The sequence below is a fragment of the Neorhizobium sp. T25_27 genome, assembly GCF_002968565.1.
Lineage (GTDB): Bacteria > Pseudomonadota > Alphaproteobacteria > Rhizobiales > Rhizobiaceae > Neorhizobium > Neorhizobium tomejilense.
Genome location: NZ_PVBJ01000003.1, coordinates 283,671 through 399,013 on the forward strand (window position 1 = coordinate 283,671; position 115,343 = coordinate 399,013).

Consider the following 115,343-nt stretch of genomic DNA (forward strand, 5'->3'; position numbering starts at 1 on the left):
GATACGTCAGGAAGAGCTTTGAGCACGCCCGCCGTATCCGTGCTGCCCGCCTTCTCTACGGCTGCCTTGTAAAGGTAGATCGCTTCATACTGCGGCACGGAAAGATCGTTCGGCGTGCGCAAATCCTTGCCGAACTTCTTTCCCATCGCCGAGAGGAAGGCCTTGTTTTCCGGGCTGTCGATTCCGGTGACGTAGGATGCGGAGAGGAAGATGTCCTTGGCGTCGGCACCCATGCTCTTGGCAGTACCTTCGTCGACCGCGAGATTGCCGTAAGGCAGGGTAACGCCAGAGGAGCGCAACTGCTTGGTCAGGGTCACGTTCGGTGCGCCGCCGGCCGTCGAGGTGATGATGGCGTCGGCGCCGGAGGAACGGACCTTGGAGATGATGGCCGTCCAGTCGCTGCCGTCCATGGGCAGATATTCCTCGCCAACAATCTGGGCGCCGGCTTTTTTGATATAGCCCTTGGCGAAGGACAGCATGCCGCGTCCGAAGGCATAATCCGAACCGATCAGGAAGAACTTCTTTGCGCCCTGTTTGATGATGAAATTGTCGACGACAGGCGGCACCTGCTGTTCTGGAACCCAGGCATCGACGAAAAGATTGGCATTGCAGGATTTGCCTTCATAGAAGGACGTGTAGATGTACGCCACGTCGCCCTTGGAAATGATTGGCAGGCCAGCATTGCGCGCGGCACTCGTCTCCATGGAGATGACGACGTTCACCTCTTTATGGAAAACCAGCGAATCGAAGGCCTTTTGCGCTCCGGCCGCCCCTGATGCGTCGTCCGCGATCTCCAGCTGTAGAGGCCGCCCGAGCACGCCGCCTTTGGCATTGATCTCTTCGACGGCGAGCTCTGCGGCTTGGACGACAGACGGCGCGACCACGCTGTTTGCGCCAGACAATCCCACCGGCACGCCGATCTTGATCGGAGCCTCGGCGAAAGCTGCGGTGGCGAATGCGGAGGTTGCGAGTGTAAGGATCATGGTTTTCATTTGCATTTTGTTCCCCTTTCTTAAGTGGGTTGTTGTTACCCGTAGACATCGGCCCGGCGGTCGCCGAGCAGATTATTGAAGCTGTTGAGTGTGCGGGTTTCCGTCACGCTCGACAGATCGACTGGCGCAAGGAGGATTTCCTCGCGGTCTGCACTTGCAGGACCGGATACGGGCCAGCCCTGCGGGCCGACGATAAGGCTGCGGCCGATGAAGGACTGACCGCGCTCGATGCCGATCCGGTCGGCGCAAGCAATGTAAAGACCGTTGGTGTGGGCAGCCGCCTTGTGGAGGATATTTGCCATCGGCTCGGCAGCGCTTTCCGCACCGGCCATCGGTACCCAGTTGGTGGGTACGCAGACCAGTTCGGCGCCGGCCAGCGCCAACCGACGAAATGTTTCCGGAAACCAGCCGTCGTAGCAGATAGCGATGCCGATACGGCCGAAGGGCAGATCGAATACCGGCAGCCCGAGATCGCCTTTTCTGAACAGACGGTTTTCGTTATTCCAAAGATGAAGCTTGCGGTACTTGCCGATATACCCCTGGGGTCCGCAGAGAAGCGCACTGTTGTAGAACCGATCGCCATCCTGCTCGGCTATGCCGCTGACGATGTAAAGGGCAAGTTCTCGGCCAAGGCGGCAGAACGTCTCGGCACTCGGGCCATCGGGCACCGCGCCGGCCAATGCCGCAACCTCATCGCCATCAAGGAAGTTATATCCGCTGTCGGCCAGTTCCGGCAGCACGACGATCTCCGCGCCCCTGGTCTTTGCCGCCCTTACCAGCCGATCAATGGTCGCAAGATTACCGGCGCGATCACCGATGATCGGCTCGAATTGGACGGTTGCGACGATTACCGTCCGTGTGGTTGAGGCCTTGGCGCTCAATCTTGTCTCCAAACGCAAAAAACCTCTGGCACGGAATTCAATCCGTGAACCAGAGGCTACATAGCCATGATGTGAATGCGGCAGCCCTGCCGCTGAGCAAACCTGCTCGTTACCCTTAGGCTTGCACGAAAGGACGGGACCGTCAAGCCGGTTCAGCAGGCATTGTCAGGGCATTTGGCTACACCTACTTAAGGTTGAACTTTTGCACCGACGGAAAGTCCGAGGCTTTTCATAGTCTCTTGTGCGGCAATGATCGATTCGGCGACCGTTGCCATCGGAACGCGCTTCGACGTTGCCTGATCGCGCAAGAGCTTATAGGCCGCCTCCTCATCGAGACCATTCATGACCCGTAGCGCCGAAACGGCTTTGTCGACCAACCGGCGACCCTTCAATGTTTCCTCGAGTTTCTGAACCTTGCCGGCGAGCCGTTTCTCGTAGCTCTGCCTATAACGTGCAAGCGTAAATTGCGTCAGGATGCCGAGCGGCCGCAACGGCTTGCTGATCACGCCGTGGGCGTTAAGATCGATGATCGCCTGGAGTGCTGTCGGGCTCTCATACGTGACGATGGCGATGATCGCCGTCTGCTGAAGATCGATGATCTCAAGCGCGTGCTCGACATGCATATCCTCGACATGCAGGAAGACGGTGTCGACGTCCGGAGGCAACGAAGGTGGAAGGGGCCAGGTCGCCCGAACCTCGCAGCCAAGGCGCTTGAGGTGGGCGATCAGAACGTTTCCGTCTTCGTCGCGCGGATGGACAACTAGAACGCGCGCGCGCCGCAGATCCTGAACGATCCTGCTCGGTCCCGCCATCTCAGGCCTCCAGCCAAACGTCTTCGAACCGCGAGGCCGTCAGGTAGGGATCCGGTCGGATGGGTCCGGGCGCCTGCCAGGCAATGTCGAACAAGCCGTCGGCGCGTGCCACACCGATGCGGGGATGCAGCCAGAGATGACGGGTATCGGCGTCGAAATTGATCCGACCTTCCGGAGCAAGAAAATCTTCCAGGAGAATTTCTTCGGAAATGCGATGGGTCTCGAGCGAGCCGGCACGGGCAAGCGCGCGGGCGAAGAGGTGAACCTGTGCATAGGCCGGTTGCGACCATACGCTCGTGGTGTACTCCTCGCCGAAACGGGCTTTGAAAGCCCCCACGAAGCGCTCGTTCGCCTCGTTCTCGACCGTCTGGAAATAAGTCGCCGAAAGGATATGGCCGGTGCAGGCGTCCGCTCCGATTGCGCGAATCTCGCTCTCGGCCATGGTCAGGCTCGCAATCGGAACCCGCGTTCGATCGATCCCGGCCTCGGCATACATGCGATAGAAACGCTGCGCCGGCCGGCCGATGATGGTCGAGAAGATGGCATCGGGCTGAAGACGGACGATATCAGAGATAACCGAACGCAAGACCTGTTCGTCGGCATGAAGAGGTAGATATCGCTCGCTGACGACTTCACCGCCCTTGGCCTCTACCACATCCCGCATGACCCGATTGGATTCGCGCGGATAAATATAATCCGCGCCAACGAAGAAGATCCGGCGCCCGTGGTGGCGAAGAAGGTATTCCGCGAGGGCGAAAGTGTTCTGATTGAGGGTGGCGCCGGTATAGACTACGTTTTCCGAATATTCGAAGCCCTCGTACATCGACGGATAAAACAGCAGTCCGTTGTGCCGCTCGACTATGGGAAGCACTGCCTTTCGGCTGGCCGACATCGACGCGCCGAAAATGATGTTGACGTCGTCGTCCGCCAAAAGGCGCCGTGCCAGATTGCGATAGGCGGTTTGATCTCCGCCCGGATCATAGGCAATCGGAACGATGGGCTTGCCAAGCACGCCGCCCGCTGCGTTGACTTCCTCGATTGCAAGTGCGGTGCCAAGAAAGTGCTCGGTTTCCGTAATTTCGCTAATTCCGCTTCTGGAAAACAGCACTCCCACCCGCCATTCGGAGCTTGTCATCTTTGCCTTTTCCGACGTGCTGGAGGTTCGGAAGCGGTGAAGACCTCAGGTCTGCGCTTTCGATTTCCATACCCTTAGTGCTTTTTCATGGGATCCCGCAAGCGGCACGGGCAACCACACCTTGGCAATCAGACACACATGTGTCAGCCGACAGTGTCTTTTCATCACTCGTATGCGATTTTAAACAGTGAAGGCAGCTAGTCTCAATATGAGACTAGCTGCGTTTTATGTCATTGCAGATCGACGATCTCGATCCAATTTGCGCCCTTGCCAACTGGGTAACGACCAACCCTTTTCAGCGATCCATCTTTCTGGTCAATGCCGTAAACGGAAAGCTGCTCCGACTTCTCCCCAGACGCGATCAGGAACCGGCCTGTCGGATCGATGCGAAAGCCACGCGGCTGCTTTTCGGTCTCAACGAAGCCAACACGGGCCAGCGCACCGGTATCGGAAGCCACGGCAAAGATTGCAATCGTGCTGGTTGAACGCTCCGACGCGTAGAGGAACTTTCCATCGGGCGTGATGCCGATATCAGCAGCCCAAATCTTTGCTGGCGGCGCTACGGCAGGGGCAGCTGCAGGTGCCGCCGCTGGTTTCTGTGGCACATTGAACGCAGCCGGTGCGGCTGGCGCGACGCCCTTTTCAAGGCCGGCATCTGGTGCCAAAACGGCCACGACGTCTTTTTCCGTCAAAGTTCCCTTGGCGGCATCCAGCGCATAGTGAATGACTTCACCGCTGAGTTCAGTGACGATATAGACCGACTTGTTGTCTGGCGAGATCACGATGTGACGTGGACCCTGTCCTGCCATTGTTGAGACGCTCGCCGGAGCGTTGGGTTCCAGCAGGCCGGTTTCGGAATTCAGAGTATATTGCAGAACCACATCGGAACCGAGGTTCGACACGAAAACGTATTTTCCGGTTTTGTCGCTGGCGATTGAGTGGGCATTTCGCCCTGTCAAGACAACCTGCTTGGCACCGTCTTTAACCAGACCATCAGCTCCCACCGGCAATGATGCGATCTTGTTGCCGCCATAGGACGCGAAGAACAAAAGTCGGCCGGATTTTTCGGCCGAAACATAAGGCATGCTATCCGGTAATGCCGCCACTGCCTTTTCCGTCAGTCCGCCCGTGTTGGGATCAATTTCATAGGACAATACGCGATAAGGCTGCGATCGGATGACCGCATAAAGATGCGTTCCATCAGGGCTGACTGTCATCGGCATCACGGAGTTGCCAGCCTTGACGTTGCCCGCTGGCGTCAAAGCTCCTGTTTTATCGTCCATACTATAGGTGTTGATCTCACCGTCCGTTGCAGCGGATACGTAAACCATTGTTTTGGCCAGCGATGGCGTTGTCGTCGTAAACATGGCACCCGCGACTGTCAGGCAGGTTGCAGCCACTAATATAACCTTCTGCATTTGCATAAGTCTCCGTGTTCCAAGTGCTCCACCTACGGCGGGGTTCAGGTATTTTCGATAATTAGCCTGCTGCTTCCCTACATACATGCTTTTCCTCCCAATTCTGGTAAAGAGATAATACCTCCTTTGTGGATTGTCGAGTTGCGATAATTTTTGAGGTTTGAATTCCACCCGTACTCTTTTCTCGACGTGCTACTGTAACCCAGCGCTTTCTTCCCCTACGAAACCCACGATAATCCGGAGACGCCATATCGAGCCCGAAGCACCCCAAACTAAGCAAATAGTTTACTTACCCCCGGGTTTATAAAGAAATTTCAAATTTGCGCTCTTTCGGCGGAACGTCATCAAACGACCCCGAGGAAAGAGCCGGTTTCTGTCGAAGGCATGCAAACCCGGCTTGCGCTTCGAGCAATATTGAGGTTCACGTCCCGTCAGAAGACGCGGTTCACAGCGTCAGACATCATACTTTATACACTGTAGATCGCGCAAAAATAACGTAATCATCGTATGACCTGTTCTACGTCGAAACGGTATCTTTAGGAGAAGATTGTTTTGCATTTAACGTAAGATTCTGCCACAAAGTCTTTTGGAGAGACCGGATCGCACCATGCAGTCCGCGATCTGCTGCTTGGGCTGGACCCGCATGAAATGTGGAACCAATCGATAATATGAGTTATCGGTTTTGGCAGGGCACGAGGCAGGCGCGTGAACACCGGCGACGGTACGTCTCATGCGCGCATCAACCAAGTGCGCGAGGACCTGACACCACGCTTTGGCGGTCTCACCTTATACCGTAACGCCCCTGCAGAAGCCCTGTGGGACGGCGGTGACATGGTGGAAGAAGACGCCATCATTGTCGCTGAAGTTAAGGGCTTCGCAGTCGTTGCTCAGGAGGTGCGAGAACTTGCACAGCGTTCGGCCAGCGCGGCCAAGGAGATCAAGGGCCTCATCCAGAACTCCTCCAAGGAGGTGGAGAGTGGAGTTAAGCTTGTGCGGGATACAGGCCAGGCTCTCAAGGCCATCGTCAGCTTAATCACCCAGATCAACCAGCATATGGATGCAATCGCAACCTCTTCCGAAGAAGCAGTCGGTCGGCCTGAGCGAAGTCAACGTTGCAATCAATCAAATGGACCAGACCACGCAGCGGAATGCGGCCATGGTGGAGCAATCACGGCCGCCTCCGCCTCACGGGCTCAGGAAGCCCAGAAACTCCGCGAGCTCGTCAGGCAGTTCAAGCTCGCCGATGCCGTTCCCGACCAGTCCAGAGTTCGCCCGACGGCGATCGCGATAGCTCAACCTGCCGCTGGCCCAACCGTTCAGCGTGCGTCGGCGCGACGGTAATGTCCCAGCTTTGCCTGGCGTATAATTTAACGGTGGTGCTCTTGAAGAGATCCGAACTTGCGACCCGTGACTTCGTCACATTGCCGGCAGGGGATCATTGCCGTCGCTTAGGATTGCGAGAGATTGCGAATGACGAGATATTCCGCGCTCACGCCTTCGAAGATACCTGCGCAAAAAACGGTATTGAACACGGGACGACCAAGCCCAGACACTCCCGGACCAACGATCAGCTCAAGCGAATGAACCGAACGATCAAAGATGCAACCATCAAAGGCTATTATTAAGGACGCGATGATCAGCTTCGCCAGCATCTGAGCGACTTCGTCGTCGCCTATAAAGCCTTGTCCAGGTCTAGTGGATGACTGCCGCCCAGAAAAGTCACAGAAAAGCTACTGCTTGCGCGCCGAATTAGCGTAAAATTAAGGTCTCGCGCCGCTCTTGAAAGCCTTCTGAAGGGGGCTTTTCATGCAGATATTTTCACGGCGCAATTTTCTGCAACGTTCCGTCGCGGCAACCTTGATTGGCGGCGCCGCTAGCGCGCTTCTGGGCGGCAGGCTGGCCGGTGCCGTCGAGACCTATCCGGAAGCCTCGCCGCTGGGCATTGCCGACGATCTGATCAATCCTTCGGAGATCCGCAGCCAGAGCGGGCGCCTCAAGGCGAAACTCCACATGGACATCACCGAGGTCAATCTGCCCTCGGGCCCGGCGAAGCTTAGAATCTTCAACGGCCGCCTGCCGGCGCCGACCCTGCGGCTGATGCCGGGCGACACCCTGGAGGTCGCCTTCGAAAACCGCATGCCGGCCAATTCCGATACAGACCAGATGGTCACCAACACGCCGAACCGCTTCAACACCACCAATGTCCACTACCACGGCTTCCATGTCAGCCCGCGCGGCAACAGCGACAACGTCTATCTGAACATCGATCCGGGCCAGCGCTTCAACTATGTCGTCAAGATCCCACACGATCATCCGGCCGGCAATTACTGGTACCACCCTCATCGCCATGGTTCGGTCGCAGCCCAGGTGGCGTCGGGTGCCGCTGGTATGGCCATCATTGGCGGGACGCTCGACACGGTCCCTGAAATTGCCGCAATGGTCGAACGGGTGATGGTCATCCAGGCGCCGGTGCCGGGGCTGGAAGACCTTTTGACCAGCGAAGAGCCGATCTGGGCACTGGATGCCGAGCGCAATTTCCTGATCAACGGCAGCTACCGCCCGCGCATCTACATGCGCGAGGGTGAAGTCCAGCATTGGCGTGTCCTGCATGCCGGCGACGCCCAGTTCCTGCCGCTGACCGCCGATGGGCTGGAGCTTTATGAAGTCGGGCGCGACGGCAATCCGTTGCCCAAGCCCGATCTGGTGACCAATGTCGACCTGGCGCCGGGCAACCGGGCCAATATCCTGGTCAAGGCGCCGAAGGTCGGCACCTACGAGCTGCGCCGCCCCGCCTTCAGCCAGGGAAAGCAACCGCTGCCCGATATGATGCTGGCCGAAATCGTCGTAATTGCCGCCGACGACGCGCGTGTCGCCAAACATATCCCCTTCGGCCGGGATCTTCCGACCGGGCGGCTGCCGAAGAACCGCATCCTCACCGATATCGCCGATAGCGAGATCACCGGCCACCGGCAGTTCGTGCTCGGCATCTCCGATGTCAAGGGCTTCTTCCACGACACCGAGTTCACCATCAATGGTCAACCGTTCGATCCTCGCCGCGACGACGTCGTCACCAAAGTCGGCGCGGTCGAGGAATGGACGCTGGTCAACACTACGCCCTACCCGCACCCGCTGCATATCCACGTCAATCCGTTCCAGGTGATCGACGTCAACGGCGTGCCTGATCCGCGCAAGCCCTGGCTCGACACCGTCGCGGTGCCGGCGGCCGGCACGCTGCGCTTCCGCACCCGCTTTACCGATTTTTCCGGGCGCTACGTCATGCATTGCCACATCCTGCCGCACGAGGACACCGGCATGATGATCAACATCAATATCGAGGACTGAGCATGCAGCGGCTTGGGGCGAAGGCGAACTATCGGTTGGGGCTGGCGATGATACTGGCGGGCATGGCAACGGCCACCCATGCCGAAGGACTGGCGGCACCGGCTTCGCCGCCGGACAAGGCATCGCAGTGTTTCGCCTGCCACGGCGCTGAGGGCCATCCGAGCCTTGCCGATGTGCCGATCATCGCCGGCCAGCAGCCGGTCTACCTGCAAAACACCCTGAACGCCTATCGCAGCGGCCTTCGCGGCGGCGGCCGGGCCATCGTCATGCGTGAAATTACCAAACGCCTCAGCGACGACGATATCGCCGCCCTGGCCGCCTGGTTTGGAGATCAGAAATGAACCGCCTTCTCAAAGCTTCCGTCTGCCTCGTCCTGCTGGCGCCGCTCACAGCTAATGCCGACGAGTTGATCTACCTGCCGGATGCCAAGGGCATCGAACTGTTCAAGGGCGCCGAACTGGGAGCCCAGTATTTCGCGCTGGCAAGCGCCCTCGACAGCGAGCACATCCTCACCTTCTGCGGCCCGGCGACCATCGCCGCGGTGATGAACAGCCTCGGCGGGCCGCGCCTGGTGTCCCAGCGGCTGTATCCCTGGCCGTTCTTCACCCAGGAAAACATTTTTACCGCCGAGAACGAGAAGGTGAAACCCTATCCGATGGTGGAGCACGAGGGTCTGGTGCTGAGCCAGCTGGCGCAGTTCTTCACCAATCTCGGCGCCACCGCCGAATTCAAGCATGCCGACACTTTCGACGCCAACACCCTGCGCGACACCGTCAAGGCAGTGCTGGCCGACCCGTCGAAGCGTCTCGTCATCAACTATTCGCGCAGGCCGATCGGCCAGAACGGTGACGGCCACATCTCGCCTGTCGCCGCCTATGACGCCGACAGCGACCGTGTGCTGATGCTCGACGTGGCGAAGTACAAGTATCCGCCGGTGTGGCTGACGATTGCCGACCTCTACAAGGGAATGGCCACCACCGATACCGGCTCGAACGCTATGCGTGGTTTCGTGGTGGTCAGCAAATGAAGCTCAGCCGCCGCATGTTCCTCGGCATCCTGCCGCTGGTCCCCGGTGCTGCAAAGGCACGGGCGCTCGGCAATCGGGATTGGGCCTTTGCCGACATCGCCCGCCAGATCGGCGGCGTTACCGATGTCTCGCCTTACCTGATCGAGGCGGCGGAGTATGAATTCGTGCTGGCTTATGGTCCCGATGCCAAGCGCATCTTCGTGACGGCGCTCGACACCGGCCCCTTGCTGGACCGCATCGCCGATGCCGAACCGGCATTGCAGGCACAGGCGGCCTTCGTCGCCACCTTTCTCTATACCGGCGAAGTCGTCCGCGACGGCGTCACCAGCGCCAAATATTACCCCTGGTGCCTGTCCTGGAAAGCGGTGACCTTTGCTTCCGCCCCCGGCACCTGCGGCGGCCCGGGCTTCGGCCACTGGGAAAACGCACCTATTCCGGGAGCCATGTGATGCGCGCCACGGTCGTCGTCATCGGCTCCGGCATGGCCGGCTCGCATCTGGCCTATACACTTGCGCTCAAAGGCGTCGACGTGTTGGTGCTGGAGGCCGGACCGCGCCGCGACCGTTCCAGCAATCTCAAGACGTTTTACGAAAATCCCGTTAAGGGTCCGCAGTCGCCCTATCCGAGCGCGCCTTCCGCCCCCCATCCGGAAGACGGCCGATACGACGATTTCTACGTCCAGGCCGGCGCCGACAAGTTCATCGGCGCCTATCTCAGGCTTTATGGCGGCACCACTTGGCACTGGACCGGCTTTGCCGACCGTCTTCGCCCGGCCGACTTCCGGATGAAGACCGACTATGCGCTGGCCGAAGATTGGCCGATCACCTACGAGTCGCTCGTCGGTTTCTACGAGGAAGCGGAAAAGCGCTGGGGCGTGGCCGGCGATCCGGCGTTCAATTGGGGCGCGCCGCGCGGCGACACCCCGTACCAGATGCCGCCGATCCCGCACAGCTACATGGACCACCAGGTGATCAAGGCGCTGGATACGCTCGGCCTGCATGCCGGCCGCTTTTCCCATGCCCGCAATTCCGAGATTTTCGACGACCGCCCGGCCTGCTGCGGCAACAATACCTGCGTGCCGATCTGTCCGATCGGCGCCAAATACGATGCCTCGGTGCATGCCGAAAAGGCCGAGGCCGCGGGCGCAAAATTTCTCACCGACGCCCTGGCCACCTACATAGAACTCGGCCCTGACGGCAATGTCACACGGGTAAAGGTCCGCCGGCCGGATGGCGAAACATTCTGGGTCGAAGGCGACGTCTTTGCGCTCTGCTGCCACGCGATCGAAAATCCGCGGCTGTTGCTGAATTCCAAGCAGGCGGGTGCGCAAAATGGCGTCGCCAATTCGTCCGGCGCCGTCGGCCGCTATCTGCTGACCCAAGCCAATCAGGACGCCTGGGCGATGATGCCCGAGCCGGTCTATCCCTATCGCGGTCCGCAGCAGACCGGCGGGCTGCTGGAGCTGCGCGACGGCGCGTTCCGCAGCCAGTATGCCGCCGCCGGTACCTCCTTCATGAACAGCGGTTGGGCGGGCAATTCGGATGCCACGGGGCTCGCCAGGAAACTGATCGCCCAAGGCATGACCGGGGCAGAACTGGCCCGCAGCATCAACCGCCAGGTCGCCCGCCATTTGCGCCTGAATTCGTCCGCCGAAGTCCTGCCGGATTGGAATAACCGGGTCGAGCTGGCCGATGTGATGGACAGTTCCGGCGTGCCGAAGCCCAAGGTCACCTTCACGATGGACGACTACACCAAGGCGGGGCTCGCCAAGGCACTGAAGATCAACCGGCAGATTTTTTCGGCAATGGGTGCGACCGACGTTGAGAGCAACGATCCCTACCTTTCCAACGCCATCATCGGCGGCACCGCCCGTATGGGCTACGACCCTAAGACATCCGTAGTCGACACCGACCTCGTCGCCCATGATCACCGCAATCTCTACATCCTCGGCTCCAGCGCCCATGTCACCGCCCCCGTCAACGCACCGTCGCTGACGATCGCCGCGTTGGCGATCCGCGCCGCCGGCCGGATGATCCAGAACCTCAAGAACTGAGAGAACAGAATGCACAGGCTCCTAGCGCTTGAAGGTCTCATCTTGGCGATGTTCGTGCTGCTCGGTAACGGACTGCGCTCAATCAGCACCACCACGGTATCGGTGTCGCAGAGCGAGTTCGCCAGCTTCCTGAACATCTCGGTGGAAAAGACCGACGTACTGATCGAGCTGCTGCTGGGCGGCGCGGTGCTGGCTTTGGCGTTGGCTCCGTTCGTCATCTCGGTGCGTAGCGCCAAGAAGATCGCCGTTATCTTCGCCGTCATCACCACGGCATGCTATGCCTTGGTCGGCGTGACCATGCTGGTCGATCCGGCGCTGGAGATCCGCGAAGCCGTGGTGATTGCGAGCTTTGCCTTCAGCGGCTTTTCCGTCGCCTTCTTCGCGCCGCTGGCGCAATTGGCGATCAACGACGAGAAGGACCCGGCGATGCGCTCCCGGCTCACCACGGTGTGGATCTCGGCCCAGCCGATCGCATTCCTGGTGACGCCACAGTTGGTCAAATACGTCGCCTTCGACATCGGCACCGGCAACTACTTCCTGATCATGGCCATCCTGCCGCTGGTCTTCCTGATCTTCATTCCCTTCGTCTTCGGCGAGAAGGGCAAAGCGGACGACACGCTTGCACCGGTACCCGCCGATGCCCCGAAGGCCTGGAAGCGGGCGCTGCCGTTGATCATTGCCGTTATCGCCTTCGAGGCCTGGACCGCCGCCAATTCCTTCGTCGGCATCGACAGCATCATCAGTCTGACGCTGATGGCGGTGTTCGTTGCGATCGTCGTAGCACTGTTCTTGAAGCGCAGGCACCTGACCCGCGGCGCCGGCGAGGTCCCGCATCTGGCGATCTTCCTGCTCTGCGTCCTGTTCGTGCTGGAGATCCCGACCACCGGCCTTTACGACACCGCCTATCTGGTCCGGCACCTGTGCTCGGCGGATCTGATCGACAACCGCGCGACGCTTTCTGCCGCCAGCCAGATCATCTCGGTGTTTGCCACCGGAGCGATTCTGGTGCGTTACCCACACTGGGGCACGCGCATGGTGGGCCTGTCGCTGCCGTTTCTGCTGGCCGGCATGGTGGCGATCTATTTCTACCCCTATCAGGAGATCAACGTTCCGCTGTTCTACATCTCCAAGATGCTGTCGAGCATCGGCATGGGCACGGCGACGGCGGCCGTCATCGGCGTCGTCGCCGGGCTGGGCGCGCAAAGCAAGATCGTCGCGCTGGCGCCGGCCTTCATCATCATGTTCGGCACCGAAGTCGGGATCGAGATCCTCGAGATCGTCTTCCAGTCGAGCAAGCTCGCCGGCCTCGATATCAACAGCGCCTATGAGGTGGTGTTTGCCGTCCAGATCGTCGCTGTGCTCGTGGCCATTGCACTGATGCTGCACTGGCTGACAGGCAAACGCGTCGCACCCGGCCTGCCGCCATCGGCACTTTCGGGCGGCCCGGCCGCCTGAGACCGCGACCAGAGCGGTGCCGTCATAGATGTTTGATCGCGGCAATTGCTGGTCTCAAGAAACGCCTCGCGAACCCATACGGTTAGCGTCCCATATGCGGTTATGGCTGGTTCGTCCGGTATGGCGCAATACCGCTCTTCAGCTTCGGCCGACGGGTCTATTCCCGATTGGCTCCAGAAATCGCCGGTGATTGAACCAGTCGACCCATTCCGGAGTGGCGAATTCCGTTCAGTCGATCAAATTTTCGTAAATTTTCAGTTCATGCAGTTACTGGCTGCGGACGCTATATTGGCAATCTAGGAGATATTGCCACGGCAAGCCAAACCATTCACTTCGCCGGACTGCCGGATCGCGAGCGAAAGGCAGCTTTGCCTCTGCCGAACCTGAGCGCGGGCTGCGGGCTCGAACTTCACTTTCGTAAAGAGTAAGATTCGGGCAAGAAGCACCGCTTTGAACGTCCCGAAGCACGCCTGACACGCCGACCGGGTCGCAAGAGGTCCTATGACCGGACGCTGATCGTGTGCGAAGGCGAAAAGACCGAGGTCAATTATTTCGAGGCGATCCGCCGCGAAAACGGCTCTCCAACGCCGATATCCGTATTGTGCCGTCCGACTACGGAACCTCCCCGTTAAACATCCTCAAGTATGCGATCGACCTGTTCAACGAAACCAGGGCCTTCGACCACGTCTACGTCGTCTTCGACCGGGACGACCATCTGAGCTACCACAATGCCCTCGCCAAAGCCGAGGCCACTGACAAAAAGCTGAAAAGCGTCGAGGGGAAAGCGGTTCCGTTTACCGCCATCCCGTCGGTTCCGAATCTCGAGCTGTAGGTGCTGTTGCACTTCCGCGACGTTCTCGCTCCCATCCACCGGGCCGAGGTCTATGCCGAGTTGCGAAAGCCGGCGCACTACGCGCGCCAAGAACAGCAAGACAGTATACGAAGACACCAAGGACCGGATTCCTGCCGCCACGGCCCGCGCGGTCAATCTTCGCGCGCAGTTTAACCGCACATAGCGGCACGGATCCATACACGGACGCCGACGTGCTAACCGGCGAGCTTATGAAGATTGCCGGACGGTTCTCCTAGATGGACGAGCTTGCAAAAGCGGCCGCGGCGTTTCGGGCCGCGATTGAACGGACGCCGTCGGACAAGTTGCCGATCGGCCTTCAGTGGTTCCCCGGGGAGCGCCCGTGGCGATGCGGCTGACCTTCTAGGCTATTATCTGAAAAACTCATGGCAGGCTTGCCTATCATCTCCGCCGTTGTGAAGCCAAACAGGCGCTTCGCGCCCCCGTTCCAACTGGTAATCAAGCCGTCCAGCGTCTTGCTCTCACGTGTCCTCTTTGGGACCCAAAAGAGGAGCTGGTCCCACCGCAGAACGGTCGCCTTCATGCGATCTGAACCAGCGGCTATGCTATCTAGATCGAGGCAGATTCCAACGATTTCTGAGTTTGTTACATTGCTTACAGGGTGGGATATACATCATGTTGGCCAAATGGTCGTACGCGCTGGACGGCTTCGCAGACGCACTTGAGGCGCTCTCGAACCGGGCAGAACCAACGACCTGTTGTTCATTTCCCGATTTTAAGCGGCTTCTATAGGCGCCGCTTGAACTTGGCTTGTACGAATGACCGCTGTGAGCGCCGAAATGGGGCCGAAAGGGGGCCGGCAGCTTATGGTATCAGGAAAAACGATAGCGCGTCCTTTCGAACGCGTTGTTGTCGGCACCCTCTGAATATTTGAGCTAATCGTCACGGCGCCGACTTCTCTCAGCTGAACTCAAGCTACCACTGCCAAGCCCGGCGAAGCGCGCAAGCGGGCTATGTCGCGCGCCGGCGGTTCTCCAAAGTGGCGGCGATATTCGCGACTGAACTGCGACGCGCTTTCGTAACCCACTTGGAAGGCGGCGGTCGTGACGTCGATGTTCTGGACCAGCATCAGGCTGCGCGCGTCCTGCAGCCTGAGCTGCTTCTGAAACTGCAGCGGCGTCATCGCCGTCACGGCGCGAAAATGCTCGTGCAGGCTCGACGGGCTCATGCCGACTTCCGCGGCAAGCCGCTCGATGCTGAACCTTTCCCGGAAGTTCTTGCCTATCCAGGCTATGGCGCGGCCGACCTGGGCCACAGGACCTTGGCCGGAAGTGATGTGGCGCATCCTGGCGCCGTCCGGGCCGGCGAGCAGGTGATAGAGAATTTCCTGCTCGACAAGCGGCCCGAGCACGGGCAGCGCTACCGGATCGTCGAGCAAGCGCAGCAGGCGTAGCGCTGCGTCGAGCAGAGCGGCACCGGCGTCGGACACCGTCTTGCCTATGGGCCGAGATGGCGCTCCCGGCGGAGGCGGCACGCGCAACGCCAAGTCCCCCAGCATGACCGGATCGAAATCGAGGTACAGGCACAGATAGGGCTTGTCAGGCGTCGCTTCGACCACATGGCCTATCACGGGCAGATCGTAGGTCACGACGCCATAGCGCCCTGGCGTATATCTGAATACATGGTCGCCCAGCGTGACCTCCTTGCGCCCCTGCGCGACGAGGCATAGTTGCGGCCGATAAACATTCGGCATCGGCATCGTCACTGTGGAGGATTGAACAAGCGTCACCCGTTCGATGGGGGTGGCGTGGAAGCCATCCTTCGAGACGTGGCGGGCAATCACGGCGGCAATTTCGGTCAGTGTTTCCATGTACCGGACCATCGCACCCGCGCCGGAAGTCGGCAAGGCAGATCCACGCGACCTCTGGAGGATCGGGCAGTAATTTCGGCGCATCAGGCTAACGGTTGGGCGTCGCCGCGCGTCACAGTGTCAGCGGCGCCTGGGTCACAGCAACCCTGGCCGCAGAACAAGATGGAGTAAACATGACAAGCGAAAAAATGAAGAGCCCCACCATTGCACTGGGCACCTGGGCCTGGGGCGACAGCGGCGAGACTGGCGACGGTTACTTCGGCAGCAGCCTCACCCAGGCTGGCCTGGAAGAGGTCGCGGACAAGGCACATGCGGCCGGGTTTACCCTGTGGGATACAGCCATTGTGTACGGCATGGGCCGTTCAGAGACCATGCTCGGCGAGGTACTGAAGCGATACGCTCGCAGCGATTACCAGCTCTCCACGAAGTTCAACCCGCGGATCGCGGGAACCAGCGACACGCCGATGGCGAACATGCTGGAGCAGAGTCTCGCCAACCTCGGCACCGACTACATCGACCTCTACTGGATTCACAATCCAGCCGATGTGCCGCGGTGGACTCCGCACCTGATCCCGTTGCTGAAAAGCGGGAAGGTCAGACATGTCGGCGTCTCGAACCACAACCTCAGCGAAATCAAGCTTGCCGACCAGATTCTGGGCGAAGCCGGGTTCCGGGTGGAAGCCGTCCAGAACCACTATAGCCTCCTCTACCGCAGCTCTGAGCACGCTGGCATCCTGGACTACTGCCGCAGCCAAGGGATCCGCTTCTTCGCCTATGGCCGAGGCGTTTGTAGCGCGCGCAGCTAAAGTGATCGTCGTGGCTCGCGACACGACGACTTTGCAAACGCTGGGAGAGCAACTAGCCGTGACAACTGTGTCTGCTGACGCGACCAATGCCGACGCCGCGAAGAGGATCATGTCAGAGACACGACCTGATGTTGTCATCATGAACGCCGGCGCGGAACCGCCCATGGAACGTATCGACCGTGTTGGCTGGGAGGCGTTCACGACCAACTGGAACGTCGATGTGAAGGCCGCCCTGCATTGGGTCCAGGCCGCTCTGACGTTGCCGATGGCATCAGGCGGGCTGGTCGTTCTCATTTCCAGCGGAGCCGCGGTGCAGGGTTCGCCGCTATCGGGAGGCTATGCGGGAGCAAAACGGGCGCAGTGGTTCATCGCAAAATATGCTGAGGGCCTGTCGACCCAGCTCGGCCTGGGTCTGCGTTTCCGGGTCATTGTCCCCCGGCAGATGTTCGCAGGAACCGGCGTGGGCAACGCCGGAATCTCCGGCTACGCGGCGGCGGCGGGCCGGACATTCGCCGAACAGGCCGCTACCTGGCCGGACATGACACCGCGTGGCTTTGGCGATACGGTAGCCGAACTGATTGGCAACACGCCGCTGGAAGAGGCTATGATCTACGCCGTGCGTGGAGATACGGGCGTGACGGTCATCGAATGATGGATGAAGCTGCCTTTGAAGCGGAAGCGAAGAACACACTCTACGCGGCGCTGGCCAAGGAGGCGGATGCAGTTCGCCCGGAACTGCATCGCTATGCTGCCCGATTGGTCGGCTCGGTGATCGACGGCGAGGACGTGATACAGGACGCGTTGGTCAGTGCGTTCGCGATGGTCGGTTCGATCTCGTCCGGCACGCCGCTGCGACCCTGGCTGTTTCGCATTGTTCACAATCGCGCCATTGATGCTCTGCGCCAGCGAAATACCCGCCGTTCGGAGCCGCTGGAGACGGCCTTTGATCTAGCTGATGTCAGAGCTGCTGATCCAGAGGATGCCCTGATCCGGCAGGACACGGTGCGGATCGCCATGGCTCACTTTGCCAAATTGCCGGTGCCGCAGCGTAGCGCCGTGATCCTCAAGGATGTGCTGGGAGAGTCTATCGCAGACATCGCCGCGCTATTGGGCCTGAGTATCGATGCTGTCAAAGCCCATCTCTCACGTGGTCGGGCAGGATTGCGATCCATCGCCGTGGCAGAGTCCGAAGTTCCGCTGCCCCCAAGTGCCGAGGTTCTGAATTTCGCAGCGCTCTTCAACGCGAGGGATTGGACGGCCCTGCGCAGCCTGCTTGCCGAGGATGTTCGGCTTCGTCAGGCACGGCGGCCGCAGGTCTCCGGTGCGGCGAACGTTGGCCGATTCTTTTCCTATTATGCGGATTATCCGCGGGTTTGGATCGAACCGGCTTGTCTGGAGGGCAGAGAAATATTGCTGGTCTCGGCCGCGCCGTCCGCTGCTCCTGCTTACTTCATGCTGCTTGAATGGAAGGACCAAAAGATAACATTGATCCGCGACCATCGATATGCGACCTACGTCATGGAGGACGCGGCTGTGACGCGGGCCACATCGCAACGCGAATATTAGTGCCTGATGGTCTCGTTGTGTCAAACCAATGCGATGACCGCTTTCGACCGAGGCAACAACTGCCTCTATGACCAACAAGAAGGTGCGAGGTTGTCATTGCTGAGCTGTCGTAAAGCTCTTGATGAGATTCGAATAACCGCCAATACTCGAAATTACCTGTTTCGTGACCTAGCTCTGTTTCCCGGTGGTGGTCGCTTCCGGCAACCGTCAGTTTAGCCGTGAGTTCGCGAACTTTGCATCCAGCTCGACAAGGCCCAAGCCTCGAGCTCGAAACATGTCTTCAGGCCCAACCCTGTAGGCGCCAGACAAAAGCTTCTGTGGTGGACGTGTTCGAGTAATAAGCTTGAGGCGCGTGCCGCCGACATGCGTGCGCTAAATCTTCGTGGGACGCGGCGCTGACCTACCTCAGGTCCAATCGCCGGCGCACCAACGGATGCGGGCTCTAAGTTAACACTAACGGGCATAACCGCTTGAAGCATTGAGCAGCTTTGATATTCCTCACCCGCCGCAATTCGGTGGCCTAGGGGAACTTCCAAAAATGAAATTCGCTATCCGCGCCGCGTTCGCCGCCGCAGTTCTTTCCTGCGCTTGCGCGACATCAGCTCTCGCTACCGGCGCTATTGCTGTGAATGACGCATCGGGCACAGCAGCGGAAGATGCTGGCTATGCCGTTGGGTATGGTGGTTCGAAGAAGGAAGCATCTTCGAATGCCATGAAGGAATGCAAGGCCGCCGGTAATGCGACGTGCGAGGTCATGCTGACCTTCGAACAGTGCGGCGCCTATGTAGGCAACAAGGCGAGCTACGCGACGGGCGTGGGTAGCACAGAAGCAGCAGCGCAGAAGGCTGCGAAGGCCGAATGCCCCGAGTGCAAGCTCATCGTCTCTGACTGCCATTGATGGAGCAAGCCCCCTGGCTTCAAACCGGCGGGCTGCCAGACAACCTATTGCGTTTTGCGGCCTCTTTCCTCCGCTGTTTATCAAACCGACAAGGCCACACTGATGCGCCAGGTGCGCAGGTTCAAAAGAAGATGGCTCACTCGTTTTTTCGGTTCGACGCCTCGACAGTCTTTTGGCCGGACGAAATCTTGCTTGAGTGACAGCTGCCGGATAGATGGCCGCCGTCAGACTGCTTGTCCATCTTTGTGGCGGCCGCGGCGTTACACTTGCGCTGAGAGGTTGCCTTATCACCGCGTCATCTTTGTCGGATGTGTCTTTCAACGAGCGCCTTCAGCCTCTTCCCGTCGCGCGCCTGCAGAAGATCAACCATCTCATGATGCTCCCGAGCCGATTGCTCGATTCGCGCCCGCGTCTTCCACTGGGAAACGGGAGCGGAAGACGTGCGCTGTCGGAGTTCGGCGATAATCCCATCCAGTTCGTCGTTACCAGACAGCTGCACGAAGGCCCGATGGAAGTTCAGATTGGCTTCATACAGTTCCAGCACGGTCCCGTGCAGGATCAGGCTTTCGAACCGCTCGGCCAGGACGCGCAGGCTGCTGAGATCGTCGTCAGTCGCCATCGCCACAACTTTCGGCACCACCCCGGTTTCCAGTATGATGCGGATCTCGGCAATGTCATCCGCTAGCTTTCCGTCGGCCTTGTAAACGTGATAGCCGCGGTTCGGCACGTGCTCGACAACACGCTTTTGCGCCAGGCGGTCGAGTGCGCGGCGGATCTCATTGCGCCCGCGCCCGTAACGTGTTTCCAGATCGACCTGTTTCAACCAGACGCCCGGCGGAAATAGGCCGGATTGGATATCCGTCAGAATAAGTTGCGTGGCGTCGGGTTCGTCATGCGCGATTGTTTCTTCGAGCAGGTTGTCCATCTGAAAAAGCCTTGATCATCTGCGGGCAATTTGCCCAATAACTAGCCATAAATTCCGGTTGCTGAAAGAAGAATCTTCCCATAAATTGGTACCAATATTGGATAAAATAAGCAGGCAGCGATGAAAAATTCTGACGACATTTCAGATCTGGTTGACGACAAGGCGCCTCGCTTTGCAGAACTGAGCGACTATGTCTGGGACGTCCCGGAGACCAATTACGAGGAATATCGCTCCTCGGCGGCCCATGCGGAACTTCTGGAAGCGGAAGGGTTCAGGGTCACCCGCAATGTCGCAAACATCCCGACGGCGGTGATGGGCGAGGCTGGCGAAGGCGGTCCGGTCATCGCCATTCTCGGCGAATATGACGCTTTGCCGGGCCTCAGCCAGGTCGCGGGCCTTGCCGAACAGAAAGCGGTCACCGAAGGCGGTAATGGGCACGGCTGCGGCCATAACCTGCTTGGCTCCGGCTCCCTGCTGGCCGCCGCCGCCGTCAAGGATTACCTCAAGGCGAACAATCTCCAGGGCCGCGTCCGCTATTATGGCTGTCCTGCCGAAGAGGGCGGCTCCTCGAAGGGCTTCATGGTCCGGGCCGGCGTTTTTGACGATGTTGATATCGCGATTTCCTGGCATCCGGCCGCATTCGTCGGCGTCAACAATCCGATCTCGCTTGCCTGCAACGAGCTCAATTTCCACTTCACCGGCCGTGCGTCGCACGCCGCCGCCTCGCCGCATCTCGGACGCAGCGCACTCGACGCAGTCGAGCTGATGAATGTCGGCGTCAATTACCTGCGCGAGCATATGCCGTCGACGGCGCGGATCCACTATGCCATTACCGATACGGGCGGCCATGCCCCGAACGTCGTGCAGGCGAAAGCCTCAGTGCGTTATCTGATCCGGTCGCGCACGCTTCCCGAACTTCTGGAACTGGTGGCCCGAGTGAAGGATGTGGCGGCCGGCGCGGCCCTGATGACCGGCACCTCCGTGCGCAGCCGGATCGTCAGCGGCGATGCGAACTTGGTCGGCAACACGCCGCTCGAAACGCTGATGCACAGCCACATCGAGCGCGTCGGCCTGCCGGCTTTCGACGAGGCGGACAAGGCGACCGCCGCAAAATTCCAGGAAACCTTCAGCCAGGCGGATATCGCCACGTCCTTCGGACGGTTCGGACTGAAGGTCCGCAAGGGCGTGTCGCTCTGCGATGTCATCTTCCCGCCGGACAGCGGCGACGGAACGCTGGTCGGCTCCACCGATGTCGGAACGGTCAGCTGGGTCGTGCCAACCGTCCAGATGCGCGGCGCCACCTATGCGATCGGCACGCCCGGGCATTCCTGGCAGCTCGTCGCCCAGGGCAAGCTGCCCGCCGCGCACAAGGGCATGACACATGCGGCCAAGGTAATGGCATCGACCGCCGTCGATCTCATCCTGAAGCCGGAACTGATCGCAGAAGCGAAAGCCGACTTTACGGCGCGGCTCGAAGGTACTCCCTTCATCAATCCGATTCCCGATGACGTTCAGCCCGACATTCGGGAGAAGCGAGATGTCTGACGCGCCACTCCAGCCCGACCGCCAGATCCTGATGGGCCACATCCGCGAGTTTGGCAAACGGGTGAAACTCTCGGGCACGGCGGAAGAGCTGGAAAGCTTTAAATATCTGGAAAGGCAGATAGCCTCTTATGGCTATCGAACCGAGCTTCTCCTGCACGACGCCTATATTAGCCTGCCGGGCAGCGCAGCGGTCGAAATCGGTGGAAACGCTGTCCGCTGCATCACCCATTCCATGTCGGTTTCGACGCCTGGAGAAGGCATCTCGGCGGAAGTCATCTATGTCGCAGAAGGCGCTGAAGCCGATTTGGAGGGGATCGATGTCGAGGGGCACATCATCCTTGTCGACGGCATCGCGACCGAAGACGTCGCGGCCCTTGCAAGTGCCCGCGGCGCGATTGGACAGATTCATGTCAGCCCCAACGAACATCTTTACGAAATGTGCGTCTCGCCTGTCTGGGGCAGTCCGTCGCAACATACCCGCAAGCAGCTGCCAAGGACCGCGATCTGCACGATCGCCCACGACGACGGCGCACGGCTCCGTCAGGCCTGCCGCGCAGGCAAGGCGCCTGTCGCCCGCCTGACGACCGAGGTGGGTACGGGCTGGCGCAAGACGCCTATCCTGGTCGCGGAGCTTTTCCCGGGAAACCGGCCGGATGCACCTTTCATCCTGTTTTCCGGCCATCACGATACCTGGCATTACGGCGTGATGGACAATGGTGGAGCCAACGCCACGATGCTGGAGGCCGCGCGCCTCCTGGCCGAGCGGCGCGAAAACTGGCAGCGGGGCCTGCGCATCTGCTTCTGGTCCGGCCATTCCCACGGCCGTTATTCCGGCTCCGCCTGGTACGCGGACGAATATTGGGATGAGCTGGAACAGCGCTGCGTGGCGCATGTGAATGTCGATTCCACCGGCGGTGCAGGCGCGGACATCCTGACGAATTCGACCGTCATCGACGAATTGAAGGCGGTCGCGGCAAGGGCCGTCGAAACGGTGACCGGCCAGGTGCATCGCGGCCGTCGTCACGGGCGCGCTGCCGACCAGTCCTTCTGGGGCGTCGGTATTCCCTCGATGTTCGGCAGCCTCAGCCATCAGCCCCCAGGGCCTGTGAAGATGCTGACGGCGCTCGGGTGGTGGTGGCACACGCCGCACGATACGGAAGAGCATATCGATCCGGCCAATCTTCAGCGCGACACCGAGATCGTGTTACGCGTGCTCGGTGAATTGCTCGATGCCCGCGTTCTGCCGCTCGACTACACCGCCTACGCAGCATCTCTCAAACATGAACTCGACGGCCTGGCCGCGGATCTGGCGGGGCGGATGGATATGAACGGCCTGACATTGGTGGTGGATGAACTGCGCCGGCGTGCCGAGGCGATCAACCGGGCCGCGCAGCAGGAAACCGATCCGGGTCGCGCCGAGATCATCAACGACCGCCTTCGGCAGGCCTCCCGCCTTCTCGTTCCGTTGAACTACACGTACGGTGACCGTTTCCATCACGACAATGCGCTTCCGCATCCGGCCTGGCCGTCGCTATCAGGGCTTCGCGAACTGGCCGCCCTGCCGGAAGGGCATGCCGATATCGCGTTCTTCACGGTTCATGGGCGCCAGACGCGCAACCGGCTTCTCTCCGTGCTCCGACAAGCCTGCTCGGTGCTTGCACTCGAAGGAGTATGACCTTCCTCTCCAGCACAACGAACAAATAAGGGAACAACGACATGAAAACCGGGAAACTCTGGGCGGCCGCGCTGGCTGCCACTCTCACCATCATGCTGCCGGGCGCAGAAGCCAAGGACTGGACCCGTGTAAAGGTCGGTATCGAAGGCGCCTTTCCGCCATGGAACGCACTGGATTCCAAGGGCAACCTGACCGGACTCGATATCGACCTCATCAACGACCTGTGCCAGCGCGCCAAGGTCGAATGCGAGCTGATCGCCGGTGAATGGAGCGCCATGATCCCCAGCGTCAATGCCGGCAAGTTCGATCTTATCATGACGCTCGGCATCAACGAAAAGCGAAAGGAAGTCGTCGATTTCACGGTGCCTTATGCAAGCGGCGTGGCGACCTTCATCACGCTGAAGGACAGCCCGATCAGCAAGCTGCCGATGACCGGCGAACGACTGAGCCTCAACGACAAGGACAAGGCCGATCCAGTGATGAAGACGATCGGCGGTGTTCTCTCCGGAAAGACGATCGGCGTCGTGCAATCGACCAGCCAAGAGCAGTTGATCAATGCCTATTTCGGCAAAAACGTCACCGTTCGCACCTACAAGAATTCCGGCGAACGCGATCTCGACCTCAAGGCCGGCCGCATCGACGCCGGTTTCGATAGCGGCGTCTACGGCACCACCGCACTTGCCAAACCTGGGAACGAGGATCTGGCGATGGCCGGACCGCTGATGAAGGGCGCCATGCTGGCGACGGAGGTCGCCATGGGCATGCGCAAGGGCGAGACCGATCTGAAGGAGAAGTTCGACGCAGCCATCAAGTCGGCGGCCGCGGATGGCGTCATCAAAAAGCTCTCCGAAAAATGGAGCAAGCTGGACCTGACGCCATCGTTCTGACCCTGTGGACCCGGCGCGGGGTACGAAAGTTGCGTCCCCGTGCCGTGACGCCGGCGTCTGGATACGAACAAACCTCCATATGGATGAGGTCTCCATGAACCAGCCGACAATACTGGATCTGATCGGAACCGGCCCGAATGGCTGGGGCATGGCGCTCGCCGCGGCCACCGTCATGACCGTCCTGATCGCCATCGCCGGTTTCGCGATCGGTGCGGTGATCGGCGTCTTCGGTGCTTGGGCAAAAGTTTCGGGCGGCCCGCTGACGCGCGGGATCGCGGGTTTCTACACCACCGTTCTGCGCGGCATACCCGATCTTCTGGTCATCTATCTCTTCTATTTCGGCGGCAGTGCTGCCGTGACAGCGATCGGCAGGTTATTCGGCGCTGAAGGCTTCATCGGGTTTCCGGGCTTCCTGGCCGGCGCACTCGCTGTCGGCATTACCTCCGGCGCACAGCAGACGGAGGTCTTTCGCGGCGCCTATCGAGCGGTCCATTCCGGCGAGTTGGAGGCGGCGATCGCCTGCGGCATGTCGCGCTCCCTGCGGTTTCGCAGGATCCTCGCGCCGCTGACGCTGCGCCACGCGATTCCCGGCATGGGGAATGTCTGGCAGGTCGTCTTGAAGGAATCCGCGCTGGTTTCGGTTACGGGCGTCGTCGAGCTCCTTCGGCAGTCGCAGATCGGCGCCGGCTCCACCGGCCTGCCCTTTAATTTCTATGTCATCGCCGCTGCCGTCTACCTGGCTATTTCAACGGTTTCCGGCGGTCTCCTGCAATTCAGCGAAAAGCGCTTCACGCGCGGCGTCAGGAGGGGTTGATGGATCTGCCGTTTCTCTGGGAAACCTTCCTCAGCCTGATTGCTGCCGTACCGCTGACGCTGCAGCTTGCCGCGAGCGCAATCGTACTCGGCGTGTTCCTGGCCCTTGGCCTGGCACTCAGCCGGCTGTCCGGTATCCTGCCGCTCGACTGGTTCGCGAGGGCCTATATCTTCGTCTTCCGCGGCACGCCACTGCTCGTCCAGATCTTCCTGATCTATTACGGCCTTGGCCAGTTCCGTGATGTCCGCCAGAGCATGCTGTGGGTGGTGTTGCGCGATCCCTACTGGTGCGCTGTCATCGCCTTGATGCTGAACACCGCCGCCTATTCCGCCGAAATCATTCGTGGCGGCCTGCTCTCGGTCCCGTTCGGCCAGATCGAAGCGGCGCGCGCCTGCGGCATGTCCCATTTCATGGCCTTTCGGCGCATTGCCTTGCCGCTCGCGATCCGCCAGGCTCTGCCCGGTTATTCCAACGAGATGATCTCGATGGTGAAGGCGACGTCGCTTGCCTCGATCATCACCATCATGGAGGTGACCGGCGTCGCGGCCAAACTGATCTCCGAGACCTATCGGGCGATCGAAGTCTTCGTCGTCGCCGGCGCCATCTATCTCGCCATCAACTTCATCCTCACCCGGCTTGTCGCCCTCGCCGAGTATCAATTGAGCCCGCACCTGCGCCAGCCTGCGGCCTTGCCCAGCACGTCCACGGGAGCCACTAGATGACGCGTTCGACCAATCCACCCGCACCGGCGGCGATCACCGTGCGCGGGCTTCGCAAGAGTTTCGGTCCCATCGAAGTGCTGAAGGGTATCGACATGGAAGCATGCGAGGGCGAGGTCGTCTCGATCCTCGGCTCCTCCGGCTCTGGCAAGTCTACCATGCTCCGCTGCATCAATATGCTGGAGACACCCGATGCCGGCGAAATCACCGTTGCCGGCGAAACCATCCGCATGAAGCCGACCGGCTCCGGCAAGAGCCGCATTGCCGACCGCCGGCAGGTGGAGCGTATCCGCTCCGAACTCGGCATGGTGTTCCAGAGCTTCAATCTCTGGTCCCACAAGACCGTGCTCGAAAACATCATGGAAGCGCCTCTGCACGTGCAGAAGCGTTCGCGCGCCGAATGCCTGGAGGAGGCGGAAGCTCTGCTTGCCAAGGTTGGCATTGCCGAAAAGCGCAATCACTATCCGGCGCATCTTTCCGGCGGGCAGCAGCAACGGGCCGCCATCGCCCGCGCGCTCGCCATGCGGCCGAAGGTGATGCTGTTCGACGAGCCGACCTCGGCGCTTGACCCGGAACTTGTCGGCGAAGTGCTGCGTGTCATGCGGGCGCTTGCCGAAGAAGGCCGGACCATGCTGGTCGTCACGCACGAAATGGGCTTCGCGCGTGATGTCTCGAGCCGGGTCATCTTCCTGCACCAGGGCGCGATCGAGGAGGAAGGCCGGCCGCAGGACATGTTCACCAACGCGAAGTCCGAGCGCTTCCGGAAATTCATCAGCGGCTGAGCCGCTCGACATTCTACCCAAACAAAGAGAGGGAACTGACAGATGAAATTCGTCAACACGGCAATCGCCGCTGCTTTCACCGCCATGACGCTGATGGCGACGGCCGCCGCGGCGCAGGACAAAACGGAAATCGTCATCGCCACGGAGGGCGCCTTTCCGCCTTACAATCTGACCCGACCGGACGGCACGCTGGACGGCTACGACATCGAACTTGGCAAGAACCTCTGCGAGCGCATGAAAATCAAGTGCGCGTTCGTCGCGCAAGCTTTCGACGGCATCATCCCTGCCCTCAATGCCGGCAAGTTCGATGCCATCATGGCCGGCATGTCGGCCACGGAAAAGCGGAAGGAAGTCATCGACTTCTCCATGTCCTACGGTAGCACCGGCCAGTCCTTCGCGACGCTCAAGGACAGCCCCCTGGCAAAAATGCCCATGAAGGACGAACTCTTTTCGCTCGCCTCCAATGAGGCCGGCGCCCGCAAGGCTGTCGAACAGCTGAAGCCGCTGCTGCAGGGCAAGACGGTTGGCGTCCAGACGGCCTCGATCGCCGCACGCTTTATCGACGAATATCTGAAGGGCGTCGTGCAGGTTCGCGAGTACAAGACCACGGAACAGCATGACCTCGATCTCGTTTCCGGCCGCGTCGATTTTGTCATGGCATCAATGGGTTACCTGATGACCGCCGTGCAGAAGCCGACAAACAGCGACCTGACGATTGTCGGCCCTCGCTTCCAGGGTGGTTTCCTCGGCGCCGGCAGCTCGGTCGGTCTTCGCAAGGGGGATACTGGGCTCAAGCAGAAATTCGACGAGGCGATCGCCGCCGCCAAGGCGGACGGGACGACGACGAAGCTGTCCATGAAGTGGTTCGGCTTCGACATGACACCGCAATAATCTTCCAATCAGAAGGCCGCGGCATCCCGCGGCCTTTTCACAACCGGACCTTCGTGTTACGGCAGTCACGAACACGAGGCTGGTTTCGGTTGCTTGACTTGGAAGCTGCGCGTTCTGGATCAGCTACCGTTCGTAACGCCGCGAGCGCCGTAGAGCCACGAGGAGTTTCTGGAGCGCGTAGGCGGCCGGCGTCCGATCAGCCGTTGATCATATCGCGGAAGCGGGCAAGTTCCTCGCTCGCCACGCCGACATTGTGCGGCTCCGCCGGATAGGCTCCGCTCTCGACGTCCTGACGGAATTCCCGGAACGCTGCGATGCGCTCGTGCTGCAGGCGGTCGAACTCTGCGGCAAAGTTGCGATAGGTCTTCGCATGTCGGGGCACATGCCCGCGGTTCTGTCCGAGCACGTCATCGGCAAAGAGATATTGCGCGTCGCAACCGGCGCCCGCCCCCATCGAGATCATGAAGAGAGACGTCCGGGCGCTGATCAGCGAGGCAACTTCGGCAGGAACCACCTCGATCTCGGCGGCGAAGGCGCCAGCCTCCTCGAGGGCCTTGACGGCATTCCAGATCGCCATCGCGCTGTCGGCGGTCTTGCCGACCGCCTTGAAGCCACCGGTCCAGGTCGCCTTCGAGGGAATGAGGCCGACATGGCTGCAGACGGGAATGCCCTCGTCCCTGAGCTCGCGGATGATCCGGAGGTTCGCCGCGCAATAGACGGCGTCGCCACCGGCGCGCATCGCTTTGAAGGCCCCCCGCAGATATTCCTCCGTCGTGACGAAGTCGCCATATTCGAGCCCCGGCACGGCAAAGACACTTGGCGCCACCTCGCGGAACGCAGGCCCCAGGAGCGCTGGCGGCACGGAGACCATTTCAATCCCGGCCTTGTCGGCGGCTTCCGCCTCCTCGAGCGTGACGACACGAAGCATGCTGAGCTGGCGCTTGCCCTTGAGCGCCAGGATATCGGCAACGGTGGGACGGTTGGATTTCATCGATGCATCCTTTGGCGCCAGGCGCTCACAGAAGGGATTTCAGTTTGACGGAAGGATCGGCGAGTGCCGCAGGATCGGCGCGCGTGCCCCTGGCGATCAGCATTTCGGCCAGTCGAATGTCGCGGGCAACGGCACCGCCGGGGCCAAGCCCGCTGGCTGCCAGCAATCGCCCCTCCGCGTCGAGGTGAAACAGGATCTCGGCCTCCGGCGACAGCGTCCGGCCGACGGTCGATGTCGCGCCGTCGGACAGGCCGGCCACCTGCAGCGTCAGGTCGTATTGGTCCGACCAGAACCAGGGCACCGCATCGAAGGATGCGGCCTCTCCCAGCATGTTGGCCGCCGCGACGCTGCCCTGTTCCTGTGCGTTGCGCCAGGATTCAAGCCGGACGCGCCGGCCGCCATAGGCGGTGACGGGAAAGGAGCAGCAGTCGCCGGCTGCGAAAATGTGCGGATCGCTGGTCGCCAGATGGCGATCGACGGCTATGCCGTTGTCGATCGCAAGCCCTGCTTCTGCGGCAAGACGGGTGTTGGGTTGGGCACCGATCCCGACCACGACCGCATCGACCTCGATCCGGCGACCATCGGCGAACCCGATGGTAACGCCGCTCTCGCCATCGGCGATGGTCTCGATCCCCACGCCGCAGAGGAGTTCCACGCCTTCTGCCGCGTGCCGTGCCTGCAAGGCGAGCGCAAGCTTTTCGGGAACACCGCGCATCAACACGCGCGGTTGCGCCTCAAACAAGGTGACGGCCGTCCCGAGTTTCCGGCCCATCGCGGCCAGTTCGAGCCCGATGAAGCCGCCGCCGAGAATGGCCACGCGGCCATCCTCCCGCATGTGGCGACGAATGGCGGACGCGTCCTCGACGGTCCGCAGCACATGGATACGATCGCTCGTGGCAAGGCCTGGAAACCGGCGCGGCGCGGCGCCGGTTGCGAGCAGCAGCCGTTCGTAGGACAGTATTTCGCCCGCTTCCAGTCGCAGCGCATGGCGTGCCAGGTCGAGCGAGATAGCCCGCTGCCCTCGCAGGAAGGTGATCCCCGCCTCGGCAAAACGTTCGCTTGCGACGATCGCCCGGACGGTCCCGGCTTCCTCGCTCCCCTTCGACAGGGGCGGACGTTCGTAAGGGAGATGCGGTTCGTCGCCGATCAGCGTGACGGTCCCCTGGTAACCCCGCTCCCGCAGGGCAAAGGCCGCGCGCACGCCCGCTTCGCCGGCGCCGACGATCACCATGCCTTTGTCACCCATCTCAGCCGACCTGGATGAAGACGCGGCCACCATCGACCTTGACCGCATAAGTCTTGAGGTTGACGCAGACGGGCGCGCCCTTGGCTTGGCCGGTCTTGTAGTTGAAGCGGCCGTTGTGCTTCGGACATTCGATGATATCGTCCATCACCAGACCATCGGCCAGATGGACATTCTCGTGCGTGCAATGTCCGTCGGTCGCGTGGAAACTGTCTTCCGGGCTGCGATAGACGGCGTAGCTCTTGCCGGCGTGATCGAAGCGGATGACATCCTCTTCGTCGATCTCGTCCTTGTCGCAGACGTCGATCCAGGTGCTCATCGGGCTCTCCTCCCCTTTATAGCTTGTTTTGTCGGATGCCGGCGTCACTCCGCCGCTGGCGCCATTGCGTCGCTATGGAAGTCTTCGCGATAGGGCTTTGCCGTCGGCGGCAACTCGCGCTTCAGGAAATAATCCTCGTTTCGGAGCTGGCGCAGGAAGGCAGGGATCATCTCGCGATAACCGTCGAGGATCGACGGATTGGGTGCCGGCAGATCGTCCTTGATGGTCTGGTGCAGCTTCGGCAGCGCGTGATAGGGCACCATCGGGAACATGTGATGCTCCACGTGATAGTTCATGTTCCAGTAGATGAAGCGGCTGATCGGGTTCACGTAGACCGTGCGGCTGTTTAGCCGGTGGTCGGTGACGTTGTCGGCAAGGCCGCCATGCTGCAACAGGCCGGTCATGACATGGTGCCAGGCACCATAAAGGCGCGGCATGCCGATCAGCATCAGCGGCAGGATCGAATTCAGGGCGATCGCGAGCGCAACGGTCGCCACATAGATCGCGAGCCAGATGCGCGCGACGCGGATCGCCTTCGGCTGCTCCGTCTCCGGAATGATGATCTTCTCTTCGGCGCTGATGACGCCAAACGCGTTTCGGACCATGTCGATCACCGCATGCCAGGCATCCAGCAGGCCGAACAAATTGAGGATCAGCCGCAGGAGATCCGGCGGACGCATCACCGCGATTTCCGGATCCCGGCCGACAATGACCGTATCGGTGTGGTGCCGGGTATGGCTCCAGCGCCAGGTCACCGGATTGCGCATGATCATGAAACAGGCGATCTGGTAGACAAAGTTGTTCATCCACATCGTCTTGAATGCCGTGCCATGACCGCATTCATGCCAGCGGCTGTCCGAGGCGGACCCGTAGAACACGCCGTAGGCGAGGAAGAAAGGGATCGCCCAGAGGCTGCCCCAGAAATAGATGCCAAGCGCTGCAAAGACGACTATACAGCCAAGCCAGATCGCCGTGTCCCGGAGGGCTGGCCCATCCTCCCGCTTCATCAATTCCTTCATCTGCTTGCGCGGAACCTCGGTATGATACCACTGCGCCGCCGCGAGCCCATTGGCCACCGCCGCCTGCGCATCGCGCCCAAGCAGGCTGTAGTCACGCTTTGCCGCTGTCCTCGCCATAGATCTCCTCCATCGGTTTCGATGCGGTCGCCATCAAAGGCGCCGCATGGAATCTGATCTTGAGGATTATCGTTGTTCTGACGGATCACAATCCACGCATGATATATTCTATCAAAAGCTATCATTCTTGATTTATTCCATGATAGAAACCTCTCACTTGAGGGAGGAACAGATGGGATCAAGACCGACGATCGCGGATCTGGCCAAGACTGCGGGAGTGAGCGTCGCAACCGTGGACCGCGTGCTGAACGGGCGGCACAAGGTGCGCGAGGACACGGCGCGGCGCGTCTATGACGCGGCAAACGAGATTGGCTTCCATGCCGTAGGATTGCTGCGGCAGCGAGTGTTCGAGGGGCTGCCGCAATACCGGCTGGGCTTCATCCTGCAGAAGCCCAACCACCATTTCTACCAGAGCTTCAAGCGGGAACTCGAGATCGCCGTCCAGAATCATCCCGGCATTCGCGGCGTGGCGCAGATCGAATTCTGCGCCAACCAGACACCGAGCGAATTGGCCGACAAGCTGAGAGAGGTAGGTGTCAGGAATCAGGCGGTCGCCATGACATCCCCGGACTATCCGGCCCTGACGGTGGCAGCGGAAGAACTGAAGGCAAAGGGCATCCCGGTATTCTCACTCCTGTCCGATTTCGCCTCCGGCATCCGCGAGGGCTATGTCGGGCTCAACAACCGCAAGGCCGGCCGGACGGCAGCCTGGATGATCACGAGGGCTGCAAAAAACCCTGGGAAAGTGGCTGTTTTCGTCGGCAGTCACCGCTTTCACGGTCACGAATTGCGCGAGATCGGCTTTCGGTCCTACTTCCGCGAACACGCCCCCGACTTCGAGGTTCTCGACACGCTGGTGAACCTGGAAACGGTGGAAATCACCCACGAGGCAACGCTGGATCTGTTGCACCGCCATCCGGATCTTGTGGGTTTCTATGTTGCCGGCGGCGGAATGGAAGGCGCCATTTCCGCCATCCGGGAAGAAAAGCTCGGCGGCAAGCATGTTATCGTCGTCAACGAACTGACGCCAATTTCCCGCGCAGCGCTGGCCGATGAGATCGTGACCATGGCGATTGCGACACCGCTTGCCAATCTGTGCCGCGAACTCGTCCAGCTGATGGTCGAGGCGGTGGATACCGGCCCCGCGACGGCGCCAGGCCAGACTTTCCTGCCGCTCGAAATTTATGTGCCGGAAAACATCTGAGCCGCGATGATGGAAATCCATCATAACAATCTGCAAATTCTTTCATGAATGAAATAGAATATTGCTATTTCTTCTTTGACCAACGCCACGAAACCTGATGACTTCGTTCGGCGGGACGGAGGAGGAAAGCCGGCCGCGCCAAACTTCGGGAGAACTCATGGCCGCGCTTACCTTCGCGCTCAACCACATGGTTGCGCCACACATGCCGCTCGGCGCTTTTTTCGAACTGGGCATGTCGCTCGGTGTTCGGCAATTCGAAATCCGCAACGATCTTGCGGGTAATGCCATACTCGACGGGACTTCACCCGAGACGGTCCGCGACCTGGCAAAGACGCGCGGAACCGAGATCATTTCGATCAATGCCCTGCAGCGCTTCAACGAATGGACGCCGGAACGGGAAGCGGAAGCCCGGGAACTGGCCGCTTATGCCGCTGCCTGCGGCGCAAAAGCTCTGGTTCTGGTACCCGTCAACGACGGAAGCGGCAGGCTGGAGGGTGAGCGTCAGGGGAATTTGCGCGTTGCGCTCAAGGCACTGAAACCCATCCTGCAGGCCAATAACCTCATCGGCCTCGTGGAGCCGCTCGGTTTCCAGATCTGCTCGCTTCGCTCCAAGAAAGAAGCAGCGGAAGCGATTGCCGCGATCAATGGCCGCCAGAGCTTCAAGCTGGTTCATGATACTTTCCACCACGTGCTGGCTGGCGAGCCGGATATCTTCCCGGATTTGACGGGGCTGGTGCACATTTCAGGCGTCGATGACCAGGACGTCAGAATCGACGCCATGCGCGACCCGCATCGCGTGATGGTGACGGCACGGGACCGGCTGGACAATATCGGTCAAATCCGTGCGCTCGTCGACGCTGGTTATCCCGGCCCGTTCTCGTTCGAACCGTTCGCGTCATCCGTTCACGCATCGAGCGATCCGCAAGCGATGGTCCGCAATAGCATGGAGCTGATCCGGGACAGACTTTGACGTCTTCACCGATCCGGTGGCAGTGACCGGACTGGTTCGTAAGATTGCCTTCGGGGAGGAGGCGACCGGCTTTTTGAGGTGTTCGCCGGGCACCGTTTCAGAGGAGGAAGAGATGAAGAAATTTTTGGCGGGTGCCGCGCTCGGCGTTCTGATGGCATCGAGCGCCTATGCAGGCAATATTGGCGTGTCCATGGCCAATTCCGACACGTTCCTGACCGTTCTGCGCAAGGGTATCGAGAAGTCTGCGGCCGACGCAAAACAGCCGGTCCAGATCGAAATCGCGGATGATGACGTTCAGAAGCAGCTTTCCCAGATCCAGAACTTCATCGCCTCGAAGGCCGATGCGATCATCGTCAATGCCGTCGATACCACGGCAACGGCGCCGATGACGAAGCTGGCGAACGATGCCGGCATCCCGATCGTCTACGTCAACCGGATGCCGGCAGACGTCGACAAGCTTGGCCCCAAGGGGGCATTCGTCGCCTCCGACGAAGTTCAGTCCGGCACGCTGCAGACCAAGGAAGTATGTCGCCTCCTGGGCGGCAAGGGCGATATCCTTGTCATGGTCGGCGATCTTGCCAACCAGGCTGCCGTCCAGCGCACCAAGGACATCCACGACGTGATCGCAACGCCGGACTGCAAGGGCATCAAGATCCTCGACCAGCAGACCGCCGTATGGGATCCGGTCAAGGCGCAGGACCTGATGACCAACTGGATCGCGGCCGGTCACAAGCCGGCGGCTGTCATCGCCAACAACGACAACATGGCGATTGGCGCGATCAACGCCATGAAATCCGCCGGCTGGAATATGAAGGACGTGGTCGTTGCGGGCATCGATGCCACCCAGGAAGCGCTCGCCTACATGAAGGCAGGCAATCTGGATGTATCCGTGTTCCAGGATGCCTTCGGCCAGGGCTCGGGTGCGGTCGCCGCTGCCATAAAGCTCGCCAAGGGTGAGAAGGTGGACGCCAAGGTCTGGATCCCGTTCCAGCTCGTGACGCCTGAAAACATGACCAAGTTCACGACGAAGAATTGACCGAGAACGGGCCGATCCGCTGCCTTGCGAGGCAGCGGATCACTCTCGTGGAGGAGGACCACCATGTCGGCTGAACGCATCATCAGTCCCCAGACCATGGAGGCCGTTCGCAGGAGCGGCGCTGTTCCGGGCAGCAAATATCTTCTCGAAGTCGAGGACGTGCGCAAGGAATTTCCAGGGGTCGTTGCTCTGGACAACGTGCAGTTGAAGCTGAAACGCGGGACGGTGCATGCCCTCATGGGCGAGAACGGCGCCGGCAAGTCCACGCTGATGAAGATCCTCGCGGGCATCTACACGCCCGACAGCGGCTCGTTCAAACTGCGCGGCGTCGACATCCGCCTCAAGAATCCGCTCGACGCGCTTCAGAACGGAATCGCGATGATCCATCAGGAACTGAATCTGATGGCGCCCATGACCGTGTCGGAAAACATCTGGATCGGCCGTGAGCCGCTCGGACGTTTCGGTATCGTGGACCATGCCGAAATGAACCGTCGGACGGACGCGCTGTTTGAGCGCCTCGGGATCGAGATCGATCCTGAAATCAAGGTCGGCAAGCTCAGCGTGGCCAACCGCCAGATGGTGGAGATCGCCAAGGCCGTATCCTTCGATTCCGATGTCCTCATCATGGACGAACCGACATCGGCCCTCACCGAGAGGGAGGTGAACCACCTCTTCCGGATCATCCGTTCCCTCCGCGAGGAAGGAAAGGGCATCATCTACATCACCCACAAGATGAACGAACTCTTCGAGATCGCTGACGAGTTCTCCGTCTTTCGCGACGGCAAGTACGTTGCGACCTGCAATTCCTCGGAGGTGACCCGCGAAGACATCATCCGCATGATGGTCGGGCGCGAGATCACCCAGATGTTCCCGAAAGAACCGGCGCAGATCGGCGACGTCGTGCTGTCGGTAAAAGGGCTGACGCTGAACGGCGTCTTCCGCGACGTGTCGTTCGATCTCCGGGCCGGCGAGATCCTCGGCTTTGCCGGCCTCGTCGGCTCGGGCCGGTCCAACGTCGCGGAGACGATCTTCGGCGTGACGCCCGCAAATTCCGGGACGATCGAGCTCTTCGGCAAGCAATTGACCGTCTCCTCGCCGTCCGTCGCCATGGCGCACGGCATGGCGTTTCTGACGGAGGATCGAAAGGAAACCGGTTGTTTCCTGCTGCTCGACATCCAGGAAAACGCGCAGATGGCGGTGCTGCAACAGCGCTATGTGCAGCTCGGCTTCGTAGAGCAGGAAAAGCTGCGGAAGGCGGCCACCGACATGGCCAACCGCCTCAGGGTTCGCACGCCAGACATGCGGGAGCCGATCATCAACCTGTCGGGTGGCAACCAGCAGAAAGTCCTGATCTGTCGCTGGCTGATGACCAATCCGAAGATCCTGATCCTCGACGAACCCACCCGCGGCATAGATGTCGGCGCCAAGGCCGAGATCCACCGGCTGATCTCGCAGCTCGCGGGCCAGGGTGTGGCGATCATCATGATCTCGTCGGAGATGCCTGAGGTGCTCGGCATGAGTGATCGCATCGTCGTGCTGCATGAGGGGCGGGTCACAGGCATCCTGGACAGGGCCGAAGCCGATCAAGTCAAGATAATGGAGCTGGCGTCGCGCTGACGGCACAGCCGGGAGGATATCATGTCTGATGCCATCAACGAACTGGGGGAGACCTCCAAGACGGGCTTGAAGAAAATTCGGCGACTTCCACCGGAATTCTCGATCCTGGCCGTCCTGATCGGGATCGCCCTTATCTTCGAAGTGATCGGCTGGTACGTCGTGGGCGAAAGCTTTCTGGCGAACAAGCAGCGCTTGTCCATCATCGTCCTGCAGGTCGCCGTCACGGGGATCATCGCCGTCGGCGTGACGCAGGTCATCATCACCGGCGGGGTCGATCTCTCGTCCGGCTCCATGGTCGGGTTTATCGCCATGGTGGCTGCGAGCTTCGCCCAGACCTCGCTGAATGCTCGGGCCGTTTTCCTGCAACCGGAATACGCCGCTTTCGGCCTGGACTGGTTCATCGATTCAAGCCCGTTCTGGCCGCTTCTGGTCGGCGTGCTGCTCGGCGCATTCCTGGGTTATCTGAACGGCCTTCTCATCGCCAAGACAGGCATTCCGCCCTTCATTGCCACTCTTGGCATGATGGTTTCAGTCCGCGGCCTGGCCAAATGGTATACCGAAGGCCAACCCGTCGCTTTGCTCAACGAAAACTTCGCCTGGCTCGGCCAGAGCTTCAGTCTCTGGGGCTTTCCCGTCCCGCGAACGGTCATCGTCTTCTTCGCCGTGGCAATCATCTTCCACGTCGCATTGTCCTATACCCGCTACGGCAAGTTCACCTATGCCATCGGCGCCAACAGCCAGGCTGCACGCGTCTCGGGGATCGATATCGGCAAGCACCTGATCAAGGTCTATGCGGTGGCCGGCCTGCTCTCCGGCCTCGCCGGCGTCATGCTCGCTGCCCGCGCCCAGTCCGGCCAGCCGAACATGGGCGTCTCCTTCGAACTCGACGCCATCGCGGCGGCCGTCATCGGCGGCGCTTCGCTCTCCGGCGGCGTCGGCCGGATCACCGGGACGGTAATCGGTACCATTATTCTCGGTGTGGTGACCTCCGGCTTCACTTTCCTCAAGGTCGGCGCCTACTACCAGGAGATCGTCAAGGGCGCGATCATCGTCGCGGCAGTCGTCATCGACGTGCACCGCCAACGCAAGAAATCCCGCGCCTGAAGAACCTCCCCAGGCGCCGAGGCGGTGCTGGTTGCGAGCAACCTGCACCGCCTCCCCCTATGCACCCGTCCTACAATTCAGATGACGCCGTCACAGGCCATTCGCGAGATGACCATGAAGACCTATGTTTTGACCATTTCCTGTCCGTCGACCCGCGGCATCGTCGCTGCGGTCTCCGGCTATCTCGCCGATCAGGGCTGCAACATCGTCGATTCATCCCAATTCGACGACCTCGGCACCTGTCGGTTCTTCATGCGCGTCTCCTTCATCTCCGAGGAAGAGGCCAATGAAGCGAAGCTCGCACAGGGCTTCCCCGTTATCGCCGAGCGTTTCGGCATGACCTGGAGCCTGCATGATGCCGCCAAGCGGGAGAAGGTCCTGCTGATGGTATCGCGTTTCGGCCACTGCCTGAACGACCTGCTCTACCGCTGGAAGATCGGCGCACTGCCGATCGAGATCGTCGGCGTGGTCTCCAACCACTTCGACTACCAGAAGGTCGTGGTCAATCACGATATCCCCTTCCATCATATTCCGGTGACCGAGGCCAACAAGCCTGAGGCCGAAGCGCGCATCATGGACCTCGTCGGGCAGACCGGCACCGAACTCATCGTGCTTGCCCGCTACATGCAGATCCTGTCCGATCAGATGTGCCAGAAGATGTCCGGCCGGATCATCAACATCCATCATTCCTTCCTGCCGTCGTTCAAGGGCGCCAATCCCTACAAGCAGGCTTTCGAACGTGGCGTAAAGCTGATTGGCGCCACGGCCCATTACGTCACCGCCGATCTCGACGAAGGTCCGATCATCGAACAGGACACCGTGCGCGTCACTCATGCGCAGTCTCCGGATGACTACGTCTCTCTCGGCCGCGACGTCGAAAGCCAGGTGCTGGCGCGCGCCATCCACGCCCATATCCACCACCGCACCTTCATTAACGGACATCGCACCGTCGTCTTCCCGGCGAGCCCGGGTTCCTATGCCTCCGAGCGCATGGGGTGAACGTGGCCATTGTCATCGAGGGACGACCACCGCTGCTGCCGTGATCGAAGCGGAAACCTCACGAGCTGCCGGCGACCAGGTGAGCCGCTTCTATTTAGAACTACCTATCGGTCGGCTCGGATCGGTGGCTCACTGTCTTTGGGGAGCGGGGTCCGATACGCCAGCCCACCACGCCGTCCGTGCAATTCTTCCTTGGCGCGCGACAACAATGCCGGATTGGCAATCGCCCTTGCAGCGGTTGCCGCCATCACCTTGGCGGCCGTGACCATGGCCTTGTGGGCGGCCGGCAGCTTGCCTTGTGTTACGGTCTGCCAGGCATGAAACGGCGTGCCAATCGCCGCGGTCGCTGTCAGGCACTGCGCGGTGGGCACAACCCAGCTGACATCGCCCACATCCGTCGAACCAAAGAGCAGGCCGGGCTTTTCTGGCAGCGGCAGAATCCCATCATGCAGAGTTTTCGGATAATCGGCCGGCCCGCCAAAGGCTTCGGCGCTCGCGCGGACGTCGTCATCCGTCAGTGCGGCGGCCCGTAACCTGTCGGCGAAGTCGAAGTCCGCCTCATCGAAATCGGGGGCACCCAGCCTCGTAAACTGCTCATGCATCACCTCCTCCAGGGTACGGTTGGGGAGGATATTCGAAGTGGCGCGGTCGAACACCATCTCGACCTTCGTCTCGGTCATGAGCGCAGCACCCTCGGCGATCTTGCGCAACCGCTCAAAAAGGCTGCGGACATCACCGAGGCTTGGCGCACGGACCAGGTAGAGACCTTCTGCGGAAGCCTGCACGACATTGGGAGAAATGCCGCCAGTCTGGGTAATCGCATAATGCACGCGGGCGTCCGAGGGCATATGCTCGCGCATATAGTTGATGCCGACATTCATCAGCTCGACGGCGTCGAGAGCGCTGCGACCGACCTGCGGGCTCATCGCGGCATGCGCCGCACGACCGCTGAAGCGAAAATAGGCCTGGATATTGGCGAGCGTCGAAGAGGACATGACGGCGTTGTAGACGCAAGGGTGCCAGCAGAAGGCGGCATCCAGATCATCAAATGCGCCTGCGCGCGCCATATAGGTCTTACCCGATCCCCCCTCTTCGGCAGGGCACCCATAATATCGAACCCGTGCCTTCACACCGCTTTCGGCCAAAGCGTCCCGGAGGGCGACTGCCGCAAGAAGCGATGCGGCGCCCAGGAGGTTGTGATGACATCCGTGGCCATTGGCGCCCGGCTCGGCAGCCCGCTGCTCCGTGATGCCGGCTTCCTGGGAAAGCTCGGCCAGAGCGTCGAACTCCCCAAGGAACCCGATCGTGACGTCACCTTCGCCTGCTTGGGCCACGAAGGCGGTCTTCATTCCTGCGATCCCGCGGGTGACACGAAAGCCTTCGGCTTCCATAGCGGCAATATGCTCCTCCACCGATCGGAACTCCTCGAAACGCAGCTCCGGCATGCCCCAGACGCGATCGCTGAGATCGATGAAGGCCGGAGCCTTGGCGTCGGCGCAGCGTGAAATATGGTCGGCGTCGAGAACGTCGTTGCGCCGTGTCGCTTCAGCCTTGTCCTGCATATCGGTCATTCCTCGATCACTTCAGAATATCGGCGCCCGCGCAGGCGAGCAGCACGGCCAGTCCGACGGACATTTCCGGAAGAGTCGTCGCCGGATCCACGTCCGTCCACTCGCCCAGCGTATGGGCGTCGCCGCCCTTCCCTCCCCACGAAAGGGTAACGGCTGGAACGCCGAGGCTCATGGCGACGTTGGCATCTGTCGAAAACGAGCTGAACACCGGGGTCTGGCCAATCGCTGCGATGGCGGCCGCTGCAGATCGCGTCAGTTCACCATCGGTGGTGAACCCGGCCGGCCGATCGCCTATCAGCACGATCTCGACAGCAATTGAGCCCTTCTCGATAGAGCGGCTATCGTTCTCGACATGGCAGGATTGCAGCACGATCTGGCGAAAACGGGTATCGAGGTCCACCAGTTCAGATGCCGAATTGGAACGCAGGTCCACCATCAGCGAAACCTCAGCAGGGATGGCATTGACGGAACTGCCGCCTTTTATGACCGTGGAACTGCACGTGGTCTTCGGGTCGTCCGGCAAGGAAAGACGCCCGAGTTCGACAACAGCACGGGCTGCGGCAATCATCGGATTGACGATGCCATGATCAGCAAAGCTATGGCCACCCGGCCCTCGGAACGTCACCCGGTAGCGTTTCGATCCCGTTCCCGCGGAAACGATAGTATCGGCCGGCGTCGGGCCATCAAGGCATATGAGAGCGGCAATTCGGCCACGATAGGCGCTGTTGGCAAAGAAGTGCCGCATGCCACGCAGATCGCCTTCGCCTTCCTCGCCAACGCTCGCCAGAACAAGAATGTCGTCCCGAGTTTCCATTCCGACGGCATCGAGAGCACGGAGATAGGCCAGGATGGCGGCAAGGCCACGGGTGTTGTCGCCCACGCCCGGTGCGGAAAGACGAAAACCCTCACGCCGGACGGTAACATCGGTCCCCTCGGGAAACACGGTATCGACGTGAGCGGAAACCGCGATCATACGCCCGTCCGAAGCCTTTCCCCGGCGAACGCCCGTGACATTGCCGATGGAATCGATCGCGACATCCTTCAAGCCCGCAGCCTCCAGCATGTCCCGGTACGCCCGCCCGCGGACTTCTTCCTTGAAGGGAGGTGCCGGAATTTCGGTGAGTGTTACGAGCTCGCTGATGAAACGATCATGCGTTTGTGCGAGTGAATTGACTGCAGCCCTGAAAGGCGCGCTGACGAGGAGCGCCGGGATCAAGGTGTCTCCGGCGAGCGGGGTGGTTTTAAAGATTTGCATGGTCAGGCCGCTTCGTTGAGATGACAGGCTGAAAGGCGCCCAGGGCCAATCGCTTTGAGTTCGGGAATGTCTCGCTTGCAGCGATCCATCGCGCGCGGGCAGCGCGGATGGAACGGACAACCCGATGGAGGATTGAGCGGCGACGGGAGCTCGCCCTGGATCGGCTTGTAGTCGCGTTCCCCGGCTTCAAGCACCGGCAACTGCTCCAGCAACAGCCGCGTATAGGGATGGCTGGGCGTGGAAAAGAGCTCTTCCGTCGGTGCGATTTCCACCACCCGGCCGAGATACATGATGACCACACGGTCGGAGATATGTTCGACGACCCCGAGATTGTGCGAAATGAACAGATAGGTCAGGTCCAGCTCGTCGCGCAGATCCATGAAGAGGTTCAGCACCTGCGCCTGGATCGATACGTCGAGTGCCGCGACCGCCTCGTCGCAGATGATCAATGATGGCTTGACCGCAAGAGCACGGGCAATGCCGATGCGCTGCCGCTGACCGCCGGAAAACTGGTGCGGGTAGCGATTGGCATAGGCGCCGGAAAGTCCAACCTTTTCCATGAGGTCGACGACGTAGGCCCGCTGCTCGGCCTTGCGGATCAACCCGTGGGCGACGGGCGCTTCACCGATGATGTCGATCACGCGCATGCGCGGATTAAGCGAGGCGAACGGGTCCTGAAAAATCATCTGGACGCTCAGCGCAAAATCCTGGCGCTGCTGGGGCGTCATCGTCGCGGACGGAACCCCTTTGTAGCTGATGGTGCCGGCGCTGATACTGCTGATACCGGCGATCATCCTTGCGACGGTGGACTTGCCGCAGCCGGACTCGCCGACGATCCCGACGACCTCCCCCCTTCTGACGGAAAGATCGATGCCTGCGACGGCGCGCACGTCGATCCTCTTGACCCCGGCGCCAAAGAGGTTGGCGATGTGCCCGGCCACGCCGACCGGCTTGGTGAACGTCTTGGCGAGGGAACGAAGTTCCAGCATCGGTTCCTGCTGGTTTTTTTCTGTCGTCATGTCCTGTCTCATAGAGCTGGATTCCAGCAACGCACCGATCTCCCGCCCGGCAACGGCGTCGGTTCGGGTGCGACCAGACATTCGGGTGTCGCCTTCTCGCATCGTTCGCGAAAGGCGCAGCCCTGTGGCAGGTTGAGCAGTGACGGGGTCATGCCCTTGATCTGGTGAAGTCGGTGGCCACGCGTGGCATGCGAAGGGACGGAATCGATCAGCCCTTGCGTGTAGGGGTGCAAAGGCCTCTTGATTACGTCGGCAGTAGCGCCCGTCTCGACGATGCGGCCGACATACATGACCGAGATACGGTCGGCGAGACCGGCAACGACCGCGAGGTCGTGGGTGATCCAGATAAGCGCGGTGCCAGTCTTGCGGCAAAGCTGCTTCACCTCATAGATGATCTGGCCCTGGATCGACACGTCGAGCGCGGTCGTCGGCTCGTCGGCGATGATGAGCTTCGGCTTGTTGATAAGAGCGATGGCGATGGCGATACGCTGCCGCATGCCGCCGGAGAGTTCGTAGGGATAGGCTTTCAGGCGTTCATCGGGAGATGGAATGCCGACCTGCACGAGCACATCCCTGGCCCGCTGCCGGGCTTCCGCCGTGCTGACCTGCGCATGGGCCTGGACCGTTTCGATCAACTGCGTGTCGATGCGTAGAACCGGATTGAGCGTCATCGACGGATCCTGGAAGATCATCGCGATGTCGTTGCCGCGCAGTTGCCGGCGCGCCTCCTCGCCCATCGAAACCAGGTTGAGGCCGTCATAGTCTATGCTGCCGTCCACAATACGGCCGGGCGGATCGATCAGACCCAGAATGGAGAAGCCGGTGATCGACTTGCCGGAACCGGACTCGCCGACAAGGCCGAGGATTTCGCCGCGACCGAGTTCGATATCGACCCCGTCGACTGCTTTCACAACGCCTGTTCTCGTGGTGAAATGGGTTTTCAGCCCCTTGATCGAGAGCAGCGGCTCCCGTCTGGCCGTCGCGGTTGCTTGCATGCTGCTTACGTCCATCACAGGGCATTCCTCGGGTTGAGAATGTCGCGGAGATGATCGCCCACGAGATTGATGCCGACGATGGCGAGAGCGAGCGCGATCCCCGGGAAGAACGAAATCCAATACTGACCGGACAGCATGAATTCGAAACCGTTGGCAATCAGCATGCCAAGCGACGGCTGGGTGACCGGAACGCCAACGCCGAGGAAGGAAAGCGTCGCCTCCAGTGCGATGGCGTTCGCAAGATCGATCGTGGCGATGACGATCAGCGGCGGAAGACAGTTCGGCAACAGGTGGCGGGCAATGATGCGCCGCCAGCCGAGCGAGAGACAGCGGGCCGCGAGAACGTACTCGCGATTGCGCTCCACAAGGGCGGTGCCGCGCACGGTCCGGGCAAAATAATCCCATTGCACGATGATGAGCGCGATGATCACCTTGTCCAGTCCCTGGCCGAGGACCGAAAGCATCACCAGCGCCACGAGGATCGCCGGGAAGGAAAGCTGGATGTCAACGATGCGCATCAGCAGGGCGTCCAGCCAGCCGCCGAAATAGGCCGCGCAGAGGCCGACCGTCGAGCCGATCAGAAGTGAAACCGTGACGGACAAGAACGCAACCAGCAGGCTCGTCCGCATGCCGTAGAGAACGGCGGAGAGGACGTCGCGGGCCTGGCTGTCCGTGCCGAGCCAATGGGTGATGCCGCTAACCTCGGCGACGCTGCCTGGCGGCATCTGCGAATCCAGAATATCAAGCGCACCGATATCATAGGGGTTCTGAGGAGCGATCCACGGCGCCCCAAAGGCTGGAATCGCAAGCAGGATCATCAGGATCAGTCCCGCCATAGCCAGCTTGTTTTCCCTGAACTGGACCACAAAACGGCGGAAGGGCGATTCCTCGACGGTTGTCGTGGGTAAAACGGTGGTTGGCGTGCTCATCAGTCGCGCACCTTTTCGCGGGCACTCGGGTCAATCGCCATGTAGAGAATGTCGACGACGAGGTTCAGGATCACCAGGAAAAACACCATCATGATCAGGTAGGCGACGACCACGGGACGATCGAGGGTGATGATGGAATCGATCAGCAGCTTGCCCATCCCGGGCCAGGAGAAGACGCTCTCGGTGACCACCGCAAATGCGATGGCCTGGCCGAATTCCAAACCTGCGACAGTGATGATCGGGATCAGGATGTTCTTCAGCAGGTGGACGTTGAGAATGCGAGAGGGGCGCAGTCCTTTGGCGCGGGCGAATTTGATGTAATCCATCGGCAGGACTTCGCGGGTGGCAGCTCTGGTGACGCGGATCATCAGCGCGGCTTTGGCCAGACCGAGCGTGAGCGCCGGCAGCGCCAGATGCTGCCAGCCATCGATCGTCAATATGCTGAATGCGACCGGACCGACATTGACGGTTTCTCCGCGTGCCGAGGCCGGCAGGACACCGAGATAGACCGCAAACAGCATGATCAGCATGAGGCCGATCCAGAAATTCGGCAGGCTGAAGCCGAGAATCGAGCCCGTCATGATCGCCTTGCTGGACGGCGCCTTTGGCCGCAACCCGGCCAGTATGCCCAGGGGAACGCCGACGACGGAAAATGTCATGGCGACGATCACGAGTTCGACGGTCGCGGGCATGCGCTCGATGATCAGCTGCAGCGCCGGTTGGCCGGTGAGAAAGCTGCGACCGAAATCACCCTGCGCGGCATTTCCAAGAAACGTCAGGTATTGAAGCCATATCGATTGATCGAGACCAAGCGCCTTGCGCAGCGCCTGCCGTTCGATCTCCGTTGCCTCGGGACTCACCAGCATCGACGTCGGATCACCGATCAGGTAAAGGCCGACGAAGACCAGGACCGACATGACAAGGATCACGCCGAGCGCCTGAAACAGTCTGTTGATGATAAAAACGGGCACTCGCCTGTCCTTCTTTCGCGTGTTCCGGCCTGCTGCGCATCGCGAAGCAGGCCGGAAACTTGATTACTTCGCGGACGTGACGTCCTGAGGCAGGGTATACTGATCGGCGCGGGCAGCGTAGCTCAGGCCCTTGCGCAGCGCCCAGACCGGCACTTCGAAATGTACCGGAATGATGCCGTAGTCGGACAGAACCATCTCGTCGGCCTTCTGCAGCAGCTCTTTGCGGGCTTTGTCATCCATCGTGGCGGATGCCTTGTCGAGAAGCGCGTCGAGGTCCGGATTGGAATAGCGCCCACCGTTCGACGTGCCGGATCCCTTGGACGGTTCGCGGGTTCCGACCAGCGACCGCAGCGTCGTAGAGATCTCGCCCGTGGAATTTCCCCAGGCGGCGAGATAGGCGCTGTATTCGAAATTGTCGCGGCTCTTGAAGAACACCGGCGGAGCGGCGGCGGCGACTTCGGCTTTGACGCCGGCACGCGTCCACATGGCGGCGATCGTCTGCGCGATGCGGGCGTCATTGACGTAGCGGCCGTTCGGAGTGCCGAGCGTGATCTGGAAGCCGTTGGGATAACCGGCTTCGGCAAGCAGCGCCTTGGCCTTGGCGGTGTCGACCGCCGGTGCGGCCTGCCGTGCCTTGACCGCGCCGAACATCGGCTCGGGCAGCAGGTCTCCCGTTGCGACGGCGACCCCGCCCATCACCCGTTCGGCGATCGCCTTGCGATCGATGGACAGCGAAAGCGCTTCGCGGACCCGCTTGTCCATCAACGGGTTCTTGTTGCCCTGGCCGGGGATGCCGGGGCTTGGTTCGCCCTTCTGGTCCAGAGCGATATAGACGATACGGGTGCCGGGAGCTTCCGCGACCGAGAGCTTGGGGTTCGTCTTGAACTGTTCCAGGTCCGTCGTCGGCGGGTCTTCCATCATGTCAATGTCGCCGGACAGGAGGGCAGCCGCGCGGGCCGCCGGATTGGTCATCGGACGATAGATCACCTTGTCCCATGCCGCCGGCTTGCCCCAATAATTCGGATTGCGCTCCAGAACCAGATCCGCGCCCTTTTGCCAGGAAACGAACTTGAACGGCCCGGTGCCGACAAGTCCTTCGCCGCGGTTGAACTCGACGGTCGTCTTGCCTTCCGGAGCCGGGCCGGATGCGGCGGCCTTTGACAGGATCGGCAGGTTGGCAATGTCGGTGACCAGCAGCGGATAGGGCTGCTTTGTAGTGATGCGCACCGCGTGCGCATCCGCTGCCTCCACCTTGGCGATCTGGCGGGTGAACAGCGTGAAAGCCGTGGGGCTGTTCGGAACTTTCGGAATGCGGTCGAACGTGAAAACCACGTCATCGGCGGTCAGCGGCGAACCATCGGAGAATTTTGCATCCTTCCGCAGGGTAAATTCCCAGACCGTGTCGCTGGTCGGCTTCCAGCTCTCGGCCAGCGCAGGCTGGGGCACCAGCTTCGGGTCCATCATCACAAGCGGATCGAACATGGCGAAGGTCACCTGCACGTTCGGCACGAGAACGTGGAACTGCGGATCGAGCGAAGAGGGCTCCGATTTGACACCGATCTTCAGATCCGCCGCAGAAAGAGAAAATGCACCCATAAGCAGGAAGACTGCGGAAGCGGCCAGCCTGGTTTTCACGCTATTCATGATTTCACTCCGTTTTCTGTCTTCGTTTTTGTATTTCTTCGAAGAAGTTCCCTTTACCGATCGACCCGGATGGGCCGGCTATTGGATGCGCAGGATCCTTTCAATCCTCGCCATGACGTCACCGACGTCGGTCGCCGCTCCCAACGCGCTGGCGAGCTCGAAGAGCGGTTCAGCCGCTGCGGCGTGGCCGCTCCAGGCGCAGCACGCCTGAAACTTTGCCAAGAGATCATCCTCGTTCAGCGGGTTCTCCGGCGAACCTTTCGGATGGCTGACCGTCGCCTCCATGACCCCGCCGTCCTTCAGATATACTCGTGTGATCGTCTTGAAATTCGCGCCGTCGACCATCAGGGCATTGTCGTAGGCGATCAGGCGGATGCGAGGCAGCCACGCGGCAATCCGCTCATCCCTAACGCTTTCCGGCGTGAAGTGCTTGAGTTCCAGCCCTCCGTCGACCAGCATTCGCGCCATGCAATAGGTGCCGCTGAACCGCGCTTCCATTTCATCGGTGGGACTGTCGAAGCGCAGGTTCCGTTTTGCCATCTCGGGCAGAGACGTCTCGATCCGGTCGATCGCCTCCATCGAAAAACCCGGCTCTCTTTGCAGGACTTCCAAGGCATCGACGCTGCGATGGGCCGCTCCGCAGCAGGGGAAACGCTTTACGAGCAATCCGCTCACCTCGATTTCCAGCGTTTCGCCCAGACCCTCGATCATGACCTCGGCGCCAATGTCGCCCGCCCCGGTTAGCGCGGCAAAACCCCAGTCGCCGGCAAGAGGGTCGTCATTTGCGCTGATGCCAGCCATGGCAAACCGAGCCGCAAGAACGGCATTTTTCGCTGCGAGCCCGACATGGATCGGCTTCATCATGGAACCGAACTGCAGCTTCGAACCGGCAGCCATGCTGGTTGCCGCGCTCATTGCAGCGAGCACCTGGTCCGGAGTGGCGCCAAGCAGCCGCGCGCAAGCTCCGGCAGTGCCGATAGCTCCGATTGTCGAGGTGGAATGCCAGCCGCGCTCATAGTGGGCAGGCTGCATCAGGCGGCCAATGCGCCCCTGGAGTTCCAACCCGACGATGAATGCATCGATGAGCGCGGTCCCGCCGACCTTACGATCGTTCACCAAAGATAGAAGCGCGGGAGCGAGGACCGCCGTCGCATGAGTAAAAGCTGGCGCGAAATTGTCGTCGAAATCGAGTGCGTGCGCCGCGGTTCCATTGATCAGGGCCGCCCAGGGCGCGCTCACTCTGCCGGATGCTCCGAACGCGAAGCATTGCCCCAGGCCATCTTCGGCTATCACGTTGACGACGGAACGGGTCGAAACGTCATTCATTCCGGCGATCATACACGCCGAGATATCCAAGAACGCGCCTTCACCGCGACGGTAGGCAGACGGACTGAAGTGGCAAGCACCGGCCGCCCATTCGGACAATGCCCGAAATGCTGGTTTTCGTTGGTCGCCCGTTTGAGAGGCTCTTTGCGCCGTCACCGCGTGCATCGTCGTTCCCATCCGGCCTTGTTGCCGGTTATTGAGGTCGATCTTGGCCAAAGGGATAGGCATCGGCAAGAAACTAAATGGTCGTGCATGATGAATTTTAGTTATAATAGAATGACTGCGGACGGGCTTTGAACCTCCCAATATGAGAGCGACGCGCCACAAAAACTGCGGCCTTCGAGAGAATAGACGATGCCAGAAGCTATTTGGATAACCGGAAGTTATTGGACATGCGATTGGAGAGACCGTGGATCTGAGGCAGTTGAGAAATCTGGTTCTGGTGGCGCGTTATGCCAGCTTCGGGGTCGCAGCCGAGAGATTAAATGTGACACAGCCCGCGCTCAGCAAGAGCATCCGCGCACTGGAAGAGTCGTTGGGCGTTCGTCTCCTGGATCGTGGTCCCTGGGGCGTCAAACCAACTGACTACGGACTGCGGCTGATTGAATATGGAGAGCTCGTGCTCTCCTTGACGGACGAGGCGCGGAACGAATTGGACGCGATGCGGGGTGCCCGTCGAGGCCGGCTACGCATCGGTGCGGTTGCAACGGCAATGCGGGAAATCGTGCCGACCGCGATCAAGCGATTTCTCAAAGCCCAGCCGGAAGTCGATGTTTCACTCAACGAGGAACTCAGCTCAGCGCTTTACGCTTCCCTGCTCAATGGCGCCATCGACATTGCCGTGATGGCTCGGCCGAAGGAGATTTCCGAAGAGATCGAGTTTCTCAATTTGCTTGAAATTCCAGTCGACATCGTCGCGGACCGCGATCATGAACTGGTGAAGCTTGCCAAAGTGAGCCTTGTCGATCTGATAGAATATCGCTGGGTGATCCCTGCCCGGCCGGAACCGGACCGGCTGGCGCTCGAGGCCCTGTTTGCTACCGCGCAGCTTCCTCGCCCTCTCGCGATCTGCGAAACAACCTCATCGACATTCCAGATGTCGATGATCGCCGGCTCAAAATGGCTCAGTTATCTCACCCGCACCAGCGTGTTTGTGCAGGGACGCGATGCGCAGTTTGTGGCCCTGAAGCTCGACAGCCGGACGTGGACCCGCAATATCGGCATAGCCTACCGACGCCGGAGCGTCCTGCGGCCGGTGGTGATGTCCTTTGCCAAGGAACTGGAAGCACTCTGCGCGAAATCACCCCGACAAGACTATCTCCCACCTTGATGGGAGTAGAACTTGCGACCCCGTCATTCTACATCTTGCTTGCAGTTGACGGGAACCGAACCGGAGGTCCATTTTTTATCGAAACGGTCGAAGTTTCAAGAATGCTCTAGTCTGGAGGCTGAAGCTAAATTCCTACGCGCTAACGCCACAATGCCGAAATTGGCACGGCGGACAGGCGCTCCCCGAACGGGACCACCTTGTCATGGTCGTACAGGACCATGCCTGAAACAAACCGCTCTCCACATGCTTCGGCTAACATTCGCAATCCGGAAAAATCGGAAGTCGAGACGGATGCTGCCGCTTTTATCTCGATACCGACAACCCTCCCTCTTCTGTCTTCGATGACGATATCGACTTCGTTCTGCTGCTTGTCGCGAAAGTGTGAAAACTCAAAGCGGGTATGTCCGCTGCTGGCGAGTTTAAGGACCTCGGCAAAGACGAAAGTCTCTAGCAACGCTCCGAACGGCCCTCTGTCATCCCGGAGTCTCTCGAGAGAGAGGTCGCGAAGGGAGGCGAGAAGACCAGAATCGAGGAAATGTATTTTGGGGGTCTTAGTCAGGCGTTTCAGTTTGTTGGAAAACCAGGGTTGGATCGTTCTGGCGAGGAATAGGCTTTCGAATATGGCAACGTATTTTTGCGTGGTGACGTGGTTCATCCCGATGGCGGCGCCAATTCCGGAATAGTTCACGAGTTGTCCCGAATGTTCCGCCAGAATGCGTAGCAGGCGCGGCATCTGCGCGATCTGCTCGATTTGCGCGACATCGCGAACGTCGCGTTGAACGATCGCTTGGATATAATCCCCATACCAGTCCTGTCTGCGGTTCAAGGTTTTGCGACCCAATGCCTCCGGATATCCACCTGCCAGAACTGCAGCCACCAGGTCGTCACCGACGGTTGGTTGTCCGGCTTTAGCTTCGTTTCGGAAGGCGTCGACCAAAAAACTCCCACCGGCCGTTCTGATCTCGCTTTGAGCGAGCGGCAGCAAGCGGACGACCTCCATACGCCCCGCGAGCGAGTCTGCGACGCGTGGCAGCGTCATGAGATTGGCTGAACCGGTCAGGAGGAAACGCCCTGGACGCTTGTCAGTATCCACGCTTTCCTTGATCGCCAACAACAGCTCGGGAGCGCGCTGAATTTCATCGAGAATGGCGCGATCCATTCCTCTTACAAAGCCAACTGGATCCCGTCGCGCGGCACTGAGCGTCGTCGCATTGTCCAGCGTGTAATACTCCATCCCTTCGTTGGCCATCTTCTTCGCCAACGTTGTTTTTCCGGATTGTCGGGGACCCACGATCAGCACGACTCGCGTGTCTGACATGGCGTCGGCAACGCGTTGCTCAACGAGCCTTGGATACAGCGGCATAGCTTCGTTCCTTCGATAACCGTTTGAAACTATGGAGATGACCGATTGAAAGTCAAGGAATGACTATCTGAAATCCACATGGCGACTGATTGAAACCAGAACCAAAACAAGGTAGCACGCCGGATTGCGGCATGGAGGAGGTGTGAGGTCACGCAGGCACTGCTGAACCTTCGCTCATTGGCACCGGAACTGGCTTAGTTGATCCTCAGCGGAGGGGTATCCGGAGCGAAGCGAAAACAAAATTGTGCATCTTTCCATCACACCGCCAAGCCGAGCAGCTTTTGACAAATGGAAGGAATCCAAGTTCTTGAACCGACTCGAACCGTCGACCCACTCGTCACTTTCCTAAGCTACTGAATGACCGACTGGCTGATACCAGCATCAGCGTCGGCCTTCGTCAACCGATCTCGTGGGCGTCGTTGCCGAAGGCGCTTTTGCTTAAAGGTGCTGGAGTGCAGGCTAACGCCAAAATGGATCGGCGACCCAAGGATCCACACTCCCCCGGCCGCCGGCTCGTCAACGCTTTTCGCGAAGATCTAGTAGCGCGAAATCGCGGAGATGCTACTACTAGTCAATGCGGACTATAGGTCTTGCTTCAAATGATCACCGCTCCAGCAGTGGCCTACGGATGAGAGAAACAAATTCGATCGTCCGCTGCCGTTCAGAGGATGGCTCCAGTGCTGCTGCCGGGGTGTGGAGTCTGAAACCCAATCGGCTCTAGACACAGCTACTTGCTTCGCAAGGCTTCCCAGCGCTCTGCGACTTCGGTCCGATACCGCGCAGCACCACGAATCCTTTGGATGCGCCCGCCTTCGCTGTTTGATCGGGTAGTGGCTCAAGAATTCTGCCAGCGCGATTGCTGCGTCGATGCAGGCGATGGCGGGGCCGGCCGGGTTCTCTGCGCAGTTCTCTGCATCTCGACTGATCCGCGATCTCAGGCAGATCTGGTTGCTGCAGCAGCCTACTTGGTTCTGAAGGAGCGGGGCGAACTGCTCCATAGCCGGACGCCGAGGCCTGATTATTCCTCTGTCTTGGGGAACCATGCCTGAGCGGAGAACATTTTCTGGCCACCTTGGCTCCAGGCCTGAGCAGGGCATTGATCGACATGGGCGAACGTCCCCATGGAACATGCCAACCTCCCGGCCGTTAAGCACTTTCGATAAGAGAATGACAGGAGACGGAGGCGTGCCGGACAGAGGCAACAGCTGGTATGAGGAAGCCGTTATCTACTGCGTCGATGTCGAGAAGTTCGCCGACGGAAATGGTGATGGTATCGGTGACTTCATAGGGCTCACCGAGAAGGTGACTTATCTCTCCGAACTTGGCATCACCTGCATCTGGCTCCTGCCGTTCTACCGCAGCCCCGACCGCGACAACGGTTACGACGTCAGCGATTTCTATAGCATTAACCCCAAGGTCGGATCGCTTGATGATTTCCTGGCCTTTCTGCACAACGCTGGGGAACACGGCATCCGCGTCATCATCGATCTGGTCGTCAATCACACCTCCGATCAGCATCCCTGGTTCCAGGCGGCCCGGCGAGACGATAAGACACGCTATCGCGATTATTACGTCTGGAGCGGCGACCCTCCGCCCGTCGCAGCAGGCGCCAAGTCAATCTTTCCCGGCGAGGTGGATAGTCTCTGGACCTATGACGAGGTAGCGCGAGCCTACTATTTTCACAATTTCTACGAATTTCAGCCGGAGCTGAACGCCGCCAATCCCCAGGTGCGCGAAGAAATCCTCCGCATCGTGGATTATTGGATTGCCTTCGGCGTCAGCGGGTTTCGGCTGGATGCAGCTCCGCTTATCATTGCGGATAAGGGGCTTGAACACGCCAATCCCCGCGATCCGCACGGCATTCTTAGGCAAATCGGGGCGTACGTTCAGGACCGCCGACCGGGTGGGGTTCTTCTCGGAGAGGTCAATCTTCCGCCGCAGGCGTCCGACTCCTTCTTTGGTGAGGGTGAGCAGCTCCAGCTTCTGCTCAACTTCATGCTTGCCTGCTATCTGTTCGCAGGGTTTGCCAGAGAAGAAGCCGCCCCCATCAACCAAGGGCTGAGCCTTCTTCCGGAGCCGCCACCCGGTTGCGATTGGGTCAATTTCCTTCGCAATCTCGACGAACTCGATTTTTCTCGCGTCCCCTCTGATCTGAAGCAGTCGGTATTCGAAGCCTTCGCCTCGAAAGAAGAAATGCAGGTCTTCGGACGTGGCATCCGGCGCCGTGTCGCCCCGATGCTGAATGGCGAGCAGCGCCGGATCGAACTGGCCTTGAGCATCATTTTCTCGCTGAAGGGACCGCCTCTTATCGTTTATGGGGATGAGATCGGTATCGGCGAGGATCTTTCTCAAACCGGACGGAATTCGGTTCGGGTACCGATGCAGTGGTCGGGTGGGAAAAATGGAGGATTCTCAACCGCGAATTCCGGAAAGCTTTGTCAGCCGGTGCTGACAGACGGACCGTTTTGCTACCGGAAAGTGAATGTAGCCGATCAGCAGAACGACCCCAATTCTCTGTTGAACAGGGTTCGACGGTTCATCACGCTTCGTCGAAACCAGCCGATTTTCGCGAAGGGACGGTCGGTGAGGCTCGGCGCGACCGATCCAGCAGTTCTCGTTCACGGCTTTGAGGATGCGGGCGACCTGCTGTTGCTCGTGCACAATCTGGCTGGCCGAACGAGCAGGGTCGAAATCAATTTCGGCGGCATGCAGCCCAGACATTTCCGTGATCTGATTGGTTACTTTGAATTCGACATCGCCAAGAATCCGCGCCTGGAACTTGAGCCCTATGCTTATCGCTGGCTTATTTCGGAGGGTAACGGATCATGACGCTCATTGGCTATCACGCTTCCCATGAGCAGTTTTCGCCAAGCGAACTCGTCACCTATGTCCAGGCTGCGGAAGCCGCAGGTTTCAAAGCGGTGATGTCCTCCGATCACCTTACACCCTGGAGCGAGCGACAAGGTCAATCGGGATTCGCATGGGCGTGGCTGGGTGCAGCGCTGCAGGCAACGCAATCCATTCCATTCGGCATCATCACCGTTCCCTTGGGCTGGCGCTATCATCCCGCGATTACGGCGCAAGCGGCCGCCACGGTTGCGGAGATGTTTCCCGGAAGGTTGCCATGGATGGCTGTCGGCAGCGGCCAGGCAATGAACGAGCACGTCACCGGCGAGCGCTGGCCTTCAAAACGGGAGCGCAATGAACGGCTGGAATCTGCAGTCGGGATCATACGCGATCTGTGGTCGGGCAAGCTTGTCAACCGAGATGGTCCGATCAAGGTGGACGAGGCGCGAATTCACACTCTTCCCGGGGAGCTGCCTCGCCTCGTGGCGGGCGCTTTGTCGCCCGAGACCGCGGAATGGGCGGGACGCTGGGCAGATGCGCTGATCACGATCAACCAGCCGCGGGAAAACCTCAGCGACATCATCAATGCCTTCCGGAGAGGGGGCGGGATAGGAAAGCCGCTCTACCTGCAGGTCCATGTATCCTATGCCGATTCCGAGGATGAGGCCCGGGCGAACGCCTTCGATCAATGGCGAAGCAATGCTGTGTCTGCAGCCGTGTCGCAAACGCTTCGGTTGCCGGAGGAGTTCGACGGTGCCTGTGCGAATGTGCGGCCCGAGGACATGGACAAGCATGCACGCATCTCGGCCGATCTGCGGCAGCATGTCGAGTGGCTGGAGGCCGATATCGCCATGGGTTTCGAACAGATCTATATCCACAATGTCGGGCGCAATCAGCGTGAATTCATCAATATTTTCGGGAAGAGCGTCTTGAACCAGTTCAGCGGGACACGCGATACTGGCAGATGAGCGGTCGCCCGCGAGCGGGGTCCTTCAGTAAGGCAGAACGTCCTGCGGGATCAGTTGCCGCTTCCTGTCCGGATTCGAACATGAGAGTTGCGCCGCGTGGATCAGACTTTTGCGCTCTCGCCCGCTTCCTTGACTAAGACAGGGGCGGCGGCGATTGGAAATTGGCGCATCATGATATCTTTAGGAGCAGCGTATGAACTGCTAGAAGAGCGCGCGGCATGGCGAACCGCCGCGTGGTCCACTGCACCCGCGATGGACGGAGGATGCCCTAGTCAGGCCTCTACAGCGTCCCGCCGTCTAAACGCAATCGTTACCGCCATGCCCTTGCCGGGTCCAGAATCTACTTCTATCTCGGCATTCGCGTTGTGCTTAACCGACTGAACAATCATGGCGCTGAGCTTGCCTCGTCTCGGCCAATCGGCTTTATCCGAAAGTCCAACACCATCGTCAGCGACGAGAACCTTACAGCCTTCATCATCGACGGTGCAGCGCACCTTGATCTCACCGCCGTCACGACCACTGAAAGCGTGTTTCAGGGCATTTGTCATGAGCTCATTGACAACAAGGCCTACCGGCATGGCGACATTGACCGAGACCGGCCACGTATCGACCTTCATGTCCAGGCGAATGCCCTCGACCGCATGGACCGCCATCACCGATGAAGCTATCTGGCTGACATAAGTTCCGAGATCGACGGTTTCGGTGTCGTTGCCGGCATAGAGTGACCGGTACAGGATCGACAGCGCCTCGATCCGCCCCGCCAGCCCATGAAAGCGTTCACTCTCTTCGAGACGCTGTGCGTTTCGCGCCTCCATCCGGATCAACGCCGTGATCATCTGCAGGTTGTTCTTGACACGATGCTGAAGTTCTTTCAGCAAAACATCCTTTTCCGCCAGCGCCTCGGTCATGGCGGCTTGGTCCTCGGAGCGTTCGCGCGCCGACATCGCCAACAGCCGAAAGAGAGGCTGGCCGGCGTCATCGACTATCGTATTCGACCAGGCGTCGACGACCCTATTTTCCGCGGCGCCCGGGAGGCTGAAAGCACCGAGGTATTCTTCGGTTTCAAGCAAAGCCTCAGCGAGTTCCGGTCCATTTGCAAGGGGGGCAGCCGGGGGAAGGACAGACCAGGTTTTCCCTTGCAGCTGTTCAGCCGAAATTCCGGTCAGGCGTTCGAATTCGATGTTTCCATAGATGAGGGTTTCATTGTGACCAAGTTCCGCGACCGCGACCGCGAAAGGGACGTGATCGAGAAACTGCCGAAACCGGTTGTCGTCGAGCGCTTCCGCGAGATGCGGGAGATCGGAAGGGGTCGGAGACGGCGGGTTCGGATCGTCGGGCTTTGTCATGGAGTATCCGCAGTGTCGGGCAGCGGGAGTCCATAACACGCCATCAAAAGAAAGGGCTAGGGGATTTATCGCACAACGGTCGGCGGCTTACGACACTAGCCGCGCCAATGCCGCAATGATTGCTCGATGGGCATAGGGCTTCGGAAAGAAAAGCGACTGGTCCGGCATCTGGTCCCGTTCTACCCGCCGCTTTCCAGATGTTATGATGATCCCGATCGGCGGCCACCGATCCTTGACAATCCAGGCAAGAGTCAACCCGTCCAACTCGCCATGCAGATCGATGTCGGTGAAGATCGCGCCGATCGATGCCTCGGTAGAAAGAATACCAAGGGCATCGTCAGCATTTGCTGCCTCCAGGGTGTGGAAGCCGGCGTCGCGCAAATCGTCCGCTATCGCCATGCGTATCAATGGCTCATCTTCGATCACCAGTATGGTCGTCCGCGGCATTATTTGCACCGATCTGATCTGTGTCACGCAAGCAAACTCTCTGGCGGAGCAACATGTTCCTGTTCGACTGCAACAGCGTTTAGCTCAACGGGACGTGCGAGGTAACCGTCATTGCGTGATCGCCGGCGGAAAGCAATTCAGCTTTGATTGCCGCAGGGGCGCTCACCGTGTTGTAACTTTAACTTCTTCAAAGGCCGAGCCCGGAGTGATTGCCGAAGGGTTCGCATCCATTTGCCCATCTACCAAATGAGGGAAAGCCGGCTGGGTTGTGACTCCGTTTCGATACCTTCTGTCACGACACAAATGTCCGCTTTGTTGCGTGCCCATAAGCCGTCAACGATGAGGACCGCCCCGTCAGAGCGTCAAACACAGGCAGGTCTTCAGGACGACGCGGGCGATGGTGAGTCCATGGCTCGGGTTGCGGATAGGGTCACGGCGGACTAGACCGTCAAGGTGACCAAGTTCGCCCTGGATGCGAACCCGGCTCGACCAGAAATGAAGGCAAATCGGGCAGTTCTGACTTATCTGTCTAACCTCTACCTGAGGGCTGCTTGAGCCGATCGATCCCGTCGCCAGCGTGTATAACTGCTATCGAGATCGAATGGGCTCTTCAATCGAAACGGCATCCCTTTCTGTTCCATTATAGGCGGTCGTGAATGTTTTCCCATCGCGGCGAGCCACATCCGGGGTAAGCACCAATCCGTCCTTATATGAAGAAGCGTTCCGTCCCCGGAACTCTCTGCTCGAAGCCCCGTTCTCCAAGCAACGCTCAGGAAGGGTTCGAAATGGCTAGTACCTCCGACAAGACAATCGTCACCGCCTCCTCAAACGAAGTCGATGAAAGTATGGGAACGCAGGCGGGCACATCTCCTGCCTACGAGCAGCGCAAGGAACTCGAAGAGTTGCAGGCCGAGCTTCGGAGTCTGCAGAGGGCAGTGCGTCGCCGTCCAATCACGCCACGGTCACCAGCCGTTGCCGGTGCCCCACGCACAATGCGTGAGGAAGTGGAGTATCAGATTCGCCTTCAGCCAATAGCGTCGGTTGCCTTGGCGGCAATCGTCGGCTTTGTTTATGGGATTGCACGATGACGGGGCCATCGACGGAAGCCGCTCGCCTCGCTGCCGAATATGTTCGGCTTGGTGGTAAGCGCCGAGCCAAGCTCGATGACAACATCGTCGACACCAGACTGTGGGATGACGAACCGGACGAGGCGGCAGCTTTCTGGCGTGACAAGATCGACAGTTTGCCGGAAAGCAAACGTCGAGAGATTGAGACGAACCTCCCGAACATAAACCCAGGGTAACGACCTAGCCGGGTTGTCGGCAGCATAATCGATTTCCCGTATGACTAGTCGAAGTCCGGGAAAGCAACCTACGGAGGCTGAGTGTTCGGGTGCAGGTCCACATGCGACCATTGTTAACCGCCATTGAGGAGTGAACGGATGACGAGAAGGATTTTGTCTACAGCTTTGGTCGCCGCGCTGGCGATATGTACGCTTGGTGCGGCACATGCTGATCAAATTGCCATGACCTCGACAGCAACCGTGAAAAACGACCTCAAGTATCTGATGTACACGCCGAACGGATATGAGACGTCCAACGACTCCTACCCGCTCGTCGTATGGCTTCATGGAGGTGACCAAGGTGGAGGCGATATCGAGAAGGTCAAATCGAGCGGCATGCCGAAACTGATCGAAGACGGCAAGCAGTTCCCGTTCCTGGTCTTCTCGCCTCAAAACCCGAGCGAGGAACTGCTCTACCCCATCGAGAAGGTAGAAGCGGCACTTGAGGAGGTAATCTCAAAGTACCGGGTTGACCGCTCCCGTATCTACGTCGTCGGCTACAGTCGGGGCGGCTTTGGGGCTTGGGCCATGGCAGAACAGTTTCCGAACAAGTTTGCCGCAGTGGTTCCGATTGCAGGTGGTGGCAATCGTCACTATCTCAGCAGGACGAATGAGAAGGCTGCCTTCTGGGTCTTCCACGGGACAGACGACGACGTCATCCTCCTATCAGATTCCGTCATCATGTACGAACGCCTCAAGGCGCTGAAACGTAGTGCTCGACTGAGTGTCCTGGAAGGCGTGGACCACTCGGACATCGAATGGGCGACTCTAAACGATCCAGAATTATGGGACTGGTTGTTGAAGCAACGTCTTGATGCTGCCCCCAAGTGACCATTTCACGGTTTGCATGGCCCAAGGGGTCACACCTCATGCAACGGCGAGTTAGGTCCAACCCTTGTTGATTCACGGCTGGGAACCAGACCCCTATGCAGTGGCGCTTACAGGCGCGGGGCTTCTCATCGCATTGGTGGCGTGGCTGCCGCTGGCTCTTCGCCGACTTCCGCTCTCGCTTCCAATCGTCTGTCTGGCGATTGGTGGCCTGATCTTTACCTCCCCGTATGTGACGTTGGACCCATCGCCAGGTGCATACCCCTACGCCACCGAACGTTTGACGGAGTTCGTGGTTCTTGTTGCGTTGATGGGCGCAGGCCTGAAGATTGACCGCCGGTTCTCATTTAAAGGGTGGGGAACCACTTGGCGGCTGTTGTTGATCACGATGCCGATGAGCATCATCGCGATAGCGTTCATCGGCACGACAATCCTTGGCCTAAGCGTTGTGGCCGCGCTGCTGCTGGCAGCAAGCCTTGCGCCCACCGATCCTGTTCTTGCGGCCGACATCCAGGTTGCAGGCCCACAGGAAGGGGGTGAAGACACTGTTCGCTTTGCGCTGACGTCGGAGGCGGGCCTGAACGACGGCTTCGCGTTTCCATTCGTGCATCTGGCCATCGTTTTAAGCCTTGCGGCCACAACGGGAGAACCCTGGTTCGCTCGCTGGCTGACCTTGAATGTCCTCTGGGAGACGATCGCTGGCGTTGGCTGTGGGTGGCTTGTCGGCCGTGTGTTTGGTTGGGCAACCTTCAAGATGCCCGGTGATACGCTGGCAAAGACAGGCGACGGATTGGTAGCGATAGCAGCGACCTTCGTGTCGTATGGCGTGTCCGAGCTGCTGCACTGCTATGGCTTCTTCGCCGTCTTCGTTACCGCGTTGACACTGCGCAACTCCCATCGGAGCCACGACTTCCAGCGCGACATGCACGACATCACCGAGCAGATCGAACGCATCGCAATGATGCTCCTGCTGCTCGCCTTTGGCGGCGCTATCGTCAATGGCTTGCTGTCCAGTATCGGCTGGATAGAGATTGTCGCCGTCGTGCTCATATTGCTGGTTGTTCGCCCTGTAACCGGCTTGCTAGCGCTTATCGGGGTTCGCGCGACGCTCACCGAGAAAATCACCATCGCCTTCTTCGGCATTCGGGGCGTCGGTTCATTCTATTATCTCGCCTATGGCCTCAATCACGGGCGGTTCGAGGACGGCGGCCGGTTGTGGGTCATCCTCTCGCTCGTCGTCTTCGTCTCGATCCTAATGCACGGGCTCACTGTGACGCCCGCGATGCGTTGGCTGGATCGGCGGCACGGCCGGGAGGCTGACTGAGCTCATGTCTATCTACAGGCATTGCTCGGACAGCGGAGGCACCTTCAACCCCGAGCCAGGTTCCGAAGCGAGCGCATGCGAAAACGCTGACGATATTCGGCGGGGGTGAGACCAATAATGCGGGTGAAGATTTCCGGAAGGAGCTGGGATCGCTGTAGTGGACCTTCCACGCAATGGCGTCCACCGGCTCGCGAGAAGACTGGAGAAGGTCACGAGCCGATTCTATACGCAAACGCTGAATATACTCGCCTGCTATATGACCAGTTGCCTTCTTGAATCTTCGCATGAAGGTTCGCGGATCTAGCCCAGCATGGCCTGCCAAGCCAGCGAGGCTCATTTCCTTGCCGCCGCTGGCCTGAAGCCAGTGCTGAACCTTCAAGATTGCACTGTCACCATGGTTGAGCCGAGGAGAAAAGGCGCTGTAGTAGCTTTGTTCTCTGCCGGGCGGATCAACAAGGAAAGCTCTCGCGGTTTCGAGCATGATCATCGATCCGAGAAACCGCTCGATCAGTATCAGGCTAAGATCGACCCAGGCCATTACGCCGCCAGCCGTTAGTATGTCTCCATCGTCGATGATTAGACGGTCGGTGTTCAGGTTGACGTCGGGAAAACGCGCGACGAAGTTCTCCTCGTAGGTCCAGTGGGTCGTCACCGTTCGGCCGGCGAGAAGCCCTGTCTCCCCTAGCAAGAATGCGCCTTTGCAGATTGAGCACAGGCCCACTCCTCGCGAATGCTCGGAGCGAAGCCAAGCTGCGTAGTACCGCGCCTCCGTCTCCGGCAAGGGATCCCCCAGGCCCGGAGGGACTACGATTACAGTCGGATGGCCCGCTTGTCCGGCAGGGTCGGAAGAGAACACTCTCGCGGGCGCATCATCTCCGTTTGCACGTGTCCAATGGCTCACACCGAGGGCAGGCTCGCTGACGCCATGTCGCTGACAGGCGATGCCTGCGGCGGCAGTCAGCAAATCAGTCATGCCCAGCACAGCCGCAGTTTGAGCGCCCTCGTAGGCGAGAATTGCGATTTCCGTAAAATCTACTGGTTTGTCCATACGCCCGCTTCTTTGAAAGGACGTCCTATGAGCAAGAGAGCAATCATCGTTGTTGACCTGCAGAATGACTATCTGGCGGCGGGAAGGTTTCCTTTGGTAGGAATAGATGCAGCACTGGAAAACGCAGCACGCGTCGTCGACGCCGCTCGCCGGTCCGGTGATCTCGTCATCAATGTTCGCCACGAGAGCGCAGCCGACGGCCCTTTCTTTGCCGTGGGCACGGAGGGAGCGGAGCGCGACCTGGAGTTCAGAGGCGAAGTCGTGTCCGCCGACAAGGTCCACGCCGCGTACATGTCCGCGCTGGCCTTTGGTTACGGGCGGGTAGTGTCAACCGAAGAATATCTGGCGAACTAGTCGATACTGAGTTGACGGCGATCGAGAACTTGTCGTCAAACCCTACTTCGATGAAACGCCGCGATAGTCGCCTCGCACGACTCCCTGAACCGTCGGCTCGACCCTTCAGGCCCACTTGTCTGGACGCTGACGCGAGCGCCTTCAAGCAGAAGGGATAACGTGTCCGCCAGCAGCTCTGGGTTCGACGAACCTGCTGCCTCGCACACCGCCGCGAGTCGGTTGCGCTGGGAATTCTTGAATTCCTGAACAACCGCGTGGGCTGGGTGATCGCTGTCACGCAACTCGACGGCAGCGTTCGCCAGGTCGCAACCGCCGGGTTCCTGCTCCAGACGGTCCACCTGGAATTCGACCCATCGCTTCAACTGCGCGGCAGCGTCTCCTGCGAAATCTCTCTCCAGCTCGTCCCAGATGGCCCCCGCCCGTTGCGTCACCTGGCGCAGAGTTGCGCAAAGAAGCTCGTCTTTTGAACCGAATTTTCGGTAGAGCGTCATCTTGTTCGTCTGGGCGGCCTCCGCAATGGCGTCTACGCCAATCCCTCGAATCCCGAATTTTCGAAAAAGGTCCGCTGCTGAAGACACGATGCGCTCACGGGGAGGAATGGCCGTCGGAGAGGAAGGATCGGCGGCTTTATCTGGAGATTTCGAACTTGACATGGGTGTGACCGGTCGGTAACGTTCTGATGTTACTTACCGGTAACACCCCACCATAGCTCAGTCAAGGATCGGGAGAGGATTGAAAATGGCACGACATGACGATCTGACGCTCAACCAAATCCTCTCCGACCCGATGATCCTCTTATTGGCTCGCGCGGACGGATGGTCGACGGCCGAGTTTCGAGAGGAGATGATTTGGGCATCGAAAGAGCTGAAGCGTGAGCCCGGCGACCTCGATGCCACGGTAACCCGAGCTTCGTCGAGAAACGACCGTCCCATTGGGGCAGCGTGCTGCGCGATTTAGCTTCCTTTCGCGCGGCTCTGAACTCATGTCCGGATTTGCCAACGCTCAGATGGAGGTTGTGGCCCTGGACCACGACACATGACGGTAATTCTCAATTAGCGGACGCACGAATTCAGCCTGTGGAGATACCGATGAAAACGATCTTGAGAACCGGAGAAAAACATCGAGACTCAGGATTTGAAGCTCTATGGCTATTCCATCTCGTCTGTCGCCCGGCCAACAGGATCCCGTGAACCTAGCCCATGAGTATGGGGCGGACCAGCGAATTATGATTGCTGACGAACTCGAAGAAGGCTCTAACCCGCGGCGTTTTCCGGATGTCTGGATGAGCCAGAAGGTACCAGCCCCGGTTCAATTCCTCTACCGGAGGAAGCACCTGCACGAGGTCATCATGCATTTGCGCAATCGTGGTCGGCAGCGGGGCTACGCCCAATCCCGACTTGACCGCGTGAAGCACACCCAAAACGCTGTTGTTCCGCGCGCCGACTCTTGCAGTTGGAGCCACTGACGCAAACCATTTCGCAGCCCGATGGTTGGCAAGCGCCCCGTCGAATCCGACAATGGCGTGTCGCCCAATGTCTGCTGCGGTATTCGGCGCGCCGTGATGCTCGACGTAGGTCCGGCTCGCATAGACCGCCCAGATCGAGTCGGCGATTTTCCTGCCTACAAGATTTTCATCTGAAGGTTCGCCCGAGCGCAAGGCGACATCGGCCTCTCCTTTTGAAAGATCGAGATAGCCATCGCTCATCACGAACTCCACGCGAATTTCCGGATATTGCAGTTGAAACTGCTCCAGTAGTTGCGATCCGTTGATGCGTGACACCAGCGGCTCGGGACAGGTCAGCCGGACAACGCCGCTCAATTCGCTGACATAAAGCTGTGTCTGCCGCTCGATCGCGAGCGCCGCCTGCTCCAACTCTTGCGCCTTCGGCAGAAGCAGCTGCCCGAACTCCGTGAGCTGGTAGCCGCTGGCGTGCCTGTGGACGAGAGGCTGCCCTATCTGGCGTTCGAGTTCGACCATTCGGCGCTGCACCGTTGACTGGTTGACTCCGGTTGCCTTGGCGGCAGCCGTCGTGCTGCCATGACGGGCCACGGCAAGAAAGTATTTGAGATCGTTCCAGTCGAACATGTTTCGTTATGCGCTTTTGCGGCGAGCCTTTGCAAGTCTGCGGCTCCCGGTATCCTGGGATCAGGCGTAGATTTGTCTCACACTCAGGGAGACACGCGATGCACAAGGTTATGGACGTCGACAAAGCAATTGCCGGAACACAGCTGGGGGTGACCACCTCCGCCGGGATCACCGGTGTGGCGAAACTCACGGTCCTCCACAAGCAGTTGACGGATGCACTCCCGACCGGGGGCATTCAGGAAATTCGGGTGATCATCGCCAGGCTCGAGCCCGGCGACAGCACCCCGTACCACTCCCATCGTTTTCCAGTCACCGTCTACATGCTCGAGGGGGTCTTTACCCTCGAGCTGGACGGCCACGACCCGATCCCTATCGGAGCAGGTGAAGTTTTCGTCGAACCCTCGGGCGTGAGAATGACGGGCCGGAATCTCAGTTCCGACAGTCCGGCGGTTATGGTTCTGTTCTACATCAGCGACCCCGAAACGCCGTTTGCCGATCCGGTCTGATTGCCGAGCTTGAAGTCGCGAGGGCAAACCCCGTCCCCACGTTAGATTGTTCGCTCCCCACGAATATGCCCTCGCGACCCCCGCCGGCTTCGATCAGGGCGGCCATCAAGTTGCTATTCGCGATCTGCCGCTGCAACTTGACGGTCCAGATTTCCTTGAGACCAAATACTGCGCGCCTCTGAGACCCGCCCCCCATGCTTCCACCAAGCTTTCCACCGAAGTCGAAGCTCCGGCACAAGGGATTGCAAGGATTACCTGTTGCCTATCCAAATGATATTTCTCCCCGTCCCGAAACGAGCGCGGAGGTTCTAGTTCTTCGGATTTTTCCACCTTGCTTTGGATTGTTCCGCTCTATGCTTTGGCGCTCGACCTTGTCTTAGCCACCGAGTAGGCGCTGCACCAAGGCACCGATTTGGGAATACGTCTCGCCGCTCGCGAGCTATCGACTCGCAATAATTGCACGACCGCAACAGCCCTGCCCTATTTCGCAATGGATGCAGACAACAGTTTTGCCGGTATCGAGTTGTCGTCCGCATCCGTAACAAGGAGAAGTTCCAGCCTGTCGTTTTCAAGCCGTGCGCTGATGCCCTCCACCTTGTATGGCCGGTCAAGTAGGTGAAGGGAGAGCAGATGCCCGTCATTGTCTGCGATCCCAATCGTAGCCCCGACGCAGCGCCCATCGTGATAGGCGTCGTCAGTATCTTCCGCCACGGCGCAGAACACCATTTCTCCACCGGGAAGAACTGCGGCGTCGGTGAAGCAGAGCGGAATTCCCTCGATAAGACCAAGATCCAGCCGATCGATAGCGACTGGCGCGACGGCATCGGCTTGCGAACTTTGTAAGGCATCGAGAACTTGCCGCAGCGGATAGCGGATGATCGCGTTGTCGGCATGTCGCTTGTTGCCGCGCTGGAATAGGCGCAACTCGTTACCAACGACAACCGCACCTTCAATATTGAGTTCATCGAACGCTTGGAGAAGCGGACCGACAATCGGGGACATGTCAAATTCATGGGGTGAACCGCAGACCGCACCATGCGCGTCGAGTGCCAGCAGCGCCCCGCGACCGCGGTTGGGCCTGGATGCCGATCCCATAACCAGGAGCGCGCCATGCGGAAGGTGGTCGAAAGCCGGAACAAAGGTGATCGCCTCAAGGTCCGGCTTCTGCCGTTTTCGCTCAGCCTTGCCGCTGGGCAGCTCACCGGTAAACAGTCGGATCAGATGGCCAGGTTCGGACGTATCCTTTGAAAACACCCCGAGGTGAAGTTCGTCATCAGCAACCACATACATGGTCGACCAGACGCAGACGAGCCCGCTTGCAGCGCTGATATAAGAGGGCCGCGCGGTCGGCACTTTCGGGGAGACGTCGAGCGCTCGTATCTCTGTAGCGTTGATCATTGCGCTTTCTTATCAGTCCCAGCCGTCTCACTCCACCGCTACGCGACAATGATCTCCCTACCTTCGCCTTCCAAACCTGAGCCAAGGCAAAAGCAGAGGTCGGCTCGTGGAATATTCCGCAGCCGGCTGAAAAGCAGTCGCGCGCGATACGGCGGTAAATTTTTTTGCCCCAGGGCAAGGCTTGTCCAAAACAACAGGTCCCAAAATTCGGAAGATCTTGACATCGGTGCCACCGCCGAGCATGCAGCGAGTGTAACATGGTTACCTCGATGGGCTCGGCGGCGCCCGCAAGGTGGCTAGGCGATTTCTGTCGGTAAAACCTTGGCCACGATGGCACCGTCCCGTCTACACTGGGCCGCCGGAACTTTGGATGCGCGGGATGGTTTGATCTGCAGGAGGAGATCAGAATGCACCGCAGCCCGCCCCACCGGCACGAATTCCTGTTCTACATCTTGCAGACCGTTGCGCTCGGCTGCCTTATCGCTGGCGCCGTCTGGCTTGCTTTAAATTGAGGCCAGTCAGATGCGGAAAAATGCAATGATCGGCCTCCTTGGCGTGGTCGTGATAATCTTGCTCGCGGCATTTATGATGCGCGGCCCAAGCCAGCCAAACTCGGGTGCCCCGGCCTCGAACCCTCCACCTGCTGTCGCGCCGCCCGCAAACAACTAGACACCTCCGGCTCTAACTCCTCGGTTGAACAACGTTGTCTCTCGCAAAGATAGAGGATGACCGCACTGGCGCGCGGAGCGCCTCTGCGTCGCAAATGCTCTAAGATGGAACTGTCGCCGATATGGATTGTTCGCGCCTAACATTGTTTTTGGAGCGCGTAGTGCTGAACCACATCTTCCGGTCGTTGCGGCGCGGCTGCGGGCCTGCCGGCTTCTTCATCGGCCTCGCCTTGGCCGGGTTTTTCGATGGGATCCTCCTCCACCAAATCCTGCAGTGGCATAGCCTCTTCAGCTCACTCGATGGCCAGGTTTATCAAGACCTCCGGTTTCGGATGCTGACGGACGGGGCTTTCCACGCCGCAATGTACGGCATTGGACTTGTTGGGCTGTGGTTACTCTGGCGCGGTCGCTATGAATTCGCCTCGGACGGATCCGGAAAGCGGTTCGCTTCAGCGTTGCTGTTCGGATTCGGCGTCTGGCATCTGACCGATGCCGTCCTGAACCATTGGCTCCTGGGTCTGCATCACATCAAGGAGGACAGCCGAAACTGGCTGTTGTGGGACTTGGCGTTCCTTGTCCTCGGTCTGGTGTGCGCGGGCCTCGGCATAACCTTCGACCGATTTGGTGGCCGCCGCCGCCTGAGCAACACGGTAGCCTCGAGCGTCGGGATCATAGCTTTCGCGGCGGGCGCTGTCGCTGCGTCCCCGTGGTCAAATCCGCGGCCGGTGACGGTCGTATTCAAGCAGGGCATCAGCCCGGCCGCTGTTCTCGCCGCCGTGGAAAATGCCAATGGTCAGATTTTGTGGAGCAACGCTGATGGCGACGTGTGGGCGATCGCCTTAAAAAGCGGTTTCGACGGATGGTCCTTCTACCGTTACGGCGCCCTCTACGTCAGTGGTTCGGTGTTCGGCATGGGATGCTTCAGCGCCACTCCCGCGCCCTCCACTTAGCAAGCCATCGGTCGAAGAAGGGCAAAAGGCGACGGTGCGGATTTCGATAGCTGCTTAAGCAAGCGAAATCACCTCAGTGCGAAATCAGCGGCCCCCACAGGAACGAAGCGGCACTTTTGCAGTTCATTTCCTGACGCGCAGGCTGGTTATTCGCCGAGACGCAGAACGGCGTTCGCGAAGCAGCGGTGCCGCACCGAGCGCCACGCCGGCCCAGTATCCAGGGTCAGAAGCGTCAATGCCCCGACCGGGAGCCAAAATGATTGAAAGGGACTTGCTTTGGAAAAAACCGGAAACGAGCAGAGAAACTCCGACGAGGTACCCGCCACAACCCCGTTTTCCGCCGAAAATATATGTCGGAAATGCAGCGGCAAAGGCCAGGTCGGTGGGGCGCGATGTCCCGACTGCAATGGAACGGGCAAGGTCAACACACCTGTTGGAGGGGCAGGCTAGGCTCTGATGAAACAAACAGAGCGCACGCTTGACGATATCCTTGGGTCAATCGGAAAACGCTCCCCCGACATCCCTGGCAGTACTGCGTCAATCCTCGCGGGGTTGATGGGACTGTCGATGGCAAAAATGGCCATCCTTGTCTCCAATCATCCCATAAACGATCCCTGTTTGCGCGCGGCCGTGGAAAAAATCGATCGACTGTCGTGCGATCTCTTGCAAGCAGCAGAACAAGACCGCAGCAACTTCTTGAACTACATGGAGGTTTTGCGGGACCGCTGCGCCGTGGAAGGCAAGCAAGCTGATGTTTCCGCTGTCCGCGAGGCGGAATCCGGCGCAACTGCCCAACCTCTCGATGCAGCCCGTCTGATCGTCGAGGCGCTAGAACACCTGAACGAGATATCCTCCTTGGTGGATCACTCGGTCGCGAGCGATCTCCACGCCGGAGCCGCAATCCTCGATGCCTCCTTTACCGGTATAATCATGGCCGTGAAAATCAACCTGGAGCCCGACCGCATGGCCGATATGCGCCAACATACGGCGGGGAAGCGGGCAGAGCTTGCTGCGCGCCGCGACACCGCATTCGCTGGCCTTAAAAGAGCAGCCGCGCCACAGGGCTTCCAATACTAAGGCAAAAATGAACCGCCGGATCGGCCGACTGAGACCGCCGATCTCATAGGGCGGTTGCCGGGCAGATTGTCCGTGGCCCTTACCTCAGCAAAATCATGTCGCGGATTTGGTCCCCCCGTCGGGCCGACCATTTCCTCCCAGCGACGACGCTTCCTCTACGATCCTGTCGCGAGCCACGTCATGAACCTCGGTGGCGATGGAGACTGCCTTGTGAACGGCGTCCGAGGCCAAGTCTTCAGCTCTATCCAATACCCTCGACGCCCCGGACGACAGCCCGTCCTTTACAGTGTCGGCCGCCGCGCCGACCGCTTCATCCTCCTCGCTGGTGTGTGGCAGGGCCGCTCCAATTGCGGCGCCGACCGCGAAGGCGAGCGCGCCGCCGATCAACGGCTGGTCCTTGAAATGCCTGAGGATTGCCTCGTTGAACTGAGCGCCGGTATCCAGCGAGTTGCGTCCTGCGCCGGAAATCGCGTCGCGCATCTTTCCGGCGGAGCCTGACACGGCCTGCCATGTTTCCGAGGCCCATCCGGATGCCTGGTCGAAAAGCTTACCCGCCTCGTCACGCAGATCGTTAATCTGCCGCCCGGAGGCATCTGCAAAGCCCCGAAACGTTTTCCCACTGTCGTCGATGAAGTGCCCGGCTCGGCGCCCACCTTCGTCCGTCAGCGCCTTGAAGCGCCTTCCGGTACTGTCTGCGAAGTGGCTGTACCGATCGCCGCCGTTGCTCTCGACAGGGCCGATCCGTCGGATCCCGCCTTCGACGACAGCCAACGGATAATCGGGGCCGCTATCGCTGCTCGGGCCGGCCGTGTTTTTTTGACCCGCCATCAGCCATGCAAGGCTAACTCCCATCAACGCGACCGGAATTGGGTTGCTTTTCAGCGCATTCGAAAGATTGCCGACATATTCGCCACCGCCGCTGGACTTCGCATAGGCTAAAACCTCGTCCACCAACTGGCCCGGTGACATGCGCTGCTGAATGGCATCAATCCGTTTCTCGATGCGCTGACGATCTTCCTCTATCTCGCGCTCGATATCGGCCGCGTCTGGTTTTCCCGAAGTGTGGGCCATTATGTTCTCTCCTTGATGATCTGTGCATCCCGCTTCAGCGATGCAGACGTCCGGTCGAGATTGAGATTGTTGCCCCTGAAAGCGGCCAGGCCGCGAGACATCAGGCCCCAGGCAACCAGCGCCACGACGATTCCGACGACGACGGAAGAGATCGCGTCTGCACTCGGTTCCGACATGCCACGAGTGACGAGGAACGCCGTCAACCCCCTGACCAGCGCCGCGAGCAAAACACCGATCGCTGCGATGGCGAACACCAATCCGGCTGCAAACGCTTCCACTCCGGTGACCGCAGAGGACATTTTTTCCGCAGCCTCGGTTTTGGCCAGGTTAATCTCCTTGCGGAACAGGCCAGTTATATCTTCCACCAATCCGCTGATGAGTTGGGGGAGCGACGAATTTTCCGATGAACTAGCCATTGAAATTTCCTTCCGATCTTTGCTCATCTGATGGAGTCCGGTTCGACGCGTTGCCCCCGCCTGTTTCTCCGTAGGCCGCAAAGGACGGAGTTCTCTCCGTCGGGCTGTCGCCGCGGCGAGCCGAAGCAGTCAGAAAGCGGCTTGCGGCCAATCCGGCGATAGCCGCCATGCCAAGGAAGGCGAAAGGCTGTTTGCGCCCGAAGTCTTCTGCCATGCCGGCGACTTCGCTCATCTTTCGGTCTTGGATATCGTTCGCGAACCGCTGGATACTCGAGCCAATGCCTCTGGTCATCCGGCCGATATCCGCCTGATCGCCTGTCTGGAGTTCACCTCCGACCTTTTCAAGGGCAGCGGCGACCCCAGCAAGTTGCTTCGCAAGGAAATTCTTCTGGTCGGCAGCAGCGTCCTTTGCCTTGTCGCTGACGCTTGAAATTTGATCCTGGGCAACTTCCTTGATTGTTTGCACGTCTTCCGAAAGCGTCTGCCGCAAGTCGTCGGCTGCACCCGAGGGCTCAACGGCGGCAGCGTTGCCAGCCAATCGATCTCCCTTAGCCGCGGCGTAACTCGAGGACGAAGCGGCCTGGCCGCCCTGGCCCGTACCAGTCTCAGTCATAGGATCCTCCCGAATTGAAATCGGCTTCACCGCGAACCATCGCAGTCATCGGAGCTCCAACCGGGAACGGGTAATATTGTTCCTGGGGGCGGGGGCGAGGAAGGAACGGGCAGGCTGTTTGCTACGGGCGCACGTCGATCTGACGGCAGCAAGACCGGAACTTCGCTGGCATTTCCCGCTGGATCAAACCTCACCTACACCGGATACGGCTGCTCAGGCTCTGAGGGAAACATCAACGCTCGTTTCTTGGGAGCAGCATGAAGCAGAGGGAAAGGAGCAAGCATCTGAGATGTGAATGGAAGAATGCGCATGGCACGCGGAACTTTGGCGGGCTGAATTGGTTTGCCGGCTCTCTGGGGGAGCCTGCCATGATTGGGCAGTGTCCCTTCCCCAGGCACGTCATCGGTGTTGATCGACAGATGTGTCGCCTGCGGTCTGCGGCGCCGCCGCCCGAGTAATACCATGAAGATCGACCCTGCCGACATTTTCAACCCAGGCGACTTTGCCAGCGCACGGCGTCTCAACCGTGTCCTGTCATGGATGCCGCGTTACCACGCGGGCAGACGGCTGAACGCCAGGCTGATTGACAGCGTTATCGGGATTGGCCAGCGTCTCCTGCCGAGAAGTCGATGGCCGGACATATCGATCGAGACTATCGAGCTGCCGGTCGGTAACCATCAGACGATGATCCGCATTCTCCGACCTCGACCGATAGTCAAAGCTCTTCTCCTGCACTTTCACGGTGGGGCGTGGGTCTTGGGCAATTCCCGGCTCGACGATGGCTGGAACATGCGGATGGCGAAATCGTGCGGCGTCACCGTCGCCAGCGGCGATTTTCATCTTGCGGTGGATGACGATCTTGAGCGGACGATAGAGGACGCCGTCGCCATCACCGGGTGGGCCCTGGATCATGTTGCGGACTTCCAAACGCATCAGCTGATCATCGAAGGCGAATCTTCTGGTGCACACCTTGCCGCGTGTGCGCTGACCCGCCTCGCCAGACATCGCTCGCTCGAAGAGGTAGCCGGATTTGTCTCGTTGTGCGGAGCCTTCGACCTGGGCGGATCGAAAAGCCTCAGGACAGCGAAGGGCAGTCTGATCATCGAGCCCAAATCGGCTGAGAGGAACCTCGACAGATTGACCGCCAATTTAGCGTCCGACGCGGACCTTTCGCCAGTTTTCGCGGATCTGTCAGCAATGCCCCCTGCCCTATTCATTGCGGGAGCGCTTGATCCCATAGTAGAGGATACCATCCGCATGCATGACCGCTGGCAACGCCAAGCCGGCAGGTCGGACCTCCTTGTCGTGCCCGAAGGCCCTCATGGCTTCGAACGGCTACCGACCCGGCTGGCTGCTAAAACCCGGCAATTCATGGCGGACTGGATCAACCGGACATTGTCGTAAACCCAGCCGGTAATATTCCAGTTGAAGTAGCGTTATGGCCTTACCGGTTCACTAGGCTGATCTGAAATGGTTACCGGCCTTCAAGCCTGGAGAATTCTCACGGTTGAGATTTTCAAACGAGTAGAAGCCTACGCGGAAAACTGCAAATGAAACAAGGTTAGTCGAGCGCGTGATCTTCGACCTCGACTGCCAGTCGCTTGTCGTGGGTATCAAGCGACGGCCCTTTGGTTACTGCCCTGGACTTAAACAACTCCGTCAAGTTCGAGCCTCAGATCATAATGGAGCCGTGTGGCGTCGTGCCTCCGGATAACGCACCGCCGGCGGTCCGACGGCTTGACCTGCGCCTCGCTTCTCGGCTCGCTGGTCTTCTTGAAATCACGCTTGGCACGGTATTTTGAGAGATTGTCGCCCATGCTCAGCGGCTCGACACACGGAGCGCACCGGCGTCTCCAAGACTGCGCTCGACGGCGGTGACTTGGCTGGATGCGATATCCACCGAGACCTCGATCTCGCCTTCGAGAGGCACGTCGCGACGGGCGCCCTCTTCATGGGAGACATCGCCGCCCGACGGCGCCGAGCCGACGGAATTGCGGTCGGTTGCCGACTGAATAAAGATGTCCGGCCTCGATATGCCGTGCTGCTGAACCAGATGTTCGACGGCAAGATCGGCTGCTTCGCGTGTTTCGAAAGTGGCCCGGATTGTCGTAGTGCTGTCGTCCGCCATTGGGTGTCTCCCGATGTTGATTTCCACAGGATGTGAATGCCTTCGGTGGCGGCTGGTTTCGATCGCAGTGAGAAGACGCCGTCGAATTCGGTTGATATCGCACGTAAGCCTGCTATGTTCTCTTTTTGTTTCGACTCGAATTCCGAGGGCCGATCTATCGTGATCCTAAAGCCGCCATGGACGAGATGAACTCAACCCCGGTCCGGAAAATTATACATGTGGACATGGATGCCTTTTATGCCTCGGTCGAGCAGCGCGATAATCCGGACCTACGTAACAAACCGATTGCCGTCGGTGGCTCGGCCGCCCGCGGTGTAGTGGCAGCGGCAAGCTATGAGGCACGAAAGTTCAGCGTTCACTCGGCAATGCCATCTGTGACTGCCAAGCGCAAATGTCCCGAGCTGATTTTCGTGCCTCCGCGCTTCGACGTCTACAAGGCTGTGTCGCAGCAGATCCGCGAAATCTTCGCCGAATACACGCCCCTCATCGAGCCGCTTTCGCTCGACGAGGCTTATCTCGACGTTACCGAAAACCTCAAGGGCATGGAGATCGCCACCGAGATTGCGTTGGAGATCCGCGCCAGGATCAAGCTGGTCACCGGCCTCAACGCCTCGGCCGGGATTTCCTACAACAAGTTCCTCGCCAAGATGGCGAGCGACCTCAACAAGCCCAATGGACAGGCAGTCATCACGCCGAGGAACGGGCCGGCCTTCGTTGAAGTCCTCCCGGTCAATAAATTCCATGGTGTCGGACCGGCAACGGCCGAAAAGATGCATCGGCTCAGAATCGAAACGGGCGCGGATCTGAAAGAGAAGACGCTTGAGTTCCTGGTGGAGCATTTCGGCAAGTCAGGACCGTATTTCCATGGCATCGCCCGCGGTATCGACAATCGCCAGGTCAAGCCGGATCGGGTGCGCAAATCCGTCGGCGCGGAAGACACATTCTCGCAAGACCTCCACGCCTTTGAGCCTGCCCGCGAAGGGCTTCAGCCGCTGATCGAAAAAGTGTGGGGTTACTGCGAGGCCAATGACATTGGCGCCAAGACGGTGACGCTAAAGGTCAAATATGCCGACTTTACCCAAGTCACCCGCAGCAAGACGGTCCCTGCACCCCTGTCGGCGATCACTGATTTTCAGGATCTGATCGGCCTGCTTCTCACGCCGATTTTCCCACTGAAAAAAGGGATACGTCTGCTCGGCGTCACCCTGTCCTCGCTGGAGCGGCAAGCACCGTCTGCGGAACCGCAGCTAAGGCTGGCGCTTTAGACCGCCAGTCTTGTCCAACCAGGAGGTTGGGCGTTGGACCCGAAAGCGCGCTCCAGCTGAAGCCGACGCTGGATGTGAGGATCGGGAGGGAGGCTGGTCCAGGCATGCCTCGACGCTAGGAGTGATACGTATCGCCTTCAAGAATGCCGGAGTGGAATTCATCTCCGAAGACGACGGGGGGATGGCGTGCGGTTTGCGAAACCGCAAACGAAATTGCGCTGAGAACCCGCTCAGATAGCGGGCGGCAAGTTGTTATGGCACTCCCGCTCGCTGGCAAGGGCGTCACCTGAGCTCACGAAAGGTGATCGAGTAGCGCAGCCGATCGACAGGCGGGATGGAATGCTCCCATTCATTCCTGCTTGGCCCTGACAGCAGATAGGCCGAGCCGGGTTCCGCTGATATAGAAAAACGTTCCCATTTGCTACCAGCTCGCCGTCTCAGCCTGAACCTACAGCTAGATAGAAGCGACAGGCCGACAACACGGGCGAAGGCCGCTTTGTCCCTGTGCCAGCCGATCGGCGCGCCAGGCTCATATTCCGTCACCAATACCTGCTGCAAACTGTCAGGCCGAATGCCGGCGAAATGGGCAGCGATGTCGCGGACTGGCAGCAGATCGTCGGGTATCGCTTCAGTCTGACGAAGGCGCTGCGTATCGAAATCAAACTTCCAACCGAAGGAGGCAACGCGCCGCTTGCCTTCGTAGCCATGGAAATCGAAGGGCTTCAGCGGCATTTCCTTGATAAGGCGCACCAGGTCGGCCTGCATCCCCGCAGGAACCACATCTGGCAAGTAACGGAAGCCGGCGGGAAAAAAGGGCGCCTGCTCCTTAAACAAATCGGCCTGCATGGGCATCACCGCGCTTCTTCGGAGTTTACGTTAGACACGTGCCGACCGAGCCTGAACCACGACGATGATCTCGTCTGTCACGCCGGTGTCGTCTTGGAAGTCATCGGTTTGGTTGCGCACGGATGGATGGGCTGGTGCGGTCGGATCGGTTTCATCGCCTCCAAACCGAGGGAAATGTACTCGGTTCCCGGAGCTCTGCTCGCACAGTTCGCGGATTGACCTAATGAAGCACGGACCGCGCGTTCGACCTGTTCGAATATAAGTGCAGGAGCATGACGCCCTGCCTCAGCAAAAGCTCGGCGGCCGCTAGGTTTTCTCCTTCCGGATCATTAGCGCATCCTACGATCGAACCCGCCAGACATCTCGAATTGGCGGCGAAGCAAGTGTCGCCCTGTTCTTCGGCTTGACCAGCAGCTTGCCTCAGCGCGTCGGTGACGGTGTCAAGCAGTTGGAACCGCTCGACGGGATCCATTTCTACAAGGGTTTTGGCAATTTCTTCCATGCTGTCTCCTTCGCGCACGCCGTCGCTCAGCCACTGGCGGCGACGGAACGGCATCATACTTGAAACTCACCTGGATAGTCTCAGAGTATATGGGGTGCCGAGAGCAAGCGAGCAAATCATGGCCGCCATGTATTCCGTGCATGCATTAGGCTCACCTAAGGCCAGTGGCGAGTTGGCGGGCGTTGGGAGGAAGGCCACCGCCGCCAACCGAACATACGAAAGGCGTTGCCATACTGGTCGTCGACCGGCGAGCCTTGAACGCTAGCGAACACTATCTATTTTAACAACGACCCTTGGTCCGGGCCCCTCTGGCGAAGTCTTCGGCGCTTTCGTGATGTCGGACCGTTTCCGACATGTTTGCCGAACCAGTGATAGGTTTTTTGATGATCTCGGATATCGCAGCCTGGCTGTTCGCTCTTTTTGTCATCGATCCTCTTCAGGCTGAGATAAGCGCGCATCTGGAACGCGCCAATGCTCCCGTAGCCGCAATCCAGCAATCTCGCCAGTGCGTCGAGTCACATGGACCGCGGCTTTTGCAACGCGCCGGCGAAGAACCCGGTTGGGCGGTCGCTACGGCCGTGAGCGTTGCAGTCGGCTGGATCTCGCCGGTACAGCTTCTCGACGAAGGCGACCCGAACTGCTCTACCATCATAAAAGTTTTTCAGATCGAGAATGACCATGTCAATGGAGCTTGATCATGGGGCCAGAGGTAGGCACGGCAGCTAAGCCGCGTGGCATCGCCTCAGCTACGCTTGCAAAGCTTGCCTAGACGGCCCGCGACCGCGGGGGACTTTAACACAGGAAGACACAACCGTCTGTGCTTCTTCTCCGATTCCACTCCCTTGCTGAGGAGGGACAGCTGATGGCGGAATCCCCATGTTACAGATGATTTGTGGACACGATGCCGATCTTCGATGAACAGACGGGACGGCCTGCGGTAGAGGAAAGTGCGCGTTCAGGGAGGGACGTAGGCGTGCGCTCGGCCGGTCGAAGAGCATCATCAGGAATGGCTAACTCGCCAGTGACGATGTGGCCGGCGAGTTAGCCCTGGTTATTTTTCCCTCAGGTTTTCGTTGCCTGATCTCGCGCGTCGAGAAAGTAGCGGTTCTACCGCTCCAAGACACGTCGCGCCATGGCTGCACTTCCTTCAGCTCGTCGGTACATGACTTTCTTCTCACGGCTTAGGCTTGTTTTAGCGAGCCAGCGATAACCGACTTCGCTCTGATGCGCGCGGCCTTGCGATAGGCTCGAGGTGTGAGGCCCGTTTCCATCCGGAAGTAGCGATTGAAGTTGGACAGGTTGTTGAAGCCGGCCTCGAAACAGACGTCGGTGATCGTTGTCTCTGTCTCCGCAAGCAGTGTGCGGGCTCGCCAGACGCGGACCGAACGGCTGTAGTCGGAGAAGTTCATGCCCGTGAGACGCCGAAAGGCGCGCGAGAAGGCAGAGGGCTCGAAACCGACCTGTTCCGCCACCTCGTGCATCTGCGCGCCGGGATTCGATTGCAGGATCTGTATCGCCTGGTCGATCCGACGGTGCCTGCGGTCCGACACCTGATTATAGACTGAGAGAAAGTGTTCGCTCGCAAGCAGGCGCTTCGGCGATGCAGCCTCGATGTCCTGCAGAATTTCCAGAAAGAGCCCTAGTCCGCCCCGGTGGCCGACGGCGTGCAGTTCAAGGATCTTGGCCCCGATGGCGAAGGCCTCTGGACCCAAAACCTCAATCCCGCGCTGAGCGAGTGGCTTCAGTCGATGGAGCACGTCAAACTCGGGACAGATCGCACGGACGCCAATCAGGGCATCCGCGTCGAATTGTAGGACCAGGTCGCGGCCGGGGATCTCCGGTGCGCCGGGTGTAATCCAATTATGCGGCAGATTGGTGCCTGTGAGCATGAGGTGTCCCGGCCGAAAGGGGCCAATATAGTCACCGACGTAGGCGAAGCCACTCGCACCCGGGATGAAATGGATCTCCCATTCCGGATGATAGTTCCAGATGCAGATCGGATTGGGATAGTCGTCCCGCCGGATCAGATAGGAGGCGCCTCCTGGCAGGACGATCTGCTCGCGCGTGGCAGTGAAGGTTTCGGAGATCGACTGCGGAAAATCTGATGCAATAGGCATTCACAGACTCATGTTGTTGCGCACAGATGTCAAAATAATACTAGTTCTGCGACGAAGACAAACTAGTTCGCGCTGATAGCCTGCGCAAAAATGCCCCCTGTCGATGGTAAGGGAGTTTACCATCTGAGGGAGGAAATCATGACACTCAATGCTCTCCGTGCCGGTTGCGCGGTCATCGCCATGCTTGCCGCATCCAATGCTCTTGCCGCCGCACAATGCACCGACGACGTGCGCGTCCTGGCACAGCCGCGTGACGGTCTCACACTTCTCGAGGACTATGTGGACGAGTTCGAAGAGCTCTCGGGCGCGGGCTTCGAGATCAGCTATCTCAACGAAAATGACCGCCGCGCAAAGTCGCAGGCCGACGCCTCGACCGTTGGCAGCTTTGACGTTTACTACGTCGATGAAGCTAACCTCGCACTTTTTGCCTCGTCCGGCTGGATCGTCCCCCTCGGGGGCTTTTACCCGGCCGAATATGACTACAACGACTTCGATGCCGGCATGCGGGCTGCAGCCACCTATAATGGCAAGCAGTGGTTTGCGCCGGTGCAGGGCGGCGGCGACCTGATGGTCTACCGCACCGATCTCCTGAAAAAGGCCGGCATTGCGCCACCAAAGACGTGGGACGAATATCTCGCGGCCGTACAGAAGCTGCATGACCCGGCGAACGGCGTCTACGGAACCGCCCTGCGCGGCCAACGTGGCTCAGGCGCTAACGTGTGGCGCTGGATGCCCTTCTTTAAGGCCAATGGCGGTGAGTGGTTCAAGGACGGCAAGCCGTCCTTCAACTCGGATGCCGCCTTGAAAGCGACCAAGACCTATCTCGAGCTCTTCAAGTATTCGGCACCTGGCACGCAGACCGGTTCCTGGGACGAATCCACCGGCGCTTTCCGCTCCGGCAAGGTGGCAATCATCATCGAATCCGCCCCGCTCGGCGGCATGTCCGTCGACAAGGCGCAGAGCCAGGTCGCCGACAAGGTCGCCTTCTCCGTACCGCCCTCGCCACTGCCGGGTGGCGGCTACGCCCATGGTTTTGCCATCGCGTCCAAGGCAAACGCGACGGATAAGGAAAAGGCCTGCGCCGGTCTCTTTGTCGCCTGGGCCACGTCCAAGGAGCAGGAGGCCCGTCGCCTCGCCGCAGGGCAGCCGGGCGAACTGACGCGCACCAGCACCTATCAGAGCCCGGAATATGCCAAGACCTTCGGCCAGAACCTTGCCGACGCCATGGCTGCGACAGGCGAGAAAACCACTGTCACCTTCTGGCAGGATCCGCGCTGGCAGGAACTGGGTAACCAGTGGGGCATCATGCTGGAAGAACTGATCACCGGCAGCCGCACCGACATCAAGGCGACGCTGACCGAACTTGAAGCCTTCGCCGCCAAGCTCTGACACTTCCTGAGCCCTCTAGCGGGCGCGTCTGTTGACGCGCCCCTTTTCCCATCCGAGGATTTGCCATGCGCCGCGGCCGCTCGCTGCCCTACGTTTTTCTGGGACCCACATTGGGTATCCTGATCGTGCTCGCGCTCGTGCCGACGATCTACGCGATCAACATATCGCTCCAAAATCGCACCCTTTCGGCCCCCAATGCAGACTATGTCTGGTTCGCCAATTACCTCGCGCTGTTTTCGGACGCCCGCTTCCTCAATGCGCTCTGGGTCTCCTTCAAGTGGGAGATCATCAGCGTGACTGCGACCATGGTGACGGGGCTCGCCATTGGGATTGCGATGTTCGAGGCAGCGAGCCCGCGCATGCGCAACATCCTCTGCGTGCTCTTCATCATTCCGGTCCTTCTGCCCCGCGTCTGCGCTGCTTTTGTCTGGAAGTTCGCCTTTCACCCGCTCTATGGCGCGCTGACCTGGCCGGTCAGGGAACTCACCGGTATCACGCCGGACATTCTCTCGACCCCGCTTGGCGCACTTCTCGCCGTCGCCTTCGTCGATGTCTGGCAATGGGGTCTGTTCTTCGCGGTCATCATCCTGAAGCTTCTCGAATCCCTGCCGCCGCAGCCGCTTGAAGCTGCACGGATCGACCGGGCGACCCGCTTCGAGATTCACCGTTTTGTCACCCTGCCGATGCTGAAGGCGCCGCTGATCAGCCTGCTGCTTGTCAAGGCAATCGAAAGCCTGCGCTCCTTTGATCTGGTTTATGTCATGACGCGCGGTGGTCCCGGCATCTCCACCGAGACTCTCGACATGTACGCCTATTCCCAAGGCTTCATCGAAGCGGGCAAGATCTCCTACGCCTCATCCATGGCCGTCATCATGATGGTGCTGACTATCGTCACCTTCACCTTCACCTGGAAGAGGCTCAATCGATGAAGCTCTCGACCCTCCTGCTCAAGCTTTTGCTCCTTTTTGCCGCCGCCTTGGTCGTGCTGCCGCTGCTATGGACCTTGCTCAACGCCTTCAAGACCAATGCAGATCTCCTGGTTTCGACGCCGAAACTGGTCTTCCAACCGGTCTGGGACAATATGAGCTATGTCCTGAACCGCCGCTCGGTTGCACGGGCGCTCACCAATTCTCTGATCATCTGCTCGAGCGCCGTGCTGCTCGGTGCCGTCCTCGGAGTGCCAGCGGCTTATGTGATCGCCCGGTTCAAGAACCGTATCACGGCGGAAGCGCGGTTCTTCGTCCTGTCCCTCCGCTTCCTCCCCCCAGTCGCAATCGCCATCCCCATGCTGGTCATCTGGCTCGGCCTCGATCTCTACGACACCCGCCTGTCGTTGATCGTGACCTATCTCATCGTGACCGCCTCGATCACGATCTGGTTGTCAGTGCCGGCCTTCGAGCGCGTCAGCCTACATGTCGAGGAGGCCGCCCGTGTCGACGGACTTGGCCCATACGCGACCTTCTTCCGCGTCGCGCTGCCGATCGCCCGTTTCCAGGTCTTCGGCGCCATCGCCTTCTCCTTCGTCCTGGTCTGGAACGAGTTTCTGCTTGCCATGATGCTCACGACCTCGAAGGCGAAGACCCTGCCGATCATCGCCTCCGAAATGTCGCAGCTCGGCATGAACGTGCCCTGGGGCATCCTGAACGCTGCCGTCGTCCTTTTGTCTCTGCCACCGCTGATCCTTCTCGGGGTCCTTGCCGGTGGGCTCAACGCCGCATTCTCCAAGAAAACTGATCAAGGTTGACCTTCATGAAAGCACTTGTCCTCGAACGTGTCGGCGAACTTTCCCTGCGCGACATCGAACTGCCACAGCAGATGGGACCGGACGACGTTCGCATCCGCATACACACAGTCGGAGTCTGCGGCAGCGACGTGCATTATTACACCCATGGCCGCATCGGTGACTTCATCGTCAACGAGCCCATGGTTCTCGGCCATGAGGCAGCTGGAACCGTCACGGAAATCGGTGCCAACGTCACCCATCTGAAGCCTGGAGACCGTGTCTGCATGGAGCCTGGCATCCCCGATCCCAAGTCGCGGGCCTCGCGGCTTGGCATTTACAATGTCGATCCCGCCGTCACCTTCTGGGCAACGCCGCCCGTGCATGGCGTGCTCTGCCCCGAGACTGTGCATCCGGCAAGCTTCACCTACAAGCTGCCGGACAATGTCTCGTTTGCCGAAGGCGCCATGGTCGAACCTTTCGCCGTCGGCATGCAGGCGGCTGCCCGGGCGAAAATCACCCCTGGCGACACGGCGGTGGTCACCGGTTGCGGCACGATCGGCATCATGGTGGCGCTGGCGGCGCTTGCCGGCGGCTGCTCGCGCGTCCTGATCTCGGACATTTCCGAGACGAAGCTGAAGCTTGCCGAAAGCTATGGCGGCATCACCGGTGTCAATCTCAGGCAGGTAGATCTCATTGAGACGGTCAACGACGCGACCGAAGGCTGGGGGGCAGACATCGTCTTTGAATGCTCCGGCGCGCCGGCAGCAATCCGCGATCTGTTCAAGGTGGTCAGGCCAGGTGGCACCGTCGTGCTCGTTGGCCTGCCGCCGGAACCCGTCGCAGTCGACCTTGCAGCGGCCTGCTTCCGCGAATGCCGCATCGAAACGGTCTTCCGCTACGCCAACGTCTTTGACCGTGCCCTCGCCCTGATTGCCGCCGGCAAGGTGGATCTCCAGCCCCTGATATCGGGCACCTACGGCTTCGATCAGTCGATCGCTGCCTTCGAACGCGCTGCCGAAGGGCGGCCGGAAGACGTCAAGCTGCAGATCGTCGTGGACAGGGAGGGAAACTGATGGCCATCGTCGAATGCCGGGCCATCCGCAAGGTCTACGGCGCACTTGAAGTCATGCGCGATTTCGACCTGAAGGTCGACGATCATGAATTCGTTGTCTTCCTCGGTCCGTCAGGTTGCGGAAAATCCACCATGCTGCGGATGATCGCGGGGCTCGAGGAGATCTCGGGCGGCGAGCTTCTGATCGGTGGCGCGAGGATGAATGACCGCGATCCCGGGGACCGGGGCATCGCGATGGTCTTCCAGAACTACGCCCTCTATCCGCATATGAGCGTGCGCGAGAACATAACCTTTGGCCTTGAGCGTTCCGGCGTCGGCAAGGCCGCGATCGACGACCGGCTCGTTCCGGTGGTTGAGGCCCTGGGCCTGGGTGTCTACCTCGCCCGTAAGCCGGCAGAACTGTCGGGTGGCCAGCAGCAACGCGTTGCGATCGCACGCGCGATGATCAAGACGCCCGAGGTGTTTCTCTTCGACGAGCCGCTCTCCAACCTCGATGCCAAGCTGCGCGGCAGCCTCCGGGTCGAGATCGCGCGGCTCCATCGTGACCTGAAGACGACGAGCATCTATGTCACCCACGATCAGCTCGAAGCGATGACGCTCGCTGATCGGATCGTGCTGATGAAGGACGGCCGCATCGAGCAGATGGGCACACCCGAGGAGATCTACCAGGCACCGGCGACGGTCTTCGCCGCCGGGTTCATAGGCACGCCGAACATGAACTTTCTGCAATTGCAGTTGACGGAAGAATGGCTCGGCGACAACCTCGTCAAATTCGCAGCACCTGGCGGAATTCGCCAGGGAGAGGTAACCGTTGGGATCCGGCCCGGCTCATTCCGCGTGAGCGAGGAAGCCCAGGCATTTCGCGGTACGGTCGAACGCAACGAGTTTCATGGAGAAACACGCCTCATCAGTCTGAAAAATGAGCGTCACGAGATCAATATCTCAGTTCCGGCGCACATTAGGCCTGCAATCGGTGAGGTGCTTGGTGTTGAAGTGGCTTCCTCCGACATCCACGTATTCGATCCCGGCACCGGACTGAGGTTAAACTAGGATCGTTGTTGTTGGACCGATGATTGCGTCCCGTCGATGGCGGGACGCCTCTGAATATATCGCCCTGAGCGTGCTGAGGGATATCTGAGTTATGCGGCCCCGTTCAACAGAGTTCAGAGCAGGCGACGCGCGACGCGGTTCAGGGGCTCCAGGTGTTCAGCTGCACGTCTGATGAAGCCAACCCAGGCCGGTCGCCAGACCTTAAGTGTAGTTGACCGGCAGCCAGTCGAAATTCGTGCTGTCTTTCCGCACATGCCCGATGCCCGGAAAGGCGATATGCGCACCTGCCACTAGATATTTGCCTTCCGCCGCCCGCTTGAACGCAATGTCGCGTGCAGCCACGGCGGCCTTTTGGTCGATATCGAATTCGATCGCGACGCCGGGTTCGTCGAATTGCAGAATATCGCCATGGGTGATGTCGCCCCAGAATACAATCTTCTGGCCTTCGCTTTCCAGCGTGATGGCGCTGTGACCCGGCGTATGCCCCGCATAAAGAATGGAGCCAAGACCGGGAACGGGCGCTGCGTTATCCGCGAAGGTGACGAATTTTCCGGCTTCGACGTAGGGCGTCACGCACTGATCCGCCTCGCCAAAATGCTGCTTGACGATGCCGGTCGCCGCCGTGGCGTTCGCCGCACTCAGCCAGAATTTGGCCTCCCGCTCATTGACCCGCAATGTGGCGTTCGGGAAGGTGCGCTTGCCATTGCTCATCAACCCGCCGGAATGATCGGTGTGAATATGGGTGAGGACGACATCATCGATGTCATCCATCTTGTAACCGCACGCCTCGATGTTGGACACGAGTTTGCCGAGCGATGGCCCTAGATAGGTACCGGTGCCCGCGTCGATCAGTACCAGTCTTTCCCCGGTGTTGACGAGGAAGGCGTTGACGGAGGTTGGAACGAGTTCCGGCAGAAAGGCATCGTTCAAGGCGCTCTGCGCATGTTGTTCGCTGGTGTTGGTGTACAGCTTGGCCAGCGGCAGAGCTACAGTGCCGTCCGACAGGGCCGTGACCTCTGCGGAGCCTATTTTAAGCCGGTAGAAACCAGGTGCGTGATCAACGGCATAGGGTGCCTTGGCGAAGGCGATTGACGGTGCGACGAAGGGTGCGGCGATCAAGCCGCTTAGAGCAGTTTTGAGAATAGAACGACGGGATGGCATTGGTTTACTCCATGGGTGATGGTTCGGAACGGCTTGCAAGTTCCTGCCCATCAGCTAAGGATGCCTTGGTCAGCAATCAAATCGATACCATTCATGCAAGTCATCGATCATTTCAATCTACGTTCCTTCGACCTCAATCTCCTCGTTGCCTTCGACGCAATGATGGAAGAGATGAGTGTGACCCGTGCGGCCCAGCGGTTGAAAATCCAGCAGCCTGCCATGAGCCACAATATCTCCACCCTGCGCACGCTGTTTCAGGATGAGCTTTTCATCCGCGTAGGACAGGTGATGAAACCCACGGCACGTGCGCTCAACTTGTCTGGTCCGGTGCGGCAGGCCTTGCGGCAGGCGCAGGCGGCCGTGTTGACGGCGGACGCATTCGATCCGGCCACCGAACAACGCACATTCCGGCTGGGACTTTCCAGCGAGGTGGAACTATTACTGCTGCCCGATCTGACCGCGCGTCTGCGGGATATCGCGCCGGGCATCCGTATTCTGGCCCGCGGTGGTGATGCGCAGGAGGTCGACGCGATGCTCGATGCAGGCGTCGTCGATCTGTCTGTGGGGTGCAGTTATCTGCCGGACTCACGGCACCACTGCGAACCGCTGTATCAGTCCAGCGTATTGTGCTGTTTTAATCCGCAATTGCTGAAGCTCTCCAATCCGGTAGGCCTTGATGCCTATATGGCCGCACAACACGCGGTGATCTCCCAGACCGACAGCCTGCATGGCTGCGTCAAGGATGCTCTGGAGCATGCGGGTGCAGAACTGGAAGTGGTGGCGGCAGCACCCGATTTCATGTCGATTTTGGCCACGGCGCGTTCGTCTGCGGTGATCGCCACCGTATCATCGCGCATCGCGGCCCGTTATGGGCCACTGTTGGGACTAGAGGTCAGCCCGGTGCCACTGGCGCTTTCTTTTCCACCGGTGGCTATGGTCTGGCCGCTTCAGATGGACAGCGATCTTGGCTGCGCATGGTTGCGGCAGCAAATCCGTGACGCGATGCTGAGGACGAACGGGAGCAACGTCGCGGATATTGCAGCGTGACGTGCGGGTGTATTGAAGGCCACGCCGTCAAGGGACACGAACCTGCAGCCCGTCCAAAATTTCCACCAGGCGCTGGTGCGGCACAGGCCCCGACGCCGACCGGCAGAACCACGAGGAAATGGGCTTCCATGACGGCTGGGCACATGCCTCAACCAGCTCCAAGTGCTACCCTGGAGGCCGCATCGACGGCTCGATCGGGATCTTCGGCGGAACCGCTCACGCTGACGGTCCAACCTCGAATTCGACGAAATCGTTGGGTTTGCGGTCTCGCACCACGTAACCGCTGTCCGAAATGCGGAAAATAATGACCTACAAAGCGTGAAGCCGTTACATTTGACGGCCGTGTCACGCTCGATTGACGGCAAGGTTGTTATGTGCCTTGCCAACAGACTGCTTGGTGGCTCGAACGGGAAAAACGGTCGAGCCACCTCTTTTGCGGGCAATAGGCGACCGGTCCCTGCTCGACCACCTTGCCGCGATAGATCACCGCAACATCGTCGCAGATATAGCGGATGACGCCGAGATCGTGGCTGATGAAAAAGTAGGTGAGGCCGAGCTCGACCTGCAGCCGGTGCAGCAGGTTCAGCACATCCGCCTGGACCGAACGTCCACGGCCGAGGTCGGCTCGTCGAGGATCAGGAATTCCGGATTGACCGCCACCGCCCGGCCAATGCCGATGGGCTGCCGATGCCCGCCTGAGAAATCGTACGGTATATGGGTAGCCTTCAAGCTGAAGCCCGACGTGACCCGCAGCGTCCCAATCCGGTTCAAAGTCTTCGCCGATAAGGCTGTCGGCTCCGGGGCGACCTTCAGATAATCCAGATTGTCAATCGGCTCGGCATATTGACCCCTTGGGGCTGCGGATAAAAAGTTGGACTAATTTACACGGTTAAGCCAAGGCTCTCTTGGTACTCGACCGGGTTGCGTGAGCCAGTGGTAATTTGATGCGCTTTTCATTGTGCCATCGGATGTAAGCATTAATCTCGCGGACAAACTGCTCGATTGTGATGGTCTTCCAATCCCGAGGGTAGAAGAGTTCCGGTTTCAACCGGCCGAAGAAGCCTTCGCATGCTGCGTTATCCTGTGAACAGCCTTTGCGGGACATTGAACGTACCAGCTTCGCATCGCTGATCCGAGTGAGCCAGCCGGGCCAGCGATAATGCGCTCCATGGTCGGATGGACGACTGTCCCGCCTTCGGCATCGAGGCTCGCCCGCTGAAATCGTCGCGGCATAGCTGATCCTCGGATGAATCAGCAAAAGCATCATCCTCAACAGCAGCAAATGTGATGGTGTGGAACGGCCCTTCGCGCCGGCATCCAGGATGCCTATCGTGGTGACGCCAATCGCCACAAGACAGAGGGAACCGTTCCATGGAGAAGATTACCACAATTGGACTGGATTTGGCCAAGTCGGTCTTTCAGATCCACGCCATCACTGAAGGCGGGCACGTCGCTGTCCGCCGTGCCTTGCGGCGATCACAGGTGTTGGAGTTCTTTCGTCACATCGAACCATGCCTTGTCGGAATGGAAGCATGCGGGAGTGCCCACTACTGGGCCAATGCGATCGGCGAATTCGGTCATACGGTGCGGTTGATGCCGCCAGCGTACGTGAAGCCCTACGTCAAACGTAACAAGACCGATGCCGCCGATGCGGAGGCGATCTGCGAGGCGGTCACGCGCCCGACAATGCGCTTCGTGCCAGTCAAAACACCGGACGAGCAAGCTGCCGGGATGGTTTTGAAGACCCGAGAGTTACTCGTGCGTCAGCGAAGCCAGACGGTGAATGCGATGCGTGCTCATATGGTCGAGCTCGGGATCGTCGCCGCGACCGGCATGACCAGTATTGCAAAGCTCGTCGCCATTTTGCGCGACGATCGTGACGGTCGTCTACCAAACTCGGCCAGAGCTGCGCTTTTGGAGATGGCCGATCAGATCGAAAGGCTGACAGAAAGGGTTGAGGTGCTCGACAGTAAGATTGTCGCAGCAGTGAAAGCTGATGATGCCACACGTCGTTTAACAACCATCCCCGGCGTCGGTCCTATTATTGCAGCGACTGTTCGTGCCGCGGTTCAGGATCCGGCAGCCTTTCGAACAGGGCGGGATTTGGCGGCCTGGATCGGCATCACGCCAAGAGCGAACTCCAGCGGAGGGAAGGAGCGGCTTGGCAAGATCTCAAAGCGCGGCAATAAGCAGTTACGAACTCTACTGATTGTCGGTGCTACATCGATCCTGAAACAGGCTCGGAGAGGTTCAAAGCTATCTGGCTGGGTCGTTTCAATAATGGACGACGCCCCTACAAGGTGGCAGCCGTGGCGCTGGCTAACAAGATGGCCCGCACGATATGGGCGATTTTGGTCAAGGGCGGCACATACCAAGCGCCAGCGATGGCAGAGGCGTAGGAACAGAATTCCCGGCGTTCCTGCGTCGGGATAAAGCGGCAAGGTACGAAAGGGTGATGAACCCGAGGGGCGATACCTCGATGTCGATCAGACCGTCTGACTCACTGCGCCTTTAAGCGCGCAAAATTGATTAGGCGATCGACATCGCGGATCTCATCGTGGCCAGCGGTCAATGACCGCGCTCACAGGCCGGACATATGACTGCACCGTCCGGAGGTGATTTGCGCTGAAAAACCTTGCCAACCGGGCCGTTCCACATATGAGTCAGAGCCGAATAAGGACCCGCTTTTGGGGTGATCGGCGTCCAAACGGGGCTCAGGCTCGGTTTTGATGCAGTTGTAATGATGATGCCTTGCTGCCTCCATTTCCTCCGAATAGCTCCGGAAGAACAAGTTTGCGGCCCCGAATGCCAAGGGCAACGATGAGGCCGAGGGAGATCAGGCGGCTGAAGACGGGCTGCTCGCTGAGCAACTCCAAGACAGGTCAGTCGATCAGTATAGTGTGAAATTAGACAAGGTCTGGTTAAGGCATCCCAGGCGCGGGCGGATGAGCTGCAGGTCTCAATGAGGAAGCCGAGAGGGCCGCACCGTGCTTTTCAGAAAACTGACTTCTTCGGAAGAGTGTTCCGATCCCTCATGTCCGCTGGCGCGGCTCTGGCTTCATGGGCGACGACGGCCTGCAAGAATCGCTCGAGCAGCGAGTTGAAGCTTTCCGGATTTTCCCAGAAGGGCGCGTGACCAACACCCTCCATCACATGAGCTTTGCCCTCGAAGAGCAACTGGATGTTCAAGCCCGACAGATAACTGAGTTTGACAAAAGGATCCCGCGAGCCGTTTACGAAGGCAATGGGTATGTCCGCCTGTTCGACCGCGCGGCGCTGATCGATCCCCTGCCCCCTCAGCATTGCGCGCGAGAAAATCGCTCGCAACCTTCCGTCAGAGCGTGCGATCGCGTCTCGAAAAGATGAATTGGTCGTGCCTCCGAAGCAGAGAGACTGAAACCGGTCCACGTCGCGGGACGTAAAGTTCTGTTTTGATGCAAGAAGAATGTCGAATGATGGGCTAAAACCCCGCAGCATCCCGACGAGACCATTTGGGACGGGCGGCGTCCCGCATAACAGGAGGCCGGAAATGCCCTTGCCGCTGCCCGCCATCTCAACCGCGACATGGCCGCCAAGTGACCATCCGAATACAGGGAAGCGGTGAAGGCCCAAGCGGGCGGCCACCTCGCCTATGCAGTCCGCAAGACCGGTAACGGTGTAGGTCGATTGCGGATCTCGGGCATCGCTCGATTCGCCGTGCCCAGGAAGATCGATCGCAATCAGCCGCCAGTTCCGGGACAGATGGCTTTGTAATTGTCGTGTAAACACGTGCCTGGAGCTGCCGGAGCCGTGTATCATAACCAGCGGCGCGGCCCCGGTCATGGTGTCGCTGATGCACACGGACCCGTGGCGGGTGTCGATTGTACGGTCAAATACGGCCATAAGCTGCGGATCCCGAAAGCACAGCTTCAAGTCTTGCACAACAATGTCTACGGCAGGTGTATGATCATCCTAAACCGGATATAAACAAGGTTGCATCGGTACGAAGCATTTCGATGCAGTCACGTGCCATACATCGATCATTTGCCTTGGCGATGCATACGGGTTAGGTCTGTCGGCAGCAGCAATTGTAACCAACCTTAAAATGGTGGGCATCAAGATGCACATTCTTCTCGACTTGATCATTTCGATTGCCAGCCTGACTATCGTCGGGTTCTACGCGTGGTCGTTGCGCGGCCATTTCAACTCGCCGAAAATGGAAGCCGGAGCAAAGCTGATCTCGGTGGTGGTCATCGCCACGACAGCGTTTTTTCTGTATCTGGTCTGGTCCGGAGGACAGATGCGATGGGTGCAAATAGTTGGACTGGGATTTGAACTCGGGGCGGCGAGCTTATTCTGGTGGGCGGTGTTGGCGTCGAGAAAGGCCAGGTTGCGCTTTGCGTTCGACCCCGAATACCCAGATAGTCTTGTCACCGACGGCCCCTACCGATACCTGCGGCATCCGTTTTACACGTCCTACCTGTTGTTCTGGTGCGGCTGGGCCCTGGCATCTTGGTCGATATGGTCGATCCTGCCGGTCTTATTTTTTACGATTGTCTATGTGATTGCAGCCCGCAACGAGGAGAGGAAATTCTCTCTATCACCGCTGGCGTCCGAATATGAAGCCTATCGGCGCAAGACGGGCTTCCTGACACCACGATTTGATCAGCGATAGCCTGGCTCCGAGGGAGCGGTAGCGCGTGGCGCGTTCTATGGGACGCTTTGGGTCCAGGACCGGGCCATTCAATGTAACGCTCGTCGCCGGGAAGCACGGCTTTTCGTCGAGGCTCTACGTGCCGAGGATGGCCCGACGGGCGACTCCCGCGCCGCCACGCTAAATTCTTTCATCGACACCCGGCATTTGCCAGGTGCCACAGGTCGGGTTACTTTCGTAAACGTAAGCAAGAAATGCCGCAATAGATCTTAGCATCAATCATCCCAATAGCTTTGAACGCACCATATGTCACAACCAACCCTTAGAGAATTCTCCACGGTGGTCGACTTGTACTACCGTGCGGCCTATGAGGCGGATGGCTGGACCGAGGCCTTAGACGCTACAACGCGTCTTTTCGGGGGCTCCCGTGCTTGCATCATTTTAACGGATCCCATCTCCGGTTTTCGTTCCGTTGCTTCAGTCGAAGACCCCGAGTTTATTGGAACCGAGGCGCTTGAACTTTCCAGGAACGACATGTTGACCAAGGCGTGGCTGCAAGCGCCCCTCAACAGGGCGAAGCGTTATCGCGAGATGGTCGATCTGGACGCGTTTCGACAGGGCGACTATTCGAGGAGGTTCTTCAAACCCCGCGATATGGACAACGGCTTGTTGTGCGTGTTCCGTAACGGACGAACGACACGCTGGTCTGTCGACATATCCCGGAGCAAGGTGCAGCCGGAATTCGAGCGTAGAGACGTTGATCTACTCGAGCAGTTGGCGGGACATATCAGGCGTGCAAAGGAGCTCGAGATTGCCCTCCGTCATGCCGCCTTTCCCGGGATCGCCAATCTGTTGCATGCCTACATGGTGGTTGATGGACGCGGCAAGGTACTGGAACTGAACCAAGCCGCAGAACGGCTTCTGGTTCAAAAGGACGCGGCCGTTCGGGTAAGGTCGGGATACCTTCGCACGACCCGTGACGAAGACGTGCCGAAGCTTGAACGGCTTGTCGCGCAGTCATGTGCCCCCCTGGATGACAAGCGATCCGGTGCCGGAGGCATGGCTATGATCGCCTTCGATGACACCGGCATGTTGACGTCCCGACAAGTGGTTTCCGTCACTCCCTTGCCTATGGCTGGCTCAATAGAAATCTTGCCCGAACGCTGTGCTCTTATCCTGATCAGAAAGGTAGAGGCTACCGCCGACGTAAATCTTGCCGAACTGGTAAGAAAACTGTTTGGCCTCTCTCCGTCGAACGCGCGTCTTGCCGCTATTCTGGCGACCGGTCTATCGCTGCGCAATGCCGCAGAGCAACTAAATTTGAGCTACCGGACTGCCCGCAGCTATCTCGAAGAAATTTTTGAGAAGACAGGAACGCGACGCCAGACGGAGTTGATAGCTCTGCTGAAGGCAGTTGGTTCAGTCACTCTGCCGAGTCTGGACTAGCCCGCGAATGGCCGGCGCAGATCTGACTATCCAGCAACATGGGCATCCGGTCGCCTACCATCGCCTGCCCATAGGCAATCATGAAAGTGCAGCGGTTGGGCAGGTTCCTTTGATTGACTAAGAGGCGTTGATATGGATCATGTGGAGGTCATTGACGGTATCTATCGAGCCGCGGGCGGAACCGACACCTGGTCACACGCGCTTGGTTCGATCATCGACCATGTCGGCGCCGTTGCTGGAAATATCGTCTACCAGGCGCCAGGCGGCCGTGGCAGCTTCCTCATCCCTGGCCGCATGCGCGAGGACTTAAATGCCTTGTATCTCAAGCACTACACCGGCAATCCATACGCACGTGCTTTCGAAAAAATCAGGCCCAACGAAATAGCAGTCGGAAACACACTGATCGATGCAGAGGCCGTTCGACATTCCGCCTTTTATGCCGACATCTGCGAGCCTCAGGACATATTCAACCAACTCTTCATGCCGCATGCCAGCCTACACGAGCGCGGAGGCATTGGAGGGGTCGCCCTCTTTCTGTCCCGCCAACAAGAGGAACAAGTGCTGAATGCCAAGACCCGCCTCAAGCGGATCGAACCGCATATCGCGCGGGCGATCGATCTGTCGCTCCAAATGAACCAGATAGGCCGCGCTCCGGGATTGGCGCAGCGATTGATCGACGTAATGTCGGATGCTGCCGCGTTGATCGACTCGCGCGGCACGATCATACTGCTTAACGCAGCAGCCGAAGCTCTCCTGAAGCGAGCCGACGGCCTGTTTGTAAGCAGATCCGAGCGGCCTGCACTTTCAGCCCATATTCCCGAAACATCGGCCCGGCTGGCAAACGCCATCCGGCAGGCGCTTATCGTCGCCCATGGTGGCGACACGCCTTTCGAAGGAGCGCTGCCGGTCCATAGGCCGTCAGGCCTGCCGCCTTACTTGTTGGTCGTGACTCCACTCGCCCCGGCGCCGTTCTGCGAGTGGGATGCGGTTGATGGGGACGCCCGTGTCCTTGTTCATATAGTGGATCCCGAAAGAAAAACCCGCCGGCAAGCCCGGCAATTGCAGAACATCTTTCAGCTCACCGAAGCCGAGACGAGGGTCGCGGCGATGATCGGCAACGGAATGAACCTCCCTGAAATCGCGCAGGTGCTGGGGATTTCTCCCAACACCGTCAAGACGCACGTCGGCCGCTGTTTTGGCAAAACAGGAACCCAATCGCAGGCTGCACTGGCCAAGCTGATTGCATCGATCCCGATTGTGGAAAAAAGACCCGCGGCCCTTGGCCCAGGCGGTAGCTATACATCGCCCGGGGTTTGATCCACTCCCTAAAACTGAACAATCCTGGCGCAGAGGCCTCGCCCGATCAGGTGACGCGAGGTCATGTGAAAATTGCCAGATTGCCGCGTCCCCGGCAACTGAGTGGCCCGACAATGATCATCATGCCGCTGCTTGCTTCACTGGCATTGCCGTACGCCCTGGTCCTGATATCGCCAGGACCAAATTTATTCATGGTTTTACGAGTTGCTGTCGAGCCGTCCTGGTATCGCTCTCTCAGCGTTGCGGCAGGCATCGCCTCGGGCGCCGCTGCCGCCTGCTACATTGCAGCGATCGGCACGTCGACGCTCGGAAACTTCGACGGTCTAAACCGATGGGCCTCTCTCCTTCTTTCTTCGATTTTACTGCATTCGGCGTGGCGACTGATCAGGCACCCGGCAAGCCGCCGAGCTTCTCGGTCACTCTCGCCGGAGACATTCCATGTCCGGCTTTTCGGCTTGGGCCTGGTGACGGCTCTATGCAATCCCTTGTCTTTCCCGTTTTTCGCCAGTTTCTATCTTGCCGAACCGGGTTTCAGGACAGCTACCGGCAACGCGGTCGCGTGCGGTGTCATCTTCCTGATGGCGATGTTGTGGTTTACCGCCGTCGGTGTGCTGGTTTCCACCCGTTCGACACGAAGCACGGAGGCGAAGTGGTGCAAAAAAGCGAGGTACGTCCTAGCCATCGCAATGGGGGCTTTTGCTCTAAAGCTGCTCTATGAGACTTCGGTGTGAACCAGGTAGCAAGGTTTGGCCCCATTCCTGATAGACGAGATAACTGCATTCCTCGGAGACCCCATCTAGGACGGACGGCTTTCGCCAGGCGGGGCGAGGGCGTTTGGTTTGCACCAGGTATCGAAAGCTGCAATTTTTACGGGGCGTAGCATGGATACCGGCAACTGCCGACTGTTTCTCTGTCGCCGCTCGGCGAGGCTTTGGCCTACATCGCCAAACACTGGGACGGCCTGAAGCTCTTCCTGACCGACGGACGCATAGAGATCGACAACAACACCGTCGAGCGGATCATCCGACCAATAGCTCTCAATCGCAAGAACGCGCTCTTTGCAGGCCATGACGCGGGAGCAGAGAATTGGGCGACAATCGCCTCGCTGATCGAAACCTGCAAATTCAATGCCGTCGATCCGCTGACCTATTTGACTGCGACGCTCACCGCCATCGTCAACGGTCACAGGCAGAGTTGCATCGATGATGCTTTTGCCGTGGAATTATTCGGGACGAACAAACGGCTGAAGTCTGCTGTCGGCCCGAAGCGGTCACTGGGGTTGCTCAAATTTACGCATCCCTTAATCTCTCCAAAGAGTTTGGAGAAGACTGACATGACATGGCTCATCGACTCTTTCTCAGGAATTGGGCCTATAAGATTTGACATGACTCCAGAGGATGTCGCCACACACATTGGGGCACCAGACCGGTCGAGACGCGGCCTTCGGCCTGATACGTTCAGTGAGCATCGCGGTACCAAAGCGCCAGTCGTACGCTATCGAGAAAATCGCGTGAGCGAGATCGAAGCCTTCTACGATATTGGGGTAGTTATGTTTCGAGGGATATCTGTTTTCGGAACGAACGGATTAAAGGTACTCCGCGCATTGGAAGAGCTAAACGGGGGAGCCGCGATTTCTGTTGGGATCATACTGTTCGACGAGCTCGGCTTAACGGTGGGCCGTCTGGATGAAGGTCCGCCCACAGGGCATTCGGTAGCCGCCTTTGCATCCGGCACTTGGAACGGCAAAACCGATGACTTCACTAGCATCAGTTTCAATGACCGCTAATGGCGCATTCTTGCCATCAATGTCGTAGCGGCATTTTTCGGAAAGCCCAATCGAGCTTGGTCAATGTGCGAGGAAAACACCGCTTACGTCTCACCGGAATGACCGCGCCATTTGTCTATGATGGCGCCATGAACGGTAACGTCTTCCTGGCCTACGTCGAGCAGGTGCTGGTCCCGACTCTTCAGGTCGGTGATGTCGTCGTCATGGACAACTTGCCGGCACACAAGACATCCGGTGTGCGGGATGCCATCGAGCGGGCCGGCGCCAAGCTCATGTTCCTGCCGCCCTATAGTCCCGACTTCAATCCCTGTATGGATGGCTCCTGCGTGTCAAGGATACGATTGGTTCCAGTAAACAGGTCGGTTGCGGCCATGTATACGGCGTCTGATGTGCAGCAAGTGCTGCGCGCCCTGATGAATATCCGCTTGGAGAACAGGTCCCACTCAATCGAGCGCGCTCGAAGAACTTCGGATTGATCGGGGTGTCCTGGTTCTTCGTCTCCGCTCGTTCGCCATCACCTCACGTTGCCCTGACCATTCTGAGAGCCCGTCAGGCTACCTGCGGCTCGTATCGAGAGCCGTCCCTCAGGACGGCAAAAATCATTCGCGCCATGCGATGCGCCAAGGCAATCGCGACAACCTTTGCTTTCTTCCGGATCAGCATTCCCGATAGCCAATCCGATCCCGGCTCTCTCTTGAGCCGGCGCCTGAGCATGATTTGTGCCATCGCGCCGAGATACAATAAACGCCGGATGTAGCGATTTCCCATCTTCGAGATGCTGCCCACCTTCTGCTTGCCTCCGGTGGAGTGAGGTTTGGGCGTAAGGCCGAGCCAGGCGGCATAGTCCCTCGCACAGTCAAAGTTGTCGACATCCGGGGTGGTGGCCGCGATAATCGTTGCCGACAGTATTCCCACGCCTGGGATCGTCGCCAAACCCTGGCTTGTTTCGTTTTGCCCGTAGGCTTCTTCGATCTCGTCTGTCAGCCGCTCGATCCGCTTGTTTGTCTCGAACAGTTGGTCGAAGAGTAAGGCCACGGGCAACCGCGCGGCTCCCGGCAACTGATCCAGTTGCTCTTTCAACCGATCGACATTCTGCGCGCCCTTCGCAGTTGTGATGCCGAATTCTGTCATGTGCGCTCGGATCGCATTGCCGATCTGCGTGCGCTGGCGAACCAGGAAGTCTCGCGTGCGGTGACGAACCATGACCGACGAGCAGGCCTCGCTCTTAATGGCGACGAACCGCATCGAGGGACGTGTCACAGCTTCGCAGATGGCGGCCGCGTCTGCGGCGTCGGTCTTTCCGCGCTTTACATACGGCTTCACATAGGACGGCGGCATCAGCCGAACGTCATGCCCCATCTCCTGAAGCCTGCGGCCCCAATCGTGAGCGCCGGCGCAAGCCTCCATGCCAATCAGGCATCGTGGGTGCTTCTGGAAAAATGCAAGTAATTGGCTGCGGCGAAGCTGGCGGCGCACAAGAACCAGACCGTTCTCGTCCACACCGTGGATCTGGAAGACGCTCTTTGCGAGATCGATACCACTGTAGCAAGCTCTGACATGGTCGCTCCTTTGATCTGGATGATGTCATCCAAACTATGCCGGAATACGCCGGCGGGAGCAGGAGCCATCCACAACATCAATCGAAAACGCGGCGACACCTGCCAGTGATGTTATGAACCCGGACCCGCGGATCAGCGTCACATCTGAACCTGGCCTGTTTCCAACAACGATGATGTTGTGAAAACGCCAGCTCCCTCGCTCGCAAGGCAAAGAGGAAAAGGGCAACAACGCTTGACAACGGCGACACGCGTGTCGCGACTTAGCAGTTCCTGTACTCGGAGTGCGCCATGAGGACAAAGCAATTAGGTCGTCAGTCCAGGTGTGGATCCGGCCAAAAAGACACAAAAGTGGTCGATCTGCTCGATTTTAGAGTACTTGGGGATGACGCTGCCAGGATGCGGCAAAACATTGTGCGGAAAGCGCCTGCCCTGTGGCTGGCGGCTGGGGGTGCAGACACCGAGGCTATTTGCCCGTGATCAATTCTCCCGGCACAAAAACAAGCACGTTGAAACCTTCGCAGGGATCGAATCGGCTTGGATCGAGAAGGCTATTGCCATGGCTTTCCCTGAACCAGCCTGCGACACCGGCATTGTAGAAGTGGGTAATGGTTTCTTCGATACGGATATTTGCGGTCGTCAGAACTACCTCCAGCGATTGCTGATTGCGGTTCAGCTGGAACAGTTTACGCCGTGCCGGGTATCCTGCGTCCGAGACGGAAACGGAGAGGCGGTCCTCGGCATAGCTCTTGACCCGCACCCTCAGCCGTTGCGGACGTAGCGCATCAAAGCGTGCGTTGATGTCTTTCAACTGGGCCTTGATCTCATCGTCGGTGATATTGACCACTGGAAAGACGTCGCTCACCGGGACCAGCCTGTCGGCGAAACGCTGCATTGCCACCACTTCCGCGTGATGGGCATAGGCAAGGTATTTTACAGGTAATCCCTTCAGCCACTTACCTCTCTGAACAATGGCAAGTGATTTGGCTGCTTCCTCTCCGTATCTGGCAATGGAAAAGGTCGCCCGCTTCTGCCCATCAATGTCCATCAATGTGGCCTGCCAGGCCTCTCCATCGTCAGTCTCGATGCGCCTGACACCCGAAATGCCGCTGTGGTTGTTTTTCCGCAGCAGCACCGCCTGTTCGTGATTGGTCGCCGGTGGCAGCGCTGAGATCACCGCATCCCGATAAGCCATTGCCTGTTCAAGGCTTGCTTCAGGCGATCCGTAGATGCTGTCCTTGAACAGCCTCACGATCTTATGTCCTTGCCGCCTGAGCCTGACCCACCATCCGGCTCCACGATTGCTGTTGGCTTCCTCGCGTCCGAGCCCATACGTGTCAACATCGTTCTCAGGCTTCGCGCCTGTCAATCGCGATCCGCCGCTTTTGTCTTTCAAGGCCAATCAACTTTTCCCTTCACCAAGGCCGATGACCAACGCTCCAACTCTGATTGTAGCAGGGAGGTCTGCCGCCGGTAGAGGAAATAAGGCGCCGGAATGGAGAGAGAACCGGCTTCCGGCCACCCACCTACCGAGAATATCGTCGCGGCTTCAATCCCTCTTGAGCAGGCTTCATTGCATATTTAGCTGGATGCATCCGCTTCTTTACCTGTATCCGCCTTTTGCGAAGATTCGGCCGCTGGAGCTTGACCTCGCCGTGCGCGGCGTTATCTTTCCTGCAAACATGGCGTGCATTTTTCCGCATCATCCCGTTTCCGGTGGTGCCTTTTTTGTTTTTCGACGTGTTGGGGATCGTTTTATGGATAATGCCGTCTCTTCCGCCGCCGATTTCATCCAGGCGAGCCGTATTCTGAAGATCGTCTCTCCGTTGGGCGAGGACCAGCTTCTTCCCGAACGGCTGACGATCGAGGAAGGGGTGTCATCGCTTTTCGAGATCAAGATTTCGGCGCGTGCCAAGAAGCCGATCGTCAAGCCGGAGGAACTGATCGGTCGGCTGATGGATGTGTCGGTCGAGGTGCAGCAGGGCGATGGGGAAGACGGCAGCGCCGTGCGCCGGCCTCTCAACGGGCTGGTTACCGAGCTCAATGAAGGGCCGCCGATCACCCGCGGCCTGCGGTCCTATTCGATGGTGCTCAGACCCCAGATGTGGCTTTTGTCGCGCCGCTCCGATTGCCGGATCTGGATGGACAAGACCGCGATCGATGTCGTCGAGACGCTGTTTTCCGAACACGGGATTCCGGCGCCGGATACCTCGGTCATCGTGTCGCCCCCGCCCCCACTGCACTATTCGGTGCAGTGGAACGAGACGGATTTGTCCTATTTAACAAGGCGCTTCGAGGAAGATGGGCTTTTCTACTGGTTTAGCCATGAGGACGGCAAGCATAAGCTGCACGTGGCTGATAGTTCGCATGGATGGCTTGGCCCCTCGCCCTCCGCGCAAGGAGAAGGCAAGGTCCGCCTAGCCCAGGGTTCGTCGGACCGCAACCATATCAGCGACTGGAGCCGGCGTTATTCCTATGTGCCCGGCCAGCGCGCCGGCGCCGACTGGAATTTCGAGACGCCGCGCATGGTGCCCGGCACGATGACGCCGTCGCTGGTTCAGATGCCAGAAGCGACCAAGCGCGAGCTTTACGAATATCCGGCCCGTATCTCAACGGTTGCAGAAGCGGAGCGAGCGGAAAAACTCAGGATGCAGGCATCGGAAGCCGATCACGATCGGGTCTTCGGAGCCTCGACCTCGCGTGTCATCGAGGTTGGTCGCCGCTTCACTCCCTATGAAGTGGCCCACCCGGACCATGTCTACGAGGAGCATGTGGTGACCAAGATGACCCAGAAGGTCGTCGATCGCTCCTATGAGACCAATACGAACGAGCCGGAATATACCAACACATTCGAAGCGACCCCATCCCGCGTGCCGATGACGCCGCATCGGGAAACCAGGCGTCCGCGGATCGAAGGAACCCAGGTCGCGATCGTCGCAGGGCCGGCCGGCGAGGAAATCCATCCGGATCAATACGGCCGCATCAAGCTCTGGTTCCCCTGGGACCGCAAGGCGAAGAAGGACGGCTCCGACACCTGCTGGGTCCGTGTGGCGCAGAACTGGGCCGGCTCCGCCTGGGGTGGGCAGGTCATTCCGCGCATCGGCATGGAAGTCATGGTCGCCTTCATTGACGGCGATCCGGACCGGCCGCTGGTCACCGGCGTCGTCCCGAACCCCTCGAACGGGGTGCCGTACGACCTGCCGGCCAACAAGACCCGCATGGTGATGCGTTCCAATACCCATAAGGGCAACGGCTTCAACGAGATGACGTTCGAGGACGATGCCGGCCGGGAGAACATGTTCTTCCATGCCCAGAAGGATCAGACGACGAAGGTTCTCAACAACCAGACGAGTCGCGTGGACGCCAACGCGTTGCACTCCATAGGCGCGAACAAGTCCCTCGAGGTCGGGTCTAATATGAGCCAGCAGGTTGGAGGTGGCTTGAACATGGTCGTGGGCGGTGTCGGAGGGATGGTCAACCCTATCGCAGGTGGGTTGTTGGCCGGTCTGTCTGGGACAAGCGCCGGAATGCTGCAGCAGGCCATGTCGCTGGCATCAGATGCGACTGCCGATAGCCCGTCCGGCGGCGACAGGAATGCTGTCGCGGCGCAGGCAGCTATTGGCGGCTCCGCGCCATCGGGAGCTGGTGGGCCGGATAATCCTATTTCGCACGCCGCAGGCTATATGGGGCTCATGGCCACGGGAGCTCTCGGCGCGATGATCCCGTCCATGGACACGGTGCGTTCCGGCATCAATAACGCGACCGCCGGCGATCTGCGGGTGGATGCGGGTGACGCAATGCGCTCTTCCGGAGCGGGCCTGGGTGCGCAGGTGGCGTCGATGATCGGTCAAGGCGTCTTCAATACCCTCGTCAGCCGGATGCAAAATACCAGCGTCGGTGTAGCCCAGACGGAACAGGTCGGCGTCGCCAAGGTCGTCACCGTCGGCCAGGTCTACAATCAGACTGTCGGCCATACGAAGAACATCTCGATCGGTAAGGAATTGTATATCGGCGTCGGAGGCGGAAAAGATGCCGACGGCAACGACCAGCCGCCCAAGTCGATCTTGATTATGAAGGATGATGGTACCATTCTGCTGAAGGGCGTGCGTATCTATATCGACGCTGAGAGCCATATCCAGCTCACGGCGCCGATGGTCGATAACAACTGAGGCTCGGGCCATGCCAGAGCTTATCAACAACACGCCTTTTCCGAATTTTCGCTACTATAGCAGCGATAGCGAGAACCGCGAATTCGGTATAGTCATCGTCAAAGCGACCTATGAGATTGCGCCTTCTGGGCGCCTTCTCGTCGCTGAAGAACAGGCGCCGATGGTGTTCACCGACCTTTGCTACGGCGCCGTGAACGTTACTTCCCTTTGGCATCCCTCCGACATGGTACCGAACAAGCCGGCGACCGATGTCATTTTCAACGCGGTCGCGCGCGTGGCCGGCGGAGCGCCCAAGCAATCATGGGAATGCGGTGTCGTGATCGAAGACGATGGTGCTCCGAGACTGGAGAAACGGCTGCGGGTGACGGGACCCCGGCAGTGGCAACCGCGCTGGAAGCGTAATCTCAGCGAGGCGGAGAAGGAAAAGTGGCGGAAGCATCTTGGCTACTTCGATCGCTGGCAACTATCCGAGCCAGAGGCGATCAGTGAACTGCCACTGCGCTACGAATACGCCTATGGCGGCGAGATCCCCAAAGGACAGAATGAAAACGGCGACCGCCTTTTCGACACTGATACGCGCAATCCGCTCGGATGCGGTAAACTTGACAAGGAATGGAGCAATCACACCGCTCCGCAGCCGGCTCCTCAGATTGAATCGCTGGCCGAACCGATTTCCGAGCCTTACAAGGACTATACGCCACAGAGTCTTGGCCCGATCCCGCCCGCGTGGGATCCGCGCCTGCCACTTGCCGGGACCTATGATCAGAACTGGACAGACAATATCTGGCCGGCATGGGCGCCCGATTATAGCTTTGCCTATCACAATTCGGCGCATCCCGATCTGATCGTAAAACCTCATCTGAAAGGGCACGAACGGGTTCGTCTCCTTGGGCTTTGCGTCAACGCGGACGAGTTCTCCTTCTTCCTGCCGGATGAAAGCCTGTCCGTCGATTTCGTCACCGAGGACGGGGAAATCGAAACGCGGGATATGATTCTGGACACTGTATTTCTCGATGTCGCGGCTGTTTCGCGCCGCAACTGGCGCATCTTTCTCTCATGGCGGATAAATTTTCCGCCGGGCATCTACGAGCAAGCGTTCCTGAACCACGACCGTAAATTCGGCTTGCGCCGGCCGGAGGCGTCGAAATTAGAAATTGAGGTTACCAATTGAGCACCTCAGCTAACGTATCGGCGCGCAAGTGTGCGTCCAATGTCATTGCTTCCAAGGGGCCTGACGTGTGTTTGACGCCACGTGGTTCCAGTGTTGTCCCAGTCCCCTACTCATCGATGGTGACACTCGACAAAGCAATCCGCTATTCGACAACCGTGCGGGACAACGGCAAGTTCGACCTTCAATTGAACTCCGCTGTTCCAGGCGTCACCGGTCATGAGCCGGGCGTGAAGAAGGGCGTTGTCAGTCCTGGTTATAAAGGTATCGCTCTGGTCAACATAGCCTCGCCCTTCGTTTACTCAGAAGGATTTTCGACATGGGCACATCTACAGGAGGCATGGATCAACCGACCCGATCCCGGCCCACGGGAACCTCAAAAGTCCCTTGATCCGATGATGATCGAGGGCGGCCTGAATACCGGGTTGAAACTCGGCGTTTAGGCCAGCGGCGACGAATGCGAGGATGGCGACTGGCAAAGCAGGGTGAACTGCCTGCGACGAGCGAAAAGTGGGGTGGGCTGTGGCGGGTGAAGCAGTAGAAACGACAGAGCGTGAGCTTCCAGGCGAGAATGTCGCAAAGCGGAACGCCAACGCCAATGCTACTCTTCTGGTTGATGCTACAGCGGCACCAAACCCCTATTATTGCCCTCCATCCCCGTTTGAAGAAAGCGTCAAACGGATCGCGCAATCCTACAAAGATAGCGACAAGGAATTACAGGATCTCCTGGCGAGGCAGCGCAGTGGCGATTTAGACAAGGGATTTACAAGCTATATCGCCCCCAACGCTGAGCAAAAACGCCTTAGCTATCTGCAAAGTCTTCCGCTGTCCGATTGGCTTGCCGGAAAGGGCAAGGCGAATGGAGGCCTGGCCTATCAAGTAACTGGCTGGGATGCGCTGAGCTTCCGAGGTCCGCATGAGCACATGTCTCGCCTGGAGATGATCGAGTCTATAGATCAACAAATGGCGGAAGCGAAAAGTGCCGGCAAGTCGGAGGAGTTTAGGGCTCTTTGCGAACAGAAACATAAAGTAAATGCCCAAACCTCAACCGCGGAAATGGATAACCAAAAGGCCGCAATGGCTGCGTTGGTGATGGCTCTACCTATCCCGGGAGGCGCGGCAAGAATGCCAAGGCCGGGCGCTGGCCGCGGAATTTTCCTTAAGCGCAGCCAGCCGACGCCAGTTGAGCCCCCAAGGACCCCTAGGTCGGGTCCGAACGCCGCGCCAACCGTCGGCGAGCCTGTCTCAGTCTCCAATGGCGAATATCTCGAAACATGGCGCGATTTCCTTGTTCCCGGCACCTTCAGCTTCAACGGTGCGCGTTACATGGGACTCAAGCTCGGCTTGCCGACGCGCTACGTAAGTCCACTGGGCTCGTGCCAGATCTCGATGTTCGACGAGGTCTTCTCAAATCCGGAACGCGGTAAGCTCATCTTTCATAACGCGGATGGCAAGCGCATCTGGTTCGACCGGCCGTTCAACTTCCTTCCTTCTACGAATGCCGGCTTCCCAAATCTGGAACTCAAGGCCCCGTGGCTGAAGCAGCTCACGGTGAAGGACGGCCCCGTGACGCGACATTTTCGCCAATATGACGACGGGATCTATCGCCTTGAGAAAATCGACGATCTGAACGGTTTCGAGCTCGTCCTCATCCGCGGCGAGGACGGTCGGCTAGAGCGTGTCGATGGACCGGACGGGCTGTCCCTCACGTTCGAGAACGACGATGTTGGCCACCGGACCCGCATCACGCTAGTCGGCACGGACGGTTCGAAACTTGAACTCGCCCGCTATGCCTATGACGCCAAGGGCCGCATGACCCGTGCCGATTGTACGTTCGCCATGTCCGCTCGGTATGGCTGGCAGGCGGATCACGATCTGCTTGATAGCTGGCACAACGTGACCCGTGATTCAGTCACCCGATTCACCTATGATGACGCTGGCCGTGTTGTTCATACCGCCACCAACGGTATTTGGAACGGTGATAGGTTCTTATATCAGGAAGGTGAAACGACGTATCTTCCGGGTGGCGGCCAGACCGGCGCGCAGCGCTTCCGTTACGATGAAAACGAGAATGTCACTGCCGAGATCGATGCCCTGGGTGGCACCGTCGTGCACCGTTACGATCAAAATGGCTTCCGCATCTCGACGACAGACCAGAATGGGAACAGCCACCGCACGCGCTACGATATTCGCGGCAATGTACAGGAAGCGTCGGACCCGGAAGGCCGCACGACCACATACATATGGGGTGACGACGGGGAACTGCATCTCGTGATCGACGGTGCCGGAAATCGCAAAACATACGAGCACGACGCGCGCTCAAACGTCATCTCTGAGACCGATGCGGAGGGCAATGTCATCCGGCTCGGACGCGACGAAAAGGGGCGGGTCGTGACGACGCATTTCGCCAACGGGGCGGTCGAGCGTCGAGCTTGGGACGATTTCAATCGTTTGTCTTCTATGACCGATGCCCGAGGCGCTACAACGACTTTTGAATATGATGTTTTCAACCGTCTGCTCGCCACGACCGACGCGCTGGGTCAGACGACGCGTCAGGAATACCACTCAGGGACAGGTGGCTTCGACAAACCTTCACGGCTAACAAGGCCGGATGGGGTCTCTGCCAGTCAAGGGTTCGATGGACAGGGCCTGCTTGCCTTCGCGACCGATGGTGAGGGCCGGACCTGGACTTACAAGAACGCCGCATTTGGCATTCTGGAATCGATCACCGATCCTAAAGGTGGCTTGATTTCCTTCAGTTACGACGTCGAAGGGCGCATCTTGTCCATCACCAATGCGCTCGGGCTCACCTACCACTATGGGCGTGATGCCGCCGGCCGGGTCGTCGAGGAAGAGGATTTCGACGGCCGCCTGACTCAGTATCGTCGTGATGCGGTTGGCCGGGTAGTGGAAACGATCAAACCGGATGGGGCACGACTTGTCTATGGCTATGACAAGGCCGGCCTGATCCGGCGTATCGAAACCTTTGACGCAAAAGGTGCGCCAGATGATCTGACACGATTTTGGTACGATGGGCGGGGACTTCTGGTAAAGGCCGAAAACCACGCGGCGCTCGTCGAATTCGAGCGTGACCGCAACGGCCGCATTGTGAGTGAAACACTAAACGGCAAGCGGATCAAATCGAAGCGTGATTCCATGGGCGATCGCGTGGCGCGGGAGATGATGGGTTTCGGTGGAAGAACAGTCGAATTCGTTCGTGATCCGCTTGGCGCGGTTGAGCAAATGATTGCGGGAGAGACCCAGATTACTTTCCAACGGGATCTACTGGGCCGGGAGATAGGAAGAGAGACCGGCGGCTTCGGCTTGTCACAGCGCTATGACGTTACTGGCCAGTTGGCGGCGCAGGTGGCCGGACCGAAAAGCCCTGCGGATATCGGCATCTCCCGCCTTGGCTGGAGCGTGCCGTCGGGCGAAGGACAGCCAAAACGCCAGGGTACCATCGCTCGGATCTATCAATATGACCGTGCCTTCGCGCCGATGCGCATTGACGACGGCCTGTGGGGAGAGGTTCGTTTCGAGTACGACGACAATGGCCAGGTGATTTCGGCGGAGGGCACTCGAGGCGCGGAGCGCTTCGATTACGACCCGGCACGAAACCTTGCCGGCGCCTCGTCGTCGGCACCCTTCTCGACCCAAAGCGCAGGATATGGTGCCAGTTTTGACGCCGCCTTCGGCTCGGTAACGCCTTCGTCCAGGCCGTCTGCGTGGCATCGTACGCCAGGCGGAGTCGTGCAGATTGCGAGAGGGCCGAGCAACGAGCGCATGCAGCTCACACACGACGACTGCGGGAGGCTGATCGAGCGTCGTGTCGAACGCAACGGTTTTCGGGCGGAGCGCTGGCGATATCGCTGGGATTCATATGACCGCATGACGGCAGTGACCAAGGACGACGGCGAGGAGTGGTTCTTCCGCTACGATCCATTCGGACGAAGAATTTCTAAGGTGAAAAGGTTCTCGGGCGAAGAGAAGGAGCGCGTCGCACGCCTTTGGCCGGCTCTCGTGGGCAGCGATGGCGTTCCCGCATCGGCGATCGGGGCTGGGCAAGATAGTCAGGCAGAGAACGACAATGCCCTGCCAGTTGTTGGCACCACATATCTTTGGGACGGCGATCGTATGATCGCTGAAGCACCTCTTCAGTTGAACGGCAACGTCGCCTGGGAGGCCGCGGTTCATTGGCATTTCGAGGAGGACACACATCGGCTCCTCGCCAAACAGCTTGCCTCAGGAGAAATTTTGGCCGTGGTCTGCGACCATCTCGGCACGCCGAAGGAGATGTTCGACAAAAGAGGAGATCTCGTTTGGGCGGTTGACCACCACGTCTGGGGTGCGATCCGCACCGTTCGCATTCAGGACACGCTTGCGACAACTCCGAAATACAAACTCCCAGCAGACGAGATGCATTGCCCCTGGCGTTTTCCCGGCCAGTACGAAGATGCTGAAACCGGACTCTACTATAATCGCTTTCGATATTACGACCCGCTTACTGGGCAATATGTGTCACCCGATCCGGTCGGACTCACCGGCGGCGACAGACCACAATCTTACGTTGCAAATCCGTTGATCGAAACGGACTATCTAGGGCTACAAGCGAGGGGTCCCGATGGCAAGTTCCTTCCAGCGAATGGGTTACCTGGCCCTGGCAGCACTTTCGCTACTAGCGTGACGCAGGCTTATCGGGACCGAGGTTATCAGGTTTTTGAAAACGTCACTGTCCGCATTAACGGAAAGCTGGTTTCCTACGCGGACCAAGTTGCTGTCAAAGGGCGGCAAATTCTAATTATCGAATCCAAGAGCGGCAGGGTAACCTTGTCGGAGGGGCAGCGGACGGTGCAGAACGCTATCCAGACTGGACAGCCGATCACATTGACAGGCAAAAACGCGCCGAATATTCCAGGCACAATCACGCCGAACAATCCAATCGTTCTTCCTCAAGGGAGCTACGTGCGCGAAACACCCCGATAGTCAATGAGGATAAGATGGCGAAATCTGACAACGTTCTGAAAAAAGAAGTTCGGGCAGAGCTCAACCGGAAAGGTTGCAAGAAGATAGGTTACATAGACTTTCTCTTGGTAGACAAAAAAATCTTCCTAACATTCTTTACAACAGCCCTCGGAAAAGTCGAAACCACTGTTGAGATTCGATATGTCTCACTTAATGAATTCGCTTTCTACCTGGATGAGTACGGCACCTCCTATAGCGGTAGAAATCTCGTTGGAGAATTCCCTGGAGAACTGAAAATACCAAATTCTCTGCACGTATCGGGCGCTGCCTCGTTAGGACTGTTTGGTGGAACGGTGCGCCATGTTCTGGAAAATGAAGACGTGGAGACTTTCGTAGCGACTTGCTTGGACGAAGGAAGTGCTCTCCTGGAAAAGTACCGGGACATGATGCCGTCGCTTCGGGCAAGCCTAGAGCAGAACCCGCCGGCTGACTATGCGATTACGGTTGCCACCTTTGTCGGCGAATTTCAGCGGGCTCGCCAGATAGTCGAAAGCCGCCGCGAGGACGATGGAGGCTTTCTTGGACATGTGCCTAGGCAAGCGGACCGATATTTAAGAGATCTTGGATTCTAACCTTGGCCACGGTCTGGATACGATCCGCGTTCCGGTCAATATGTGTCACCCGTTCCGATTGGGAGAATAATCACGATGCATTTGCGATCGTTCACCGTCCAGCTTGCCGTGTCGCTTGTGTTAGCCGTCGCCGCACACTCTTTCGGACGGGCGCAATCGCCACCGTCCTCACCTGAAACCCGGCAGCTCTCCCCTGCGTCTCTGCCGAAAATCGCAGCGATCCGCCCAGGCTTCGACGCCAAACTGCTCGAACCCGTCCAGGGCGTCGCTTTCCGCACCTACGGGCACGTTACCTATGGGATGTTCCTCGATCCCAACGGGAATCACGAGGCGATATTCCAAACATTCGGTATCGACAGGACCCGCTTCGAGGCGGCCAATGCGACGTTCACCGACCGCATGAAACAGGATCCCACATTCACCATGGTCGAGATGTTCGGCGGCTATTTCGCGGAAACGGCGCAAGGGACCTATGCAGCACTGGGCAGAGATATCGCGCAGTCGGTTCTCAATCAGGCGCCGCTGCAAGAACAGGAGCCAATGGCGGAGGACAAGTTCCGGGAAATTCAGGTGTTTTACGGCCGCAAAGCCTCCGTCGCAGGGACAGAACTCGCCAAGCAGGATGAAGTGCTGAAGCCATACCATATCACCTTTAACGACTTTAACATTATGGGCGCCTGGTTTTCGCGGCGGCTCGCGCTGCAGTCGGCCGGGCTCTCCAATCCGAGCGAGATGCCGCAGGCGCAGGCTGAAGACGCCCCGAAGGAGCGGCCGGAGTGGGGCGGCATGTGGCGGTTTTCCTGGAAGACCCTGCAGCGCACCGAAACGGCAATGAAGATTGTAGAAGCTACAAGCGACATGTGCATCAAACAGGGCATGACGGCAGAAACCCTACCATTGATGCCCAACCCCTCCGGCGTCAAATGCGTGTTGCTCGACACGATCCACTTTTATGACAGCGGTGTGCAAATCGACGCCCAGTGCGACCATGGCGGAATTGGCGCTTCTTGGGGGCTTTACCTGCAGCCGGACGGTGACGGCCAAAATTTCAGCGGCCAGATTTCCTACAACCAGGTCTACGAGGGCGATCAAGACATGCCGCAACCAACCACCGACATCACCGTGAAGCGGATTGGAGATTGCCCATGAGACCGATGGACAAAGCGACGTTCCTTCGAATCGGCCTGCTTGTCGCGCTGGTCCTGGCGCCTGGGCCTGTATCGGCCCAGGAGAGCGGCCTTCCCAAAGGCCTCTGGCAGGTTCGCATATTCGCGCCCGTTCTAACTCCGGAGCTTAAGAACGATGAGCAAATCTTTCAGCTTTGCTACGACGACAGGGCGGTGAAAAGCCACAAGAACCCGGTCTTGCCGAAGGCCGCGGCAAGCCAATGCAAGCTGGACTTTACCGATATGGGTGACGTCGCCTATGATGCAATCTGCGAGGATGGTGATCATCGCTTGCGCATATCCGAAGCCGCCGATGGCCTATGGCGCGGAAGCTACCGGTTCGTCGGCAAGGACGATGATGTGATGCTTGAGCCTGCCGTTGAACTGAAACGGATCGGCGACACCTGCCAGTGATGTTATGAACCCGGACCCGCGGATCAGCGTGACATCTGAACCTGGCCTGTTTCCAACAACGATGATGTTGTGAAATCGCCAGGTCCCTCGGCGGATATCACATACTCTTACCCTTATACCCCCTACGGCAGAGAAATCTCTCCAGGGGGGCGACAACGCATTGAAACGCGGGATAGGCAGATGACATCGACGAAGAGGCTACCCCTACCAGTCGATTGGCTGGACGCGAACTCGGTTCGCCTGTCGGAGAAATCTACCCGAGTGTGGCGCGCTGGTGAATTCAGTCTCGCCGAAATAACCAATAACGGCTTAAATTTCCTTGATGATGTACGGGCGTCTAGGGCGGTTTTCGCCGATTTCGACGACGAGACAGTAGAGATCGTCGTGAATTCTGCTGCCTACCAAGTGTTTGGTGTCGATGCGCAAACTTTGTTCACGCAAAACATCGGAGGTGAAGTCATATGTATAAATTATCTTGATAACATTGATGTCAAGGCAAACCGGAATTTGACTGAGTTTTGCCGGACTTATTGCGCATTCATGTCCGGGGTATATTTAGCGCGCGCCAGAATAATCCCGGTTGGACTGGATGATGAGCGCTGTTTCGCTGTTCTCGCCAGCACTGCCCAGGATATAAGGCACTTGATAGATGGTCTTAGCGAGGAGTACCTCGCAGAAGGCTGCTACTGGCCGATGCAACTAGCGAAGCTTGCCGAAGGAGCGACACCGATATCGGCAGGATTGGAATATTACATCAAAAAACACCGGATTGTCCTTTCGTAGCGGATTTATTCCGCCATTGTCACCGATCGGACCAAGGCGCTTGTCGATGTACTCGGAGCAACTCTATAACTCGCCATCAGTGATGTGAGCAACGCCGCTGGACGCCTCCCAGGCCAACGATGCAACGGGAGGCTTCCGCAAAGCACTTGGATAGGAGAGTCATGACCAACGCGCAGCCGACGACCGGGACTGCCTCCAAGCGCAGGGTACCGCCAGGCCTCGTCCTGGCATTCTGGCTGATCCTGTTGCCACTGGCGCTGGCTGGCTTCGGGATTTGGCAGCTCGATCGGTCTGTCGAGGCTAGCCGGTCCGTCCAAATTGATGCCCAGGACATGGCTCGCGCACTCGATGAAATCCGACCTATCGCGGCCCAGGCGCCGGCGACGATGATCCGCTTCGAAGGCGGGAGCTCCTATCCGGCCTCGATGGCGGTCGCGCTGCTGGAAAATGCAGTTGGCGAGAACGATCTTCTCCAGACGGTGGCCGCGGTCCGCCATCCGTTCGCCTATGTCACCATTGCCGGAGGAGCGCTGGCGTTTCTGGGCGGCACGATCGGCCTTATATCCTCGAGCCTTGCCGGCTTCTCGGCCCGGCGGTCGCGCGACCAGCTGGTGCGCAGCTTCACGTGGCTGAGAATGACGCTGCCATTTTTCCTGGCGGCCGTGATGCTCGGACTAGGCTTTGCGGGCGTCGGCGCTACCGTCTTCGAAACGATGACGCTACCGTTCTGGGGCGATATCTCGGGCAATGCCGTGAAACTGGGTCTGGCTGGCATTATCCTCGCAGGCATCGCACTCTACTGTGCCATCACCGCTGTCCGCGGACTGCGCCGCGTCTTCGCGCTGGTCGAGCCAGAGCCGATCGTCGAACGGGCCCGTGTCGTGAGCGAGCAGGAAGCGCCCGCGCTTTGGACATTCGTCCGCAATCTCGCGACACGCATGCAGGCTGGCGCGCCGGACACCATCGTCGTCGGCCTGATCAGCGGTTTCTACGTGACCGAGAGCCGGCTTCTGCTGCTTCCGGAAGATCGGTTGATCGAAGGCCGGACCCTCCACATGCCGGCGCCCTTCCTTGAGCTTCTGGACACCGTCGAGATCGCCGCAATCGTTGGGCATGAACTTGCGCACTTCGCCGGCGAGGATACGCGATATTCGCAGAGGTTCGTTCCGATCTACTCCAGCCTGCAACGCTCACTGGATGCGCTTTATCGTGCCGACATCAACGGAGATTTCGGCATCGCCGCCGGTCTTCGCCTTGGTTACCACGCGCTGTCACGCTTCGATGCCGCGGTTGCCCACTGGAGCCGGCTGCGGGAGTTCGAAGCCGACCGCCATGGCAGCACCGTCAGCGGCCCGACCGGCGCTGCATCCGCCCTCGTTCGCGTTCACGTCGCCGACCCCGGTGTGCATTTCGTTCTTAGCGATGCCTTCCGGGGAAATGAAGAACTTGGTCCAGATCTTGTTGCCGCCATTGCCAAGATGGCGACCGAGCGGGGTGTCGATGATCCGGCCGCGCATCTGGAAGACCGTCAGTCCCACCCCACAGACAGCCATCCGCCGACGATCCAGCGGATTCAGGCACTCGGTGTCGCAATCGACGACAAGCTACTGGCTCACGCGACGCGCCGACCGGAGGCGAGCGTTGCGTCATTCGGGCGGCGCGCCTTTGCTGACTGGGATCGACTTTGTCACGACCTGTCTGCGGACTTCCTGGTCAACGCCAGCGCCGTTCGGAGCGGGTACCGCGAAGAGCTCAAAACTGCGGCCGCCGGCGTCACCGAGCCGGAACTGGCCGTGCATGAAAATACCGGCCCAATGGCGGGGGTGATGATGTTCATCTTTGTGCTTTTCGGCCTGTTCATCGCGTCCACTTATCTCTTCCCCGACCCGATGGGGTTCGGGGGCAATGAGAACTATAAAGCCATATTGGCGGCAGTGCTTGGCGCCGGCATGCTCCTGTGCCTTGCGGCGTTCGTCTTCTACCGCCGCCGCGCCGCCCGCCCATTGATGGTGTTCACGCCGGAGACGCTCCAATCGCCGTGGCTAAGCGAACCGGTGCGGTGGGACGCCGTCATCGGCTACCAGGTCTACGCCTCCACCCGCTTCGCCCTTCAGTTATATCTGGGGGAAAACGAGCCACTGCCCAACCGCACGCGGTTTTCGTTTTACAACAAGGTCAAGCCGAAGCGCCGGCTGATCGAATTGGATGCCATTGGGATCCGCGGCATGAAGCCCGATGCGTTTTCGGACCTAGTCGGTCGTTATCTCGCCGCCGCGCATGCACGGCGCGCACTCGCGGCGGAAGGGCTTGAAGCGAGCTCTATTGCATGAAGTGTATCTCATCAGGGCCATCGGCTTGAGGGGATCGAAACACATCTGCTGCCAGTGTGAGTCTGATGCGACACCGGGTGACGTCCAGAGGGGTATTGTGTCGTGAGCTACGATTTGATGGTCTTCGAACCAAACGACGCGCCACGAGAAAAAGACGCGTTTCTCGATTGGTACGATGAGCAAATGAGATGGTCCGAAGGGCAGTCCAATGACGACCCATCCAAGTCGACGCCCAATCTAGCGGCCTGGTATGACGACATCCGCCGAGACTTCCCCAACATGAACGGCCACGACGCTTGCGAACCGGCACAGGACGAGGACAATCCGAAGTCAACCGGATACATGATAGGAAAATCGGTAATTTACGCCGATTTCCGATGGTCGGAGGCTGAAGCCGCCTACGCGACCGTACGTGCATTGGCTGTCAAGCATAGTGTCGGCTTCTTCAACGTGAGTGCCAGCGATGGCGAGATCTGGTTTCCGTCAACCGAGCACACGGCAGACAAAACAGCGATTTCGGGGCTGACGCTGACCCTTGAAGGGCAGCAAGCGTTCACGACACCGTCGATCGCCTTGATCGAGGCTGCCGTCGACTGGCTGCGGCCCGCCGGAGGGCCGGGATTTCTTCTGCTCGAAAATGACGCAAGCGAAGATTACGTGCAAGTCGGTGGAGGGCGGGAGGCTTACATCGTCGAGTGGCGAGAATATGCGAACGAAGATTTTCGCCACTGGGTGGTGGGACGTTCAGGTAATGACACCAAACGAGACATCAAAATCGCCGGTAACGGGACGCATTTCTTGGGCAAGGCGAACGAGCGACTTTCGAACGCAAACGTAAACGACATCCTCGGTGCTTTTGCCCGGGGCACATCGAAGCCGCAGGAATTTGTCTGGCGGGACATCACGGCACAATTCGCCGTCGGCTCTTCTCCCGACACTTCAAAGCCATGGTGGCAATTTTGGCGCTAGCGGGTCCTCAAGTTTCGTCGCAGAAATCCTTAATGAGGCACGCAGCCTCGGGTCACATTCAGATCACGATGACTTGCCAGATTGTGTGGAATAGCTGGTCCGGGAGCCGAAGACTTGAAAACACGCCCATTCGCAGCATGGCCGATCCCCGCCCTCTTGCTGATATTGTCGGCGTTCCCGTTCGCCGGCGTGGCCCATGGCCAATCGGCAGAGACGGTCGCCAGGGTCCTGAAGGTACTGGACTTCGACCGAACCTACGTCGCCCGAGTGGATGCGCTGATTGACCAGACGGCCGACAAGCCGAGAATCTGGTCAGGGTCGCAGTCACCGGAGGCGCGACGGCAGCGACAGGCTGAAGTGCGCGAAACGCTTCTTCAAAAGCGCGCCGATGTGAAAGCGCGATTGCACGAAGCTCTTTTAGCCCGGTTCATCGATCAGAATGCGCTCTTGGCCGGCGTCATCACGCATGACCAGCAGGGGCCGCCAGCGCTCAGACCGCGGTGCAGCCATGCGTTTGTTGCAACGCGCCATGAAAATCGCGCTTATTTTCGGCCATTATGGTCGAGGTGCCACCTTCTCTTTGCTGGGCTCGAAACCGAGAACAAATTCGATCACCTTGGCGGAGGACATTTCGCACGGCTTCAATCCGCCAAGCTCCTCGCCATAGAGCCATGTCCGTTTGCCATCCTCCGACCGCTTGACGGTCACGCCCCATGGTCGATTACCAAAATGTCCGTCGACATAACCGTCCGGTATTTTCGCAAGCGCGTCTTCAAACGTCGCTTGGGTTGATGGAGGTGTTTTTCCGCCGCCCTTCATGGTGCCAGGCATTCATCGCAGATCCCGCAGCCATCGTCATCCATGCTCGAGGCCGGACGTAACCTTCGACAGCACGGACACGTCGTTGCATCCGGTGCACACGCTTCACCGCGGTCCGGCGGAAGAATTTCAATATAGAATTCCGACAGCATATCGGCCGCGCTTCGATCCATGGCGATGCTCCAGTTCGGGATTATACCAGAGATAGTGAGCTTCGACGGCTGCACAAGCGCGCCGCTGCTTTGAGGTGGCAATGAACTTTTCGCTGGGTGAGGTGAAGACTCCCGGACGGTAAATTTGTCCGGCATTGGCAGAGTTCGAATTCGGTTAGTCGTGCAGCCGAGCCCGAAACATGAAGCGGGAGAAGATGGGCGCGGCGAGTATGACTTACCCAGATGCGCGTCAGGTGGTGCACCACGAAAAGCTGAGATCCGTGCCGGAAACGAGCGCCAGCATCGACATTCCAGCCCGGCGCCTGAAACATCCCAACGACGTGCTGCAATGCGCGCTTACGACCACCGCGTCGGTGATCTTCTTCACCAGCCTGACTTTAATCCAGCTTCTCGAAGAACCGCCACCGCGTTAGCCGGTTAAAGCAGAGCGACATCCAGCGGCACATGTCCGAGACGACGGGCGGGCTGCCTCTGCTAACTCCTCATCAAGCCAGCCGCATGCCGTCAAAGACAGCCGGCAAAAAGCCGGCTTGCGCGCATCAATCTATAATAACGTCAATACCCTCGGCCAGCCGCGCCAAGTCAGCGCCTTCGCCGTACGACACTTCGGCGCAAAGACCACTTGGATCTCTGGATACTGCTCAGCAATTTGTTTTGCCAGCTCCGCTCCCTTCACTAGGCATGGTTGTGCCGACGAGAGGCATCAGCTGGCCTTGGCTCGGCCGCACCATGTCGCCCGAAGAGAGTTGAAAATCTCCTGGAGCCGTGCCGTGAAAAGGACAGCAATTCCGCAACGCGCAGCGCAATTCCGAAAGGTCCCGGGTTCTCGCGCTTGGGTAAGACATCTCCCGTGGATACATCAAACACGGAGAAAATCATGACCGGAAATTCTTTCTCGGATTCATCGAATACAAGCGAGCATCTTTTCGCGCCACCGCATGCGTTCCGGCGCAGCGTGCTGATTGCAGGTCTTTCCGCCTCGGTTCTAGCGGCTATGCCCGCCGCCGCCGCGGGCCGAACCGCCGCCTCCAAAAGCAATCAACCCAACAAGGAAAGCAGTGACATGAACTACGTAATCACTTCCGATGGCGTTGAGATCTTTTACAAGGACTGGGGCCCGAAGACCGCTCAGCCGCTCGTCTTTCATCATGGCTGGCCGCTTTCCGCCGACGACTGGGACACCCAGATGCTCTTCTTCCTCAGCAAGGGATATCGCGTGATCGCTCACGACCGGCGGGGCCACGGCCGCTCCAGCCAGGTCGGCGACGGCCACGATATGGATCATTATGCGGCAGATTTTGCTGCAGTCGCCAAGCACCTCGATCTTCGAAACGCCATTCATATCGGGCACTCGACCGGCGGCGGCGAGGCGGCACATTATGTCGCCAAGCACGGCCAGCCTGACGGACGCGTCGCAAAGCTGGTGCTAATCGGCGCTGTGCCGCCGGTCATGGTCAAGACCAAGGCGAATCCCGGCGGATTGCCAATCGAAGTCTTCGACGGCCTGCGTGCACAGCTTGCTGCAAACCGCGCCCAATTTTACTATGATCTCGCAAGCGGCCCCTTCTATGGGTTCAATCGGGAAGGCACCAAAAAGATCGAAACGGTCGTCCAGAATTGGTGGCGCCAGTCGATGATGGGTGGCGCCAACGCGCAATATCTCGGCATCAGGGCGTTCTCGGAAACGGACTTCACTGAAGATCTCAAGAAGATCACCGTGCCGACGCTTGTGATGCATGGCGATGACGACCAGATCGTGCCGGTCCCCGACTCCGCGCCGCTCTCGGCCAAGCTTCTAAAGGACTCCACCCTTAAGCTCTATCCCAACCTGCCGCACGGAATGTGCACGACGCATGCCGAAATCATCAACGCCGACCTGCTCGCCTTTATCGAGCGGTAGTCGGTTGGGAAGCGGCGCTATCCGCCGCCAGCGCCGCTTCCCGGCTCTTTTTTTGACATTTCAAAAGTAGCGGCCAGCCACACAATTCGGTTGCGAAAGCTATCCCTGAGCACAGGATGTTTCCTCAGATAGTCGGCGTTGAACACGGCATTTGCCAAGAACGGTCCATTCGCCGGAACAGATCGGCATACTCCAGCGGGCAATATCGTCAGCAGTCACAGCATCCTATCGTCCTTTCACGTTCTCGATGACGAGTTCGCTGGAGGGATTGAAGCATGGCTCCTTTCAAATTTCAGGCGGTTCCTCCTGATGTGATGGCAAATGCCAGGCCGCAGGAGGGACATGTGTCACCGGACCGCGAAATGGAGCGCGTCCTGCGCACCGCCCCGGTGGAATGCTTCCGTATCGACGATCCCTTTGATACCCGGCTCGCCCGATGGAAACACAACCCGTTTCACGACGTCGTGCATCCAATGTCGGATCACGTGATCATGACCTATCTCGGAGCTATGCAGCGGCTGGAGCGCCGCTCCGGAAAGGCATACGCGGCAGGTATGGGACGCCAAGGCAGCATAACCTTCATCCCGGCAGGATCGACCTCACGCTGGGATATTCATGGCCCGATGGACATCGTGCAACTCTATCTCTCGCCGGATCTCCTTGATCGTGTGGCCCGCGAATGCCCTGGGGAAGGTCGATCCTTGATCGAAAGTACGGCGCAGCAGGACAACGTGATGGCGACCCTGCTTAGGATGGCGCACCAGTCGTCTAGCGGCATCACCAGCCTGGACGGGCTCTATCGTCAGCAGCTTGCAAGCCTGATCGCCATCCATCTCGTGAAAACCCATGCAGGCGTTTGCGAGGCGTTAGAAAAAGCCTCGGGCGGCCTTGCGCCGGGGATTTTGCGGATGTCCCTCGAGCGGCTGTCGTCTGAAAATGAGACGGATCTTTCGCTCGGTGCGCTCGCTGAAGCGGCCAACCTTTCCCGCTTTCATTTCTGCCGCGCGTTCAAGAAAAGCACCGGGATGACGCCCTACGAATGGTTGCGCCGTAGGCGGATGGAACAGGCCATGGCCATGCTGCGGGACCCCATGATGCAGATCACGGATATCGCAGGCGTACTCGGTTACGGGACCCTCACCGCCTTCTGTGTGGCCTTCAAGCGCCATACAGGCCTGACCCCCGGCGAATGGCGACGGGCGGCA

General features: G+C 59.2%; 102 protein-coding genes and 9 pseudogenes (2 of these 111 cut by a window edge). 67 read left to right on the forward strand and 44 right to left on the reverse strand.

Annotated features, from left to right (window positions below; genetic code table 11):
* The 5 genes from C5J24_RS11520 to C5J24_RS11540 form a co-directional block, all read right to left on the reverse strand.
* Positions 1–998: the 5' portion of a substrate-binding protein gene (locus C5J24_RS11520; protein ID WP_105418069.1), read on the reverse strand. Its footprint begins 151 nt before the window's first position; 998 of the gene's 1,149 nt are visible here — the first part of the coding sequence; it begins with the start codon at positions 996–998; its stop codon lies off the left edge, out of view.
* A 29-nt stretch (positions 999–1,027) separates the two neighbouring features.
* A complete protein-coding gene (locus tag C5J24_RS11525) occupies positions 1,028–1,873 on the reverse strand; it encodes a nitrilase family protein (RefSeq protein WP_105418071.1) in 846 nt (281 codons plus the stop codon).
* 188 nt (positions 1,874–2,061) lie between these two features.
* Positions 2,062–2,685 (reverse strand): ANTAR domain-containing response regulator, encoded by a 624-nt coding sequence (locus tag C5J24_RS11530; protein ID WP_105418073.1) that lies wholly within the window; start codon positions 2,683–2,685, stop codon positions 2,062–2,064.
* Between the two features lies 1 nt (position 2,686).
* Positions 2,687–3,820: a transporter substrate-binding domain-containing protein gene (locus tag C5J24_RS11535; protein ID WP_105402561.1), complete on the reverse strand. Its 1,134-nt coding sequence runs from the start codon at positions 3,818–3,820 to the stop codon at positions 2,687–2,689.
* A gap of 230 nt (positions 3,821–4,050) precedes the next feature.
* A complete protein-coding gene (locus tag C5J24_RS11540; protein WP_105418075.1) occupies positions 4,051–5,238 on the reverse strand; it encodes a lactonase family protein in 1,188 nt (395 codons plus the stop codon).
* A gap of 867 nt (positions 5,239–6,105) precedes the next feature.
* Between C5J24_RS11540 and C5J24_RS11545 the strand changes: the two are divergent.
* Positions 6,106–6,579: pseudogene (locus C5J24_RS11545) on the forward strand (methyl-accepting chemotaxis protein); the annotation flags it as partial.
* Positions 6,580–6,686: 107 nt separating this feature from the next.
* Here the strand turns inward: C5J24_RS11545 and C5J24_RS31815 are convergent.
* A complete protein-coding gene (locus tag C5J24_RS31815) occupies positions 6,687–6,890 on the reverse strand; it encodes a hypothetical protein (RefSeq protein ID WP_105402558.1) in 204 nt (67 codons plus the stop codon).
* A gap of 154 nt (positions 6,891–7,044) precedes the next feature.
* On the opposite strand from C5J24_RS31815, the gene C5J24_RS11555 reads away from it, so the two are divergent.
* The 6 genes from C5J24_RS11555 to C5J24_RS11580 are packed head-to-tail and all read left to right on the forward strand — an operon-like array spanning position 7,045 to position 13,115.
* Positions 7,045–8,580, forward strand: coding sequence for a multicopper oxidase family protein (locus C5J24_RS11555; RefSeq protein WP_172723922.1), 1,536 nt, complete (start codon positions 7,045–7,047; stop codon positions 8,578–8,580).
* 2 nt (positions 8,581–8,582) lie between these two features.
* The gene (locus C5J24_RS11560) at positions 8,583–8,921 is read left to right on the forward strand and encodes a c-type cytochrome (protein WP_105402557.1); all 339 of its coding nucleotides are present in this window, start codon (positions 8,583–8,585) and stop codon (positions 8,919–8,921) included.
* Positions 8,918–9,607, forward strand: coding sequence for a phytochelatin synthase family protein (locus C5J24_RS11565; RefSeq protein WP_105418081.1), 690 nt, complete (start codon positions 8,918–8,920; stop codon positions 9,605–9,607). The genes C5J24_RS11560 and C5J24_RS11565 overlap by 4 nt, the downstream gene beginning before the upstream one ends.
* Positions 9,604–10,056, forward strand: a complete 453-nt coding sequence (locus C5J24_RS11570; protein WP_105402555.1) for a hypothetical protein — start codon at positions 9,604–9,606, stop codon at positions 10,054–10,056. The genes C5J24_RS11565 and C5J24_RS11570 overlap by 4 nt, the downstream gene beginning before the upstream one ends.
* Complete coding sequence (locus tag C5J24_RS11575; RefSeq protein ID WP_105402554.1) at positions 10,056–11,660, forward strand: GMC oxidoreductase; 1,605 nt, start codon at positions 10,056–10,058, stop codon at positions 11,658–11,660. The genes C5J24_RS11570 and C5J24_RS11575 overlap by 1 nt, the downstream gene beginning before the upstream one ends.
* 9 nt (positions 11,661–11,669) lie before the next feature.
* On the forward strand, positions 11,670–13,115 hold the full coding sequence (locus C5J24_RS11580; RefSeq protein ID WP_105418083.1) for a hypothetical protein: 1,446 nt from the start codon (positions 11,670–11,672) through the stop codon (positions 13,113–13,115).
* Between the two features lie 95 nt (positions 13,116–13,210).
* Here the strand turns inward: C5J24_RS11580 and C5J24_RS32645 are convergent.
* Positions 13,211–13,340: pseudogene (locus C5J24_RS32645) on the reverse strand (IS3 family transposase); the annotation flags it as partial.
* Positions 13,341–13,716: 376 nt separating this feature from the next.
* On the opposite strand from C5J24_RS32645, the gene C5J24_RS11585 reads away from it, so the two are divergent.
* On the forward strand, positions 13,717–13,947 hold the full coding sequence (locus tag C5J24_RS11585; RefSeq protein ID WP_172723923.1) for an RloB domain-containing protein: 231 nt from the start codon (positions 13,717–13,719) through the stop codon (positions 13,945–13,947).
* A gap of 949 nt (positions 13,948–14,896) precedes the next feature.
* Here the strand turns inward: C5J24_RS11585 and C5J24_RS11595 are convergent.
* Complete coding sequence (locus tag C5J24_RS11595) at positions 14,897–15,796, reverse strand: AraC family transcriptional regulator (RefSeq protein ID WP_105418085.1); 900 nt, start codon at positions 15,794–15,796, stop codon at positions 14,897–14,899.
* A 173-nt stretch (positions 15,797–15,969) separates the two neighbouring features.
* Here C5J24_RS11595 and C5J24_RS11600 point away from each other — a divergent pair, with 173 nt between their 5' ends.
* The 4 genes from C5J24_RS11600 to C5J24_RS11615 all read left to right on the forward strand — a co-directional run bounded on the left by C5J24_RS11600 (position 15,970) and on the right by C5J24_RS11615 (position 19,066).
* Positions 15,970–16,602 (forward strand): aldo/keto reductase, encoded by a 633-nt coding sequence (locus tag C5J24_RS11600; RefSeq protein WP_245446621.1) that lies wholly within the window; start codon positions 15,970–15,972, stop codon positions 16,600–16,602.
* Positions 16,571–17,254 (forward strand): SDR family NAD(P)-dependent oxidoreductase, encoded by a 684-nt coding sequence (locus C5J24_RS11605; RefSeq protein ID WP_105418087.1) that lies wholly within the window; start codon positions 16,571–16,573, stop codon positions 17,252–17,254. The genes C5J24_RS11600 and C5J24_RS11605 overlap by 32 nt, the downstream gene beginning before the upstream one ends.
* A complete protein-coding gene (locus tag C5J24_RS11610) occupies positions 17,251–18,168 on the forward strand; it encodes an RNA polymerase sigma factor (protein ID WP_105418089.1) in 918 nt (305 codons plus the stop codon). The genes C5J24_RS11605 and C5J24_RS11610 overlap by 4 nt, the downstream gene beginning before the upstream one ends.
* A 538-nt stretch (positions 18,169–18,706) precedes the next feature.
* Positions 18,707–19,066: a DUF4189 domain-containing protein gene (locus C5J24_RS11615; protein WP_105402544.1), complete on the forward strand. Its 360-nt coding sequence runs from the start codon at positions 18,707–18,709 to the stop codon at positions 19,064–19,066.
* 295 nt (positions 19,067–19,361) lie between these two features.
* On the opposite strand, the gene C5J24_RS11625 is transcribed toward C5J24_RS11615, so the two are convergent.
* The gene (locus C5J24_RS11625) at positions 19,362–19,991 is read right to left on the reverse strand and encodes a GntR family transcriptional regulator (RefSeq protein ID WP_105418091.1); all 630 of its coding nucleotides are present in this window, start codon (positions 19,989–19,991) and stop codon (positions 19,362–19,364) included.
* 120 nt (positions 19,992–20,111) lie between these two features.
* Here C5J24_RS11625 and C5J24_RS11630 point away from each other — a divergent pair, with 120 nt between their 5' ends.
* The 7 genes from C5J24_RS11630 (at position 20,112) to C5J24_RS11660 (ending at position 27,304) form a co-directional block, all read left to right on the forward strand.
* Positions 20,112–21,536 (forward strand): M20 family metallopeptidase, encoded by a 1,425-nt coding sequence (locus C5J24_RS11630; protein WP_105418093.1) that lies wholly within the window; start codon positions 20,112–20,114, stop codon positions 21,534–21,536.
* On the forward strand, positions 21,529–23,211 hold the full coding sequence (locus C5J24_RS11635) for a M28 family peptidase (protein ID WP_105418095.1): 1,683 nt from the start codon (positions 21,529–21,531) through the stop codon (positions 23,209–23,211). Before C5J24_RS11630 ends, C5J24_RS11635 begins: the two co-directional genes overlap by 8 nt.
* A gap of 41 nt (positions 23,212–23,252) precedes the next feature.
* Entirely contained in the window at positions 23,253–24,098 is an 846-nt protein-coding gene (locus C5J24_RS11640) for a transporter substrate-binding domain-containing protein (protein WP_105418097.1), read from the forward strand.
* 94 nt (positions 24,099–24,192) lie between these two features.
* Positions 24,193–24,912 carry an ABC transporter permease gene (locus C5J24_RS11645; RefSeq protein WP_105402539.1) on the forward strand — a complete coding sequence of 240 codons (720 nt, stop codon included), beginning with the start codon at positions 24,193–24,195 and terminating at the stop codon, positions 24,910–24,912.
* Positions 24,912–25,634, forward strand: a complete 723-nt coding sequence (locus C5J24_RS11650; RefSeq protein ID WP_105402538.1) for an ABC transporter permease — start codon at positions 24,912–24,914, stop codon at positions 25,632–25,634. Before C5J24_RS11645 ends, C5J24_RS11650 begins: the two co-directional genes overlap by 1 nt.
* Positions 25,631–26,413, forward strand: a complete 783-nt coding sequence (locus C5J24_RS11655) for an ABC transporter ATP-binding protein (RefSeq protein WP_105402537.1) — start codon at positions 25,631–25,633, stop codon at positions 26,411–26,413. Before C5J24_RS11650 ends, C5J24_RS11655 begins: the two co-directional genes overlap by 4 nt.
* Positions 26,414–26,455: 42 nt before the next feature.
* Positions 26,456–27,304, forward strand: coding sequence for a transporter substrate-binding domain-containing protein (locus tag C5J24_RS11660; RefSeq protein WP_046638357.1), 849 nt, complete (start codon positions 26,456–26,458; stop codon positions 27,302–27,304).
* 196 nt (positions 27,305–27,500) lie between these two features.
* On the opposite strand, the gene C5J24_RS11665 is transcribed toward C5J24_RS11660, so the two are convergent.
* The 4 genes from C5J24_RS11665 to C5J24_RS11680 are packed head-to-tail and all read right to left on the reverse strand — an operon-like array spanning position 27,501 to position 30,993.
* On the reverse strand, positions 27,501–28,295 hold the full coding sequence (locus tag C5J24_RS11665) for a 3-methyl-2-oxobutanoate hydroxymethyltransferase (protein ID WP_105418099.1): 795 nt from the start codon (positions 28,293–28,295) through the stop codon (positions 27,501–27,503).
* A gap of 25 nt (positions 28,296–28,320) precedes the next feature.
* On the reverse strand, positions 28,321–29,541 hold the full coding sequence (locus tag C5J24_RS11670; RefSeq protein ID WP_105418101.1) for an NAD(P)/FAD-dependent oxidoreductase: 1,221 nt from the start codon (positions 29,539–29,541) through the stop codon (positions 28,321–28,323).
* Position 29,542: 1 nt separating this feature from the next.
* Entirely contained in the window at positions 29,543–29,857 is a 315-nt protein-coding gene (locus C5J24_RS11675; protein WP_105402533.1) for a MocE family 2Fe-2S type ferredoxin, read from the reverse strand.
* Positions 29,858–29,901: 44 nt separating this feature from the next.
* Positions 29,902–30,993, reverse strand: a complete 1,092-nt coding sequence (locus C5J24_RS11680; protein WP_105418103.1) for a fatty acid desaturase family protein — start codon at positions 30,991–30,993, stop codon at positions 29,902–29,904.
* A gap of 172 nt (positions 30,994–31,165) precedes the next feature.
* Here C5J24_RS11680 and C5J24_RS11685 point away from each other — a divergent pair, with 172 nt between their 5' ends.
* From C5J24_RS11685 to purU, 6 genes are all read left to right on the forward strand, one after another.
* Positions 31,166–32,197, forward strand: coding sequence for a LacI family DNA-binding transcriptional regulator (locus C5J24_RS11685; RefSeq protein WP_105402531.1), 1,032 nt, complete (start codon positions 31,166–31,168; stop codon positions 32,195–32,197).
* A 157-nt stretch (positions 32,198–32,354) separates the two neighbouring features.
* Positions 32,355–33,167, forward strand: coding sequence for a TIM barrel protein (locus C5J24_RS11690; RefSeq protein ID WP_105418105.1), 813 nt, complete (start codon positions 32,355–32,357; stop codon positions 33,165–33,167).
* Between the two features lie 112 nt (positions 33,168–33,279).
* Positions 33,280–34,203, forward strand: coding sequence for a sugar ABC transporter substrate-binding protein (locus C5J24_RS11695; RefSeq protein ID WP_105402529.1), 924 nt, complete (start codon positions 33,280–33,282; stop codon positions 34,201–34,203).
* Between the two features lie 63 nt (positions 34,204–34,266).
* Positions 34,267–35,820, forward strand: coding sequence for a sugar ABC transporter ATP-binding protein (locus C5J24_RS11700; RefSeq protein ID WP_105418107.1), 1,554 nt, complete (start codon positions 34,267–34,269; stop codon positions 35,818–35,820).
* A 21-nt stretch (positions 35,821–35,841) separates the two neighbouring features.
* Positions 35,842–36,924 carry an ABC transporter permease gene (locus tag C5J24_RS11705; RefSeq protein WP_105402527.1) on the forward strand — a complete coding sequence of 361 codons (1,083 nt, stop codon included), beginning with the start codon at positions 35,842–35,844 and terminating at the stop codon, positions 36,922–36,924.
* 114 nt (positions 36,925–37,038) lie between these two features.
* Entirely contained in the window at positions 37,039–37,923 is an 885-nt protein-coding gene (gene purU, locus C5J24_RS11710; RefSeq protein ID WP_105402526.1) for a formyltetrahydrofolate deformylase, read from the forward strand.
* Positions 37,924–38,027: 104 nt separating this feature from the next.
* On the opposite strand, the gene C5J24_RS11715 is transcribed toward purU, so the two are convergent.
* The 8 genes from C5J24_RS11715 to C5J24_RS11750 form a co-directional block, all read right to left on the reverse strand.
* Positions 38,028–39,485, reverse strand: coding sequence for a M20 family metallopeptidase (locus tag C5J24_RS11715; RefSeq protein ID WP_105418420.1), 1,458 nt, complete (start codon positions 39,483–39,485; stop codon positions 38,028–38,030).
* A gap of 16 nt (positions 39,486–39,501) precedes the next feature.
* Complete coding sequence (locus tag C5J24_RS11720; RefSeq protein ID WP_245446623.1) at positions 39,502–40,869, reverse strand: M20/M25/M40 family metallo-hydrolase; 1,368 nt, start codon at positions 40,867–40,869, stop codon at positions 39,502–39,504.
* Positions 40,752–41,768 carry an ABC transporter ATP-binding protein gene (locus tag C5J24_RS11725; protein ID WP_245441181.1) on the reverse strand — a complete coding sequence of 339 codons (1,017 nt, stop codon included), beginning with the start codon at positions 41,766–41,768 and terminating at the stop codon, positions 40,752–40,754. The genes C5J24_RS11720 and C5J24_RS11725 overlap by 118 nt, the downstream gene beginning before the upstream one ends.
* An 8-nt stretch (positions 41,769–41,776) precedes the next feature.
* Positions 41,777–42,778, reverse strand: coding sequence for an ABC transporter ATP-binding protein (locus C5J24_RS11730; protein WP_105402523.1), 1,002 nt, complete (start codon positions 42,776–42,778; stop codon positions 41,777–41,779).
* Entirely contained in the window at positions 42,778–43,692 is a 915-nt protein-coding gene (locus C5J24_RS11735) for an ABC transporter permease (RefSeq protein WP_105418111.1), read from the reverse strand. The genes C5J24_RS11730 and C5J24_RS11735 overlap by 1 nt, the downstream gene beginning before the upstream one ends.
* Positions 43,692–44,663, reverse strand: a complete 972-nt coding sequence (locus tag C5J24_RS11740; protein ID WP_105402521.1) for an ABC transporter permease — start codon at positions 44,661–44,663, stop codon at positions 43,692–43,694. The genes C5J24_RS11735 and C5J24_RS11740 overlap by 1 nt, the downstream gene beginning before the upstream one ends.
* A gap of 63 nt (positions 44,664–44,726) precedes the next feature.
* A complete protein-coding gene (locus C5J24_RS11745; protein ID WP_105418113.1) occupies positions 44,727–46,307 on the reverse strand; it encodes an ABC transporter substrate-binding protein in 1,581 nt (526 codons plus the stop codon).
* A 78-nt stretch (positions 46,308–46,385) separates the two neighbouring features.
* Entirely contained in the window at positions 46,386–47,849 is a 1,464-nt protein-coding gene (locus C5J24_RS11750; RefSeq protein WP_172723924.1) for an MmgE/PrpD family protein, read from the reverse strand.
* Between the two features lie 193 nt (positions 47,850–48,042).
* On the opposite strand from C5J24_RS11750, the gene C5J24_RS11755 reads away from it, so the two are divergent.
* Positions 48,043–48,963, forward strand: a complete 921-nt coding sequence (locus C5J24_RS11755; protein ID WP_105402518.1) for a LysR family transcriptional regulator — start codon at positions 48,043–48,045, stop codon at positions 48,961–48,963.
* Positions 48,964–49,102: 139 nt separating this feature from the next.
* On the opposite strand, the gene C5J24_RS11760 is transcribed toward C5J24_RS11755, so the two are convergent.
* Positions 49,103–50,326 carry an ATP-binding protein gene (locus C5J24_RS11760; protein WP_105402517.1) on the reverse strand — a complete coding sequence of 408 codons (1,224 nt, stop codon included), beginning with the start codon at positions 50,324–50,326 and terminating at the stop codon, positions 49,103–49,105.
* Between the two features lie 1,167 nt (positions 50,327–51,493).
* Here C5J24_RS11760 and C5J24_RS11765 point away from each other — a divergent pair.
* Positions 51,494–53,155 (forward strand): alpha-amylase family protein, encoded by a 1,662-nt coding sequence (locus C5J24_RS11765; protein ID WP_105402516.1) that lies wholly within the window; start codon positions 51,494–51,496, stop codon positions 53,153–53,155.
* Positions 53,152–54,141 (forward strand): TIGR03885 family FMN-dependent LLM class oxidoreductase, encoded by a 990-nt coding sequence (locus C5J24_RS11770; protein WP_105402515.1) that lies wholly within the window; start codon positions 53,152–53,154, stop codon positions 54,139–54,141. The genes C5J24_RS11765 and C5J24_RS11770 overlap by 4 nt, the downstream gene beginning before the upstream one ends.
* 272 nt (positions 54,142–54,413) lie before the next feature.
* On the opposite strand, the gene C5J24_RS11775 is transcribed toward C5J24_RS11770, so the two are convergent.
* Together C5J24_RS11775 and C5J24_RS11780 are read right to left on the reverse strand one after the other, a co-directional pair.
* Positions 54,414–55,487, reverse strand: coding sequence for a sensor histidine kinase (locus C5J24_RS11775; RefSeq protein ID WP_105418117.1), 1,074 nt, complete (start codon positions 55,485–55,487; stop codon positions 54,414–54,416).
* Between the two features lie 87 nt (positions 55,488–55,574).
* Positions 55,575–55,934: a response regulator gene (locus C5J24_RS11780; protein WP_105418119.1), complete on the reverse strand. Its 360-nt coding sequence runs from the start codon at positions 55,932–55,934 to the stop codon at positions 55,575–55,577.
* Positions 55,935–56,719: 785 nt separating this feature from the next.
* Here C5J24_RS11780 and C5J24_RS11785 point away from each other — a divergent pair.
* The 4 genes from C5J24_RS11785 (at position 56,720) to C5J24_RS11800 (ending at position 59,428) form a co-directional block, all read left to right on the forward strand.
* A complete protein-coding gene (locus tag C5J24_RS11785; protein WP_105402513.1) occupies positions 56,720–57,022 on the forward strand; it encodes a hypothetical protein in 303 nt (100 codons plus the stop codon).
* Complete coding sequence (locus C5J24_RS11790; protein WP_105402512.1) at positions 57,019–57,237, forward strand: hypothetical protein; 219 nt, start codon at positions 57,019–57,021, stop codon at positions 57,235–57,237. The genes C5J24_RS11785 and C5J24_RS11790 overlap by 4 nt, the downstream gene beginning before the upstream one ends.
* A gap of 138 nt (positions 57,238–57,375) precedes the next feature.
* Entirely contained in the window at positions 57,376–58,107 is a 732-nt protein-coding gene (locus tag C5J24_RS11795; protein WP_105402511.1) for an alpha/beta fold hydrolase, read from the forward strand.
* Between the two features lie 64 nt (positions 58,108–58,171).
* Positions 58,172–59,428 carry a sodium:proton antiporter gene (locus tag C5J24_RS11800; protein ID WP_105402510.1) on the forward strand — a complete coding sequence of 419 codons (1,257 nt, stop codon included), beginning with the start codon at positions 58,172–58,174 and terminating at the stop codon, positions 59,426–59,428.
* A gap of 44 nt (positions 59,429–59,472) precedes the next feature.
* Here C5J24_RS11800 and C5J24_RS11805 read toward each other — a convergent pair.
* Positions 59,473–60,476 (reverse strand): annotated as a pseudogene (locus C5J24_RS11805) (GlxA family transcriptional regulator).
* Positions 60,477–60,503: 27 nt separating this feature from the next.
* On the opposite strand from C5J24_RS11805, the gene C5J24_RS11810 reads away from it, so the two are divergent.
* Positions 60,504–60,830 carry an isochorismatase family protein gene (locus C5J24_RS11810; protein ID WP_105402509.1) on the forward strand — a complete coding sequence of 109 codons (327 nt, stop codon included), beginning with the start codon at positions 60,504–60,506 and terminating at the stop codon, positions 60,828–60,830.
* Positions 60,831–60,865: 35 nt separating this feature from the next.
* Here C5J24_RS11810 and C5J24_RS11815 read toward each other — a convergent pair whose 3' ends face one another.
* Positions 60,866–61,483, reverse strand: a complete 618-nt coding sequence (locus C5J24_RS11815) for a TetR/AcrR family transcriptional regulator (protein WP_105418121.1) — start codon at positions 61,481–61,483, stop codon at positions 60,866–60,868.
* Positions 61,484–61,568: 85 nt separating this feature from the next.
* Between C5J24_RS11815 and C5J24_RS11820 the strand changes: the two genes are divergently transcribed.
* Positions 61,569–61,787, forward strand: coding sequence for a hypothetical protein (locus C5J24_RS11820; RefSeq protein WP_105402507.1), 219 nt, complete (start codon positions 61,569–61,571; stop codon positions 61,785–61,787).
* Between the two features lie 235 nt (positions 61,788–62,022).
* Here the strand turns inward: C5J24_RS11820 and C5J24_RS11825 are convergent, their stop codons facing one another.
* Positions 62,023–62,916 (reverse strand): LysR family transcriptional regulator, encoded by an 894-nt coding sequence (locus C5J24_RS11825; RefSeq protein ID WP_105402506.1) that lies wholly within the window; start codon positions 62,914–62,916, stop codon positions 62,023–62,025.
* Positions 62,917–63,014: 98 nt separating this feature from the next.
* Between C5J24_RS11825 and C5J24_RS11830 the strand changes: the two genes are divergently transcribed.
* Positions 63,015–63,422: a cupin domain-containing protein gene (locus tag C5J24_RS11830; RefSeq protein ID WP_172723925.1), complete on the forward strand. Its 408-nt coding sequence runs from the start codon at positions 63,015–63,017 to the stop codon at positions 63,420–63,422.
* A 480-nt stretch (positions 63,423–63,902) separates the two neighbouring features.
* Here C5J24_RS11830 and C5J24_RS11835 read toward each other — a convergent pair whose 3' ends face one another.
* The gene (locus C5J24_RS11835) at positions 63,903–64,820 is read right to left on the reverse strand and encodes a hypothetical protein (RefSeq protein WP_105403605.1); all 918 of its coding nucleotides are present in this window, start codon (positions 64,818–64,820) and stop codon (positions 63,903–63,905) included.
* A gap of 829 nt (positions 64,821–65,649) precedes the next feature.
* Here C5J24_RS11835 and C5J24_RS11840 point away from each other — a divergent pair.
* Positions 65,650–66,438 (forward strand): DUF2243 domain-containing protein, encoded by a 789-nt coding sequence (locus C5J24_RS11840; RefSeq protein WP_172723926.1) that lies wholly within the window; start codon positions 65,650–65,652, stop codon positions 66,436–66,438.
* Positions 66,439–66,894: 456 nt separating this feature from the next.
* The gene (locus tag C5J24_RS11845) at positions 66,895–67,515 is read left to right on the forward strand and encodes a cyclodeaminase/cyclohydrolase family protein (protein WP_105418125.1); all 621 of its coding nucleotides are present in this window, start codon (positions 66,895–66,897) and stop codon (positions 67,513–67,515) included.
* 93 nt (positions 67,516–67,608) lie between these two features.
* Here the strand turns inward: C5J24_RS11845 and C5J24_RS11850 are convergent, their stop codons facing one another.
* The 3 genes from C5J24_RS11850 to C5J24_RS11860 are packed head-to-tail and all read right to left on the reverse strand — an operon-like array spanning position 67,609 to position 69,540.
* Entirely contained in the window at positions 67,609–68,586 is a 978-nt protein-coding gene (locus tag C5J24_RS11850; RefSeq protein ID WP_105403608.1) for a DUF3618 domain-containing protein, read from the reverse strand.
* A complete protein-coding gene (locus C5J24_RS11855) occupies positions 68,586–69,002 on the reverse strand; it encodes a phage holin family protein (protein ID WP_105403609.1) in 417 nt (138 codons plus the stop codon). Before C5J24_RS11855 ends, C5J24_RS11850 begins: the two co-directional genes overlap by 1 nt.
* Entirely contained in the window at positions 68,995–69,540 is a 546-nt protein-coding gene (locus C5J24_RS11860) for a nutrient deprivation-induced protein (RefSeq protein WP_172723927.1), read from the reverse strand. The genes C5J24_RS11855 and C5J24_RS11860 overlap by 8 nt, the downstream gene beginning before the upstream one ends.
* 537 nt (positions 69,541–70,077) lie before the next feature.
* Between C5J24_RS11860 and C5J24_RS11865 the strand changes: the two genes are divergently transcribed.
* Positions 70,078–71,019 (forward strand): alpha/beta hydrolase, encoded by a 942-nt coding sequence (locus C5J24_RS11865; protein ID WP_105418127.1) that lies wholly within the window; start codon positions 70,078–70,080, stop codon positions 71,017–71,019.
* Between the two features lie 160 nt (positions 71,020–71,179).
* On the opposite strand, the pseudogene C5J24_RS11870 reads toward C5J24_RS11865, so the two are convergent.
* Together C5J24_RS11870 and C5J24_RS11875 are read right to left on the reverse strand one after the other, a co-directional pair.
* A pseudogene (locus tag C5J24_RS11870) lies at positions 71,180–71,432 on the reverse strand (DNA polymerase ligase N-terminal domain-containing protein); the annotation flags it as partial.
* A 2-nt stretch (positions 71,433–71,434) separates the two neighbouring features.
* Positions 71,435–71,743 (reverse strand): hypothetical protein, encoded by a 309-nt coding sequence (locus tag C5J24_RS11875; RefSeq protein WP_105403612.1) that lies wholly within the window; start codon positions 71,741–71,743, stop codon positions 71,435–71,437.
* Positions 71,744–71,919: 176 nt separating this feature from the next.
* Between C5J24_RS11875 and dinB the strand changes: the two genes are divergently transcribed.
* Positions 71,920–73,008, forward strand: a complete 1,089-nt coding sequence (gene dinB / locus C5J24_RS11880) for a DNA polymerase IV (RefSeq protein ID WP_105403613.1) — start codon at positions 71,920–71,922, stop codon at positions 73,006–73,008.
* 282 nt (positions 73,009–73,290) lie between these two features.
* Here the strand turns inward: dinB and C5J24_RS11885 are convergent, their stop codons facing one another.
* Together C5J24_RS11885 and C5J24_RS11890 are read right to left on the reverse strand one after the other, a co-directional pair.
* Positions 73,291–73,854 (reverse strand): alpha-ketoglutarate-dependent dioxygenase AlkB, encoded by a 564-nt coding sequence (locus C5J24_RS11885; RefSeq protein WP_105403743.1) that lies wholly within the window; start codon positions 73,852–73,854, stop codon positions 73,291–73,293.
* Between the two features lie 220 nt (positions 73,855–74,074).
* Positions 74,075–74,413 carry a hypothetical protein gene (locus C5J24_RS11890; RefSeq protein WP_245437544.1) on the reverse strand — a complete coding sequence of 113 codons (339 nt, stop codon included), beginning with the start codon at positions 74,411–74,413 and terminating at the stop codon, positions 74,075–74,077.
* A 296-nt stretch (positions 74,414–74,709) separates the two neighbouring features.
* Here C5J24_RS11890 and C5J24_RS11895 point away from each other — a divergent pair, with 296 nt between their 5' ends.
* The gene (locus C5J24_RS11895) at positions 74,710–75,051 is read left to right on the forward strand and encodes a hypothetical protein (protein WP_342588859.1); all 342 of its coding nucleotides are present in this window, start codon (positions 74,710–74,712) and stop codon (positions 75,049–75,051) included.
* A gap of 486 nt (positions 75,052–75,537) precedes the next feature.
* Here C5J24_RS11895 and C5J24_RS11900 read toward each other — a convergent pair whose 3' ends face one another.
* Complete coding sequence (locus C5J24_RS11900; RefSeq protein ID WP_105403614.1) at positions 75,538–76,473, reverse strand: AraC family transcriptional regulator; 936 nt, start codon at positions 76,471–76,473, stop codon at positions 75,538–75,540.
* Between the two features lie 138 nt (positions 76,474–76,611).
* Here C5J24_RS11900 and C5J24_RS11905 point away from each other — a divergent pair, with 138 nt between their 5' ends.
* From C5J24_RS11905 to C5J24_RS11925, 5 genes are all read left to right on the forward strand, one after another.
* Entirely contained in the window at positions 76,612–77,862 is a 1,251-nt protein-coding gene (locus tag C5J24_RS11905) for a sugar ABC transporter substrate-binding protein (RefSeq protein WP_105403615.1), read from the forward strand.
* Between the two features lie 65 nt (positions 77,863–77,927).
* Positions 77,928–78,791, forward strand: a complete 864-nt coding sequence (locus C5J24_RS11910; protein ID WP_105403616.1) for a carbohydrate ABC transporter permease — start codon at positions 77,928–77,930, stop codon at positions 78,789–78,791.
* Positions 78,788–79,606, forward strand: a complete 819-nt coding sequence (locus C5J24_RS11915; protein ID WP_105403617.1) for a carbohydrate ABC transporter permease — start codon at positions 78,788–78,790, stop codon at positions 79,604–79,606. The genes C5J24_RS11910 and C5J24_RS11915 overlap by 4 nt, the downstream gene beginning before the upstream one ends.
* Positions 79,607–79,611: 5 nt before the next feature.
* Complete coding sequence (locus C5J24_RS11920) at positions 79,612–80,658, forward strand: NAD(P)-dependent alcohol dehydrogenase (RefSeq protein WP_105403746.1); 1,047 nt, start codon at positions 79,612–79,614, stop codon at positions 80,656–80,658.
* Positions 80,658–81,707, forward strand: a complete 1,050-nt coding sequence (locus C5J24_RS11925) for an ABC transporter ATP-binding protein (RefSeq protein WP_105403618.1) — start codon at positions 80,658–80,660, stop codon at positions 81,705–81,707. Before C5J24_RS11920 ends, C5J24_RS11925 begins: the two co-directional genes overlap by 1 nt.
* Before the next feature lie 201 nt (positions 81,708–81,908).
* Here C5J24_RS11925 and C5J24_RS11930 read toward each other — a convergent pair whose 3' ends face one another.
* Positions 81,909–82,868 carry an MBL fold metallo-hydrolase gene (locus tag C5J24_RS11930; RefSeq protein ID WP_105418129.1) on the reverse strand — a complete coding sequence of 320 codons (960 nt, stop codon included), beginning with the start codon at positions 82,866–82,868 and terminating at the stop codon, positions 81,909–81,911.
* Positions 82,869–82,961: 93 nt separating this feature from the next.
* Here C5J24_RS11930 and C5J24_RS11935 point away from each other — a divergent pair, with 93 nt between their 5' ends.
* A complete protein-coding gene (locus C5J24_RS11935; RefSeq protein ID WP_105403620.1) occupies positions 82,962–83,915 on the forward strand; it encodes a LysR family transcriptional regulator in 954 nt (317 codons plus the stop codon).
* A 370-nt stretch (positions 83,916–84,285) separates the two neighbouring features.
* On the opposite strand, the gene C5J24_RS32650 is transcribed toward C5J24_RS11935, so the two are convergent.
* The 3 genes and pseudogenes from C5J24_RS32650 to C5J24_RS11945 all read right to left on the reverse strand — a co-directional run.
* Complete coding sequence (locus tag C5J24_RS32650; protein ID WP_342588858.1) at positions 84,286–84,504, reverse strand: hypothetical protein; 219 nt, start codon at positions 84,502–84,504, stop codon at positions 84,286–84,288.
* Positions 84,498–84,686 carry an ATP-binding cassette domain-containing protein gene (locus C5J24_RS32655; RefSeq protein ID WP_371674167.1) on the reverse strand — a complete coding sequence of 63 codons (189 nt, stop codon included), beginning with the start codon at positions 84,684–84,686 and terminating at the stop codon, positions 84,498–84,500. The genes C5J24_RS32650 and C5J24_RS32655 overlap by 7 nt, the downstream gene beginning before the upstream one ends.
* A 110-nt stretch (positions 84,687–84,796) precedes the next feature.
* Positions 84,797–85,092 (reverse strand): annotated as a pseudogene (locus tag C5J24_RS11945) (IS3 family transposase); the annotation flags it as partial.
* A 194-nt stretch (positions 85,093–85,286) separates the two neighbouring features.
* On the opposite strand from C5J24_RS11945, the pseudogene C5J24_RS11950 reads away from it, so the two are divergent.
* Positions 85,287–86,314, forward strand: a pseudogene (locus tag C5J24_RS11950) (IS110 family transposase).
* 595 nt (positions 86,315–86,909) lie between these two features.
* On the opposite strand, the gene C5J24_RS11955 reads toward C5J24_RS11950, so the two are convergent.
* A complete protein-coding gene (locus C5J24_RS11955) occupies positions 86,910–87,797 on the reverse strand; it encodes an alpha/beta fold hydrolase (protein WP_105403621.1) in 888 nt (295 codons plus the stop codon).
* Positions 87,798–88,014: 217 nt separating this feature from the next.
* Here C5J24_RS11955 and C5J24_RS11960 point away from each other — a divergent pair, with 217 nt between their 5' ends.
* The 7 genes and pseudogenes from C5J24_RS11960 to C5J24_RS11990 form a co-directional block, all read left to right on the forward strand.
* The gene (locus C5J24_RS11960; protein ID WP_105403747.1) at positions 88,015–88,569 is read left to right on the forward strand and encodes an isoprenylcysteine carboxylmethyltransferase family protein; all 555 of its coding nucleotides are present in this window, start codon (positions 88,015–88,017) and stop codon (positions 88,567–88,569) included.
* Between the two features lie 327 nt (positions 88,570–88,896).
* The gene (locus C5J24_RS11965) at positions 88,897–89,994 is read left to right on the forward strand and encodes a LuxR C-terminal-related transcriptional regulator (RefSeq protein WP_172723928.1); all 1,098 of its coding nucleotides are present in this window, start codon (positions 88,897–88,899) and stop codon (positions 89,992–89,994) included.
* A 132-nt stretch (positions 89,995–90,126) separates the two neighbouring features.
* A complete protein-coding gene (locus C5J24_RS11970) occupies positions 90,127–91,311 on the forward strand; it encodes a helix-turn-helix transcriptional regulator (RefSeq protein WP_105403623.1) in 1,185 nt (394 codons plus the stop codon).
* A 113-nt stretch (positions 91,312–91,424) separates the two neighbouring features.
* A complete protein-coding gene (locus tag C5J24_RS11975) occupies positions 91,425–92,042 on the forward strand; it encodes a LysE family transporter (protein WP_245437542.1) in 618 nt (205 codons plus the stop codon).
* 182 nt (positions 92,043–92,224) lie between these two features.
* Positions 92,225–92,558 (forward strand): annotated as a pseudogene (locus C5J24_RS11980) (transposase); the annotation flags it as partial.
* Positions 92,559–92,821: 263 nt separating this feature from the next.
* Positions 92,822–93,097, forward strand: a complete 276-nt coding sequence (locus C5J24_RS31820) for a hypothetical protein (RefSeq protein WP_172723929.1) — start codon at positions 92,822–92,824, stop codon at positions 93,095–93,097.
* 83 nt (positions 93,098–93,180) lie between these two features.
* Positions 93,181–93,405, forward strand: a pseudogene (locus C5J24_RS11990) (transposase); the annotation flags it as partial.
* 241 nt (positions 93,406–93,646) lie between these two features.
* On the opposite strand, the pseudogene C5J24_RS11995 reads toward C5J24_RS11990, so the two are convergent.
* Positions 93,647–94,656, reverse strand: a pseudogene (locus C5J24_RS11995) (IS110 family transposase).
* Between the two features lie 463 nt (positions 94,657–95,119).
* Complete coding sequence (locus C5J24_RS12000; RefSeq protein WP_105403626.1) at positions 95,120–96,055, reverse strand: AP2 domain-containing protein; 936 nt, start codon at positions 96,053–96,055, stop codon at positions 95,120–95,122.
* Between the two features lie 355 nt (positions 96,056–96,410).
* On the opposite strand from C5J24_RS12000, the gene tssI reads away from it, so the two are divergent.
* The 10 genes from tssI (at position 96,411) to C5J24_RS32195 (ending at position 111,246) form a co-directional block, all read left to right on the forward strand.
* The gene (tssI, locus tag C5J24_RS12005; RefSeq protein WP_105403749.1) at positions 96,411–98,822 is read left to right on the forward strand and encodes a type VI secretion system tip protein TssI/VgrG; all 2,412 of its coding nucleotides are present in this window, start codon (positions 96,411–96,413) and stop codon (positions 98,820–98,822) included.
* Between the two features lie 10 nt (positions 98,823–98,832).
* Entirely contained in the window at positions 98,833–99,993 is a 1,161-nt protein-coding gene (locus tag C5J24_RS12010; RefSeq protein WP_105403627.1) for a DUF2169 domain-containing protein, read from the forward strand.
* Positions 99,990–100,433: a PAAR-like domain-containing protein gene (locus C5J24_RS12015; protein WP_105403628.1), complete on the forward strand. Its 444-nt coding sequence runs from the start codon at positions 99,990–99,992 to the stop codon at positions 100,431–100,433. The genes C5J24_RS12010 and C5J24_RS12015 overlap by 4 nt, the downstream gene beginning before the upstream one ends.
* 79 nt (positions 100,434–100,512) lie before the next feature.
* Positions 100,513–104,973, forward strand: coding sequence for an RHS repeat protein (locus C5J24_RS12020; RefSeq protein ID WP_105418133.1), 4,461 nt, complete (start codon positions 100,513–100,515; stop codon positions 104,971–104,973).
* Positions 104,974–104,987: 14 nt separating this feature from the next.
* A complete protein-coding gene (locus C5J24_RS12025; protein WP_105403630.1) occupies positions 104,988–105,584 on the forward strand; it encodes a hypothetical protein in 597 nt (198 codons plus the stop codon).
* Between the two features lie 75 nt (positions 105,585–105,659).
* Positions 105,660–106,733, forward strand: coding sequence for a hypothetical protein (locus C5J24_RS32320; protein ID WP_245437541.1), 1,074 nt, complete (start codon positions 105,660–105,662; stop codon positions 106,731–106,733).
* 5 nt (positions 106,734–106,738) lie between these two features.
* Positions 106,739–107,164, forward strand: a complete 426-nt coding sequence (locus tag C5J24_RS12035; RefSeq protein ID WP_172723913.1) for a hypothetical protein — start codon at positions 106,739–106,741, stop codon at positions 107,162–107,164.
* A 180-nt stretch (positions 107,165–107,344) separates the two neighbouring features.
* On the forward strand, positions 107,345–107,947 hold the full coding sequence (locus tag C5J24_RS12040; RefSeq protein WP_105403632.1) for a hypothetical protein: 603 nt from the start codon (positions 107,345–107,347) through the stop codon (positions 107,945–107,947).
* Between the two features lie 161 nt (positions 107,948–108,108).
* Positions 108,109–110,277: a M48 family metallopeptidase gene (locus tag C5J24_RS12045; protein WP_245437540.1), complete on the forward strand. Its 2,169-nt coding sequence runs from the start codon at positions 108,109–108,111 to the stop codon at positions 110,275–110,277.
* Positions 110,278–110,379: 102 nt separating this feature from the next.
* Positions 110,380–111,246, forward strand: coding sequence for a hypothetical protein (locus C5J24_RS32195; protein ID WP_205836938.1), 867 nt, complete (start codon positions 110,380–110,382; stop codon positions 111,244–111,246).
* Between the two features lie 555 nt (positions 111,247–111,801).
* On the opposite strand, the gene C5J24_RS32325 is transcribed toward C5J24_RS32195, so the two are convergent.
* A complete protein-coding gene (locus tag C5J24_RS32325; RefSeq protein WP_105403633.1) occupies positions 111,802–112,077 on the reverse strand; it encodes a hypothetical protein in 276 nt (91 codons plus the stop codon).
* A gap of 370 nt (positions 112,078–112,447) precedes the next feature.
* Between C5J24_RS32325 and C5J24_RS12065 the strand changes: the two genes are divergently transcribed.
* From C5J24_RS12065 to C5J24_RS12075, 3 genes are all read left to right on the forward strand, one after another.
* A complete protein-coding gene (locus tag C5J24_RS12065) occupies positions 112,448–112,651 on the forward strand; it encodes a hypothetical protein (RefSeq protein WP_046627768.1) in 204 nt (67 codons plus the stop codon).
* 650 nt (positions 112,652–113,301) lie between these two features.
* Positions 113,302–114,138: an alpha/beta fold hydrolase gene (locus C5J24_RS12070; protein WP_105403752.1), complete on the forward strand. Its 837-nt coding sequence runs from the start codon at positions 113,302–113,304 to the stop codon at positions 114,136–114,138.
* A gap of 275 nt (positions 114,139–114,413) precedes the next feature.
* On the forward strand, positions 114,414–115,343 hold the 5' portion of the coding sequence (locus C5J24_RS12075; RefSeq protein ID WP_105403634.1) for an AraC family transcriptional regulator. The gene runs 6 nt beyond the window's last position; only the first 930 of its 936 coding nucleotides appear in the window; it begins with the start codon at positions 114,414–114,416; its stop codon lies off the right edge, out of view.

Bases quoted from the DNA above. Each gene is read 5' to 3' on its own strand.
- C5J24_RS11670 (WP_105418101.1), bottom strand. From the start codon at position 29,541: ATGGGTGACAAAGGCATGGTGATCGTCGGCGCCGGCGAAGCGGGCGTG.
- C5J24_RS11835 (WP_105403605.1), bottom strand. From the start codon at position 64,820: ATGATCAACGCTACAGAGATACGAGCGCTCGACGTCTCCCCGAAAGTG.
- C5J24_RS11555 (WP_172723922.1), top strand. From the start codon at position 7,045: ATGCAGATATTTTCACGGCGCAATTTTCTGCAACGTTCCGTCGCGGCA.
- C5J24_RS11920 (WP_105403746.1), top strand. From the start codon at position 79,612: ATGAAAGCACTTGTCCTCGAACGTGTCGGCGAACTTTCCCTGCGCGAC.
- C5J24_RS12035 (WP_172723913.1), top strand. From the start codon at position 106,739: ATGGACAAAGCGACGTTCCTTCGAATCGGCCTGCTTGTCGCGCTGGTC.
- C5J24_RS11770 (WP_105402515.1), top strand. From the start codon at position 53,152: ATGACGCTCATTGGCTATCACGCTTCCCATGAGCAGTTTTCGCCAAGC.
- C5J24_RS11780 (WP_105418119.1), bottom strand. From the start codon at position 55,934: ATGCCGCGGACGACCATACTGGTGATCGAAGATGAGCCATTGATACGC.
- C5J24_RS32320 (WP_245437541.1), top strand. From the start codon at position 105,660: ATGCATTTGCGATCGTTCACCGTCCAGCTTGCCGTGTCGCTTGTGTTA.
- C5J24_RS11690 (WP_105418105.1), top strand. From the start codon at position 32,355: ATGGCCGCGCTTACCTTCGCGCTCAACCACATGGTTGCGCCACACATG.
- C5J24_RS11605 (WP_105418087.1), top strand. From the start codon at position 16,571: ATGGCCGAGGCGTTTGTAGCGCGCGCAGCTAAAGTGATCGTCGTGGCT.
- C5J24_RS11765 (WP_105402516.1), top strand. From the start codon at position 51,494: ATGACAGGAGACGGAGGCGTGCCGGACAGAGGCAACAGCTGGTATGAG.
- dinB (WP_105403613.1), top strand. From the start codon at position 71,920: ATGGACGAGATGAACTCAACCCCGGTCCGGAAAATTATACATGTGGAC.
- C5J24_RS11775 (WP_105418117.1), bottom strand. From the start codon at position 55,487: ATGACAAAGCCCGACGATCCGAACCCGCCGTCTCCGACCCCTTCCGAT.
- C5J24_RS11865 (WP_105418127.1), top strand. From the start codon at position 70,078: ATGAAGATCGACCCTGCCGACATTTTCAACCCAGGCGACTTTGCCAGC.
- C5J24_RS11675 (WP_105402533.1), bottom strand. From the start codon at position 29,857: ATGAGCACCTGGATCGACGTCTGCGACAAGGACGAGATCGACGAAGAG.
- C5J24_RS11625 (WP_105418091.1), bottom strand. From the start codon at position 19,991: ATGGACAACCTGCTCGAAGAAACAATCGCGCATGACGAACCCGACGCC.
- C5J24_RS11820 (WP_105402507.1), top strand. From the start codon at position 61,569: ATGGCACGACATGACGATCTGACGCTCAACCAAATCCTCTCCGACCCG.
- C5J24_RS11935 (WP_105403620.1), top strand. From the start codon at position 82,962: ATGCAAGTCATCGATCATTTCAATCTACGTTCCTTCGACCTCAATCTC.
- C5J24_RS11725 (WP_245441181.1), bottom strand. From the start codon at position 41,768: ATGACGACAGAAAAAAACCAGCAGGAACCGATGCTGGAACTTCGTTCC.
- C5J24_RS11640 (WP_105418097.1), top strand. From the start codon at position 23,253: ATGAAAACCGGGAAACTCTGGGCGGCCGCGCTGGCTGCCACTCTCACC.
- C5J24_RS11975 (WP_245437542.1), top strand. From the start codon at position 91,425: ATGATCATCATGCCGCTGCTTGCTTCACTGGCATTGCCGTACGCCCTG.
- C5J24_RS11565 (WP_105418081.1), top strand. From the start codon at position 8,918: ATGAACCGCCTTCTCAAAGCTTCCGTCTGCCTCGTCCTGCTGGCGCCG.
- C5J24_RS11970 (WP_105403623.1), top strand. From the start codon at position 90,127: ATGGATCATGTGGAGGTCATTGACGGTATCTATCGAGCCGCGGGCGGA.
- C5J24_RS32325 (WP_105403633.1), bottom strand. From the start codon at position 112,077: ATGCCTGGCACCATGAAGGGCGGCGGAAAAACACCTCCATCAACCCAA.
- C5J24_RS12045 (WP_245437540.1), top strand. From the start codon at position 108,109: ATGACCAACGCGCAGCCGACGACCGGGACTGCCTCCAAGCGCAGGGTA.
- C5J24_RS11795 (WP_105402511.1), top strand. From the start codon at position 57,376: ATGACGAGAAGGATTTTGTCTACAGCTTTGGTCGCCGCGCTGGCGATA.
- C5J24_RS12040 (WP_105403632.1), top strand. From the start codon at position 107,345: ATGACATCGACGAAGAGGCTACCCCTACCAGTCGATTGGCTGGACGCG.
- C5J24_RS11850 (WP_105403608.1), bottom strand. From the start codon at position 68,586: ATGGCCCACACTTCGGGAAAACCAGACGCGGCCGATATCGAGCGCGAG.
- C5J24_RS11705 (WP_105402527.1), top strand. From the start codon at position 35,842: ATGTCTGATGCCATCAACGAACTGGGGGAGACCTCCAAGACGGGCTTG.
- C5J24_RS11650 (WP_105402538.1), top strand. From the start codon at position 24,912: ATGGATCTGCCGTTTCTCTGGGAAACCTTCCTCAGCCTGATTGCTGCC.
- C5J24_RS11535 (WP_105402561.1), bottom strand. From the start codon at position 3,820: ATGACAAGCTCCGAATGGCGGGTGGGAGTGCTGTTTTCCAGAAGCGGA.
- C5J24_RS11895 (WP_342588859.1), top strand. From the start codon at position 74,710: ATGTTTGCCGAACCAGTGATAGGTTTTTTGATGATCTCGGATATCGCA.
- C5J24_RS11735 (WP_105418111.1), bottom strand. From the start codon at position 43,692: ATGAGCACGCCAACCACCGTTTTACCCACGACAACCGTCGAGGAATCG.
- C5J24_RS11915 (WP_105403617.1), top strand. From the start codon at position 78,788: ATGAAGCTCTCGACCCTCCTGCTCAAGCTTTTGCTCCTTTTTGCCGCC.
- C5J24_RS11700 (WP_105418107.1), top strand. From the start codon at position 34,267: ATGTCGGCTGAACGCATCATCAGTCCCCAGACCATGGAGGCCGTTCGC.
- C5J24_RS11715 (WP_105418420.1), bottom strand. From the start codon at position 39,485: ATGCAGGACAAGGCTGAAGCGACACGGCGCAACGACGTTCTCGACGCC.
- C5J24_RS11530 (WP_105418073.1), bottom strand. From the start codon at position 2,685: ATGGCGGGACCGAGCAGGATCGTTCAGGATCTGCGGCGCGCGCGCGTT.
- C5J24_RS11540 (WP_105418075.1), bottom strand. From the start codon at position 5,238: ATGCAGAAGGTTATATTAGTGGCTGCAACCTGCCTGACAGTCGCGGGT.
- C5J24_RS11575 (WP_105402554.1), top strand. From the start codon at position 10,056: ATGCGCGCCACGGTCGTCGTCATCGGCTCCGGCATGGCCGGCTCGCAT.
- C5J24_RS11730 (WP_105402523.1), bottom strand. From the start codon at position 42,778: ATGGACGTAAGCAGCATGCAAGCAACCGCGACGGCCAGACGGGAGCCG.
- C5J24_RS11655 (WP_105402537.1), top strand. From the start codon at position 25,631: ATGACGCGTTCGACCAATCCACCCGCACCGGCGGCGATCACCGTGCGC.
- C5J24_RS11875 (WP_105403612.1), bottom strand. From the start codon at position 71,743: ATGGCGGACGACAGCACTACGACAATCCGGGCCACTTTCGAAACACGC.
- C5J24_RS31815 (WP_105402558.1), bottom strand. From the start codon at position 6,890: ATGCTGGCGAAGCTGATCATCGCGTCCTTAATAATAGCCTTTGATGGT.
- C5J24_RS11570 (WP_105402555.1), top strand. From the start codon at position 9,604: ATGAAGCTCAGCCGCCGCATGTTCCTCGGCATCCTGCCGCTGGTCCCC.
- purU (WP_105402526.1), top strand. From the start codon at position 37,039: ATGAAGACCTATGTTTTGACCATTTCCTGTCCGTCGACCCGCGGCATC.
- C5J24_RS11825 (WP_105402506.1), bottom strand. From the start codon at position 62,916: ATGTTCGACTGGAACGATCTCAAATACTTTCTTGCCGTGGCCCGTCAT.
- C5J24_RS11955 (WP_105403621.1), bottom strand. From the start codon at position 87,797: ATGGCCGTATTTGACCGTACAATCGACACCCGCCACGGGTCCGTGTGC.
- C5J24_RS11885 (WP_105403743.1), bottom strand. From the start codon at position 73,854: ATGCAGGCCGATTTGTTTAAGGAGCAGGCGCCCTTTTTTCCCGCCGGC.
- C5J24_RS11665 (WP_105418099.1), bottom strand. From the start codon at position 28,295: ATGAAATCCAACCGTCCCACCGTTGCCGATATCCTGGCGCTCAAGGGC.
- C5J24_RS11910 (WP_105403616.1), top strand. From the start codon at position 77,928: ATGCGCCGCGGCCGCTCGCTGCCCTACGTTTTTCTGGGACCCACATTG.
- C5J24_RS11630 (WP_105418093.1), top strand. From the start codon at position 20,112: ATGAAAAATTCTGACGACATTTCAGATCTGGTTGACGACAAGGCGCCT.
- C5J24_RS11905 (WP_105403615.1), top strand. From the start codon at position 76,612: ATGACACTCAATGCTCTCCGTGCCGGTTGCGCGGTCATCGCCATGCTT.
- C5J24_RS11815 (WP_105418121.1), bottom strand. From the start codon at position 61,483: ATGTCAAGTTCGAAATCTCCAGATAAAGCCGCCGATCCTTCCTCTCCG.
- C5J24_RS11785 (WP_105402513.1), top strand. From the start codon at position 56,720: ATGGCTAGTACCTCCGACAAGACAATCGTCACCGCCTCCTCAAACGAA.
- C5J24_RS11635 (WP_105418095.1), top strand. From the start codon at position 21,529: ATGTCTGACGCGCCACTCCAGCCCGACCGCCAGATCCTGATGGGCCAC.
- C5J24_RS11600 (WP_245446621.1), top strand. From the start codon at position 15,970: ATGACAAGCGAAAAAATGAAGAGCCCCACCATTGCACTGGGCACCTGG.
- C5J24_RS11580 (WP_105418083.1), top strand. From the start codon at position 11,670: ATGCACAGGCTCCTAGCGCTTGAAGGTCTCATCTTGGCGATGTTCGTG.
- C5J24_RS11745 (WP_105418113.1), bottom strand. From the start codon at position 46,307: ATGAATAGCGTGAAAACCAGGCTGGCCGCTTCCGCAGTCTTCCTGCTT.
- C5J24_RS11900 (WP_105403614.1), bottom strand. From the start codon at position 76,473: ATGCCTATTGCATCAGATTTTCCGCAGTCGATCTCCGAAACCTTCACT.
- C5J24_RS11960 (WP_105403747.1), top strand. From the start codon at position 88,015: ATGCACATTCTTCTCGACTTGATCATTTCGATTGCCAGCCTGACTATC.
- C5J24_RS12010 (WP_105403627.1), top strand. From the start codon at position 98,833: ATGCCAGAGCTTATCAACAACACGCCTTTTCCGAATTTTCGCTACTAT.
- C5J24_RS11760 (WP_105402517.1), bottom strand. From the start codon at position 50,326: ATGCCGCTGTATCCAAGGCTCGTTGAGCAACGCGTTGCCGACGCCATG.
- C5J24_RS11855 (WP_105403609.1), bottom strand. From the start codon at position 69,002: ATGGCTAGTTCATCGGAAAATTCGTCGCTCCCCCAACTCATCAGCGGA.
- C5J24_RS11695 (WP_105402529.1), top strand. From the start codon at position 33,280: ATGAAGAAATTTTTGGCGGGTGCCGCGCTCGGCGTTCTGATGGCATCG.
- C5J24_RS11645 (WP_105402539.1), top strand. From the start codon at position 24,193: ATGAACCAGCCGACAATACTGGATCTGATCGGAACCGGCCCGAATGGC.
- C5J24_RS11810 (WP_105402509.1), top strand. From the start codon at position 60,504: ATGAGCAAGAGAGCAATCATCGTTGTTGACCTGCAGAATGACTATCTG.
- C5J24_RS11660 (WP_046638357.1), top strand. From the start codon at position 26,456: ATGAAATTCGTCAACACGGCAATCGCCGCTGCTTTCACCGCCATGACG.
- C5J24_RS11925 (WP_105403618.1), top strand. From the start codon at position 80,658: ATGGCCATCGTCGAATGCCGGGCCATCCGCAAGGTCTACGGCGCACTT.
- C5J24_RS11680 (WP_105418103.1), bottom strand. From the start codon at position 30,993: ATGGCGAGGACAGCGGCAAAGCGTGACTACAGCCTGCTTGGGCGCGAT.
- tssI (WP_105403749.1), top strand. From the start codon at position 96,411: ATGGATAATGCCGTCTCTTCCGCCGCCGATTTCATCCAGGCGAGCCGT.
- C5J24_RS11595 (WP_105418085.1), bottom strand. From the start codon at position 15,796: ATGGAAACACTGACCGAAATTGCCGCCGTGATTGCCCGCCACGTCTCG.
- C5J24_RS11560 (WP_105402557.1), top strand. From the start codon at position 8,583: ATGCAGCGGCTTGGGGCGAAGGCGAACTATCGGTTGGGGCTGGCGATG.
- C5J24_RS11845 (WP_105418125.1), top strand. From the start codon at position 66,895: ATGAAACAAACAGAGCGCACGCTTGACGATATCCTTGGGTCAATCGGA.
- C5J24_RS12025 (WP_105403630.1), top strand. From the start codon at position 104,988: ATGGCGAAATCTGACAACGTTCTGAAAAAAGAAGTTCGGGCAGAGCTC.
- C5J24_RS11790 (WP_105402512.1), top strand. From the start codon at position 57,019: ATGACGGGGCCATCGACGGAAGCCGCTCGCCTCGCTGCCGAATATGTT.
- C5J24_RS12065 (WP_046627768.1), top strand. From the start codon at position 112,448: ATGACTTACCCAGATGCGCGTCAGGTGGTGCACCACGAAAAGCTGAGA.
- C5J24_RS11890 (WP_245437544.1), bottom strand. From the start codon at position 74,413: ATGATGCCGTTCCGTCGCCGCCAGTGGCTGAGCGACGGCGTGCGCGAA.
- C5J24_RS11610 (WP_105418089.1), top strand. From the start codon at position 17,251: ATGATGGATGAAGCTGCCTTTGAAGCGGAAGCGAAGAACACACTCTAC.
- C5J24_RS11615 (WP_105402544.1), top strand. From the start codon at position 18,707: ATGAAATTCGCTATCCGCGCCGCGTTCGCCGCCGCAGTTCTTTCCTGC.
- C5J24_RS11685 (WP_105402531.1), top strand. From the start codon at position 31,166: ATGGGATCAAGACCGACGATCGCGGATCTGGCCAAGACTGCGGGAGTG.
- C5J24_RS11830 (WP_172723925.1), top strand. From the start codon at position 63,015: ATGCACAAGGTTATGGACGTCGACAAAGCAATTGCCGGAACACAGCTG.
- C5J24_RS12070 (WP_105403752.1), top strand. From the start codon at position 113,302: ATGAACTACGTAATCACTTCCGATGGCGTTGAGATCTTTTACAAGGAC.
- C5J24_RS11930 (WP_105418129.1), bottom strand. From the start codon at position 82,868: ATGCCATCCCGTCGTTCTATTCTCAAAACTGCTCTAAGCGGCTTGATC.